95 protein-coding genes and 1 pseudogene (2 of these 96 only partly in view) are annotated in these 113,757 nt (G+C 75.0%); 52 read left to right on the top strand and 44 right to left on the bottom strand.

What is annotated here, in order from left to right; genetic code table 11:
- Positions 1 to 166, bottom strand: partial view of a methyltransferase domain-containing protein gene (locus J2S46_RS03185; protein ID WP_191291358.1) — the 5' end (the start) only. Its footprint begins 749 nt before the window's first position; the window shows 166 of its 915 coding nt (coding positions 1-166); it begins with the start codon at positions 164 to 166; the stop codon falls past the left edge of the window.
- Positions 167 to 630: 464 nt separating this feature from the next.
- Between J2S46_RS03185 and J2S46_RS03180 the strand changes: the two genes are divergently transcribed.
- The 19 genes from J2S46_RS03180 (at position 631) to lipP1 (ending at position 19,818) form a co-directional block, all read left to right on the top strand.
- Positions 631 to 2,124 (top strand): class I adenylate-forming enzyme family protein, encoded by a 1,494-nt coding sequence (locus J2S46_RS03180; RefSeq protein ID WP_191291359.1) that lies wholly within the window; start codon positions 631 to 633, stop codon positions 2,122 to 2,124.
- Positions 2,114 to 2,398, top strand: a complete 285-nt coding sequence (locus tag J2S46_RS03175; protein ID WP_229912916.1) for an acyl carrier protein — start codon at positions 2,114 to 2,116, stop codon at positions 2,396 to 2,398. The genes J2S46_RS03180 and J2S46_RS03175 overlap by 11 nt, the downstream gene beginning before the upstream one ends.
- Before the next feature lie 2 nt (positions 2,399 to 2,400).
- Positions 2,401 to 2,637, top strand: a complete 237-nt coding sequence (locus J2S46_RS03170; protein ID WP_229912917.1) for an acyl carrier protein — start codon at positions 2,401 to 2,403, stop codon at positions 2,635 to 2,637.
- 217 nt (positions 2,638 to 2,854) lie between these two features.
- A complete protein-coding gene (locus tag J2S46_RS03165) occupies positions 2,855 to 4,012 on the top strand; it encodes a beta-ketoacyl synthase N-terminal-like domain-containing protein (RefSeq protein ID WP_229912918.1) in 1,158 nt (385 codons plus the stop codon).
- Positions 4,009 to 4,686 carry a hypothetical protein gene (locus J2S46_RS03160; RefSeq protein ID WP_229912919.1) on the top strand — a complete coding sequence of 226 codons (678 nt, stop codon included), beginning with the start codon at positions 4,009 to 4,011 and terminating at the stop codon, positions 4,684 to 4,686. Before J2S46_RS03165 ends, J2S46_RS03160 begins: the two co-directional genes overlap by 4 nt.
- A complete protein-coding gene (locus J2S46_RS03155; RefSeq protein WP_229912920.1) occupies positions 4,683 to 5,969 on the top strand; it encodes a beta-ketoacyl-[acyl-carrier-protein] synthase family protein in 1,287 nt (428 codons plus the stop codon). Before J2S46_RS03160 ends, J2S46_RS03155 begins: the two co-directional genes overlap by 4 nt.
- Positions 5,970 to 6,005: 36 nt before the next feature.
- The gene (hppD, locus tag J2S46_RS03150; RefSeq protein ID WP_191291360.1) at positions 6,006 to 7,115 is read left to right on the top strand and encodes a 4-hydroxyphenylpyruvate dioxygenase; all 1,110 of its coding nucleotides are present in this window, start codon (positions 6,006 to 6,008) and stop codon (positions 7,113 to 7,115) included.
- On the top strand, positions 7,112 to 8,047 hold the full coding sequence (locus tag J2S46_RS03145) for a phytanoyl-CoA dioxygenase family protein (protein ID WP_191291361.1): 936 nt from the start codon (positions 7,112 to 7,114) through the stop codon (positions 8,045 to 8,047). The genes hppD and J2S46_RS03145 overlap by 4 nt, the downstream gene beginning before the upstream one ends.
- Entirely contained in the window at positions 8,040 to 9,044 is a 1,005-nt protein-coding gene (locus tag J2S46_RS03140) for a thiamine pyrophosphate-dependent dehydrogenase E1 component subunit alpha (RefSeq protein ID WP_191291362.1), read from the top strand. Before J2S46_RS03145 ends, J2S46_RS03140 begins: the two co-directional genes overlap by 8 nt.
- On the top strand, positions 9,044 to 10,015 hold the full coding sequence (locus J2S46_RS03135) for an alpha-ketoacid dehydrogenase subunit beta (protein ID WP_191291363.1): 972 nt from the start codon (positions 9,044 to 9,046) through the stop codon (positions 10,013 to 10,015). The genes J2S46_RS03140 and J2S46_RS03135 overlap by 1 nt, the downstream gene beginning before the upstream one ends.
- A 100-nt stretch (positions 10,016 to 10,115) precedes the next feature.
- A complete protein-coding gene (locus tag J2S46_RS03130) occupies positions 10,116 to 11,744 on the top strand; it encodes a class I adenylate-forming enzyme family protein (RefSeq protein ID WP_191291364.1) in 1,629 nt (542 codons plus the stop codon).
- The gene (locus tag J2S46_RS03125) at positions 11,744 to 13,183 is read left to right on the top strand and encodes a condensation domain-containing protein (protein WP_191291365.1); all 1,440 of its coding nucleotides are present in this window, start codon (positions 11,744 to 11,746) and stop codon (positions 13,181 to 13,183) included. The genes J2S46_RS03130 and J2S46_RS03125 overlap by 1 nt, the downstream gene beginning before the upstream one ends.
- Positions 13,180 to 14,109, top strand: a complete 930-nt coding sequence (locus J2S46_RS03120) for a 3-oxoacyl-[acyl-carrier-protein] synthase III C-terminal domain-containing protein (RefSeq protein WP_191291366.1) — start codon at positions 13,180 to 13,182, stop codon at positions 14,107 to 14,109. Before J2S46_RS03125 ends, J2S46_RS03120 begins: the two co-directional genes overlap by 4 nt.
- Positions 14,110 to 14,150: 41 nt before the next feature.
- Positions 14,151 to 14,447, top strand: a complete 297-nt coding sequence (locus tag J2S46_RS03115) for an acyl carrier protein (RefSeq protein WP_191291367.1) — start codon at positions 14,151 to 14,153, stop codon at positions 14,445 to 14,447.
- A complete protein-coding gene (locus tag J2S46_RS03110) occupies positions 14,444 to 15,442 on the top strand; it encodes a 2-hydroxy-acid oxidase (protein ID WP_191291368.1) in 999 nt (332 codons plus the stop codon). The genes J2S46_RS03115 and J2S46_RS03110 overlap by 4 nt, the downstream gene beginning before the upstream one ends.
- Positions 15,439 to 16,635, top strand: coding sequence for an alpha-hydroxy acid oxidase (locus J2S46_RS03105; RefSeq protein WP_229912921.1), 1,197 nt, complete (start codon positions 15,439 to 15,441; stop codon positions 16,633 to 16,635). The genes J2S46_RS03110 and J2S46_RS03105 overlap by 4 nt, the downstream gene beginning before the upstream one ends.
- 14 nt (positions 16,636 to 16,649) lie before the next feature.
- The gene (locus tag J2S46_RS03100; protein ID WP_229912922.1) at positions 16,650 to 17,999 is read left to right on the top strand and encodes an aminotransferase-like domain-containing protein; all 1,350 of its coding nucleotides are present in this window, start codon (positions 16,650 to 16,652) and stop codon (positions 17,997 to 17,999) included.
- Positions 17,996 to 18,751 carry a 4'-phosphopantetheinyl transferase family protein gene (locus J2S46_RS03095; protein WP_191291369.1) on the top strand — a complete coding sequence of 252 codons (756 nt, stop codon included), beginning with the start codon at positions 17,996 to 17,998 and terminating at the stop codon, positions 18,749 to 18,751. The genes J2S46_RS03100 and J2S46_RS03095 overlap by 4 nt, the downstream gene beginning before the upstream one ends.
- Positions 18,752 to 18,879: 128 nt before the next feature.
- Positions 18,880 to 19,818 carry a LipP1 family hormone-sensitive lipase gene (gene lipP1, locus J2S46_RS03090; RefSeq protein WP_191291370.1) on the top strand — a complete coding sequence of 313 codons (939 nt, stop codon included), beginning with the start codon at positions 18,880 to 18,882 and terminating at the stop codon, positions 19,816 to 19,818.
- Positions 19,819 to 19,940: 122 nt separating this feature from the next.
- Here the strand turns inward: lipP1 and kynU are convergent, their stop codons facing one another.
- From kynU to paaA, 9 genes are all read right to left on the bottom strand, one after another.
- Entirely contained in the window at positions 19,941 to 21,173 is a 1,233-nt protein-coding gene (gene kynU / locus J2S46_RS03085) for a kynureninase (protein ID WP_191291485.1), read from the bottom strand.
- Positions 21,174 to 21,235: 62 nt separating this feature from the next.
- Entirely contained in the window at positions 21,236 to 22,072 is an 837-nt protein-coding gene (locus tag J2S46_RS03080; RefSeq protein WP_191291371.1) for an alpha/beta hydrolase family protein, read from the bottom strand.
- Positions 22,065 to 22,910 carry a tryptophan 2,3-dioxygenase gene (locus tag J2S46_RS03075; protein WP_191291372.1) on the bottom strand — a complete coding sequence of 282 codons (846 nt, stop codon included), beginning with the start codon at positions 22,908 to 22,910 and terminating at the stop codon, positions 22,065 to 22,067. The genes J2S46_RS03080 and J2S46_RS03075 overlap by 8 nt, the downstream gene beginning before the upstream one ends.
- An 18-nt stretch (positions 22,911 to 22,928) precedes the next feature.
- Positions 22,929 to 23,696: an SDR family oxidoreductase gene (locus tag J2S46_RS03070; protein WP_191291373.1), complete on the bottom strand. Its 768-nt coding sequence runs from the start codon at positions 23,694 to 23,696 to the stop codon at positions 22,929 to 22,931.
- A gap of 142 nt (positions 23,697 to 23,838) precedes the next feature.
- Positions 23,839 to 24,951 (bottom strand): 2Fe-2S iron-sulfur cluster-binding protein, encoded by a 1,113-nt coding sequence (locus tag J2S46_RS03065; protein ID WP_191291374.1) that lies wholly within the window; start codon positions 24,949 to 24,951, stop codon positions 23,839 to 23,841.
- A 9-nt stretch (positions 24,952 to 24,960) separates the two neighbouring features.
- Positions 24,961 to 25,476, bottom strand: coding sequence for a 1,2-phenylacetyl-CoA epoxidase subunit PaaD (gene paaD / locus J2S46_RS03060; protein WP_229912923.1), 516 nt, complete (start codon positions 25,474 to 25,476; stop codon positions 24,961 to 24,963).
- Complete coding sequence (gene paaC, locus J2S46_RS03055; RefSeq protein ID WP_191291375.1) at positions 25,473 to 26,249, bottom strand: 1,2-phenylacetyl-CoA epoxidase subunit PaaC; 777 nt, start codon at positions 26,247 to 26,249, stop codon at positions 25,473 to 25,475. Before paaC ends, paaD begins: the two co-directional genes overlap by 4 nt.
- The gene (gene paaB, locus J2S46_RS03050; protein WP_191291376.1) at positions 26,239 to 26,541 is read right to left on the bottom strand and encodes a 1,2-phenylacetyl-CoA epoxidase subunit PaaB; all 303 of its coding nucleotides are present in this window, start codon (positions 26,539 to 26,541) and stop codon (positions 26,239 to 26,241) included. The genes paaC and paaB overlap by 11 nt, the downstream gene beginning before the upstream one ends.
- A 2-nt stretch (positions 26,542 to 26,543) precedes the next feature.
- Entirely contained in the window at positions 26,544 to 27,557 is a 1,014-nt protein-coding gene (gene paaA / locus J2S46_RS03045; RefSeq protein ID WP_191291377.1) for a 1,2-phenylacetyl-CoA epoxidase subunit PaaA, read from the bottom strand.
- 260 nt (positions 27,558 to 27,817) lie between these two features.
- Between paaA and J2S46_RS03040 the strand changes: the two genes are divergently transcribed.
- From J2S46_RS03040 to J2S46_RS03030, 3 genes are read left to right on the top strand one after another with little or no spacing between them, the layout of a single operon-like run.
- Positions 27,818 to 28,069, top strand: a complete 252-nt coding sequence (locus tag J2S46_RS03040) for an acyl carrier protein (protein ID WP_191291378.1) — start codon at positions 27,818 to 27,820, stop codon at positions 28,067 to 28,069.
- Entirely contained in the window at positions 28,069 to 29,547 is a 1,479-nt protein-coding gene (locus J2S46_RS03035) for a class I adenylate-forming enzyme family protein (protein WP_191291379.1), read from the top strand. The genes J2S46_RS03040 and J2S46_RS03035 overlap by 1 nt, the downstream gene beginning before the upstream one ends.
- Positions 29,541 to 30,224: a 4'-phosphopantetheinyl transferase superfamily protein gene (locus J2S46_RS03030; RefSeq protein WP_229912924.1), complete on the top strand. Its 684-nt coding sequence runs from the start codon at positions 29,541 to 29,543 to the stop codon at positions 30,222 to 30,224. Before J2S46_RS03035 ends, J2S46_RS03030 begins: the two co-directional genes overlap by 7 nt.
- 98 nt (positions 30,225 to 30,322) lie before the next feature.
- On the opposite strand, the gene ccrA is transcribed toward J2S46_RS03030, so the two are convergent.
- The 3 genes from ccrA to J2S46_RS03015 form a co-directional block, all read right to left on the bottom strand.
- Positions 30,323 to 31,486, bottom strand: a complete 1,164-nt coding sequence (gene ccrA / locus J2S46_RS03025) for a crotonyl-CoA carboxylase/reductase (RefSeq protein WP_191291488.1) — start codon at positions 31,484 to 31,486, stop codon at positions 30,323 to 30,325.
- A gap of 133 nt (positions 31,487 to 31,619) precedes the next feature.
- Complete coding sequence (locus tag J2S46_RS03020) at positions 31,620 to 35,450, bottom strand: type I polyketide synthase (protein ID WP_191291380.1); 3,831 nt, start codon at positions 35,448 to 35,450, stop codon at positions 31,620 to 31,622.
- A complete protein-coding gene (locus J2S46_RS03015; RefSeq protein ID WP_191291381.1) occupies positions 35,443 to 44,277 on the bottom strand; it encodes a non-ribosomal peptide synthetase in 8,835 nt (2,944 codons plus the stop codon). Before J2S46_RS03015 ends, J2S46_RS03020 begins: the two co-directional genes overlap by 8 nt.
- A 1,221-nt stretch (positions 44,278 to 45,498) precedes the next feature.
- On the opposite strand from J2S46_RS03015, the gene J2S46_RS03010 reads away from it, so the two are divergent.
- From J2S46_RS03010 to J2S46_RS03000, 3 genes are all read left to right on the top strand, one after another.
- Complete coding sequence (locus tag J2S46_RS03010; RefSeq protein WP_191291382.1) at positions 45,499 to 46,800, top strand: phthiocerol/phthiodiolone dimycocerosyl transferase family protein; 1,302 nt, start codon at positions 45,499 to 45,501, stop codon at positions 46,798 to 46,800.
- Positions 46,801 to 46,813: 13 nt separating this feature from the next.
- A complete protein-coding gene (locus J2S46_RS03005; protein ID WP_191291383.1) occupies positions 46,814 to 47,428 on the top strand; it encodes an RNA polymerase sigma factor in 615 nt (204 codons plus the stop codon).
- A gap of 513 nt (positions 47,429 to 47,941) precedes the next feature.
- Entirely contained in the window at positions 47,942 to 48,178 is a 237-nt protein-coding gene (locus J2S46_RS03000) for a hypothetical protein (RefSeq protein WP_191291384.1), read from the top strand.
- Positions 48,179 to 48,755: 577 nt separating this feature from the next.
- On the opposite strand, the gene pdxR is transcribed toward J2S46_RS03000, so the two are convergent.
- Entirely contained in the window at positions 48,756 to 50,126 is a 1,371-nt protein-coding gene (pdxR, locus tag J2S46_RS02995) for a MocR-like pyridoxine biosynthesis transcription factor PdxR (RefSeq protein ID WP_191291385.1), read from the bottom strand.
- A 68-nt stretch (positions 50,127 to 50,194) separates the two neighbouring features.
- Between pdxR and J2S46_RS02990 the strand changes: the two genes are divergently transcribed.
- Entirely contained in the window at positions 50,195 to 51,109 is a 915-nt protein-coding gene (locus J2S46_RS02990; protein WP_191291386.1) for a DMT family transporter, read from the top strand.
- Positions 51,110 to 51,263: 154 nt separating this feature from the next.
- Here the strand turns inward: J2S46_RS02990 and J2S46_RS02985 are convergent, their stop codons facing one another.
- Positions 51,264 to 51,479, bottom strand: a complete 216-nt coding sequence (locus tag J2S46_RS02985; RefSeq protein WP_191291387.1) for a hypothetical protein — start codon at positions 51,477 to 51,479, stop codon at positions 51,264 to 51,266.
- Positions 51,480 to 52,232: 753 nt separating this feature from the next.
- On the opposite strand from J2S46_RS02985, the gene J2S46_RS02980 reads away from it, so the two are divergent.
- Positions 52,233 to 52,847 carry a TetR family transcriptional regulator gene (locus J2S46_RS02980; protein ID WP_191291388.1) on the top strand — a complete coding sequence of 205 codons (615 nt, stop codon included), beginning with the start codon at positions 52,233 to 52,235 and terminating at the stop codon, positions 52,845 to 52,847.
- Here J2S46_RS02980 and J2S46_RS02975 read toward each other — a convergent pair.
- The 5 genes from J2S46_RS02975 to J2S46_RS02955 all read right to left on the bottom strand — a co-directional run bounded on the left by J2S46_RS02975 (position 52,744) and on the right by J2S46_RS02955 (position 56,132).
- Positions 52,744 to 53,175, bottom strand: coding sequence for an SRPBCC family protein (locus tag J2S46_RS02975; protein ID WP_191291389.1), 432 nt, complete (start codon positions 53,173 to 53,175; stop codon positions 52,744 to 52,746). The genes J2S46_RS02980 and J2S46_RS02975 overlap by 104 nt on opposite strands.
- 133 nt (positions 53,176 to 53,308) lie before the next feature.
- Positions 53,309 to 53,932, bottom strand: coding sequence for an ECF RNA polymerase sigma factor SigK (gene sigK / locus J2S46_RS02970; protein ID WP_268255703.1), 624 nt, complete (start codon positions 53,930 to 53,932; stop codon positions 53,309 to 53,311).
- Positions 53,933 to 54,099: 167 nt separating this feature from the next.
- The gene (locus tag J2S46_RS02965) at positions 54,100 to 54,471 is read right to left on the bottom strand and encodes a hypothetical protein (protein ID WP_191291391.1); all 372 of its coding nucleotides are present in this window, start codon (positions 54,469 to 54,471) and stop codon (positions 54,100 to 54,102) included.
- 206 nt (positions 54,472 to 54,677) lie between these two features.
- The gene (locus J2S46_RS02960; RefSeq protein WP_191291392.1) at positions 54,678 to 55,295 is read right to left on the bottom strand and encodes an AMIN-like domain-containing (lipo)protein; all 618 of its coding nucleotides are present in this window, start codon (positions 55,293 to 55,295) and stop codon (positions 54,678 to 54,680) included.
- Positions 55,296 to 55,511: 216 nt separating this feature from the next.
- Positions 55,512 to 56,132 carry a CGNR zinc finger domain-containing protein gene (locus J2S46_RS02955; protein WP_191291393.1) on the bottom strand — a complete coding sequence of 207 codons (621 nt, stop codon included), beginning with the start codon at positions 56,130 to 56,132 and terminating at the stop codon, positions 55,512 to 55,514.
- 89 nt (positions 56,133 to 56,221) lie between these two features.
- Here J2S46_RS02955 and J2S46_RS02950 point away from each other — a divergent pair, with 89 nt between their 5' ends.
- The 5 genes from J2S46_RS02950 to J2S46_RS02930 all read left to right on the top strand — a co-directional run bounded on the left by J2S46_RS02950 (position 56,222) and on the right by J2S46_RS02930 (position 64,053).
- The gene (locus tag J2S46_RS02950) at positions 56,222 to 57,037 is read left to right on the top strand and encodes an MBL fold metallo-hydrolase (protein WP_191291394.1); all 816 of its coding nucleotides are present in this window, start codon (positions 56,222 to 56,224) and stop codon (positions 57,035 to 57,037) included.
- A 386-nt stretch (positions 57,038 to 57,423) separates the two neighbouring features.
- On the top strand, positions 57,424 to 60,756 hold the full coding sequence (locus tag J2S46_RS02945) for an N-acetylmuramoyl-L-alanine amidase (protein ID WP_307348534.1): 3,333 nt from the start codon (positions 57,424 to 57,426) through the stop codon (positions 60,754 to 60,756).
- A gap of 272 nt (positions 60,757 to 61,028) precedes the next feature.
- Complete coding sequence (locus J2S46_RS02940) at positions 61,029 to 61,703, top strand: WXG100 family type VII secretion target (RefSeq protein ID WP_191291396.1); 675 nt, start codon at positions 61,029 to 61,031, stop codon at positions 61,701 to 61,703.
- Between the two features lie 2 nt (positions 61,704 to 61,705).
- Positions 61,706 to 63,463, top strand: a complete 1,758-nt coding sequence (locus J2S46_RS02935; protein ID WP_191291397.1) for an alpha/beta hydrolase — start codon at positions 61,706 to 61,708, stop codon at positions 63,461 to 63,463.
- On the top strand, positions 63,460 to 64,053 hold the full coding sequence (locus J2S46_RS02930) for a hypothetical protein (RefSeq protein WP_073922475.1): 594 nt from the start codon (positions 63,460 to 63,462) through the stop codon (positions 64,051 to 64,053). The genes J2S46_RS02935 and J2S46_RS02930 overlap by 4 nt, the downstream gene beginning before the upstream one ends.
- Before the next feature lie 143 nt (positions 64,054 to 64,196).
- On the opposite strand, the gene J2S46_RS02925 is transcribed toward J2S46_RS02930, so the two are convergent.
- On the bottom strand, positions 64,197 to 64,595 hold the full coding sequence (locus J2S46_RS02925; RefSeq protein ID WP_191291398.1) for a VOC family protein: 399 nt from the start codon (positions 64,593 to 64,595) through the stop codon (positions 64,197 to 64,199).
- A gap of 92 nt (positions 64,596 to 64,687) precedes the next feature.
- On the opposite strand from J2S46_RS02925, the gene J2S46_RS02920 reads away from it, so the two are divergent.
- Together J2S46_RS02920 and J2S46_RS02915 are read left to right on the top strand one after the other, a co-directional pair.
- A complete protein-coding gene (locus J2S46_RS02920; RefSeq protein ID WP_191291399.1) occupies positions 64,688 to 65,887 on the top strand; it encodes a helix-turn-helix transcriptional regulator in 1,200 nt (399 codons plus the stop codon).
- Between the two features lie 147 nt (positions 65,888 to 66,034).
- Entirely contained in the window at positions 66,035 to 66,658 is a 624-nt protein-coding gene (locus J2S46_RS02915; RefSeq protein WP_191291400.1) for a histidine phosphatase family protein, read from the top strand.
- Positions 66,659 to 66,703: 45 nt separating this feature from the next.
- Here J2S46_RS02915 and J2S46_RS02910 read toward each other — a convergent pair whose 3' ends face one another.
- Both J2S46_RS02910 and J2S46_RS02905 read right to left on the bottom strand, forming a co-directional pair.
- On the bottom strand, positions 66,704 to 67,585 hold the full coding sequence (locus J2S46_RS02910; RefSeq protein WP_191291401.1) for an SCO6745 family protein: 882 nt from the start codon (positions 67,583 to 67,585) through the stop codon (positions 66,704 to 66,706).
- Positions 67,586 to 67,804: 219 nt separating this feature from the next.
- Positions 67,805 to 68,515 carry a DUF2306 domain-containing protein gene (locus J2S46_RS02905; protein WP_191291402.1) on the bottom strand — a complete coding sequence of 237 codons (711 nt, stop codon included), beginning with the start codon at positions 68,513 to 68,515 and terminating at the stop codon, positions 67,805 to 67,807.
- A gap of 397 nt (positions 68,516 to 68,912) precedes the next feature.
- Between J2S46_RS02905 and J2S46_RS02900 the strand changes: the two genes are divergently transcribed.
- Together J2S46_RS02900 and J2S46_RS02895 are read left to right on the top strand one after the other, a co-directional pair.
- Positions 68,913 to 70,121 carry a sensor histidine kinase gene (locus tag J2S46_RS02900; RefSeq protein ID WP_191291403.1) on the top strand — a complete coding sequence of 403 codons (1,209 nt, stop codon included), beginning with the start codon at positions 68,913 to 68,915 and terminating at the stop codon, positions 70,119 to 70,121.
- The gene (locus J2S46_RS02895) at positions 70,118 to 70,816 is read left to right on the top strand and encodes a response regulator (protein WP_191291404.1); all 699 of its coding nucleotides are present in this window, start codon (positions 70,118 to 70,120) and stop codon (positions 70,814 to 70,816) included. The genes J2S46_RS02900 and J2S46_RS02895 overlap by 4 nt, the downstream gene beginning before the upstream one ends.
- A gap of 215 nt (positions 70,817 to 71,031) precedes the next feature.
- On the opposite strand, the gene J2S46_RS02890 is transcribed toward J2S46_RS02895, so the two are convergent.
- The 3 genes and pseudogenes from J2S46_RS02890 to J2S46_RS02880 form a co-directional block, all read right to left on the bottom strand.
- On the bottom strand, positions 71,032 to 71,724 hold the full coding sequence (locus tag J2S46_RS02890; protein WP_191291405.1) for an aspartate/glutamate racemase family protein: 693 nt from the start codon (positions 71,722 to 71,724) through the stop codon (positions 71,032 to 71,034).
- Positions 71,725 to 71,805: 81 nt separating this feature from the next.
- Positions 71,806 to 72,744: pseudogene (locus J2S46_RS02885) on the bottom strand (MerR family transcriptional regulator).
- 92 nt (positions 72,745 to 72,836) lie between these two features.
- Positions 72,837 to 73,730, bottom strand: a complete 894-nt coding sequence (locus J2S46_RS02880) for an isocitrate lyase/phosphoenolpyruvate mutase family protein (RefSeq protein ID WP_229912925.1) — start codon at positions 73,728 to 73,730, stop codon at positions 72,837 to 72,839.
- A gap of 270 nt (positions 73,731 to 74,000) precedes the next feature.
- On the opposite strand from J2S46_RS02880, the gene J2S46_RS02875 reads away from it, so the two are divergent.
- Positions 74,001 to 74,213 carry a hypothetical protein gene (locus tag J2S46_RS02875; protein WP_191291406.1) on the top strand — a complete coding sequence of 71 codons (213 nt, stop codon included), beginning with the start codon at positions 74,001 to 74,003 and terminating at the stop codon, positions 74,211 to 74,213.
- Between the two features lie 395 nt (positions 74,214 to 74,608).
- Here the strand turns inward: J2S46_RS02875 and J2S46_RS02870 are convergent, their stop codons facing one another.
- Together J2S46_RS02870 and J2S46_RS02865 are read right to left on the bottom strand one after the other, a co-directional pair.
- A complete protein-coding gene (locus J2S46_RS02870; RefSeq protein ID WP_191291407.1) occupies positions 74,609 to 75,778 on the bottom strand; it encodes a hypothetical protein in 1,170 nt (389 codons plus the stop codon).
- A 403-nt stretch (positions 75,779 to 76,181) separates the two neighbouring features.
- Positions 76,182 to 77,399, bottom strand: a complete 1,218-nt coding sequence (locus J2S46_RS02865; RefSeq protein ID WP_229912926.1) for an FAD-dependent oxidoreductase — start codon at positions 77,397 to 77,399, stop codon at positions 76,182 to 76,184.
- Positions 77,400 to 77,748: 349 nt separating this feature from the next.
- On the opposite strand from J2S46_RS02865, the gene J2S46_RS02860 reads away from it, so the two are divergent.
- Positions 77,749 to 78,243 (top strand): peptidylprolyl isomerase, encoded by a 495-nt coding sequence (locus J2S46_RS02860; RefSeq protein ID WP_191291409.1) that lies wholly within the window; start codon positions 77,749 to 77,751, stop codon positions 78,241 to 78,243.
- A gap of 398 nt (positions 78,244 to 78,641) precedes the next feature.
- Positions 78,642 to 80,234: an MFS transporter gene (locus tag J2S46_RS02855; RefSeq protein ID WP_191291410.1), complete on the top strand. Its 1,593-nt coding sequence runs from the start codon at positions 78,642 to 78,644 to the stop codon at positions 80,232 to 80,234.
- An 81-nt stretch (positions 80,235 to 80,315) separates the two neighbouring features.
- Here J2S46_RS02855 and J2S46_RS02850 read toward each other — a convergent pair whose 3' ends face one another.
- Complete coding sequence (locus tag J2S46_RS02850) at positions 80,316 to 80,615, bottom strand: hypothetical protein (protein ID WP_191291411.1); 300 nt, start codon at positions 80,613 to 80,615, stop codon at positions 80,316 to 80,318.
- A 313-nt stretch (positions 80,616 to 80,928) separates the two neighbouring features.
- Here J2S46_RS02850 and J2S46_RS02845 point away from each other — a divergent pair, with 313 nt between their 5' ends.
- A complete protein-coding gene (locus J2S46_RS02845) occupies positions 80,929 to 81,831 on the top strand; it encodes an aldo/keto reductase (protein ID WP_191291412.1) in 903 nt (300 codons plus the stop codon).
- 154 nt (positions 81,832 to 81,985) lie between these two features.
- The gene (locus tag J2S46_RS02840) at positions 81,986 to 82,861 is read left to right on the top strand and encodes a hypothetical protein (protein ID WP_191291413.1); all 876 of its coding nucleotides are present in this window, start codon (positions 81,986 to 81,988) and stop codon (positions 82,859 to 82,861) included.
- 409 nt (positions 82,862 to 83,270) lie between these two features.
- Here J2S46_RS02840 and J2S46_RS02835 read toward each other — a convergent pair whose 3' ends face one another.
- The 5 genes from J2S46_RS02835 to J2S46_RS02815 form a co-directional block, all read right to left on the bottom strand.
- A complete protein-coding gene (locus J2S46_RS02835) occupies positions 83,271 to 83,999 on the bottom strand; it encodes a hypothetical protein (RefSeq protein WP_191291414.1) in 729 nt (242 codons plus the stop codon).
- 295 nt (positions 84,000 to 84,294) lie between these two features.
- On the bottom strand, positions 84,295 to 85,134 hold the full coding sequence (locus J2S46_RS02830; RefSeq protein WP_191291415.1) for a siderophore-interacting protein: 840 nt from the start codon (positions 85,132 to 85,134) through the stop codon (positions 84,295 to 84,297).
- A gap of 418 nt (positions 85,135 to 85,552) precedes the next feature.
- Positions 85,553 to 86,518, bottom strand: a complete 966-nt coding sequence (locus J2S46_RS02825) for an oxygenase MpaB family protein (protein ID WP_370882159.1) — start codon at positions 86,516 to 86,518, stop codon at positions 85,553 to 85,555.
- A 157-nt stretch (positions 86,519 to 86,675) separates the two neighbouring features.
- Positions 86,676 to 87,113 (bottom strand): cold-shock protein, encoded by a 438-nt coding sequence (locus tag J2S46_RS02820; protein WP_191291491.1) that lies wholly within the window; start codon positions 87,111 to 87,113, stop codon positions 86,676 to 86,678.
- 93 nt (positions 87,114 to 87,206) lie between these two features.
- Complete coding sequence (locus J2S46_RS02815; RefSeq protein ID WP_191291416.1) at positions 87,207 to 88,496, bottom strand: MFS transporter; 1,290 nt, start codon at positions 88,494 to 88,496, stop codon at positions 87,207 to 87,209.
- Between the two features lie 112 nt (positions 88,497 to 88,608).
- On the opposite strand from J2S46_RS02815, the gene ligA reads away from it, so the two are divergent.
- Complete coding sequence (gene ligA, locus J2S46_RS02810) at positions 88,609 to 90,693, top strand: NAD-dependent DNA ligase LigA (RefSeq protein ID WP_191291417.1); 2,085 nt, start codon at positions 88,609 to 88,611, stop codon at positions 90,691 to 90,693.
- A 138-nt stretch (positions 90,694 to 90,831) separates the two neighbouring features.
- Here the strand turns inward: ligA and J2S46_RS02805 are convergent, their stop codons facing one another.
- A complete protein-coding gene (locus J2S46_RS02805) occupies positions 90,832 to 91,176 on the bottom strand; it encodes a S26 family signal peptidase (protein WP_191291418.1) in 345 nt (114 codons plus the stop codon).
- 119 nt (positions 91,177 to 91,295) lie between these two features.
- Positions 91,296 to 91,493, bottom strand: a complete 198-nt coding sequence (locus J2S46_RS02800) for a hypothetical protein (RefSeq protein ID WP_191291419.1) — start codon at positions 91,491 to 91,493, stop codon at positions 91,296 to 91,298.
- A 1,064-nt stretch (positions 91,494 to 92,557) separates the two neighbouring features.
- Between J2S46_RS02800 and J2S46_RS02795 the strand changes: the two genes are divergently transcribed.
- The 3 genes from J2S46_RS02795 (at position 92,558) to J2S46_RS02785 (ending at position 95,897) form a co-directional block, all read left to right on the top strand.
- On the top strand, positions 92,558 to 92,683 hold the full coding sequence (locus tag J2S46_RS02795) for a hypothetical protein (protein WP_268255704.1): 126 nt from the start codon (positions 92,558 to 92,560) through the stop codon (positions 92,681 to 92,683).
- Between the two features lie 15 nt (positions 92,684 to 92,698).
- Positions 92,699 to 94,225 carry an esterase/lipase family protein gene (locus tag J2S46_RS02790; protein WP_191291420.1) on the top strand — a complete coding sequence of 509 codons (1,527 nt, stop codon included), beginning with the start codon at positions 92,699 to 92,701 and terminating at the stop codon, positions 94,223 to 94,225.
- Between the two features lie 163 nt (positions 94,226 to 94,388).
- Positions 94,389 to 95,897 (top strand): diacylglycerol/lipid kinase family protein, encoded by a 1,509-nt coding sequence (locus tag J2S46_RS02785; protein WP_191291421.1) that lies wholly within the window; start codon positions 94,389 to 94,391, stop codon positions 95,895 to 95,897.
- A 44-nt stretch (positions 95,898 to 95,941) separates the two neighbouring features.
- Here J2S46_RS02785 and J2S46_RS02780 read toward each other — a convergent pair whose 3' ends face one another.
- Together J2S46_RS02780 and J2S46_RS02775 are read right to left on the bottom strand one after the other, a co-directional pair.
- Positions 95,942 to 96,181: an amphi-Trp domain-containing protein gene (locus J2S46_RS02780; protein ID WP_191291422.1), complete on the bottom strand. Its 240-nt coding sequence runs from the start codon at positions 96,179 to 96,181 to the stop codon at positions 95,942 to 95,944.
- Positions 96,182 to 96,411: 230 nt separating this feature from the next.
- A complete protein-coding gene (locus tag J2S46_RS02775) occupies positions 96,412 to 96,915 on the bottom strand; it encodes a DUF1269 domain-containing protein (protein WP_191291423.1) in 504 nt (167 codons plus the stop codon).
- Between the two features lie 174 nt (positions 96,916 to 97,089).
- Between J2S46_RS02775 and J2S46_RS02770 the strand changes: the two genes are divergently transcribed.
- Positions 97,090 to 97,392 (top strand): putative quinol monooxygenase, encoded by a 303-nt coding sequence (locus J2S46_RS02770; RefSeq protein WP_191291424.1) that lies wholly within the window; start codon positions 97,090 to 97,092, stop codon positions 97,390 to 97,392.
- Positions 97,393 to 97,542: 150 nt separating this feature from the next.
- On the opposite strand, the gene J2S46_RS02765 is transcribed toward J2S46_RS02770, so the two are convergent.
- Positions 97,543 to 98,424, bottom strand: coding sequence for a LysR family transcriptional regulator (locus J2S46_RS02765; protein ID WP_191291492.1), 882 nt, complete (start codon positions 98,422 to 98,424; stop codon positions 97,543 to 97,545).
- 258 nt (positions 98,425 to 98,682) lie between these two features.
- On the opposite strand from J2S46_RS02765, the gene J2S46_RS02760 reads away from it, so the two are divergent.
- The 3 genes from J2S46_RS02760 (at position 98,683) to J2S46_RS02750 (ending at position 102,273) form a co-directional block, all read left to right on the top strand.
- On the top strand, positions 98,683 to 99,045 hold the full coding sequence (locus tag J2S46_RS02760) for a DoxX family protein (RefSeq protein ID WP_191291425.1): 363 nt from the start codon (positions 98,683 to 98,685) through the stop codon (positions 99,043 to 99,045).
- Positions 99,046 to 99,123: 78 nt separating this feature from the next.
- Complete coding sequence (locus tag J2S46_RS02755) at positions 99,124 to 99,675, top strand: CGNR zinc finger domain-containing protein (RefSeq protein ID WP_191291426.1); 552 nt, start codon at positions 99,124 to 99,126, stop codon at positions 99,673 to 99,675.
- Positions 99,676 to 100,038: 363 nt separating this feature from the next.
- The gene (locus tag J2S46_RS02750) at positions 100,039 to 102,273 is read left to right on the top strand and encodes an ATP-binding protein (protein ID WP_191291427.1); all 2,235 of its coding nucleotides are present in this window, start codon (positions 100,039 to 100,041) and stop codon (positions 102,271 to 102,273) included.
- A 107-nt stretch (positions 102,274 to 102,380) separates the two neighbouring features.
- On the opposite strand, the gene J2S46_RS02745 is transcribed toward J2S46_RS02750, so the two are convergent.
- The 5 genes from J2S46_RS02745 to J2S46_RS02725 form a co-directional block, all read right to left on the bottom strand.
- A complete protein-coding gene (locus tag J2S46_RS02745) occupies positions 102,381 to 103,535 on the bottom strand; it encodes a hypothetical protein (protein ID WP_191291428.1) in 1,155 nt (384 codons plus the stop codon).
- Between the two features lie 139 nt (positions 103,536 to 103,674).
- Positions 103,675 to 106,962, bottom strand: coding sequence for a WD40 repeat domain-containing protein (locus J2S46_RS02740; RefSeq protein WP_191291429.1), 3,288 nt, complete (start codon positions 106,960 to 106,962; stop codon positions 103,675 to 103,677).
- 134 nt (positions 106,963 to 107,096) lie between these two features.
- A complete protein-coding gene (locus tag J2S46_RS02735; RefSeq protein WP_307348507.1) occupies positions 107,097 to 107,783 on the bottom strand; it encodes a hypothetical protein in 687 nt (228 codons plus the stop codon).
- A gap of 104 nt (positions 107,784 to 107,887) precedes the next feature.
- Positions 107,888 to 108,304, bottom strand: a complete 417-nt coding sequence (locus tag J2S46_RS02730) for a hypothetical protein (RefSeq protein WP_191291431.1) — start codon at positions 108,302 to 108,304, stop codon at positions 107,888 to 107,890.
- 455 nt (positions 108,305 to 108,759) lie between these two features.
- Positions 108,760 to 110,481: a serine/threonine-protein kinase gene (locus tag J2S46_RS02725; RefSeq protein ID WP_229912928.1), complete on the bottom strand. Its 1,722-nt coding sequence runs from the start codon at positions 110,479 to 110,481 to the stop codon at positions 108,760 to 108,762.
- 326 nt (positions 110,482 to 110,807) lie between these two features.
- Here J2S46_RS02725 and J2S46_RS02720 point away from each other — a divergent pair, with 326 nt between their 5' ends.
- The 3 genes from J2S46_RS02720 to J2S46_RS02710 form a co-directional block, all read left to right on the top strand.
- The gene (locus J2S46_RS02720) at positions 110,808 to 111,365 is read left to right on the top strand and encodes a TetR/AcrR family transcriptional regulator (protein ID WP_191291493.1); all 558 of its coding nucleotides are present in this window, start codon (positions 110,808 to 110,810) and stop codon (positions 111,363 to 111,365) included.
- Between the two features lie 505 nt (positions 111,366 to 111,870).
- Positions 111,871 to 113,034 (top strand): agmatine deiminase family protein, encoded by a 1,164-nt coding sequence (locus J2S46_RS02715; RefSeq protein ID WP_191291433.1) that lies wholly within the window; start codon positions 111,871 to 111,873, stop codon positions 113,032 to 113,034.
- Between the two features lie 165 nt (positions 113,035 to 113,199).
- Positions 113,200 to 113,757, top strand: partial view of an agmatine deiminase family protein gene (locus J2S46_RS02710; RefSeq protein WP_229912930.1) — the 5' end (the start) only. The gene runs 606 nt beyond the window's last position; only the first 558 of its 1,164 coding nucleotides appear in the window; it begins with the start codon at positions 113,200 to 113,202; its stop codon lies beyond the right edge, outside the window.

The raw sequence follows: 113,757 nt of genomic DNA, 5'->3' as shown, positions 1-113,757 counted from the left end.
GGTCGGTGGCGGCGTGCCGGTCCGCGCCCTGCAGACCGGGGGTCTCGCCGGGATCCCAGAAGCCGTGGTGGACGTGTTCGCCCCACAGGTCCTCGTACAGATCGAGGGTGATGTCGTAGTAGCGCTCCACGGCCGAGTTCAGGCCGGGGTCGATGACTGGGTCCACTTGATGCCGATCCTCGAAAAGTTGGCATGAATGCGTACAACAAGGCGGCGGAACAAGGCGGTGGAAAGGAAATCCACACCGCGGGATTGGTCTGATCCACTGCCGGCCACGCCCCCGGGGCCCGCCGCCCGGAAGTGCGCGAAAAGGCCGGCCACCGTGCGGCCTTGCCAAAAAAGAGTGAACCGCCCGACCGGGGCGGAAGGTGTTACTGGCGGGTAGTCAGAGAGCGACAAAACCCGGCCAGACCATGGCAGTTGGCCAACCGGCGGCCACACTAGCGGGGGAGCGCTCTCTCGTCAATGCACCAAACAAACCCCGTAGTGCCATCACAACTTGAAGCCAGCATGCCGTGAAATGCCATGAAAGTTACAGGACTTGACATCAGGCAATTCAGAGTTGAAAGTTCGGCGTGGGAATTCTGTCAGCTCCTTTGGTCATGTACCTGAAAGAGGTTCTGGTTCTCCATGAAGGCTGCTGCCACAGCTCCATCGGGAGGCTTAGCCGCCCTCCCGCTCGACCCCTCCTGGGTCGACGAGGTCCTTCTCGGCGGGACCGGCTCCGAGCCCTGCCTGATATTCGACGAACCGGTCAGCAGGGACGAACTGCGCAGGCTCGTCAGCGCCAGGCAGGCCGTGCTCGCCGCGGCCGGCCTGCGCCGGGGCGGCTCGGTCGCCCTCAGCCTGGCCCCATCGCTCGCCCTGGTCGCCAACCTGCTGGCCGGCTGGCGGATCGGGGCCCAGGCCGCACTGCTCGACCACCGGCTCACCCCCTACGAGACCGACCAGGCACTCGCCCGGTTGGACCCGCAGGTGGTGGTGACCGCCGAGCGGCCCGCCGCCGGCGGACCGCCCGGCGGCTTCCACGACCAGCAGGACGTCGTCACCACCCGCCCGGGCCGGCCGGCCCGGACCTCGCACGCGGTCGTCCAGCTCAGCTCGGGCTCGACCGGGCCGGCGAAGATCATCGGCCGTACCGCGGCTGACCTGGTCGACGAACTCGGCCGGTACACCCGGATCGAGGGGGTGCCCCGGGCCGGCGAGCGGATCGTCTCGACGGCCTCCATGGTGCACGTGCTGGGACTCGTCGGCGGCCTGCTGCACAGCCTGCACGCCGGCGTGCGGCTCGCGATCCCGCGGCGGCTCACGGCGGAGGGGATCCTCGCCACCGTCGCGGCCGGCCCCGAGCCGACCACCCTGCTGGGCGTGCCGTTCCACATCGAACTGCTCAGCTGGGTGGCGCGGCCCCCGCGCCTGCCCCAGCTCACCGGCATGACGACCGGCGGGGAGCTGGTCCGGGCCCAGGTGCACGAGGCCTTCGTCGAGCGCTACGGTGTCCGCCTCGGCAGCATGTACGGGATGACCGAGGTCGGCGTCATCGCCACCGACTTGTTCGGCGAGCACCGGCCCGAACTGACCCCGGCTCCCGGCCTCACCCTGCGGGCGGTCGACGGCGAACTGCTGATCGCCAGGGAGCAGTCGCCCTACCTCGACCACGGGACACCACCCGGCGCCGGCGCCCCCACCCGCTGGGCCGACGGCTGGCTGCACACCAAGGACGGCGGCACCCTCGACCCCGGCACCGGGCGGGTCCGGGTGCTGGGACGGCTCGACTCGCAGGTGTCCGTCGGCGGCCTGAAGGTCGACCTCACCGAGGTCGAGCACACCCTCGCCGCCCTGCCCGAGGTCTCCGCCGCGGTCGTCGTCCACGGGGCTTCGATCGAGGCCTATGTCGTACTGCGCCCGGGCGGCACCGCCGCACAGGTCGAGGCGCAGCTCACCCAACGGCTGGCGGCCTACAAACGGCCCCGCCTGATCCGCGTCGTCGACCGGCTGCCGCGCACCGCAACGGGGAAGCTGGTCCGCGACCGGGCCGCCCTGAGCGGCGCCGGCGGGTCGCCGAAGCCCACCACCGTCCAGGAACGGTCCGACCGAAAGGGAACCACCAGCGATGTCCACTGAGGCGATGTCCACCGAGGAGATCCGCGCGTTCGTGCTCACCTCACTGAGCGCGATGAACTACGACATCACCGGCGTCGACGACGACACCCTGCTCGGCCCGGCCGGCGCGGACCTGGAGTCGCTCTCCCTCGCCGAGCTGGGTGTCCGGGTGGAGGAGCGCTTCGGCGTCACGTTCGAGGACGACGAGGCGGAACTGCTCGGCACCATGACGGTCGGGGAGTTCGGTGCGGCCGTGGCCGCCCGGATCCGGTCCGCGTCGGCCGCGGGGCACTGAGCGTGCCGGCCGCACCCGGGCGGGACGAGGTCGTCGCGATGCTCGCCGGCTTCGGCGACCGCACACCGGAGGAGGTGCCCGAGGGCATCGACTCGATGGAACTGGCCTGGCTGGCGCACCAGATCGAGCAGCGCTACGACCGTCGCCTCGACGACGACACCCTGGCCCGGTTGAGCACGGTGTCCGACGTGGTCGAGCTGCTCGCCGGCCTCGGCGAGCTACGGCCCGACCCGGCCTGAACCGGCCCGAATCGGCCCGACCCGCCCCGGCCGGAGGCATCCGGCCCGGGGCATCCGGTCCGGGGCTGTCCGGGCGTACCCGACCCGGCGCTGTTCCGGGCACATCCGACCGGGCCCGGCCCGCGCCGGCCCGCGCCGCCCGTCCGTCCAGGCGGACACGACCGTCAGCCGGCCTTCCGACCCGGCGTCGCCATCAACGAGAACGAGGGGAGCAAGGGTGACTGAGAACCTGCCGGTGGCCCGCCGCGGCCCCCGCTCCGTGGTCGTCACCGGGGCCGCCGTGCTCAGCGCCCTCGGCCACGGCGTCCAGCCGCTGCTGTCCGCCGCGCTCGACGGCGCACCGGCCTTCGCGCCGGTGCAGCGCTTCGACGTGTCCGGCCGTCAGGTCGGCGGAGCCGCGACGTACCCCGGATCCCCGGTCCTGGCAGACGAGTTGGACCGGGCCGTCGGTGAGGCCTGCGACGAGGCCGGGCTGTCCACGGCGCAGCGGGACGGCATCCCGCTGCACCTCGCCGTGCACGGCGATCCGGCGCTGGCCCGGGCCACCCCGGCGCGGCGCCCGGCGCACGGCGCCGACGTGTTCGCGGACGCGGTGGCCCGGCGTGCCGGACTGTCCGGCGCCTCCCGTGCCTACACCTCCGCCTGCGTGGCGTCGAGCACCGCCGTCGCCGACGCCGCCGCGGCCGTCGCCCACGGGCAGGCGGACCGGATCGTGGTGGCGGCCGGATACCTGGTCGAGGCCGACCAGTTCGCCGTCTTCGACGCGGGCCGGGCACTCGCCCGGGACGGGCAGGTACGCCCGTTCAGCGCCGGCCGCACGGGGCTGCTGCTCGGCGACGGCGTGGTCGCCGTGGTGGTCGAGGCCGCCTCGGCGGCCCGGGCACGCCGGGCCCGGCCGCTGGCCGTCCTGGCCGGCTGGGGCCGCGCGGGCGACGCCTACCACGTGTGCAGACCACGGCCGGACGGCACCGGGCTGGCCCGGGCGATCAGCGACGCCCTGCACCGCGGCCGGGTCCGCCCGGAGCGGATCGGGTACGTGAACGCCCACGGCTCGGGCACCCCGGTCAGCGACACCGCCGAGGCCGCCGCCCTGCAACTGGCGCTCGGCGACAGCGCCTCGACCGTGCCGGTCAGCTCCACCAAGTCGGTGCACGGCCAGGCGCTGGAGGCCGGCGCGCTGCTCGAACTCGTCGTCACCATGGCGGCGTTACGCGCCGGGCGGCTGCCGGTGAACGCCGGCTTCCTGGGCCCCGACGAGACCTGCCCGCTCAATCTCGTCCTCGACCGGGCCGTGCCCACCGCGGCCGACCACGCGCTGAGCCTCACCACGGCCTTCGGCGGCGCCAACACCGCGCTCCTGGTGGGCGCACCGTGAACCTGACCGGCGCGGCACCCCCGCGCTCCGATGCCGACTCCGAGGCCGGGCCCGTACCTTCTGCTCCCGCCGCCCTGCCCCCCGCCGCCTCGGCCGCCGCCCTGACCCTGGCCGCCTCGGTGGCCGGTCTGCGGGTGCTGTCCTCCGCGCAGTGGCCGGAGTCCGCCGAGGACCAGGTCGCACCGGCGATCGCCGGCTTCGTGGTCTCCTCGTTCAGCCCGCTCGCCGCCGAGACGGCCCGCCGCTGCCTGCTGCGACGCCCCGGCAGGACGCCGGTTCCAGGGCCGCCGGACGGCGCCGGCGGGCCGGTGACCGCCGTGGTGGTGGTCAGCCCGCTGGGCGACCTGGCCGGCGCCGCGCACGTCGCCGAGGCCGTCGACGGCGGCGCCCGGATCGGACCACTGCTGTTCTTCCAGGCCGTCCCCAACGCGGTGGCCGGCCACGTGGCCGCGCGGTGGCAGCTGACCGGGCCGGTGGTGTGCGTCGCCGACACCACCACCGCGACGGCCGTCACCGCCCTGCTGCTCGCCGACGGGGACGCCGAGCAGGCCCTGCTGATCCGCGTCGACCAGGCGCACACCCCCGACGGCCCCGACCGCGCGGCCGCCGTCCTGCTCGGCCCCGGGCCGCCGCCGGCACCGGAACCGCAACTCCACGAGGGAGAACAGCCGTGAGCGACTCGCGCCACACGAACACCGGGCGAGCCGACGTCGTCGTCAGCGGGATGGGCCTGGTCACTCCGGTGGGGTCCAGCGCCGACGAGGTGATGGCGGCGATGTGCGAGGGCAGGTCCGGGCTGGTCCGGCCGGACCCGGACGGGCCGCTGGCGGGATCGCTGGAGACGGCCGGCTTCGCCGCGCCGATCGACCCCACCTCCGTGCTGCCCGCGCCCGAGACCCGGCTCGTCGACCGCTACATCGTGATGGCGATGAGGGCCGCGGCGGACGCGCTGGCAGACGCCGGCATCGAGGTGGGCCGCGACGTGGACCCGTACCGGATCGGGGTGATCCTCTCCGGCAACGGCGGGCTGGCCACCCTGGAGGCCCAGGTCGTCCTGCGGACCCAGCGCGGCCGGCTGGGCGTCAGCCCCTACCTGCTGCCCGCCATGCTGCCCAACATGAGCGCGGCCCGGGTCGCGATCCGGCACGGCATCCGGGGCTACAGCTCGTCCATCAGCACGGCCTGCGCGGCCGGTGCGCAGTCCGTCGGGGAGGGGCTGCGGCTGCTGCGCGCCGACGAGGCCGACGTGGTGGTGGTCGGCTGCAGCGAGGCACCGCTGTTCCCCACCCTGGTCGACACCTTCGGCAACGCCCGTGCCCTGGCACGCGGTTGGGGCGAGGACCCGACCGGCGCCAGCCGGCCCTTCGACCGCCGAAGGAACGGCCTGGTGCTGGGCGAGGGCGCCGGGGTGCTGGTGCTGGAGCGCGCCGAGCACGCGGACGCCCGTGGCGCGGCCGGGTACGCCGACGTGCTCGGCTGGGGCGCGACCAACGACGCCCACCACCCGACCACCCCGCGCCCCGACGGCGCGGGCGCCGCCGCCTGCATGCGGCAGGCGCTGCGCAGCGCGGGCGTCGGGCCCAACGACATCGGCTACGTCAACGCCCACGGCACCAGCACCCGGCTGGGCGACCAGGCCGAGGCGCTCGCGATCCGCGAGGTCTTCGGCGAGCAGGCCCCGCCGGTCAGCTCGACCAAGGCGGTCACGGGACACCTGCTCGGCGCCTCCGGGGTGGTCGAGTCGGCCGTCTCCGTACTGGCGCTGCGGCGCGGACTGCTGCCGCCCACCCACAACCTGGACGACCCCGACCCGGCCTGCGAGCTGGACCACGTGCGCAAGGGCCCGCGCGCCGCGCCGGGGATCAGCCACGTCATGTCGAACTCCTTCGGGTTCGGCGGCCACAACATCAGCCTCGTCTACGGCCTGCCGAGCACCCGGCTCGCCAGAGCCGTCTGACGGCACCGAGCGAACAGAGAAGGAACGGCTACCGCAATGGACTTCCTCGGCGTCGATCATGTCGAGTTCTACGTGGGCGACGCGCGCCAGGCGGCGTTCGTGCTGTCCTCCGGGTTCGGCTTCCGCCTGCTCGGGCAGGGCGGCCCCGAGACCGGCCTGGCCGGGCAGCGCAGCCTGCTGCTGGGCCAGGGCGACTGCCGGGTGCTGCTGACCTCAGGGCTGGCGGCGGACCACCCTGCGTCGCAGTACGTCGCCCGGCACGGCGACGGCGTGGCCGTGCTCGCCTTCGCCGCCCGGGACGCCGCCGCCGCGTACGGCACGGCGGTGGCCGGCGGCGCGAGCGCGCTCGAAGCCCCCCGGACCCACACCCGCGAGGACACCTCGGTCGTCACCGCCACCGTCTCCGGCTTCGGCGACGTGGTGCACCGGCTGGTCGAACGGCACGGCTCGGAAAGGGAGTTCCTGCCGGGTCTGATCGAGATGCTGGACGCGGCGCCGCCGGCCTCGCCCGACCTGCTGCGGAGCATCGACCACGCGGCGGTCTGCGTGCCGGACGGGCAGCTCAGCGGCACCACGGACTTCTACCGCAAGGCCTTCGGCTTCGACGTGATCTTCGAGGAGTACATCGAGGTCGGGGAGCAGGGCATGTTCTCCCAGGTGGTGCAGAGCCCCGGCGGCGGCGTCACGCTCACGCTGATCCAGCCGGACCTCGGCCGCACCCCCGGCCAGATCGACAACTTCCTCGCCTGGCACGGCGGCCCCGGCGTGCAGCACCTGGCCCTGAGCAGCCGCGACATCGTCGCCACCGTCGACACGATGGCGGAGAACGGCGTCGGCTTCGCGTCCACCCCGGACAGCTACTACGACTCGCTGCACGGCCGGCTGGGGCCGGTCGACCTCCCGGTGGACCGGCTGCGCGGCCGCGGAATCCTGGTCGACCGGGACCACTGGGGCCAGATGTACCAGATCTTCGCCACCTCGATGCACGTCCGCCGGACCTTCTTCTGGGAGCTGATCGAGCGTCACGGCGCCCGCACCTTCGGCACCAGCAACATACCCGCCCTCTACGAGGCCAAGGAAAGGGAGCTCGCCACCGTGCGGCAGTCCGACCAGATCCCCCCGACCACCGAGGCGGGCCACCGATGACCGCCGCCCCGACCCTGCGCTTCGACCTCACCGACGAGGAACTGGCCCTGCTGCCGGACGCCGAGGACGTCGCCTTCTACGCCGAGCACGGCTGGTACCTGTCGAAGAAGCTGTTCACCGACGAGGAGGTGGACCGGCTGGCCGCCGCGAGCGAGGACTACTACGCCGGCGAGCGGAGCCGCACCCTGCCGGTCCGCCCGCCCCGGCTGGCGGCCTGGCAGCCCTCGGACGGGCCGGTCCAGCGCCACAACGACTACGTCCACCACGAGAGCGACCCGATCGCCCGGGTGCTGTGCAAGCCGCTGATCGGGGCGGTGGCCGCGCTGCTGGCCGGTACCGACGAGATCCGGGTGTTCCAGTCCACTCTGATCCTCAAGCCCGCGGTCTCCGGCGAGCCCAGCAACATCGTGCCCTGGCACTTCGACAAGCACTACTGGTCCACCTCGACCTCGGAGCGGATGCTGACCGCGTTCGTCCCGTTCCACGACTGCGACGAGGAGATGGGCACCCTCACCGTGGTGGACGGCAGCCACCTGTGGCGGGAGACCGGCCGCCAGGACTCGATGACCAAGCACTTCGCCGACCGCGACAAGGCCGACCTTGAGCGGGTGCTCGCCGAGAACGCCGCCTTCAACGGCGCCGCCATCCGCAAGGTGCCGATGGTCATCCCCCAGGGCCACATGAGCTTCCACCACTGCCGGACGTACCACGGCAGCGGTCCCAACCGCAGCGACCGGCCGCGCCGCGCGATCTCCTTCCACCTCCAGGACGGCGCGAACGAGTACCGCGACTTCGCGCTCAGCGACGGCGCCACCGCCGCCTACAACCACGACGTACTGGTCCGGCGACTGCCCGACGGCCGCCCCGACTACGCGGACCCGGCGTACTGCCCGGTGCTCTGGCGCGCCGACGGAGCGGCCGGCCATGGCTGACCCGACGACGGGCCCGACGGCCGACCCGGCGACGGACCCGGCCGCAGCCCTGTACCGGACGGTCGCCCTGGTCCGTGGCTTCGAGCAACGGGCCGTCGAGCTGGTCAGGGCCAAGGTGGTGCCCGGCGGCATCCACCCGTACACCGGCCAGGAGGCGATCGCCGCCGGCACCTGCGCCGCGCTGCGCCCCGACGACGTGATCACCAGCACCCACCGGGGCCACGGCCACGTCCTGGCCAAGGGCGCCGACCCGGCCCGGACGATGGCCGAGCTGGCCGGCCGGACCACCGGGCTCAACCGCGGCCGCGGCGGTTCGATGCACGCCGCCGACTTCGGCGTGGGCGTGCTCGGGGCGAACGCCATCGTCGGCGCCGCCGTGCCGATCGCGGCCGGCGCCGCCTGGGCCTTCCGGCGGGCGGGCTCGGACCGGGTCGCGCTCAGCTACTTCGGGGACGGCGCGGTCAGCCAGGGCGTGGTGCTGGAGGCCTTCAACCTGGCCGCGCTGTGGCGGGTACCGCTCGTCCTGGTCTGCGAGAACAACGGCTTCGCGACCTCGATGCGGACGGCCGACACGGTGGCCGGCAGCATCCTCGGGCGGGCCGCCGCCTTCGGCATCCCGGCCCGCACCGTGGACGGGACGGACCCGGAGGCGGTCCGCGACGCCACCGCCGAGGCGGTCGCCCGGGCCAGGGCCGGCGGGGGCCCGACCCTGCTGGAGTGCACCGCCTACCGCTTCGACGCCCACCACACCTGGGAGCACACCGCGCGCCCCCGTTACCGGACGGACGAGGAGGTCGCGGCCGGCCGGGCCCGGGACCCGCTGGAGATCCAGGGCGCCCGCATCCCCGCCGCCACCCGCGCCGCGATCGACGCGCAGGTCGCGGAGCTGCTCGACCGGGCGGTGCGGTTCGCCTGCGAGGGCCCGCATCCCGACCCGGCCACCGCGCTGGACCACCTGTACGCCACCGGCATGCGCGCCAGGGCGGGGGTCCGCTGATGCCGAAGCTCTCCTACCTCAAGGCGCTGAACCGCGCGATCGGCGACGAGATGGACCGCGACGAGGCCGTCTGCGTGTTCGGCGAGGACGTCGGGGTGGCCGTCACCCACGCCACCGCCGGGCTGCTGAAGCGCTTCGGCCCGGACCGGGTGCTGGACACGCCCATCTCCGAGCAGGCCTTCACCGGCTTCGCCACCGGCGCGGCGCTGGCCGGGCTGCGGCCGCTGATCGAGTTCCAGATCCCGGCGCTGCTGTTCCTGGTCTTCGAGCAGATCGCCAACCAGGCGCACAAGTTCTCGCTGATGACCGGCGGCCAGACCCGGGTGCCGGTGACCTACCTGCTGCCGGGCTCCGGCTCCCGGGAGAGCTGGGCGGGGCAGCACTCCGACCACCCCTACAGCCTGTTCGCGCACGTCGGGGTGAAGACGGTGGTGCCGGCCACGCCGGCCGACGCCTACGGGCTGCTGGCGACGGCGATCAGGGACGACGACCCGGTCGTGGTCTTCGCCCCCTCCGGTGCCCTCGGGGTGCGCGAGGACCTGGACCCCGCCGCCCTGGTTCCCGTCCCGCTCGGGGTCGGCCGGATCCACCGCAGCGGCACCGACGTCACGGTGGTGGCGGTCGGCCACCTGGTCCACGACGCCCTGGCGGTGGCCGAGGAGCTGGCCGGCACGGTCTCGGTCGAGGTCTTCGACCCGCGCACGCTGTTCCCCTTCGACTGGTCCGGGCTGGCCGCCTCGCTGGAGCGCACCGGGCGGCTGGTCGTCGTCGACGACTCCAACCGGACCTGCGGCATCGGCGGGGAGATCATCGCCACCGCGGCCGAGGAGATGCGGCTGATCGCACCGCCCCGGCGGGTCACCCGGCCGGACGGCGCCGTCCTGCCCTTCGCCCGGGAGCTCGACCTGGCCTGCCAGCCCACCAGGGCGCAGCTCAGGGCCGCCGTCGAGAAGGCGGTCGGGGCCGGATGAACGGGCACCCGCCCCCGCGGGCCGCCGGGCCTCACCCGCACGGCCAGCCGTGCGGACACCCGCACGCACACCCGCACGGACACCCTTCAAGGAGCGCAGAGTGACGGGCACCAACATCAGAGCGCGGCTGGCCGCCGACCCCGGACTGGGCGCGGGCAACGTGCTGCACAAGCTGTTCGAGCACGGGGCCGACCCGGACGGGCCGGGCGTCGCCTTCGACGTCCCGGTCGACGGGCACCCGGCCGGCCAGGAGCTGACCCTGGGCCTGCTCCGCGAGCGGGTGGCGGCCCGGGCGGCCTGGTGGCACGCGCAGGGCGTCGGCCCGCGCGACCCGGTCGCGATCCACGTCTCCAGCTCGGCGGACTGCCTGCTGAACTTCCTGGCGCTGACCTGGCTGGGCGCGATCCCCGCGCTGATGAACCAGCACATCCCGGGTGACATCGCCGCCGAGTACATCCGCCGGCTGCGCGGCGTCGGCCTGCTCACCGACCGGGAGCACCGGGACCGGCTGGCCGGCGAGGAACTGGGGGTGCGCGTCCACGGCGACGCCGCCGAGGTCGGCACCGGGGACCCGGCGGCGGCCCCCGCGCCGTACCGGCACCACGACGACGACCCGATCGCCATCACCCACTCCTCCGGCACCACCCGGATGCCCACTGCGGTGGTGCACTCCAACGCCAGCCTGTTCGCCGCCACCCGGCTGTTCCGGCTGGCCGCCCCGCGGGCCAGGGGCACCGCCCGGATCCTCAGCGCGCTGCCCGCCGCGCACGCCGCCGGCATCTCGGCGCTCAACCTGGCCCTGTGCAACCGCAGCGAGCTGCTGTTCCTGTCCACCCAGAGCGACGGCGCGGCGGTGGTCGACGCCATCGAGCGCTGGCGGCCGACCGGGGTCCTCGGCTTCGCCGCCACCTGGGCCCAGCTCGCCCGCGAGGACCTGGGCAAGCGCGACCTGGACTCGGTGTCGCTCTGGTTCAACACCGGCGACTGCGCGCACGAGCCGCACATCCGCCACCTGGTCGCGGCCGGCTCCCGGGAGACCGTCACCCGCGAGGGGGTGCGGAGGGTCCCCGGGTCGAGCTTCGTCGACGGCCTGGGCTCCACCGAGATGGGCCACTCCGCGTTCCACATCACCCACAGCGCCGGCACCGAGCGCTACGGGCGCTGCGTCGGCGTGCCGCACGGCTTCGCCGAGGTGGCGCTGCTGGACGTCGGCACCGGCCGGGAGGTCGAGCCCGGCGAGGTCGGCCACTTCGGCCTGAAGGCGCCGACGCTGGCCCCCGGCTACTGGAACGACTCGAACGCCACCTACCGCAACCGCCTCAACGGCTACTACCTCACCGGCGACCTGATGTACCGGGACGAGGAGGGCTACTACTTCCACGTCGACCGGGCGGTCGACGCCGTCGACCTGGGCGGTGGCGAATGGCTCTACACGGCGATGAGCGAGGAGCGCGTCCTCGCCAACTGCCCCGACGTGCACGACTGCACGGTGGTGTCGCTGAAGGTCGACGGCCGGGTGGTCACCGACGTCCTGCTCGCCCTGCACGCCGACGCCGACCCGGACGCCGACCGCACCCCGGCGGTCCGCGCCGCGCTGACCGAGGCCGCGGCGGCGACCCTGCGCAGGGTGGTGGCCGTCTCCGAGGACGAACTGATCATCGGCCCGACCGGAAAGGTACGCAAGTTCCTGATGCGGCAGCGGCACCTGGCAGAGACGGCGGCCCGTTGATGAGCGGCCACAAGGAGCGGCCGACACCCGCCCCGGAGCCCGCCGAGCGGGTCGCCGTGCACTTCAGCGGGGACGGCTCGGGCGTCGACGAGATGTCCTGGGGGATGTGGGAGATCTGGCACGCGATGGTGGACCAGCGCAGTTCGCTGCCCATCGGCGGCCGGACGGCCCTGCCCGCCGGGACATCCGTCGCCGACGTGGCCGAGGAACTGCGCTACCTGATGAGCCGGTTCCCCTCGATGCGGACCCTGCTCAGGTTCGACGCGAAGGGCTGGCCCACCCAGGAGCTGTTCGGCTCCGGCAGCACGACGCTGGAGGTCTACGACGCCGGGGACACCGACCCCGACGAGGTGGCGAGCGCGGTCGAACAGCGTTACCGGTCCGTCGACTTCGCGTACGCCACGGAATGGCCGGTGCGGATGGCCGTGGTGGTGCGGGACGGCCTGGCCGTCCAACTGGTCAGCATCATGAGCCACCTGGTCACCGATGCCGTCGGCGGGGCGATCATGCTCCGCGAGGTGCAGGAGCGGTCGACCGCGCCGGTCACCGGCCTGCAGCCGCTGGAGCAGGCCGGCTGGCAGCGCTCACCGGCCGGGCAACGGCAGAACGACAAGGCCATGCGCCACTGGGAGCGGGCCCTCAGGACGATCCCGGCCCGCCGGTTCCCGCCGTCGGTGGAGCAGGGCGTCCCCCGGCACCGGGTCGGCCTGTTCGAGTCCCGGGCCCTGCGGCTGGCGGTGCCGCTGATCGTCGAGCGGACCGGTACCGACACCCAGGTCGTCCTGCAGGCCCTGTACGCGATCGCGCTGCGGCGGATCAACGTCACCGGCCCGGTGGTGGTCCGGCCCGTCGTCAACAACCGCTTCCGGTCCGACCTGAGTGACGTGGTGTGCATGGTCGCCCAGGCCGGCATCGCGGTGCTGGACATCGGGGACGGCACCGTCGACGAGGTGGTCGAGCTGACCCGACGCGGCGCGCTGGCCACCTACAAGCACGCCTACTTCCACCCGGAGAAGCTGAACGAACTGATCGCCAGGGTCTCCGCGGAGCGGGGCGAGAGCGTCGACGTGCAGGTCTTCCTCAACGACCGCACGGCCAACCGGCCGCGGGAGGAGGGCATCGCGTCGGACCCCGAGGAGCTGGCCCGACAGTTGCGGAAGTCGCGGGAGGGCAGCGGGTTCCGGTGGATTCACGAAGGCGACGAGCAGGTCGACGCGTTCTACGTGGCCTTCGACGACCTCCCCGACGCGCTGTTGATGGAGATCCAGACGAACACGCACTACTTCTCCTCCGACGACGCCGAGGCGCTCGCCCTCGGCGTGGAGGCGCTCGCGGTCGAGGCGGCCCTCGACCCGGGCACGCGCACCGGGCCGCTGGTCGGCGCCGCGCCGACTGGCCAGGAGCAGGAGCAGGTTCAGGACGCGGAGCGGATCCGGTGACCGCCCTGCTGGCGGTGGCCGACCACCTGCCGCCCGGCCGGGTGCCGATCGAGGAGCTGGCCGGGGAGTTCGGCCTGACCTCGATGCAGGTCAAGATCTTCCGCCGCTACCACAAGCTCGGCGAGGTCGCCCGCGATCCGGGCGGCAGCCTGCTGGACCTGCTGCGCGGCGCGGTCGCCGGCCTGGACGCCCTGCGCGGCCGGGAGCAGCACGTCCGCTACGTGCTGCACGCCCGCACCTTCCCGACCGTGGTGCCGTACCCGCACAACCCCGTCCAGGAGCTGTGCCGGGAGCTCGGTCTCGACCGGGCGACGCTCTTCGCGGTCGGCCACCACGCCTGCGCCTCGGGCCTGCTGGCCATCGACGTGGCGGGCCGGCTGCTCGCGGCCGACGACGACCCGGACGGCCTCGCCCTCGTCCTGGCGGGGGAGAAGGCGTTCACCCCCGAGGCCGGGATGGTCCCGGACACCTCGTTCTTCGGCGAGGGCGCCTCGGCCTGCCTGGTCGCCCCCTCCGGGGACCGCGACCGGGTGCTGTCCTACGCCACCGACCTCCGGGGCGAGTTCGACAGCGACGCGGAGGAGCAGGCCCTGGAGTTCCAGCGGATCTACTCCGACGCGCTGGCGGAGGCGATCCTCGCGGCCGTCGGACGGGCCGGGCTGACCATGGACGCGATCGGGGTGATCCTGCCGCACAACGTCAACAACGTCGCCTGGCACCAGGTCTGCCGCACCCTCGGCTACCCCCGCGAGCGGGTCGTGCTCGACAACGTGGCGACCGCCGGGCACGTCTTCTGCGCGGACAACCTCGTCAACCACCGCACCGCGCGGGAGCGGGGGCTGCTCCGCCGGGGCGAGCCCTATGTGATGGCCGCCGCGGGCGCCGGACGCGGCGCCACCTTCTCGGCCATGGTCCTCCAGCACTGACCCGCCACCCCGCCGACCGACCCACCACCGAAGGATCAACGATGACGGAGCGGGACACCGCACTCCCATCCATCGACCCCGCCCTGCGCGAGCGAATGGTCGACGACATCTGCGCCCTGCTCCCGCAGGTGCTCAAGCGCGAGGTGACCGGGGCCACCGCCGCGACCACGCTGATGGAGGCCCTCGGCATGAGCTCCACCAGCGGCCTCGAACTCATCCTGGAGCTGGAGGACCGCCTGGACGTGGAGATCAGCGTGGAGGAGCTGGGCCGCCACGACTTCGGCACGGTCGGCTCCCTGGCCGACTACGTCGCCCAGAACCTGATCCCGGAAGCGTGACCGTGCGCACCTTCCTCCCGGCCCGAGCGGCGGACACCGCGAGCCCTCCGGACGGGACCGACGCCGACGGGCCGGCACCGACCTGGGGGATCCGCCGCGCCGTCCGGCTGGCCTTCCCCGGCCCGGGGGAGCCGGCCGCCGACCCCGTCCACACCGCGCGCCTGCGGCGCTACCTGACCGATCTGCTGCACCCGTACGGACTCGGGCTCGACGCGGGGGCGCTGGACGAGGCCGCGCGCCCGGTGGGCCGCTCCTACGGGGAGATGGCCGAGGCGCTGATCCGGGCCGTGGTGCCCGAGGGCGAGGCGGTCGACCTGCTGGTGCTGGCCCACGCCGTCCCCGACATCACCCCGGGGCGCGCCACGACCACCCGTCTGAGCCACGTCTGCCCCGGCACCCCGATGGCCTTCGCGGTCAGTGACCAGGGCGCCGCGAGCGCCTTCACCGCACTGCGGCTGGTCGACGCCTACGCGCGCTCGGGCGGCCTGCGGCGGGCGCTGCTGCTGGTGGTCGAGCAGGACTCGCTGCCGTACGACCCAGGGGTCCCCGTCGTCGTCCCGGCCGGCAGCCGCGGCGTGGCCCTGCTGTTCGGCGAACCGTCGCCGGGGGAGCGGGTGGCCGCGGTCTCCCGGGTCGCCACGCACGTCCTGGCCGCGGACAGCCCCGCCCTCGCACTGGCCGCCGAACTCGCCGAACTCGGCGGGCCCGGCGGGTCCGGCGACGGTCCCGCGCGGGGGACGGTGACCGCGATCCTCGGCGCCACGGCGGCGGCCGCCGCCGCCCACCGGTGGCCGGCGGGTCTGCGGTTCGCGGACGCCGGGCAGCCCGCCACCGGCGTGTGGTGGGACCTGGCCGGCGAACTCGCCGAGCCGTCCACCGGACCGCGCAGGGTGCTGCTGGCCGACTACGACGCCGGACCGCACCACCTCTCCCTGGCGACGGTCGCCCTGAACGGCCACGACGGTGGCGACGGCGACGGCGGGGTGCCCGGGTGAGCGCGTCCGTCGACACCCCGGGCCCGGGCGTCCGGCCGCCGGACACCGTCCCCCTCGGCCCCCCACCTGCGGACCCGCCGCCCGCGCTCCGCATCGAGGACTACCGGCACCGGGCCCGGCGCCGACTCGACGCCCGGGTCTGGGACTTCGTCGAAGGCGGAGCCGGGGGCGAGCGCACCCTCCGGGCCAACCGGCACGCCTTCACCCGGGTGACGCTGCGACCGCGGGTGCTGGTCGACGTCGCCGCCTGCGACACCGGGACGGAACTCCTCGGTGCCCGGCTGGCCACCCCGGTGGGCGTCGCGCCCACCGCCTACCACCGGCTGCTGCACCCCGACGGCGAGGTCGCCACCGCCCTCGGCGCCGGCGCGGCCGGGGCGCTCTACGTGGTCAGCGTCTTCGCCAGCCGCACCCTGGAGGAGATCGCCGCCGAGGCCACCGGGCCGCTGTGGCTCCAGCTCTACTGGCTGCGCCGCCGCGAGGTCCTGGCCGGCCTGGTGGAGCGGGCCGCCGCGGCCGGCTACCGCGCCCTCGTCCTCACCCTGGACGCGCCGCGACTGGGGCGGCGCCACCGGGACGCGCGCAACGGCTTCGCCATCCCGTCCGGCATCTCCGCGGTCAACCTCGACGCGGCCCTGATGGCCTCCGCACACCGCTCGGACGCCGGCCGCTCCGCCCTGGCGGTGCACACGGCGGAGGCCGTCGACCCGTCGGTGACCTGGGCCGACCTGGCCTGGCTGCGCGGGCGCAGCGAACTGCCGCTGGTCCTGAAGGGCGTCCTCACCGCCGAGGACGCCGTGCTCGCCGTGGAGCACGGGGCCGACGCGATCGTGGTCTCCAACCACGGCGGCAGGCAGCTCGACGGCGCGCCGGCGAGTCTGGACGCCCTGGCGGAGGTGGTGGACGCGGTCGGGGCCGCCGGCTGTCCGGTGCTGTTCGACGGCGGGGTCCGCAGCGGCACCGACGCCTTCGCGGCACTGGCACTGGGAGCGCGGGCCGTCCTGCTCGGCCGCCCGGTCCTCTGGGGACTGGCCGCGGACGGCGCCGCCGGGGTGGCCGGGGTGCTCGGCCTCGCCACCGAGGAACTCGCCCACACCATGGCACTCACCGGACGACCGGCCCTGCCGACCGTCGACCGGTCCGCGGTCGCCCGCGGCACGGCGGCAGGCACGGCACCGGGCACAGGACTATGAGGGGCGGTCGGACGATGGCGGCAGTACTGGCACGCGAGGACCTGCACGCGTCGGTGTCCGATCCGGCGTCCGCGTCGATGAACTTCCTGAACGAGGTGTCGGCGCGCTTCCCCGACGCCGTCCCGCTGGCGGCCGGCCGCCCCCACGAGGGCTTCCACAGCACCGAGGACCTCGACCGCTACCTGCGGACCTACCTCGCCCACCTGGAGGGGCTCGGCCTCGACGCGGACCAGCGACAGCGCCAACTGCTCCAGTACGGACGGACCAACGGGCACCTCGGCCCGCTGATCGCCCGGACGCTCCTCCTCGACGAGGGGATCGAGGTGCCCGCGCAGGCCGTGATGGTCACCACCGGCGCGCAGGAGGCCATGGTCGTCGCGCTGCGCGGGCTCTGCGCGGCGCCCGACGACGTGGTGCTCGCCGTCGAACCCTGCTACGTCGGGTTCACCGGGGCGGCGAGGCTGCTGGGCATCGAGGTCGTGCCGGTGCCCGAGACGGCGGACGGCCTCGACCCGGAGACGGTGCTCGCCGTCGCGCGGGCCGTCCGGGCCGGCGGCCGCCGCCCGCGCGCCCTCTACCTGGTGCCGAACTTCGCCAACCCGTCCGGCGTTTCGATGCCGGTGCCGGCCCGGCGGCGGCTGCTGGAGGTCGCGGCCGAGGCGGACCTGCTGCTCCTGGAGGACGACCCGTACGGGCTGTTCGGGCTCGACGACGAACTCCGGCCCACCCTCAAGGCGCTGGACACCGAGCAGCGGGTGGTCCACATCGGCTCCTTCGCCAAGTCCTTCTTCCCGGGCGCCCGGATCGGGTTCCTGGTCGCCGACCAGACGGTGACCGACGCTCAGGGCCGGTGCACGCTGCTCGCGGAGGAGCTGTCCACGGTGAAGAGCCTGCTCACGGTGAACACCTCACCGGTCGCGCAGGCCCTGGTCGGCGGCTTCCTGATCGAGTCCGGGTGCAGCCTCAGGACGGCGGTCAAGGAGAAGACCGCGTTCTACCGCCGCAACCTGCGGACCCTGCTGGCGGCGCTGGAGCACGCCTTCGCCGACGAACCGAGAGTCCGCTGGAACGCGCCGGCCGGCGGCTTCTTCGCGGTGGTCGAGGTGCCGATGACCGCCGACGAGAGCCTGCTGGAGGTCTCCGGCCGGGACTACGGGGTGCTCTGGACCCCGATGAGCTTCTTCCACGCCGGCGACGGGGGCCGGCGCGCCCTCCGGCTGTCCTGCAGCGCCCTGGAACCGGAGCGGATCGAGGAGGGGGTGCGCCGGCTCGCGCGGCTGGTCCGGGAGCGGGCGGACCCACCGGGCCCGACGGGGCCGGGCAGGGCGGCCGCGGCCCCCGCCGTCACCAGGGTTCCCGGATGACGGGCGAACCCGACACGGTCCAGCTGTGGCTGGTGCCCGACCAGGAGCCCGGACCGGCTCCCGCGGAGCTGCTGGCGGTGCTCGACCCGGAGGAGCGGTCGCGCGCGGCGGCCTACCTGTCGGCCGACGCCCGCCGCCGCTTCGTCCTCGCGCACGGCGCCGTCCGCCACCTCGTGGCCGGCCGGCTCGGGGTCGCGCCGCAGGAGATCCGCTGGCGCCGGGGCCGGCACGGCAAGCCGGAACTGGCCGGGCGGTGCACCGGCGCCGAGGTCAACCTCTCCCATTCGGGCGCCGTGGCCATGGTCGCGCTCTCGGCGTCGCGACGGGTCGGGGTGGACGTCCAACGGGTGCTGCCAAGGCTGGACGCCACCGGAATGCCGGAACGCTACTTCCTGCCCGAGGAGGCCCGCTTCGTGCGGGCCGGGGCGGACCCGGCCGCCCGGGCCGAGCGCTTCGCCACGCTGTGGGCCCGCAAGGAGGCCCTGGTCAAGGCGTACGGCGGCCGGCTGACCCAGGGGTTGCGGATCCCGCTGCTCGACAGCGGCACCGTGACCGGCGGGCACCCCGCCGACGCCTGGGCGCACGACTACCGCGTCGCCGACGTGCCCGCGCCGGACGGGTACCGGGCGGCCGTCGCCCTCTCCGGCACCGGGGACTTCCGGGTGAGCATGGGCCGGTGGGCCTGGCCAGGACCGGCCTCCCGGGCACCCACCGTCCCGGAGTCCGGGGTGCCGGACCTGCCCACCACCTGACGGCCGCCCCGCCGCCGCGCGGCAGCTCCGCCCCCGCCTGCTGTCCGCCTGTCCGCCTGTCCGCCCGTCCGGCCGATGACCTGACGGCCCGACCCTTCCCCTGACGACCCGTCGATCGGAGCACCGCCATGCCCCTGCACCCACAGCTCCAGACCCTGCGCGACCAGCGCGCCCGCAACGGCGCGGCCCCCCTCTACAGCCTGTCGGTGGAGGAGGCCAGAGCAGCCGACCTGGCCTCGGTCCGGGCCGCCGCCGGCAGCCCCCGCGCCCTGTACGAGGTGACGGACCTCCGGATACCCGGGCCCGGCGGAGAGCTGACCGTCCGCGTCCACCGGCCGAGCGCCGGCCGGCCGCTGCCCGCGCTGCTCTACTACTTCGGCGGAGGCTGGACCCTCGGCAGCATCGAGACCGCCGACGGTCTCTGCCGCGACCTGGCCGCCGAGGCCGGCTGCCTCGTGGTCACCGTCGGCTACCGGCTGGCGCCCGAGCACCCGTTCCCGGCGGCGGTGCACGACTGCCACGCGGCCCTCCGCTGGGTCGCCGGCCACGCCGAGGAGCTGGGCGTCGACCCGGCCCGGATCGCGGTCGGCGGCGACAGCGCGGGCGGCAACCTCGCGGCCGCGGTGACCCTGCTCGCCCGGGCCGACGGTGACCTCGCCCTGGCCGGCCAGCTGCTGGTCTACCCCAACACCGACCAACTGGCCGACGACGCGTCGATGCGCGACAACACCGACCCGTGGCAGTTCAACCACCACTCGGTGGCCTGGTACCGGCGGCAATACCTGACCACCCCGGGGGACGCCGAGCACCCGCTGGCCTCACCGCTCCGGGCCGCCGACCTCAGCGGCCTGCCCCCGGCCCTGGTCGTCACCGCCGAGTACGACCCGCTGCGCGACCAGGGCGAGGCCTACGCGGCACGGCTCGCCGCCGCCGGGGTGCCGGTGGAACTCACCCGCTACCCCGGCATGGCCCACGGCTTCTTCACCATGACCGGCACCCTCGACGCCGCCCGCGCCGCCGGCCACCAGGCGGCCCGCTTCCTGCGGGACCGCTTCGCGCCGTCCTGACGAGCCCCTGGCGGGTCCTGGCTGCGGCCGCGGCCGGTGTCGCGCGTGTTCGGACGGCCTGTCGGCCGGGCAGCACCGAATCGGCGCCCTTCGGCTCGACCCGGGCCCGGCGGGCACCCCGCTCAGGTGACCTCCCCACGGCGCTGGAAGCGCCCCTTCCGGTGCTCCTCGCCGAGCACCACCGCGCGGAGCTGCCGTACCGCCGTCAGAACATCCCGGTGGGTGGTGTAGAGCGCGTTGAGCCCGAACCTCAGCAGGTTCGGTGCGCGCATGTCCCCGATCACGCCGCGTGCGGCCAGGGCCTGCACCAGCGCATAGGCGTCCGGATGCCGCAGGGCCACCTGACTGCCGCGCCTGGCCGGCTCGCGCGGGGTGGCAGCGGTGAACCCGAGGCCGTCCAGCTCACGGTCGGCGCAGTCGAGCAGGAACCCCGTGAGGGAAAGGCTCTTGGCGCGCACCTGCTCCAGATCCACGCCGTCGAAGGCGGTGAGGGCGGCCTCCAGGGCGAGCATCGAGAGCATCGGCGGGGTGCCGATCCGGGCCCGGCCGATGCCTTCGGCGGGCATGTAGCCGGCGCTCGCGGCGAAGGGCTCGGCATGCCCGTTCCAGCCGGTCAGCGGGTGGTCGAACGCGGCGTGGTGGCGTCGGGCGACGTACAGGTAGGCCGGCGCCCCGGGGCCGCCCGAGAGGTACTTGTAGCCGCAGCCGACGGCCAGGTCGGCCTCCAGCTCGTCCAGCCGGACGGGCAGCGCGCCGGCGGCGTGGCAGAGGTCCCAGAGCATCAGCGCCCCGCTGCGCCGCACGGCGTCGGTGGTCGCGGCCATGTCGTACAGCTCGCCGGTGCGGTAGTCCACGGGGGAGTAGCCGGCGACCGCCACCTGGTCGCCCCGGGCGGCCAGGAAACGCGGCAGGTCGGCCACGGGGATCCGGTGCACCTCCAGGCCGGTCATCCGGGCCACGGAGTCGGCCACGTACTGGTCGGTGGGAAAGTGCGCCGGATCGGTCAGCAGCAGTGGCCGGCCGGGCCGCATCCGGGCGGCGGCGGTGAGCGCGTTGAACAGCTGGACGCTGGTGGAATCCCCCGCCACCGTCTGCCCGGGGGCCGCCCCGATCAGCCGGCCGATCGCGTCCCCCACCCGCAGTGGTGCCTGCCACCAGGCATTGTCGTTCCAGGAGCGGATCAGGTCGGTGCCCCACTGCCGCTGGACGGCGTCCGCCACGGCGGGCGGCACCGCGGCCGGGAGGGCCCCGAGGGAGTTGCCGTCCAGGTAGACGATGCCCTCCGGGAGCAGGAAGCGCCCGCGCAGCCCGGCCAGCTGGTCGGCGTCGTCGAGCTGCCCGGCGCGATCCGCCAGGCCGTCGGCGGGACGGGTGGTGGTGGTAGCTGCGGGCTCGGCGGTCACTGCGGGCTCGGCGGTCACTGCGTGCTCCTCCCGGTGGGGGCGGCCGGCGGGCGGGACAGCCGGCCGAGGGTGTCGACCACCGAGCGGGAGGCCGCCGAGCCCGGCTCGATCAGGACATAGTGGCCCGTTCCCGGCAGGGTGACCAGTTCGGCGTCCAGGTGCACGGCCGTGTAGTCGGTGAACTGCGCGTGCGGCAGTTCCTCGTCCGCGTCCCCGTGCAGCACGACGGTCGGGACGCCCGTGGTGCCCGCGGCGCGCAGCAGCGTCAGCGGGTCCGCCAGGGGCAGCCGTTCCTCCACCAGGCCGGGGCCGCCGAGCAGTTCGAGGGCCGCGTCGTTGCTGAGGCCGGCCCGGATCGCGCCGGTCAGGTCGGCCACCGGGGCGAGCGCGAGGACCGCGTCCGGCAGCTCCGTGGTGTGCCAGGGCGAGTCGGCGGGCAGCAGCCCGCGCGCGCCGGCCCAGAGGGCGAGGTGGCCGCCCGAGCAGTGGCCGGCCAGGGTGTAGGGCCGGCCCTGCGGGACGGTGGCGAGGGCGAGGGCGATGTCGTCGAAGGTCGCGGGGTATCCACCGGCCCCGCCCATCCGGCGGAACCCGGGCAGCGCGACGGTGAAGCCCTGCCGCGCGAGGTGGGCGGCGAACGGCGTGAGGTGCATACGGTCGTACCGCCAGTACCCGCCGTGCAGCAGGACGACCAGCGGCGCGTCCGGGTCGTCGGCGGGCCAGAGGTCGTACACCTGGTTGGGGTGGGGGCCGTACCGGCCGTGCACCGGCGCGGCCACCGGCTTCAGGCTCAGGACCCGCAGTTCCTCCGCGGCCGCGAAGTCGGAGATCGTCCGAGGGGTGTCAGACATGGCTGCGCGCCGTCCAGATCTCGGGGAACACCGAACGCGCGGCGCGCTTCTCGAGCCAGGCCACGCCCGGGGAGCCGCCGCTACCGCTCTTGGCGCCCATCGCCCGGCGGGTGGCCAGCAGGTGGTCGCTGCGCCAGCGCAGGACGAGTTCGGCCACGTCGGTGAGGGCCTCGCCGAGGGCGACCAGCGGGCCGTAGGGAGAGCCGGCGTAGATCAGGCGCCAGGCCTCCTCCACCTCGGCGTCCGGTTCGTAGGCCTGGGTCACGTCCCGCTGCAGGACGTGTTCGGGGACGGGAAGGCCTTGGCGGTGCAGGTAGCCGAGCACCTCGTCGTAGAGCGAGGTCCGGGTCAGCAGTTCCTCCAACTCCGCGTGCACCCGCGGCTGGGCGCGGTGCGGTTGCACCATCGAGCGGGACTTGTCGCCGAGCAGGAACTCCAGCTGGCGGTACATCGCGGACTGGAAGCCGGACGCGGGGCCGAGCGCCGCGCGGAAGCTGTTGAACCGGGCCGGGGTCAGCGCCGAGATCGGCTGCCAGGAGTCGTTGAGGGCCTGGTGGGCGTCGAGACTGCGTCGCAGTGCGTCCATCGCGCGGTCGTAGTCGTCCTTGAGCAGGGCGTCGCGGGCGGTGCCCCACTCGTGCACGATCAGGGTGAACCAGAGTTCCATCACCTGGGTGGTGACCAGGAAGGCCATCTCGGCCGGGTCGGTGGAGAGGGGCTGTTGGAGCGAGGTCAGCACGGCGGCGTGGACGTAGTCCTCGTAGGGGGTGGTGCCGTCGAACTCGGTGGTGGGGTCGTCGTCCGTGGTGTCGAGCGCAACGGGAACGGTCTGGTTCATGGTTCTCCTCGGGAGGGGTCAGACGCCGAGGTGGGCGCCGCCGGTCGCGTCCAGGTACTGGCCGGTGATCCATCGGGCGTCGTCGCCGGCGACGAAGGCCACCACGTCGGCGATGTCCGACGGCTGGCCGATCCGGTCGAAGACCGAGAAGGACGCCAGCTCGGCCCGGACGCGCGGATCCTTGAGGTGCGGGTTGATCTCGGTGTCGACGATGCCGGGAGCCACCGTGTTCACGGTGATCCCGCGCCGGCCCAGGGCCAGGGCCAGCGTGAGGGTGAGGGTGTCGAGCGCGCCCTTGGTCATCGAGTAGGCGACCGTGCGCGGGAAGGCGATCCGGGTGGCGCCGGACGAGATGTTGATGATCCGCCCGCCGTCCCGCAGTCGCCCGAGGCCCTGCTGGATGAGGAAGAACGGCGCCCGGACGTTGACCGCGAAGACCCGGTCGTAGTCCGCCTCGGTCACGTCGGCGATCTGCCGGGGCAGGGTGATGCCGGCGTTGTTGACCAGGATGTCCAGACCCGGCTCGGCGCCCCGTCGGTCGAGGCCCTCGTCGAACGCGGCCCAGAGTGCGGCGGCGTCCCCGGGGACACCCAGTTCGGCCCGGAGGGCGAAGGCCTGGCCGCCCTCCGACTCGATCACCGCCACGGTCTCCTTGGCGGCGGCCTCGTTGCCGCCGTAGTGGACGGCGACCAGGGCGCCGTCCCGCGCCAGCCTGCGCGCGATGCTCCGGCCGATCCCCCGGCTGCCGCCGGTCACCAGTGCCGTCCTGCCGGAAAGCCCGCTCATGGAGGTGGTCCTTTCGTCGCCCGCAGCTGTGCGGTCCGGGTCTGGGTTCAGGGGTGTTGTGCGCCGGGATGTTCGGGCCCGGCCCGCTCGCGATCGCGGCGGGACGGGCCGCCGTTCCCCGCACCCGGCCGGATCGTCCGGATCAGGCGTCGAAGTCGATTTCGATCTCGTCCGAATCGGGCCGGGCCCGACAGGTCAGGATGTATCGGTCAGTCAGTTCCGTTGCGCCCAGGGCGTATTGGCGGTCCATCAGCACATGTCCGCCGACCACCTTGGCCCGGCAGGCGCCGCACAGGCCGTCGCGACAGGAGTACGGAGTCTCGGGGCGTGCCCGCAGCACGGCGTCCAGCACCGTACGGTCTCCGGGGGCCATGGCCGCCTCGCTGGTCCGGCCTGCCAGCCGGGCGGTGATCCGCGCGGCGGTGGGGTGCTCGCCGGCCACCGGTCCGGGCCGGCCACCATCGACCGAGAAGAGCTCGAAGCGGATCCGGTCCGGGTCCGCGCCCCGGCGGACGAGGGTGTCGCGCACCGTCTCGACCATCCCGCGGGGGCCGCACAGGTAGAACCACCGGTGCTCGTCCGGTTCGGCGCCCAGCAGGGCCAGTAGTTTCGGCAGCCGCGCGGCGTCCACCCGGCCGGAGAGCAGCTCCGCCTCCCGAATCTCCCGGGAGAGCACGTGCAGGGCGAAGAACCGGTCGAGGTGGGCGTCCTTCAGGTCGGCCAGCTCGTCGGCCAGGAGTGCGGACCGCGAGTCCCGATTGGCGTGCACCAGCGAGACCCGGCAGCGCCGGTCCTCGCGCAGCGCCGTGTCCGCCATGCTCAGCAGCGGAGTGACTCCGCTGCCGCCGGCGAACAGGACGTGGTGCGCACCGGGCTGCTCTGCCAGGCGGAACTCACCGACCGGCGGCGAGAGTTCGAGCTCATGCCCGGCGGTCAGCCGGGTCACCGCGTACTCCGCGAAACCGCCGGGGCCCAACCGCTTCACCACCAGCCGCAGCCGGTCGGGCTCGCGCGGCGCCGGACAGACGGAGTAGCTGCGGCGCAGCTCCCGCTCGTCCAGGACGTGCCGGACGGTGACGTGCTGGCCGGCGCGGTGGGCGAAGGTCTGCGCCAGCGGCCCCGGCGTGTCCAGGGAGATCGCCACGGCGTCCTCGGTCAGCCGCTCCACCCGGGTGACCCGCAGCCGGTACCATCCCGTGGCGCGCCGGGCCGTGGCCGGGTGTCGGTCACGATCTGCTTCGGTGGTAGCCGTCATGGCTGGCCGTCACATCGCTTTCAGGTGGGCGAAGGTCTCCCGGCAGGCGGTGCAGAACACGATCGCCTGGCACCGGGTCGCCCCGAAGGCGCTCTGCGGGCGGGTCGTCATGGAGCCGCAGTGCGGGCAGCGCGCACCGAGGCCGAGGCGGACCGCCACCGGCGCGTCCACCGCTCCCGGCGGTGCGATGCCGTGCTCCGCGAGCTTGCGGCGGCCCTCGGAGGAGATCCGATCGGTGCTCCACGGCGGCGCGAGCACCTGCCTGACCCGCCCGTCGGCGTGGCCGCAGGCCGCCAGTACCGCCCGGATGCCGGCCTCGATCACCGGCATCGCCGGACAGCCCAGGTAGGTCGGGGTGACGACGACCTCCAGCAGGCCGTCGGGCGCGAGGCCGACGGACCTGATCACCCCCAGTTCGGCCAGCGTCACCACCGGCAGTTCCGGATCGGGGACGGCGGCCACCCGGGCCCGGACCAGGTCGGCGGCCAGCCGGGGCGGCTGGGGCCGGCTCTCGGCCGCGCTCACCAGGACGCTCCCGGATACTGGCGGTGGACCGACTGCAACTCGGCCAGCAGCGGCCCGAACTCCTCGGTGTGCAGGCCGGCCCGGCCGCCGGTGGCCCGCCAGTCCGCAGTGGGGACGGTCAGCTCCGCCTCCGCCAGGACGGCGGCCACCTCCTCGTCCCACGCCGGGCGCAGCCCGTCCGGCGCGACCGCGCTCCCCGCCGCGTGCAGCCGCCGCGCCGGCTCGTCGCTCTCGAACAGCTCGGCCGCGTAGGGCCAGAGCCGGTCGAGCCCGGCCTGCATCCGGCGGCGGCTCTCGGCGGTACCGCGGCCGAGTCGCACCGTCCACTGCGTCGCGTGCATCCGGTGGTACTCGACCTCCTTGACCGCCCGGGCGGCGAAGGCCGCCACCACAGGGTCGGTCGAGTGCTCCAGCGCGCCGTACAGCAGCCGGGCGTAGTGGCTGTATGCCAGTTGCCGTACGACGGTCACCGCGAAGTCCCCGCGGGGGAGCTCCACCAGCAGGGTGTTGCGGAACCGGCGCTCGGTGCGCCCGTACGCGAGGTCGTCCTCGGACCGGCCGGTGCCGTCCAGCACCCCGGCGTGCCCGAGCAGCAGCCGCGCGTGGCCCAGCAGGTCCAGGGCGATGTTGGAGAGGGCGAGGTCCTCCTCGATGGTGGGCGCCCTGGTCACCCACTCACAGAGCCGCTGGCTGAGTACCAGTGCGTCGTCGCCCAGGCCCAGCAGGTACCCGGCGAGGTCCTGGGCCGCCCGCCCCGGATCGTCAACCGTCATGGCCGTCCTGTTCGTTCAGTGGCACGTAGTACTCGGGGTAGCGGTAGGGGCGGTCGGCCGCGTTGCTGAAGAACGGGTCCTTCTCACCCGGCGAGGAGGCTCGGACGGCATCCGAGCGCACCACCCAGACGGACACCGGTTCGCCCCTGCGGGTGTACAGGTCACGGGCGTTGGCCAGGGCCATGTCCGCGTCCGCGCCGTGCACCGAACCCACGTGTTGGTGGGACAGGCCCCGGCTGGGCCGGACGAACACCTCCCACGGCGTCCGCGTCCGCTCGGTTCGCCCGCGCATACTCACCGCTCCTCCCCGTCCCGTCCCGCCGCGTAGGCGTCCACCGCCTCGCGCACCCAGGCGCCGTCCTGGTGCGCCGCCACCCGGTGGGCCAGTCGGCGGCGGGCGCAGTGCGAGCCGTCCGCGAGGACGTCCCGGAACTGCCGCCACTCGATCGGGCTGAAGTCGTAGTGGCCGCGTTCCTCGTTCCACCGGATCGCCGGATCGGGCAGTCGCACGCCGAGCCGTTCCGCCTGTGGCACGCAGTTGTCGACGAACCGCTGGCGCAGCTCGTCGTTGGTGTGCTGTTTGACGCCCCAGGCGATCGACCGGCGGGTCAGCGCCGCGCCCATCGCCGCGGCGCGTTCGTCCGCGCCGCCCGCCACCGTGTCCGGCGGGCCGAACATCAGTGCCACGGCCGGCAGCCACCAGCGCGTCACGGCGTCCTGGGCCATCTCACGCTGCTCCGGCGTGCCGCGGCAGAGCGCCCACAGCACGTCGTAGCCCTGGCGTACGTGGAACGCCTCCTCCTGGCAGACCCGTCGCATGGCGCGGGCGTACGGCCCGTAGGAGGTCCGGCAGAGCGGGACCTGGTTCACCACCGCCGCGCCGTCCGTCAGCCAGGCGATCGCGCCGGTGTCGGCCCAGGTCAGGGCCGGGTGGTTGAACGTGGCCGAGTAGCGCTGGTGACCGCTGTGCAGGGCGTCGAGCAGCTCCGCGCGGGACACGCCCAGGGTCTCCGCCGCCGAGTAGAGGTAGAGGCCGTGGCCGGCCTCGTCCTGCACCTTGGCCAGCAGGGAGGCCTTGCGGGCCAGGGTGGGTGCCCGGGTGAGCCAGGCGGCCTCAGGCTGCATGCCGATGATCTCCGAGTGCGCGTGCTGGGCGATCTGCCGCACCAGCATCCGCCGGTAGCCGTCGGGCACCGCGTCCCGGGGCTCGATCCGTTCCCCGTCGGCGAGGAGCGCCTCGAAGGCCTCGGTGACGTGAGCCGCGTCGGGCGGCTGCGCCGTGCCGGCGGGTGCGGGCTCTGCGAGCACCTTGATCACTCCTCTGCGGTCTGCTGCCGGGCGGGCAGTGCCTCCGATGGATAAGAGTCCTTCCGACGGGCGGGCAATCCCTCGGGCCGACAACCGGGGGTGTGACGAGGAACTCGCGTGCGCCAGGGATGGAGAAGCGCTGTCGGCTCCTCTGTATTCATGAAAGCCGGACGCACCCGGGAACCAGGACGCGGCCCCGGCGACCGGAGGTCCGCGGCGCACGTCCGCCGCTCCGCGCCGACGCACCGAGAGGAACAGCAATGAGCACGATCAGGGAGATGCTCGTCGAGTTGACCGGCCTGCGGGAATTCGCCGAGGGCATCGGCGACGACACCGACCTCAGCGCCAGCGGCATCGATTCGGGCGACCTGGTGCGCCTGGTCCTGCTGATCGAGCAGCGCACCGGCACCGAGGTCACCGCCGAGGACGTGGACGGGCTGGTCACCCTCGCGGACTACGAGCGGTTCGTCGCCGCCCGCAGTGCAGCCCTTCCGAACCCGGGCGCCGCCTGATGTGGCTGACCCAGCTGGTGGAACGCAACAGCCAGTGCTTCCCCGACCGGACGGCCCTGGTGGACGAGCGCCGCTCCGTCACCTGGCGCGCCTTCGAGGAGCGGACGACGGCGCTCGCCCGCGGGCTGGCCGGCCTCGGCATCCGGCCGGGCGACCGCGTCGCGCTGCTCGCACTGGACCGGATCGAGGTTCTGGAGGTCTACTTCGCGCTGGCCCGGCTCGGCGCGGTCTTCGTGCCGCTCAACCACGGCCTGACCCCGGTCGAGGTGGCCGGTGTCGTCGAGCGGACCGGCCCGGTCGCGCTGATCGGCGAGACCGCCCTGCTCGCCCGGCACCCCGACCTGCCGGTGGCGTTGCGCCTCGCCATGGAGAGCGAGGAGTTCGCGACGCTGGGCGAGGGCGACGACCGCGTCCTGCCGGACGTCCCGGACGACGCGCCGGTGGCGATCCTGCACACCTCGGCGACCACCGGCCGGGCCAAGGGCGTGACCGTCGACCAGCGCTCGTTCCGCTCGATCGCCCTCGGCTGGCTCGCGGTGGCCCGGCCCACCGAGGACATGACGCTGGTCAACTGCTGCCCGCTGTTCCACGGCAGCATGGTCGTGTCCCTGACCTACCTGGCCGCCGGGGCCACCGTGGTGCTGATCCCCGGCTTCAAGCCGCAGAGCGCACTGGCCGCGATCGAGACCAACCGCGCCACGCACGTGTGGCTGGTCCCGCAGATGCTGCGCTTCATGCTCCGGTCCAAGGCACTGGAGAGCACCGACCTGTCGACCCTGCACGAGGTGCTGTACGGCGCCGCGCCGATGCCCGTCGACATCTACGCGGAGGCCGCCGAGCGGCTCGGATGCGGGTTCCGGCAGGTCTACGGGATGACCGAGGTCGGGGGACCGTTCGTCACCCTCGGACCGGAGGAGCATCCGGCGCCGGAGAGCCGGCCCGAGCTGATCCCGGCCGGTCGGGTCATCCCGGGGATGTCGGTGCGGGTGCTGGACGCGCACGGCCGGGAGGTGGAGCCGGGCACCGTCGCGGAGGTCTGCGTACGCGGCCCGGGCGTCATGCACGGCTACTGGGAGGATCCGGCGGCCACCGCCGAGATCACGACGGAGGGCGGCTGGATCCGGACCGGTGACCTCGGCCTCGTCGACGGCGAGGGCCGGATCCACCTGGTCGACCGCAGCAAGGACCTGATCATCCGGGCCGGCCAGAACGTCTACCCCACCGAGGTCGAGCGGGCCCTGCGAGCCCATCCGGCCGTTCAGGACGCGGCGGTGGTCGGCGTGCCCGACCCCGACTACGGCGAGGTCCCGCTGGCCTTCGTGGTGGCCGGCGACGGCGTCGACGCCGCCGGCCTGCTGGCCCACCTCGCCGAGCGCCTCGCCCCGTACAAGCGCCCCCGGCGGATCGAGTTCATCGACGAGGTGCCGCGCAACCCCGCGGGCAAGGCTCTCAAGAGGCTGCTGCGCGAGCGGTGCTGAGCCCCCGGGACCGGGCGGCCGCCGAGCGGCGGCTGCTCGCGCTGCGCCCCGTCCTCGCGGCCCGGGGACTGTGGCTGGGGGTCGCCGCCGGGGAGCCGACGGCGGCTCCGGGCGGCCCCGGGGAGGAACGGCTGGCGGCGTTGATGCAGCCGGGCCGGCGGCTGGACTTCCTGGCCGGGCGTCGCGCGGCGCGCCGGGCGCTGGCCGCCGCCGGGCTCCCGGTGCGGGAGATTCCGGCCGCGGGACGCCGGCCGGTGTTCCCGCCGGGCTGCGCCGGCTCGATCAGCCACAGCGGCGGACTGGCCGTCGCCGTGGTCGCCCGCACGGGGAACCGCCCCGCGGTGGGGTGCGACCTGGAGTTCCGCGGTCTGCCGGCGGCGGCCGCGCATCTGGTGCTGAGCAGGGACGAGCAGGACTGGATGCTTCGGGCGGCCGGTCCCGCCGAGTGCGAGCGCCGGCTGCTGGTGGCCTTCTCGGCGAAGGAGGCGGCGTTCAAGGCGTTCGGTGCGCTGCTCCCGGTGTCCGAGGCGCCCGCCGGCGTGGCAGGCGTCGCGCTCCTCCCGGTGCCCGGCGGATTCCGCAGCTGGCCGCGGCGGTCGCCGCACCGCGTGCTGGCGGTGGCGGTCCACCGGGTCGGCCCGGGGGTGCTCAGCTGGACGGCCGCCGTGGCTGTCTGACGGCCCGGCCCGCCCCCTCGTCGGCGTGGTGCGGCCGGGGACGTGGGGGCCGCGCCGCCCACCCCGATCGGGGCGGCGCGGCGCGGCCCGGTGCCCGGTTACGCGGTCGCGTTGACCAGGACGGCCATGTTCCCCGCCGGGTGGCGGTTGTCGTGCAGCAGCTGGTGGGCCCGGCCGATCTCCTCGAAGCCGACCGTCAGCGACAGGCAGGGGTCGACGACACCCTGCGCGATCAGCCGGGTGACCTCGTGGGCCTGGCGGGAGTTGGCCGTGTGCGAGCCCTGCAGGCGCTTCTGGCGCATCCACAGGAAGCGCAGGTCCACGTCGCCGTTGTAGCCGGTGGTGCCGCCGCAGATCACCACCATGCCCGCGTTGTCGCACAGGTACATCGAGGTGGGGACGGTGTCCTCACCCGAGTGCTCCAGGACGATCCGCGGGGCCCGGCGCTCGCCGAGAACCTCCCAGAACCGCCGCCCGAACGCCCGCACCCCGCTCGTCCAGCGGGCCATCGCCTCCTCGTCCGAGGTGGCGGGCAGCCTGCCCCAGTGGCCGAAGTCCCGGCGGTTGATGTAGCCCTCCGCACCCAGTTCCATGCAGTACTTGCCGCGCTCGTCGCTGGAGACCACGGCGACCGGGATCCCGCCCGCCCAGCGGACCAGCTGGATCGCGATGCAGCCCACCCCGCCGGCGCCGCCCCAGACCAGGACCGGGTCGCCCGGCCGCACGGTGTGAGGCTCCCAGCCGAACAGCTGGCGGTAGGCGGTGGCCGCGGTCGCCATGTAGCAGGCGGCCGCCGCCCAGGACAGCCGCTTCGGCTTGGGGAAGCACTGGTACTCCTCGACCACGGTGAACTGGGCGAAGGACCCGAAGTTCTCCTCGTAGCCGAAGACCTTCTGCGAGGTGGAGGTGGTGGGGTCGGCGCCCAGCCGGATGTCCGCCGCGCCCTCGTCCCACTGGTTGGCCAGGATCACCACCTCGTCGCCCAGCTTGAGCTGGGTCACCCCCTCGCCGACGGCCCAGACGACGCCGGAGGCGTCCGAGCCGCCGATGTGGAAGTCCTCCACGGCGCCCCGGCGCCGCCGCGCGGCGACCACGTCCAGCGGCTCGCCGAGGGCGGCCCAGACGTTGTTGTAGTTGACACCGGCCGCCATCACCTTCAGCAGCACCTGCCCGGGACCCACCGGCGGCACGTCGACCACCTCGGTGCGGAAGGCGTCGGCCGGGCGGCCGTAGCGCTCGGGCCGGATCAGTGAGGCGTACATCCGGGCCGGGGCCTCGCCCAGCGGCGGCGCGGTGCCGAGTTCGTAGAGGTCCTTGGTCACTTCGGGCTCCTGACGGTACGGGGGAGGAACGGGGCATCAAAAACGGGGGATCAAAGGGGTGCGCGGCGCCGGGTCAGCCGGCCACCGGGTCCAGGGCGGCGGCCACGACCGCGGCGATCCGGGCCAGTGGAGCGGGCTCCGTCATCCCGTAGTGGCCGCAGTCGACGGTGTGGTCATGAAGGGTGCCGCCGACATAGGGGCGCCAGGCGTCGGCCTTCCCCGGCGTGTCCGCCGGGCCGCCGGCACCGTCCGGATCGCCGTCGGCGCTGAAGAACAGGACGTCGCCGTGGAAGACCTCGGGGTTGAACCCCGGGGAGATCAGCAGGCTGTTGCGCATGACCCGGGCGATCGAGGCGGCCTCGGCCGGCGTCACGGGCCCCGGGGCACCGCGCCGGGCCGCCTCGTCGAGCAGCTCCAGCACCCGGGTCACGTCCTGGCCCGGCTCGCCCGCCGGGACGGCCAGGCCGGCGACCCGGGCCAGCAGGGCCGCCACCTGCGCCTCCACCACGGCCGGGTCGAGCGGACGGGGGTCCGCCGGCGGGGCGTCCAGCATCGCCAGCAGCTCGACCCGCTCGCCCTCGCGCTGCAGGGCGGTGGCCATCCGGTGGGCCACCATGCCGCCGTAGGACCAGCCCAGCAGGCGGTAGGGGCCCTGCGGCTGCACCTCGCGCAGCAGGGCGAGGTAGGACTCGACCATGTCCTTGGCGTCCGCGGCCACCGGCCGGGCGCCGTCCAGGCCGAACGCCTGGATGCCGTAGACCGGTTGTGCGGGGTCGAGGAGTGCGGGCAGGCCCGAGTAGCGCCAGGCGACGCCGCCGCCGGGGTGCACGCAGAACAGCGGCCGGCGCCCGCCCGCCGCGCGCAGCGCGAGCAACGGGGCGAAGGCGTCGGGGCCGGCGCCCCCGCGGTCGGCCCGCTCCAGCAGGCCCGCGACGGTGGGGGCGGCGAGCACGGCCGCGGGCGCCACCTGCAGCACGCCGCTGCGGCGCAGCCCGGCGCACAGCACCACCGCGCGCATCGAGTCGCCGCCCAGGTCGAAGAAGTTGTCGTGGATGCCGATCGGGTCGATGCCCAGGGCTTCCTGCCACTGCCCCACAACCGCCCGTTCGCGCTCGGTACGCGGGCCGGCGTAGGCGGTGGCCAGGTGCGGCCGCGCGGCCGGCGCGCCGGCCGGCGCGGGCCGTGCGTTCTCGCCCTCCGTCTCCTCCTCGGCGGCCGGCGGAGTCGCCGCGGGCGCGTCGATCCAGTGCCGGCGGCGGTCGAAGGCGTATCCGGGCAGGGCGGTGCGGCGGCCGGCCGGGCCGGCGCCGGCCGGGGCGGCCAGGTCGACGGGCACCCCGGCGGTCCACAGCCGGGCCAGGGCCTCGGTCAGCACCTGGGTGTCGGGCCGCTCCGCCCGGGCGTGACGCATCGTCGCCACCGTGGTCGGCGGCGTGCCGGGCAGCGCGACGCGGGCCAGCTTCGCCAGGACGTCGCCGGGGCCGATCTCCACCAGCAGCGGTGCGTCGCGCTCCCACAGTCGGGCGATCCCGTCGGCGAACCGGACGGTGTGCCGGGTGTGGTCGAGCCAGTGCTGGGGTGAGCACGCCTGCTCGTCCGTCACCCAGTCACCGGTGACGTTGGTGACGTACGGGATCCGGGGCGGGCACAGCGTGACGCCGCGCAGCGCGTCCGCGAAGCCGCCGAGGACCGGGTCCAGCACGTGCGAGTGGGCGGCGGCCGGCATCCGCAGCCGCCGGTGGGGCACGCCGCCGGCGGCCAGCCGGCGCTCCAGCGCGGCCACCGCCTCCTCCCGCCCGGCGACGGTGCACGCGGCGGGGCCGTTCACGGCGGCGAGCGACAGCTCCGGGCCGAGGTGCCCGCGCAGTTCGGCCTCGCCCAGTTCGACGCTGACGGTCGCTCCGCCGGCGGAGGCGATCAGCCGGATCCGCTCGGCCACCAGCGGCAGCATCTCCTCCAGCGGCAGCACCCCGGCCAGGCAGGCGGCGGTGTACTCCCCGAGGGAGTGGCCGAGGAGGGCGTCCGGCCGCACCCCGCGGGCGGACATCAGGGTGGCCAGCGCGTACTCGGTGACCACCAGCGAGATGAAGGCCTCCGCGCTGCCGGGTTCGGTGTGCTCGTACAGGGCGGTGCGCAGGTCGCGCCCGAGGACGGGACGCAGGATCCGGGCACAAGTGTCGACCGCGTCCCGGTAGTCGGGGAAGTCCCGGTACAGCTGCGCGCCCATGCCGACGTACTGGGTGCCGCCGCCGGGCAGCAGGAAGGCGACCGCCGGGGCCGCGCCCGGGCGCGCCGGCGGGAGCGGGACCGGCGGCCGGCGCAGCTGGGCGGCGGCGTCCGCGGTGGTGGCGGCGACCACCGCGGTCCGGTACGGCATGGCGGGCCGCTCGGCGTACAGGGTGTGGGCCACGTCGGCGAGTTCGGTGCCGGGGCGGTCGTCCAGGTGCCGGGCGAGGAGCGCCGCCTGGCCGACCAGGGCGCCCGGGGTACGGGCGGAGAGCGGGAGCACCCGCCAGCGCGGCTCGGGTCCGGGTGCGGTCGGCCGCGGGGCCGGCGCGGCCGGGGCCTCCTCCAGGATGACGTGCGCGTTGGTGCCGCCGACGCCGAAGGCGCTGACGGCGGCCCGCCGCGGCTCGGCGCCGCGCGGCCACTCCTCGGCGGCGGTCGGCACCCGGAACGGGCTCGCGGCGAAGTCGATCAGCGGGTTGGGCGCGTCGAAGTGCAGGTTCGGCGGGATCGTGCGGTGCTCCAGGGCGAGGACGGCCTTGACGAAGCCGGCCATGCCGGCGGCGGCGCCGAGGTGGCCGATGTTGCTCTTGACCGACCCGAGGGCGCAGAACTGCCGGCGGTCGGTGCTCTCCCGGAACGCCCGGGTCAGCGCTGTCACCTCGATCGGGTCGCCGATCCGGGTCGCGGTGCCGTGCGCCTCCACGTACCCGATCGACTCGGCCGTCACGTCGGCCATGGCCTGGGCCGCCAGGATCGCCTCCAGCTGGCCCTCGGTGCTCGGCGCGGTGAACCCCACCTTGCGGTGGCCGTCGTTGTTCACGGCCGAGCCCCGGATCACGGCCCTGATCCGGTCCCCGTCGGCCAGCGCGTCCGCCAGCCGCTTGAGGACGACGACGCCGACGCCGTCGCCCGAGGACGTCCCGGCGGCCTGCGCATCGAAGGGGCGGCAGCGGCCGTCGGGGGAGAACGGGCCGTCCGGGAGGTAGTGGTAGCCGAGCATCGCCGACGGGTTCAGCGAGGCCGCCGCCGCCAGTGCCAGGTCGCAGGAGTGGTCCAGCAGTGCCTGGCAGCCGGTGTGGATCGCCACGAGCCCGGTCGAGCAGGCCGTCTGCAGCGACACGCTCGGGCCGGTCAGGTCGAGCTCGTAGGAGATCCGGGTGGCCAGTGTGCCCAGCGAGTTGGCCGTCGCGGCATGGACCAGCGCCACCGAGCCGGGCCGGCCGGCGAACCGGGGGTGGACGTGCGCGGGGTAGTACCGGCTGTCGCCCGCGCCGGCGAAGACCCCGACGGTCAGGCCGGGGTGCCCGCCCGCGTAGCCGGCCTCCTCGAGCGCGTGGTACGCGCACTCCAGCATCAGCCGCTGCTGGGGGTCGACCAGGGCCGCGTCGGCCGGGCTCCAGCCGAAGAACGCGGCGTCGAACCGGTCGATGCCCTCCACCACCGAGGCCATCCGGACCAGCTGGGGGTCGCTCAGGTCGGCCGGGTCACCGCCGGCGGCGAGGAACTCCTCGTCGGTCACGGGGCGGACGGCGTCCCGGCCGGCCACCAGGTTCTCCCAGAACTCCTCCACCGTGTCGGCACCCGGCAGCCGGGCCGCCATGGCGACCACGGCGACGGCGCTGTCGGGCTCGTAACCGCTGTCGGGCCCGTAGCGGCCCGGGTCGGTCTCATCCATCGTTCTCGGTCCTCGTCCTCGCTCGGGTGGTACGGGTCCGTGCGGCCTGTCGGCGCTGCGCCTGCTGCCGGGCCCGGGCCAGGGCGCCGCCCGGCGCGTCCCCGGGCGCCCCGCCCTCGCCGGCGTCCGCCGCGGCCTCCGGCCGGGTGCCCTCGCCGGCCTCGCCGCGCGCGGCGAGGTGCCGGGCCAGCGCCCCGACCGTGGGGTGCTCGAACAGGTCGAGCACGCTCAGGTCGCAGCCCAGCTCCCGGTTGACCGCCGTCTGGACGGCCACCAGCAGCAACGAGGTGCCGCCGAGGTCGAAGAAGCTCATCTCCGGTGCCACCTCGTCCCGGCCCAGCACCCGGCACCAGACGGCGGTCAGGGCGTCCGCCAGCTCCCGGCGCCGGGCGTCGCCCGCGCCCGTCGGCGAGGCGGCCGTGACGGCTCGCGCCGAGCCGGCCGCGCGCAGCACCCAGTGCCCGGCCGCACCGGCCAGGCGGGCGGCCTCGGCCGCGCCGTGCTGGACGGCCGAGATGTCGGCGCCCTCGCGCAGCTCCACCCGGCCCGCGAGCCGGTGCACCGGGCGCGCCCGGTCGAGCACGTGCCCTCGCACCCAGGCCGCGCGCCGGTCCACGCCGATCAGCAGGTGCGGCCCGGGCAGCGAACGCGCCAGGTCGAACGAGCGCAGCCCGTCGTCCTCCTCCAGCACCCGGTAGCCGCGTGCCTCGGTCAGTGCCTTGAGGGCGTAGCCGCGGCTCATGCCGATCTCGGCCCACATGCTCCAGGCCAGGCTGCGGGCGTCCGTCCCGTTGCGGCGCTGGTGGACCGCCAGGGCGTCCAGGAAGGCGTTGGCCGCGGCGTAGGCGCCGTTCATGGAGCCGCCGAAGAAGCCGTTGACGGAGGAGAACGAGAGGAACGAGGGCGCCGCGTACTCGGTGGCCAGCCGGTGCAGCACCCAGCCGCCGGTGATCTTCGCGGCGAGTGCGGCCCGCCAGCGGGTCAGGTCGAGGTCGGCGGCGGCGCCCTGGTCGAACTCGCCGGCCAGGTGCAGGACGCCCGCCAGCGGCAGGGACCAGGCGGCGGCGGCCTTGTCCACGGCCGCGCGGACCTGCGCCGGATCGGTGATGTCGGCCGCCTCGTACCGCACGTCGCCCTGCTCGCGCAGTGCCCGGTAGGTCTCGACCCGCCGGTCGCCCGCGGCGCCCGGGGCCGCCGGGGCGTCCCAGGACCGCTCGGGCGGCAGGCCGGTGCGGCCGACCAGCAGGAGGCGGGTGCCCGGCGTCTTCAGCAGGTGCCCGGCGATCCGGGCGCCCAGCTCGCCGAGCCCGCCGCTGACCAGGAGGAAGCCCTCGGGGGCGGCCGGTTCGGAGCGCGGCGCCGGCTCGGGCAGCGGGGCCAGCCGGCGGATGTAGCGTGCCCCGGCCCGGTAGGCCACCTCCGCGTCCGCCACCGGGGCGGAGGTCTCGGTGAGGATCAGTTCGGCCATCCGGTCCGGTGCGGAGGCGGGGAGGTCCAGGCAGGCGGCGGCCAGCCAGGGCAGTTCCTGGCGCAGGCTCAGCAGCAGACCGCCGGCGGCGGCGTGGGCGTAGCCGGGGCGGTCCTCGGGCAGGACGTCCCGGGCGTCCGCCGTCACCAGGTGCAGCGTCGGCCGTTGCCCCGGCCGGTGCGCCGCGGCCAGTGCCTGGGCCAGGCAGAGCAGGCTGTCGGCGCTGTCGCGCTGTGCGCAGAGCAGGGCCTCGACGGAGTCGGGCTCGGCCGTACCGGTGCCCAGCGCGCCGAGGTGGACCACCGCGTCCACCGGGCGGTCGTCGCGGTCGAGGGCGGCCAGCAGGCGCCGGTGGTCCTCGGGCGCGTCGGGCCGCAGGTGGTAGCGGGCGGCGTCGAGTCGCTCGAAGGCCTCCGCGGCGGCGGCCACGGTGGCCCGGCCACCGCCGCGTCGCAGCCGTTCGGCGAGGGCATCGGCGGTCTCCACGGAGAGCGGGTCGGAGCACGCAAGCACCAGGGTGTGCCGCGCCGGGGGCGCCGGCCGGTGCTGCTGCTCGGCGCGCTGCCACACCGGGCGCAGGAACCAGTCGGGCACGGTGGCCGCGGTGCCGAGCAGCAGCTCCGAGCGGCGGGCGATCTCGTCGAACTCGCCGGCCTCGAAGCGCCTGCGCAGTTGGGTGCGCTGGATCTTGCCGATCTCGGTCTTGGGGATCGCCTCGCCGGGTACCGGCAGCAGGTGGGCGGGGCTGACGCCGATCTCCCGGCCGACCTTGCCGCGGATGGCCCGCAGCGCCTGGGCGACGTCCTGTCCGGGCTCCAGACGGACGAACAGCGCCAGCTCGTCGGTGCCCGCCGCGGGGTCGGTGCGCACCGCGCAGGCCGCGGTGAAGCTACGCACCACGAAGGGCAGTTGCTCGACGCAGGCCTCGATCTCGTGGCTGTAGTGGTTGACGCCGTTGACGATGATGACGTCCTTGGCCCGGCCGGTGATGTGGAGCTCGCCGGCCCGCAGGAAAGCCAGGTCCCCGGTCTCGAACCAGCCCTCGGCAGTGAAGGACGCGGCGTTGGCAGCCGGGTTGTCGTGGTAGCCCGAGGTCACCGAGGCGCCGCGGACCTGGAACCGGCCGACGGTGCCTTCGGGCACCACCTGCTCCCGCTCGTCCACCACCCGCATGGCGAACCCGGGGTAGGGCAGCCCGCAGCTGACGAAGCCGTCCTCGCCGGCGCCGGGTGCGGCCGCCAAGGAGGTGTCGGTGACCACCGAACAGGTCTCGGACATCCCCCAGCCAGGGTGCATCACGGTGCCCGGCATCCCGAACGGAGCCAGGGAGGTGAGGAAGCTGCGGGCGGTGGCGGCCACCACCACCTCCCCGGCGTTCATCACCAGGCGCATCGGGGAGAGGTCCCAGCGGCGGTCGGCCATCCGGTGGGCGTGCTCCCCGAGCAGTCCGAAGGCGAAGTTGGGTGCCCAGGTGACGCTCACCCGGTGGCGGTCCGCCAGGTCCATCCAGCGCAGCGGGTCCTGAAGAATCCACGAGGTGGGCGCGTGGACCTGGCGGCAGCCGAGGTAGAGGTCGCGCAGGTGGAACATCACCACGCCGGTCACGTGGTCCAGCGGGATCCAGTTCAGCGAGACGTCGTCCTCGGTGAGCCCGTTGACCGCGACCGCCGCCGCGGTGCGGGCCAGCACGTTGCGCTGGTCGAGCCGGACGGCCTTCGGCAGGCCGGTGCTGCCCGAGGTGAGCAGCATCAGGAAGTCGTCCTCGGGCCGGGCCGGGTGCCACTCCCCGTCGGGCGGCCCGTCCCGCAGGGCGTCCACGGTGGCCAGCCGCAGGCCCGGCCAGTCCCGCCGCGCGGCCAGCTCGCGCAGCCCCGCCTCGCTCCCGGCGGAGGTGAGGACCCACGGCCGGTCGAGCATCCGCCAGACGCCCTCCAGTTTGGCCACCGCGGCCGACGCGGCGCGGTAGGAGCCGGGCACGGTCAGCGGCACGGTCACGAATCCGCCGAGGACGCAGCCCCACAGGGCGGCCAGGAAGTCCTCGGTGTCCTCGCACTGGAGGATCACCCGGTCGCCGGGGCGCAGGCCGCGCAGGCGCAGCCCGCCCAGTACCCGGGAGGCCTCCTCGGCCAGGCTCGCGTAGCTGCGGCGCACCTCGGTGCCGTCGGCCCGGACGTGCACCGCCTCGGCCCGCGGGCCGCCGCTCGCGGCCCGGCGCAGGGCCTCGGCCCAGGTCGCCACGGTCGGTTCGGGCAGCGCGGGGCCGATGCTGATCGAGGGGACGCCGCCGGCCGGGGCGGGCGCGGGCGTGCCGTCGGCCGCGGGGCGGCGCGGGACGGCGGAGCCGGTGTGCCGGCGGCCGAGCGGCTCGGTCTCCTCCTCCAGTTCCACGGTGGCGGCCACGACCTCGGGCAGCGCGGCCAGCGCGGCCTGCCAGCGGGCGGCCGGATCCGCGTCGATGCGTGGCAGGCCGTCCAGCGCGGTCGCGGTGTCCGGCAGGCCGTCCCCGGTGCGCGGCAGGTCGGTTACGGCCACCAGCCGCGGGGCCCGGGCCGGGTCCGGTGCGGTGCGCAGCAGCGCCTGCGCGGCCTGCTCCACGGCGCCCGTGCGGGTGAGCACCACCAGCACGGTCGGCCGCCCCGCCTCCCCCTCGGCGGGCGGCAGCACCAGGCAGTCCCGGATGTCCGGGCAGGCCAGCACGGCCTGCTCCAGCGGCCCCGGGTCGAAGGCCTCGACGGCCGCCGCACCGGCGCCGGCGGGCCGCCGGGCGGGCGCCGGCAGCGCGCTGATCCGGATCGTGGGATCGGCGGCGACGGCGGTCAGCAGCGCGTGCAGGGAATCGGCCAACTCCCTTACGGTGTCGGCGTCGAACAGATCGGTGCGGTATTCGATGTGGCAGCCGAGTCCGGCGGGGGACCCGTCCTCGCCGGTGCGCTCCAGCACGTCCACGAAGAGGTCGAACTTCGCCGTCCCGGTCGGACTCGGTGTCAGGGCGGCCTGCTGGGAGCCGAGCCGCAGGACGGCCGCTTCGTTGTTCTGCAGTGCCAGCATCACCTGGAAGAGCGGGTGCCGGGCCGCGGAGCGTGGCGGGTTGAGGTCCTCCACGAGCCGGTCGAAGGGCAGCTCCTGGTGGTCGAACGCCGCCAGGTCGAACGCGCGCACGCGGGCGAGGAGTTCGCTGAATTCCGGATCCCCCGAGGTGTCGGTGCGCAGCACCAGGGTGTTGGTGATCAGCCCGATCAGGTCGTCCAGCGCCGGCTCGTCGCGCCCCGCCACCGGGGTGCCGAGCGGGATGTCCGTGCCGGCGCCGGACCGGGTGAGCAGGGCGGCGACTGCGGCCTGCAGCACCATGAAGAGGCTCACGCCGTACCGCTCGGCCAGCCGCAGCAGGGCGCGGTGCAGGTCGCCGTCGACGTCCACGGCCAGGCCGCCGCCGCGCCCGGCGGGCTGCGCCGGGCGCGGCCGGTCGACCGGCAGCGGGAGTTCCTCGGGCAGGCCGGCCAGCGCCGTGCGCCAGAACGCGCCCGCCTGCTGGACAGGCGAGTCGTCGACCGCCGGTTCGTCGAGCAGCGCGCGCTGCCACAGGGCGTAGTCGGCGTACTGGACGGCGAGCGGCCGCTCCCAGCGTGGCGCGCGGCCGTGCGAGCGGGCGGCGTACGCAAGGGAGAGGTCCTCGGCCAGCGGGCGCAGCGACCAGCCGTCGGCGGCACTGTGGTGCAGGACCAGGACCAGCACCTGAGCGCCCGGGCGGTCGCCGTACAGGCCCGCCCACAGCGGGGTGTCACGGGTGAGGTCGAAGGGGTGCCGCTCGGCCGCGGCCACGTGGGCGTCGACCTCCCCGGCCGGGCAGTCGACCACCTGCAGGGTCGGGCGTACGGTGCCCGGCGGCCGGATCTCCTGGTAAGGGGAGCCCTCGTGCTGCGGCAGCACCGTGCGCAGACTCTCGTGCCGGTCGGTGAGGTCGGCGAGCGCCGCCCGCAGGGCCTCCGGGTCGATCGTCCGGTCGACCCGGACGACCAGGGGGATGTTGTAGGTGGCCGAGGCCGGGTCCAGCTGGTTCAGGAACCACATGCTCTGCTGGGCGGAGGAGAGCGGGATCAGTTCGGGGCGCTCGGTCGCCACCAGGGCGGGGCGGGCCGCCGGGGCGCCGGGGCGTCGCCCGTCCAGCCGTGCGGCGATCCCGGCCGGGGTCGGCGTGCCGAAGACCGCGGACATCGGCACCGCCACGCCGGTCCGCGCGCGCAGTCCGGCCAGCAGCCGCCCGGCGAGCAGCGAGTGGCCGCCGAGATCGAAGAAGCTGTCGTGGACGCCGACCGTGCCCTCGGGCAACTGCAGCACTTCCTCGTACAGGCGGCAGACCAGCGCCTCGGCGGCCCCGGCGCCGGCCCGGCTGCCGGTGCCGGCCCCGGCGAAGTCGGGGGCGGGCAGCGTCCGGACGTCCAGTTTGCCGTTGGGCGTCAGCGGCAGGGCGGGCAGCAGGACGCAGGCACCCGGCACCATGTACTCCGGCAGCAGCCCGGCGAGGTGGGACCGGAGCTCGGCCGGCGCCGGTGAGGAACCCGGCCCCGCCACGGCGTAGGCGACCAGCATCCGGTCCGTACGGCCGGCCGCCTCACGGGCGACCACGGCGGCCTGGACGACCCCGGGGTGGCGCAGCAGGGCGGCCTCGACCTCGCCGGGTTCGATCCGGAACCCGCGGATCTTCACCTGCTGGTCGGCGCGCCCCGCGTACTCCAGCGTGCCGTCGGCCGCCCGGCGGGCCAGGTCGCCGGTGCGGTACATCCGTTCGCCGGGCGGGCCGAACGGGTCCTGGGGGAAGCGCTCGGCGGTGAGCTCGGGCCGGTTCAGGTAGCCGCGGGCCAGGCCCGGGCCCGACACGTACATCTCGCCCGTCCAGCCGGGCGGGACCGGTTGGAGGTACCCGTCCAGCAGGTGGACCCGCAGGTCCGGCAGCGGGGTTCCGATCACGCTGCGCCCGCCGCCCTCCTCGACCAGCGCGCGGGTGACGCGGTGGTGGGTGACGTGCACGGTGGTCTCGGTGATGCCGTACATGTTGACCAGGGCGGGCGTCTCGTCCCCGTACCGGTCGGTCCAGGGGCGCAGGTGCGCGGGCTCCAGCGCCTCGCCGCCGAACACCACGTAGCGCAGGGCGAGCGGCTCGGCGCCGGTGTCGGCCTCCGCGTCGGCCTGGATCAACTGCTGGAAGGCGGAGGGGGTCTGGTTGAGCACGGTGACCCGTTCGCGGCGCAGCAGTTCCAGGAGGTCCGCGGGCGAGCGGGTGACGGCCTGCGGCACCACGACGAGCCGGCCGCCGTGCAGCAGCGCGCCCCAGAGCTCCCAGACCGAGAAGTCGAAGGCGTACGAGTGGAAGAGTGTCCAGACGTCCTCGGGGCCGAAGGCGAAGTGTGCGGCGGAGGTCTCGAACAGCCGCACCACGTTGGAGTGCGGGATCTGCACGCCCTTGGGGCGGCCGGTGGAGCCCGAGGTGTGGATGACGTAGGCGATGTCCTCCGGGGCGGCCGCGCCGCTCCCCGGGCCGAGGTCGGCGGGGGAGCGTGCGGCCAGGTCACGGCCGATGGCGGGGTCGTCCAGCACGACCGCGGGGATGCCGGCCGCCGCCCGCAGGGGAGCGGTGCCGGAGTCGGTCACCAGCAGGGCGGGGGCGGCGTCGGTGCAGACGGTCAGCAGCCGCTCCATCGGGTAACCCGGGTCCAACGGCAGGTATCCGGCACCGGACTTGAGCACCGCGAGCAGGGCGGTGACCAGTTCGGCGGAGCGCGGCAGGGCGAGGGCCACCAGCGTGCCAGGGGCCGCGCCGCGCTCGGTCAGCAGCCGGGCGAGCCGGTTGGCGCGGGCGTTCAGCTCCCGGTAGCTGAGGTCGGTCCCTTCGCAGGTGACGGCGATGGCCTCGGGGGTGCGCGCGGCCTGCGCCTCGAAACGCGCGGAGAGGGTGGCGTCGGCGGGGGGCGGCACCCGCCGGTCGGTGGACGGGACGGGCTGCTCACCGGGCTTCAGCAGGCTGGTCGCCGAGAGTGCGAGCTCCGGCGGGGCGTCGGCGAGTCGCTCCAGCAGGAGGAGGAAGCGCTCCTGGTGGTCGGCCAGTTCCGCCGCGGTGTAGAGCGCCGGATTGGCGTCGAAGTCGATCCGCAGCCCCGAACCGGACGGCCCCGGGCGGACGGTGATCGTCAGGTCCTCGACCACGCCGCCGGTCAGGTGGCCCGCGGTGGCGGGGTGCTCACCGAAGCGCAGGTCGTGGGAGAACGGCACGAGGTTGAGCACCGGACCGTACAACGGCCTTCCGCTGCCCAGGAGTTTGAGGTCACGGCGGAGGTCCTCGCCACGGTACTGCTGGTGCCTGCGGACCTCGCGCAGTTCGGCCGCCGTCGAGCGGACCAGGTCGGCGACGGAGGCGCCGGGTGCTACCGCGACCCGCAGCGGGAGGATGTTCGACACCGTGGCGGGAGCCCGCAGGGCCGCTGATCCGGGGCGGCTCATGGTGGTCACGCCGAGCACGACGTCCGGGGCGCCGGTGGCCCGGTGCACGTACCCCGCCGCCGCCGCCAGGAAGAGGTCGGCGCGCCCGCCACCCAGGCGGGCGGCGGCGGCCGTCAGCCTTTCGCCGGCCGGGCCGTCCAGATCGGTGGTGCGGCGCAGGAAGGGCGCGGAAGGCGGCGCGGCGCCGTCGGCGAGGGTGGCGATCTCGGGGGCGTCGGCGAACCGCTCCGTCCAGTAGGCGCGGTCCCGGTCGAAACGGGCCGAGGCGCGGTAGGCGCTCTCCTCCTCGACCAGTAGGCGGCTCGGCGGGAAGGGGCTCGGTGCCGGCTCCTGCCCGCTCGCCAGCGCGGTGTAGACCGTGGCGAGGCGCTGGAAGACCAGGGTGAAGGCGTATCCGTCGAGCAGGATGTGATGGGCCCTCAGGTACCAGAACCAGTGGTCCGGTCCGGCCTTGAGGAGCGCGCAGCCGAAGAGCGGCCCCTCGGTCAGTTCGACCGGGTTCAGCAGATCCTCGCGCATCCACGCCAGGGCGGCCGCGCGCGGATCGCGTTGCGGACCGACGTCCACCAGTCGCAGGTCGAGGACGGCCTCCGGTGCCGTCGTGGCCTGCGGCCCCTGTGGCGTATCGGTGAGGCGCAGACCGAAGGTGTCCGCCTCGCCGATCGTGCGGCGAAGGGCCCGTTCGAAGATCCCGCTGTCGACCGGGCCGTGGATCTCGGCGTACTCGCCCGTGTTGTAGACGCGGTTCGTCGGGTCCAGCTGCTGTCCGTACCAGACGCCCAACTGCGCGTCGGTGAGCCCGGGCGGACGGGGGGCGGTGCGCTGCGCCGGTGCGGGGGAGGGGGATCGGTCGCGGTCCTGAAGCACGATGCATCGTCCTAGGTCGAAAGCGGGCCGAGGCCGGGCAGGGCCCGGCGCCGGGCGGCAGGGAGCCGCAGCGGCCGGCTGGGGTGGAGGCGGGCGGCCGGCTCGTACGTGTGCGGCTGCCGCTCCGGCGGAGGATTCGCAGGTGGTCGGCAGGCTTGGATCCGGTGCACGGGGACACGCGGCGGCCCGCAGTTCGGCGGGGCCGCAATCCCCTGGCCGGAGGCGAATCGGCGCCGGCGATTTCCGCCCCGCGCACAGTCGTGGTCCTGTTCGCCCTCGAAGGCAGCGCGGAGGGACACCGGCGTCGAGCAACCGCCGTGGAATCGCCCTGGCGCGGCACCGCCCGGCGGGGAAGGTGGAGGCCGACTCGGCCCCCGGACGCACATTCAACCCTTTGTGCCCGGTGGATTTCAAGAGCGGTCGGGAATGCGCCGGAGTGCGCCCCTCGTGCGCGGGCCGTGTTCCGTCGGGTGCCCGCGGCCCGGTGGTCCCGGGGTCTCCCCTGCGGGACGGTGCATCTGAGCGGTGACGTACCGTCAGTTCCGTTGCTCCGTCATATCCCCTCTGACCTGCATGAACACTGCCCCGTGCGGGAGGCGGGGGCGGGTCGGGATATGCCCGTGGCGCTTGTGGCCCCCTTGAAAAGAAGACCGGACTCCGCTTGACTGATGCGACATGCCCACCTCACCCGGCGGTGAGGGGGCTGGTCGGCGTACGTCACTTCAGGTGTACCAGCCACTCGGGGGGAAACCAGTGGAAAGCCGCACCGCCAATGGCGGCATGCCGTGGACCGGGTCAGTCGTTCGCTCCTCGGAAAAGACCGGTGGAGATCCTTCGGCTGCCATCAAGAGTTCATCCAGATATGGGTTTTGAATTCATTCGCCCTGCGTCGAATCTCTTCCCCGGCACGGGATGAGAAGCGGCGACGGTGCGTCGACCCGGCCGGAAACCGCCGGATTCCGCGTCGACCCGTGCGGACGCCGGCCGTCCCGAGCGACTCCTTGGGCCGGCCACCGACCGGTGGGCGGGGCCCGGTCGCGCCACTTCCTGTTCCGCCCGCCTCCGGGCGCCCACCGACGACGGACGCCCCGAGATTCCGAACGGCCGCAGTTCCGAATGGCCGCAGTTCCGAACGGCCGCAGTTGGGAACCGCCGCAGTTCCGTACGACCCAGTCCCGTACGACCCACCGACCGGCGAAGACGATGAAAGGCCAGTGGAGAATGCACCGCAAGTTGTCCCCGGCGGAGACGCTGTACGTCAGCGCCTCACGGAGCAGGGCCGTGCTCACCTGCCAGATCCGCGGTGACGTCGACGAGAAGCTGCTGACGGCGGCCTTCGACGTGAAGGTCGCCCGGCACCCCTCGCTGCGCAGCCGGGTCGGACTGGTCGACGGCGCCCCCGCCCTCGTGCCGTTGGCGGGCGAGGCACCGGCCCTGCTGGTCCGGCAGGCCGGTCCGAGCGCCTTCGCCGAGGAGATGAACACCCCGCTTTCGGCGGACGGTCCGCTGGTCCGCGCCGTCCTGCTCCGGGGGAGCGGCGAGCACACCTTCGTCCTGAGCGTGGACCACACCGTCACGGACGGCCACAGCGCGCTCGCCCTGCACGACGCACTCTGGCGGACCTATGCCGAACTCGCGGACGGCGCCGAACCGCCTGACGCGCGGCAGGAGCGCTGGCCGGACGCCGCCACGGACCTCCTCCCGCCCTGCTCGGCAGCGGAGATCGCGGAGCACCTCGCCCGCCGCGTCGAACAGTCGAAGCGCGGTCCGATCGCCTTCCTGCCGTACGAAGCGGCGGTCGCGGGCGCCGGGCCGGGCGGCGACGGGACGGGGCAACGGGTCCAGGTGCAACGCGTGCTTCTCGAATCCGAGGCCACCGCGCGCCTGGTCCGCTACGCACGGGCCGCCGGCCTCTCGGTGCACGGCCTGGTGAGCGGCGCCCTGCTGGTGGCCCTGCGACGCCGGATCGGCGGCCTGCCCGGACCGCGGGCCCTGGGGTGCCTGTCGCCCGTCGACCTGCGCGGCCGGGTGAACCCACCGATCGGCCGCGAGGTGATGATTCCGGCCGTCACGGGGTTCCTGGACATCCTGGAGGTGCGCGCCGACGACGACCCGTTGGAACTCGGACGCGAGGTCCTCGCCCACCTGCGCACGGCCATCGAGCGGGGCGACTTCGTCCCGGAGACCCACATCCTGCCCGAGGTGATCGGAAACCCGGCCCTCCTGGCCACCAGCCTCATCGTGACCAACCTCGGCAGCGTGCCGGGCCCGCCGGCCCCACCAGGGCTGGAACTCACCGGAATGCGCCTGATCCCCGTCCGGGAGCAGTACTACCCGCAGGCCGGGCAGGGGCCGCTGATGGCCTGCGTGACCTCCTTCGACGGCCGACTCGCCATCGAACTCCCTTACAGCACGGAGTGTTTCGGACACGGGCAGATCGCCGGGATCCGCGCGGACGTGGAGGCGGCCCTGCTCGCCTTCACGGACCGCCACGGCGACGACGACGCGGCGACGGTGGGGTAGCAGCGTGCCTACGATGACACCGGCCCTCCGCCCCGACGGCACTCGCGCCCGCGCCGTCGAACGCAGTCACCCGGCCGCAGTGCCGAAGGAGCGCGGCCGGGCCGCGAGCGCCCCGCACGAGCGAGACGTCGCGGCGCTGCTGTCGCGGGCCAAGGCCGGTGACCACCGGGCGGTCAACGACCTGCTGCTGCACGTCGCGTCCTTCGTCACGCAGCTCTGCGTCCCGATCGCCCGGGAACACAGCGCGGACGCCGCACAGGACGCGATGCTCGCGATCTTCCGCGGCGTCCAGGGGTTGCGTGACCCGACCGCCTTCTACGGCTGGGTCCGCGCGGTGACCGTACGGGAAGCGGTTCGCACCTCCAACCGGCTGAAGCAGACGGGAACCCCGACGGACGTCCTTCCCGACCTCGTCCAGGACGCCAACCCCTTGGTCGCTGTGCACATCTCCGACGTGATGGAGCGTCTGCCCGACCACCACCGCCAGATCCTCACCCTGCGTGCCGTCTACGGCCTGAGCGAACAAGAGATGGCGGCAACCCTCGGCCTGCCGGTCGGCACCGTACGCTCCCGCCTGCACCGCGCCCGCCGCAGCTTCGACACCGCGTGGCACCGGTGTTCCGCCTGACGCCCGCCTGGTTCCGCCTGACGCCCGCCCGCCGACCTTCTCGTCACGGCTCTCCCGCAGTTCGCCCCCAGGACCGGGATCGCCTTCGCGTTCGCTAAAACTCCCGGGGCGGGACGTCGGACCGCCGTTCCTGGACTGTCGGACGGGTGCCAGGAGGGGGCCCGACGCCCGCTCCGGTCCGGGGCCGCAGCAGGCCGGACCGGCGGCCGGGGGTCGGCATCGCTTGAGTCCCTGTCGGTCCACGGCCGGTGGAGGAGTTCGACGTCGAACTCTTCGAACGCCTGCACCCGCGTCCTGAAGCCTGCGCCGCCTTCGGACGCGGCCGCGTCCGCGGTCCCCGGGTCCCGGTATCCGCCCGGCCCGGACCCCTCCACGGGAGACGCCGGACAGCCCCCGGCCCGATCTCGGGGCCCTTGTCCGGCGGGCCGCGTCGGACGGCCGGTTTCCGGCCGGTCGGCCGATCGCCGACCCTCCTGGCGCGAGCACCTCCCGGGACGCGGGAGAATGGGTGCCATGACCGATGACCACACCGCAGCCGACGTGCCGGCCGACGCGCCCAGGACCGCCGTCGAGCGCCGGCAACAGCTCCTGGAGACCATCCGCCGGGACGGCGGCGCCTTCGACTGGCGCCGCGCCCGGGAGACCTACCGGGTGTACCCCGATCCTCGCCTGGTCCGCCGCGATCTTGAGCAACTGCGCAAGGCCGGCTTGCTGGTGCGCCTGGACACGGGTGAGTACCAGGCCGGTTAGGCCCCGCAGACGCCGGGTGGGCACCGCGTCACCGAGTGGGGACCGGCCGGCCGGAAGTCCGCCGACCGGCGGTGCAGTGAGAGACGTCGGAGTGAGGCCGCCGCCGCGCTCGCCCTCGGGGGCGGCCGCGGCGGCGGTCCTGTACCCGTACCCGGCGCCTGCCGGAGGCTGCCTGCCCGGCCGCCGCCGGGTGGCTCGCCCGTCCGCGAGGGCGCCCCGGCGCATGCCGCTCCGGGGTGACCGGCCGTCAGGAGGACGGCGGTCGAGCGGCGGGGGCCGGGAGCTGCCGAGTCGGCTGCCGGACGACGAGGGTGCTGTGCGACGAGGGTGCAGGTGCGGGCGCGGTCCGGAGGGTGACGAGGTCGAGGGCCTCGGCGTCCCGGCTGCCGGGCGGACCGCTGCACAGGATCAGTCAGAGGCCGTCGTCCTCGGTGAGCCGGGCGGTCTCCGGGTCGTCCGGGAGGCGCCCTTCGGCCTCTCCCGGTGCCCGGCCGAGATCGAGCGGGCCTGCTCCCGACGGGGGCGCGGTGCGTGAGGCGGACGGGCACCAGCGCCGCCACGGGTGAACCAGGTGCCGTCAGGAGCCGGTGACGGCCTCGGCCAGCAACCGGGCGGCCCGGGTGAGCCGGTGCGGGGGCAGTGCGCCGTAGCCCAGGGCGAGGGCGGGCGGGCCGGGCCGCAGACGCATGGGGGCGACCGCCTCCACCCGGACGCCGGCCGAGGCGGCCCGCGCCACCGTCAGGTCCTCCGCCGTCCCAGGCGGCAGTGCGAGGTAGAGGTGCAGGCCGGCCGCGACGCCGTGCACGCCGGCCGCGGGCAGGTGCTCCCGCAGGCCGTCCAGCAGCGCGTCGCGGCGCCGGTGGTACTGGGCCCGGACGGTGCGCAGGTGCCGGTGGTAGCCGCCCCCGGAGAGCAGCTCCGCGAAGGCCAGCTGTTCGATCACGCCGGTGCCGAGGTCGGCGTAGTGCTTGGCGTGGTGGAAGTCGGGGGCGAGCGCCGGGGGGAGGAGCGCCCAGCCGAGCCGCAGGCCGGGCGCGAGCGACTTGCTGAGCGAGCCGAGGTGGATCACCAGGTCCGGGGCGAGGCCCTGCAGGCAGCCGACCGGTTCGCGGTCGTAGCGGAACTCGGCGTCGTAGTCGTCCTCCACCACGTACCCGCCGGTCTCCTTGGCCCAGGTGAGGAGTTCGCCCCGGCGTGCCGGGGCCAGCACCACGCCGGTCGGATACTGGTGCGCGGGGGTGACCAGGGCCACGGTGGCACCGGTGGCGGCGAGCGCGGACACGTCGAGGCCCTCCTCGTCCACCGGGACGCCGACCGGCTCCACCCCGTGCGCCCGCAGCAGGGACAGGGTGCCGGGCGAGCAGGGGTCCTCCACGGCGAACCGGTGGTGGCCGTGCAGGGCCAGTACCGCGATCAGCAGGGAGAGTCCCTGGGCGACGCCGCCGACCACCGTCACCTCGCCGGGGCCGGCCGCCGCCGCCCGGGCCCGGGCCAGGTGACCGGCCAATTCCGCCCGAAGGCGGGGAAGCCCGACCGGATCGCCGTACCCGAACCGCCGGTGTTCGGCGGAGGCCAGCGCCCGCCGGGTGGCGGCCAGCCAGGCGGCGCGGGGGAACGCCGCGAGATCGGGGGTGCCCGGCTTGAGGTCGTACGCCGGCGGCGTCTCGACGGCGGCGGGCGGTGCGGCGGGCGCGGGCCGGGCGATCCCGGGGGCGACCCGGGTGCCCGACCCGTGGGCGGCGACCAGGTACCCCTCCGCCACCAGCTGGGCGTAGGCCTCGACCACCACGCCACGCGAGACCCCGAGCTGGCCGGCCAGCGCCCTGGTGGCCGGGACCTTCGAGCCGGCCGTGAGGCGACCGGCCCGGACGGCCTCCCGCAGCGCCCGGGTCAGCTGGCCGGTCAGGTCGCCGAGCGCGGCGTCGACCGTGATGAGCAGCTCCGACAAGTGGTCCTCCTCGACGCATCCGAAGTGGATCTGTCCAGCGGACCACTTCCGCTTCTAGCGTGCCAGACATGCCACTCTCCGACAGCGCCTCCGGCGCCCTGCGCGCCGCCACGGCCATGACCGTGCTGGGGAGCTCCACCAGCGCCACCGCCGCCCTCGCCGACTACCCGCTGCACGGAGCACAGACCCTGCGCTACCTGCTCGCCGCCGCCGTCCTGCTGCCGCTCGCCCGGCGCGGCGGCCCGCTGCGGCCCGCCCTGGGCCGCGCCGAACTCATCAGGCTGGCCCTGCTCGCGGCCACCGGCCTGTTCGCCTTCAACGTGCTGATGGTCCAGGCGCTGCGCCACAGCGACCCGGCCGCCGTCGGCAGCGTGATCGGCTGCACCCCGCTGCTGCTCGCCGTCCTCGGTCCGCTGCTGGCCCGGCGCCGACCGCAGGCCCGGCTGCTGGGAGCGGCCGCCGTGGTGGTGGCCGGGGCCGCCGTCACCCAGGGCGCCGGGCCGGGAGACCTGCCGGGATTCCTGTACGCGCTGGGCACCCTGGCCTGCGAGGCCGCGTTCTCCCTGCTGGCCGTCGGCCTGCTGCCACGACTGGGACCGGTCCGGGTCTCGGCGTACACCACGGCGCTCGCGGTGCCGATGTTCGGGCTCACCGGCCTGCTGCTGGACGGCGGCCGGATGTTCCGGATGCCGACCTCCGGCGAGGGGGCGGGCCTGCTGTACCTGTCGCTGGTCCTGACCGTGCTGGCCTTCCTGCTCTGGTACGGGGCCCTCGGCCGGCTCGGGCCGGAGCGGGCCGGGCTGTTCGCCGGGCTCGTCCCGGTGACCGCCGCCCTGTCCGGAGCGGTGCTCGGCACGGCCCCGCTGCGGCCGGCCGAGCTGCTGGGCAGCGTCCTGGTCGGGCTCGGGGTCTGCGCCGGCCTCGCGGTGGTGGAGGCGCCGGAGCGGGCCCGGCCGGCGCAGGCGGTACCGGCCGGGCGTTGAGCGCGCCCGGCCGCCGGCCGGCCGGGCCCGTGGCGGGCGGCCGGGCGGTCCGGGCGGTCGGGGTCCGGGCGTCGGTGGCCGAGCGCCGGTGCCCGGGCGTCGGTGGCCGAGCGCCGGTGCCCGAGCGTCGGTGACCCGGGTCGGTGATCCGTGGTCAGTGACCGAGGAGTCCGGCGAGGTCGGTGCCCAGGTTTGCGATCTTGGTGAGGTCCCCGACGTCGGTCACGGCCAGCACGGGGATGCTGTAGGTGTGCTCCTGGCGGGATGGCGCGACGGTGTCCGCCGGGGCCGCGGTCGCCGCGGAGGCGGCGGTGAGTGCGGCCGCGAGGAGCAGGGCGCCGGCGACGGCGGTACGGGCGGCGGTGCGCATGGGGCCTCCGGGGGTAGGGTCTGCCGGCCTTGCTCAACTGCCGGTGTCGCGCGAGGTCACGGGTGCTGCGGGGAAGCCGCCCGGATGGCTGCGCGGACCGCCGCCCGGAGGCCCGCCGGCCCGAGCGCTCGCCCGCCCCTATCGCTGCCGGTGTGACGGGTCGTCCGGCGCGGGTGAGCGGGAGCGGCCGGACCGGACGAGTGCCCGTGCGGACAGCCGCCGGTGCGGCAACTCCGCGGTCCGGCCCGGGGCCCGCACGGGCGCCGGCCGGGCGCCGGTCACGCCCGCAGCGAGCGCCGGGGCCGGGCCGCGTGCTCGGCGGGCGTGCCGTCGAGCACGTGTGCGGTTGCGGGCGGCCGGGTCGAGGACGACCGTCGCCAGACTCGCCCAGCGGCGGCCCGTCGGGCCGGTCAGGTCGGGTACGCAGGTCACCGGCGGCTCCCCGGGGCCGGTCCCCGGGGCCGGTCACAAGCCGCAGGACCAGGTCCTCCGCCCGCTCGACCGGGCGCCGCGCGATCCGGTCACGGAGGAAGGCGTAGCGCTCACCGGAGTCGGGTTGGTACAGCCAGGTCTTCTCACCGCGGGCCGGGACGGCGGACAGGAAGTGGTTGGTGCGCAGGTGGGTACCGTCGGCCGCTTTCGGGCACCTCGAAGACCCCCACCGGACTGAGGTCAGCAGGACGGCGCTTCGTTCGTCGAAGAGCATGAAGGACCCGGACGAGGTGACGGGGCCTCGCGCAGGATCTCCCGCGCGTGCTCGGTGCTCCCCGCCTCCTCCAGGAGGCGTTCGCGCTCGCCGTCACCCGCGAACGCGAGGCCCTGCTGCCGGCGTCCGGGGCTCCGCTGCCGCCGCTGCGCCGGCCGAGCCGGCTCCTGAACAACTTCGGCGGCGAGGAATTCGTGGGCCTCGGCAGGCTCTGGCTCAACGCCCGCCACCTCTCCCGCTACCGTCCGAACCTGCGGCAGGTCGTCGCCGAGCAGGAGGCGCTCACGTGCGACGCCCTGCCCACGGTGATCGAGGACGGCGTGCGGTGCGGCGACTTCACCACCTCGGACGCCCCCGGGGCGTGCGTGGTCATCCCCGTCGCGATCGACGGGCTCGGCGCCTACGCGAACGAGGAGCAGCCGCTCACCCACCCCGCGCTCGACACCCTCGTGTTCACCACGGCGGAGCGCGAACTGGGACTCGCACCGGGCGCCTTGCGGGACGGCGATCGACCCGGGGGTACCCCGGGTCGGCGGGCCGAGCGCCCGCGTACGGGCGTCAGCCGGCGGCGAGCACCCGGGGGAGCCGTTCGGCCACCTCGTCCGCGAGCCGTTCGAACGCCGGGCGCAGGAACGGACCTGCCACCCGTGCGAGGCCCTTGAACCGCAGCTGCGCACGGTAGAGGACGACGGTCCGCCCGCCGCGGGCCCGGACGCCGATGTCGTCGGTCGCCGTCACGGTGCGATTCTCGCCGACGAAGACCAGGCGGTCGGCCTCGTACCGGTCGAGGCGGTAGTCGAGGCGGGTGCGGCGCCCCCGGAAGACGGACACGTTCAGCCAGCGGGACCCCTCCCGCACCGGGCCGTCGTCCAGCCGGGTGCAGCTCTCGGTGCCCGGGTCCCAGGTGACCGTGTTGCCGAAGTCGGCGAGGTACCTCAGGACCTCCCCGGCGGGCCGGTCGACGGTGATGCTGCGTTCGACGGTGATCATCGGTACTCCCTCCGGGCGCGGTGGCGCCCCGCGGACTGTCCGCCGTGGGCAGGTTCGGAGCCGGACGTCGTTCGGACGGGCCTGGCCGGACCGGGTCGTGCCGGGCCGGCCGGCCCGGCGGTCCTGTGCGTGCTCAGGACTCCACGGCCAACTGGTCGCGCAGGCGGATCAGGCCGTCCCTGATCCGGGTCTTGACCGTGCCGAGCGGGGTGCCCAGGAGCGCCGCGATCTGGGCCTGGGTGCAGCCGCCGTAGTAGGCGAGGGTCAGCGACTCCCGCTGCCCCTTGGTCAGCGACCCGAGCAGCCGCCGCACGTGCTCCTGGTCGAGCCGGAGCTCCACCTGCTCGGCGACCTCGTCGAACACCGGCGCGTACGAGCGGACGGCGTCCAGCCAGTCCCGGTCGTAGGCGGCCTGGGCGGCCCGGACCCGGTCGACGGCCCGGCGGTGGGCGATGGTGAGGGCCCAGGAGAGGACCGTGCCCCGGTCCGGGCGGTAGCGGCCGGCCGAACGCCACAGCTCCAGCATCACCTCCTGCGCCACCTCCTCGGACTGCGCCGGATCCCGCAGCACCCGCCCCGCCACGCCGAGCACCGGGCCGGCCAGCCGGTCGTAGAGCTGGTCGAAGGCCGCCTCGTCGCCCCGGGCGACCAGCGCCACGAGCGCACGCAGGTCCGCACCGCGGTCGGGCCGTGCGGTGACGGTCGGGCCGTGGTGCGTGGTCTCCCGCGCGGGGGAGTTCTGCAGCGTTGCGTTCACAGGGCCACCGTCACGCAGGCGCAGGTGCCGGGGCCAGTTGCAGCGTTCCTGCATCGTCTGGTCGAGGGTGGTCGGTCGGATGCCGCACTCCGGCCGCCGGGGCCGTCACGCGAGCGGTCGCCGCCCCCTCGGGCACCGCGTCCTGCGGCCCCGGTGCCGCCGCCCGGTCAGGCGGGCGGCGGGGCGTCCGGCCAGCGGGCGGACGGTTCGCCCGGGGCGACGGTGGCGCCGGTGAGGTCCACCGCGGCACCGTGCCGATGGCGCCGGGCGGCCTCGGTGCCCGCCTCGGCCGCCGCCGCGGCGAGCGCCTCCTCGGCGGTCGCGGCGCAGACCGTGAAGTGCTGGATGCCGCGCCGGCCCTCGTCGCCGACCGTGCTGAGGGTGACGCCCCAGCGGCGGTGCGGCAGGTCGAACCGTGGCCAGGGCTGCACGGCGGGTTCGCAGGGCGGCGGCGTGGCCCCCGGCTCCCAGGTGGTCGCCGGCAGGCAGCCCCGCGCCGCGGGGTCGTCGGCGAAGGGGATCGGCGGTTTGGCGATCACGGGCGGCATTCCTTTCGAGGGGGCGGGCGTCGGGGTGGGACGCCCGCGGCTGTCCTGAGGAGTGGTGGTCCGCTGCCCGCCCGGTCGGCGCGGGTGCGGTCGCGGTCGGGCGGTCGGCCCGGGCGATCCTGCTGGTGGGGAGGTCCGGTGAGGGTGGAAGCGACCAGGTCGGTGCCGGCCGGCCGGGCTGCCGGCCGGCCGTCGGTTCAGCGGGCGGGTGCCGCGGTCCAGCTGTGTGCCACGTCGATCACCAGCCGGTTGTCGAGCTGGTGGACCCGGAAGGGCAGCCGGGCCCGGACGCCGAGACCGATCTGGGTCTGGCCTTCGAAGCTGGCGCCGAAGCGGGCGTCGACGAAGGTCCGGTAGCCGGCCAGGTTGACGCCGGGCAGCGGCTGGCCGCCCCGGCCCGGGTAGGTGGGCGCGCCGGTCGCGGGGTCGTAGGACGGCGCGTTGACCACGATCTCGATGATCGCGCCGCCGCGCACCGGCAGCGCCCGGCCCGATCCGTCCTGGTGGAGGGTGGTGACGTAGCGGACGTGGTAGCCGGCCGGCGCACCGGTCGAGGTGCCGGGTACGTCCAGGACCAGCCGGTCGTAGCAGGGGTGCGCGCCTGTGCGGATGTTCCGCAGCGGCTGCGAGTTGACGGAGGAGAGGTCCTTCGGCAGGCTCCCCCAGCCCACCGGGCAGAGTTCCGGGGCCGGCGCGGCCGCGGCCACCGTGCGGGTGGCGGGGGCGGCCGGTTCGGTGGCGCCGGCGAGGGTGACCGGGACCGCGACCGTCGCGGCGAGAGCGAGTGCACCCGGGATGATGAACCAACGTCGCATGGCTGCCTCCTTGGGCAGTGCGTGAGTCTCTCACCCTAGGAGACGGCGGTACCGGAACGCACGGTTCCACTCCGGTGCCGCCGGTTCTTTCTGCTTCCGTCCGTCCCCGTGCGGGCGCCCCGGCCGGTACGGGCGGCTTCTGCCTCGGGGTCACCTGGGCGGCGGTCGTCCCGGCGCCGGTCGGGGCCCCGACGGCCGGGCCGGCGGGAGGCGGCGTCAGGAGTTCTCGGCGGCGCGGGTGCGGGCGTAGTGGCGGGCGGCCCGGACCCGGTCGCCGCAGCGCTGCGAGCACCACTGTCGGGCGCCGTGGGTGCGCAGGAAGTACCGGATGCAGTCGCCGGCGGCGCAGGCCGCGATCGCCTCCGCCTGCGGGCCGCTGAGGAGTTCGGCGGCGTCGCTGGCGAGCCGGGTGAGCGCGGCGTCCAGCGGAGTGCCGCCGGCCGGCCGTGACTCCAGCCGAGGGCCCTCCCCGGCGGCGTCCCAGTGCAGCCGGCCGGTGAAGGGGGCCGCCGCGAGCGCACCGTTCAGTTCGGCCAGCGCCGTTCGGTCCGGGGCCTCGCCGGCCAGTCGTGCCGTGAACAGGTCGCGTACGCACTCGCGCAGCGTGCGCAGCCGCCCGGTCTCGGCGGCGGTGAGGCCGCTGCGGCGGGCCGGCAGCAGGCCGGTGGTCACCAGCCAGTCGAGGGCCGCGGGCGGGTCGGCCAGGTCGTCGAAGGCGCCGGTGGGGCGGAGGGTCCGGGTGTTGACCAGGGCCAGTGCGGGGTGCTGGTCGGCGCCGGGTGCGGCGGGCAGCGGCTGCGGGGCGGCGTCGCCGGGCCCGGTGTGCGGGGTAGTCACATATCTCACGGTACCTCTTGCCGTTCTCCGTGAGGAGGACTAGCGTCATTCTCACGCCAAACGGCAAACTATTCCGTGAGAGGCTCCTGATGCCCAGCTCCGTGCCGCCCGCCTCCGTGCTGTCCGTCCACGCCGTCGGCGGCCCCACCGCCGTCATCGAGTACGGCGGCCTGCGCCTGCTGACCGACCCCACCTTCGACGAGCCCGGTGACTACGTCCCCGAGCGCGGCCTGATCCTCAGCAAGCTGGCCCCGGCCGGGCTCGCGGCCGACCAGGTCGGCCCGGTCGACGCGGTGCTGCTCTCGCACGACCAGCACGCCGACAACCTCGACACCGGCGGCCGGCTCGCGCTGGCGAAGGCCCCGCTCACCGTCACCACCCCGGCCTCCGCCGCCCGACTCGGCGGCACCGCCCGAGGCCTCGCCCCCTGGGAGTCCCTGGAGCTGGCCCGGCCGGCCGGCGGCCCGGTCGTCGTCACCGCCGTACCGGCGCGGCACGGCCCCGAGGGCTGCGAGCCCGTCACCGGCGACGTCACCGGGTTCGTCCTGACCGGCCCCGGCCTGCCCACCGTGTACGTCAGCGGCGACAACGCCTCGATGGGCAACGTCCGGGAGATCGCCCACCGGGCCGGCCCGGTGGACACCGCGCTGCTCTTCGCCGGCGCCGTCCGCACCCGCCTCTTCGGTGGCGCCCTGCTGACGCTCGACAGCGCCCAGGCCGCCGAGGCCACGGCCGTGCTCGGCGCCCGCCGGGTCGTGCCCCTGCACTTCAACTCGTGGATGCACTTCACCGAGGGCGCGGCCCACCTGCGGGTCGCCTTCGAGGCGGCCGGCCTGGCCGACCGCCTGGTGCTGCTCGCGCCGGGGGAGTCCGCAGTCGTCGGTCCGTCCGCGCACCAGGCCTGACGGACCGTCGGCCGGGTGGCGGCGGGGCACCGCGGCCGTCGGCGGCGGGCCGTCCCCGCGGCCCGGCACCCCTGGGCCCCGGTGGCTCGGTGTGCCGAGCCACCGGCCGGCCCGCCCTCGCGGCCGGGGGCGCAGGGGAGGCGAACTCCGGCCGCACCGGGCGGGTTTGCCGGCCGGCCCCGGTCGACCGTTCGGGTGCCCAGGACCGGTACCAGCGCGAGTGCGGACCCCTCCGGAAGGGGCTGCCGGGCCGGGTGCTAGCGTCGCGGGACACCTGGACGGTTGGGCGCACGGGGGTGGCCCGCACCTGAGAGCACACCCCGGACTGCCCGCCCTCGCACCCGGCACCGTGCCGGCCCCGGACACCGGAAGGTCTGCAGACTCCGTTGACGAACCTCAGTGCCCCACCCGACGGCGCCCCGCTCCCGACACACCGCCGCAAGCGGCGACTGCGCATACCGATGGTGGTCGGCGCGGCCGTGGTCGCCTCCGCCACCACCTTCGCGCTGCTCGCCGACGCGGGCACCACCAAGGCCGCGGTGACCGGCCCGGACTCGCTGCAACGCGGATTCGCCGACGCCGCCGGTGAGTTCCACGTGCCACAGAGCGTGCTGCTCGCGCTCTCGTACCAGCAGACCCGCTGGGAGTCGCACGGCGGCGAGCCCAGCACCACGGGCAACTACAACGTGATGGGGCTCACCCAGGTCGACCTCGCGGAGGTGGCCAAGGCGATCAAGTCGGGCCCCGGCCCTGAGGCGGACGGCCGGGGCGACGGAGCCCCGGTCCGCAAGGACCCGCCGCCGGTCGAGGTCAAGGACAGCCCCGCGCTGCACACCCTGGACAAGGCCGCCAAGCTGATCGGCCGGCCCGCCGGCCAGCTGAAGTCGGACCCGGCGCAGAGCGTGCGCGGGGCCGCGGCCCTGCTGGCCAAGTACCAGAAGGACGCCGGACGACCCGCCTCCGAGGACCCGGCCGCCTGGTACGACGCGGTGGCCCGGTTCAGCGAGTCCACCGACAGCGCAGGCGGCAAGGCCTTCGCCGACCGGGTCTTCGACACCGTCAAGATCGGCGCCCGCCGCACCACGGCCGACGGCCAGCTGGTCGTCCTGGCGCCCGCGCCGGCCGTGCCGGCCGGCACCGACGTGGCGCTCACCCCGCGCGCCAGCGCCGACGGCCAGGGCACCGCCCCGGCACCGGCCACCGGGCCGGGCGGCGCACCGGCCCCCTCGGCGCCGTCCGCCGCCAGGTCCACGCCCGCCGCGCCGAAGAGCCCGGCCCGGGCCACCGGCAGCCCCGCCTCGCGGAGCGCCGCCGTGAGCCGCAGCGCGCTCGGCGCCGTGGAGGGGGCGGCCGACGCCACCCCGGAGTGCCCCGCCGCCCTGGGCTGCGACTACCGCCCGGCCGCCTACGCGCTGACCAACGCCGCCGACCCGACCTCGTACGGCAACTACAGCGTGGGCAACCGCCCCGCCGACGGGGACGCGATCCAGTACATCGTGATCCACGACACCGAGGGCGGATTCGACGGGTCGGTCGCGACCTTCCAGAACCCGACCACGCAGGCCAGCGCGCACTACATCGTGCGGTCCTCGGACGGGCACGTGAGCCAGCTGGTGAACACCAAGGACGTCGCCTGGCACGCGGGCAACAAGAGCGTCAACATGCACAGCATCGGCGTCGAGCACGAGGGCTACGCCTTCCCGACCACCAAGCCCACCTGGTACTCGGAGCAGCTCTACCAGTCCTCGGCCACCCTGGTCCGCTACCTGGCCGACCGCTTCGGCGTGCCGCTGGACCGGCAGCACATCATCGGGCACGACGACGTGCCGGGGCCCACCGAGGCCCTGATCTCCGGCATGCACTGGGACCCGGGGACGTTCTGGGACTGGAACCACTACATGGACCTGCTCGGTGCGCCGGTCCAGGCCAACACCGGCGGCCCGCTGCTGGCCGGCGGCAAGGTGACCATCGCGCCGGCCTTCGACGCGAGCAACACCCCGCCGGTCGACGGCACCGCGGCCCGGCCGCAGAACTTCGTCTACCTGCGCACCCAGCCCGCGGCCGACGCGCCGCTGGTGAACGGCGGCACCACCCAGGCCGCCGACGTCCGCGCCAAGGCGGTGGCCGGCACCAGCTTCGTGGTCGCCGAGCAGCAGGGCGACTGGACGGCCGTCTGGTACGGCGGCAAGAAGGCCTGGTTCGCCAACCCCGGCGGCCGCGCCGGCACGGCCGACAACCGCACCGGGCAGACCGTGCTGACCCCGCGCCAGGGCCTCGCCTCGGTGCCGGTCTACGGCCGGTTCTACCCCGAACTGTCCAAGTACCCGGCCGGGATCGACACCTCGAACCTGACCCCGGCCCCGTACACCAGCGTCACGGTGCCGGCCGGGCAGTCCTACCTGGCGCTCGGTCCGGAGCCGGTCAAGGGCGACTACTACTACACCCAGAACATCAACGGCGACGCGCCGAACGACCGGACCCTGGTCGTCGGCGAGGACACCTACTACCCGATCCGCTACAACCACCGGCTGGCCTACCTCAAGGCGAGCGACGTCGAGGTGCGCAGCGCCGTGACGCCGCCGCCGAGCGGCTACACGCCCGCCGGTCCGACCCGGCTGCTGGACACCCGTGACGGTACGGGTGGCCGGTCGGGCAAGGTGGGCGGCGGCCAGTCGGTCGTGCTGCAGGTCGCCGGTGCTCCGCTCGGCGGCGGCAAGTCGGTGCCGGCCGATGTGACGGCGGTGGTGCTGAACGTGACGGCGACCGACCCGACCGCGCCGAGCTACGTCGCGGTGTACCCGGACGGGCAGCCGCGCTCCTCGGCGTCGAACCTCAACTTCACGGCGGGGCAGACGATTCCGAACCTGGTCGTGGTCCCGGTGATCAACGGCAAGGTCGACCTGTACAACAACTACGGTGACGTCCACCTGATCGCCGACGTCACCGGCTACTACTCGCCGAACGGCACCTCGAAGCTCTCCACCGCCGGCCCGGCCCGGCTGCTGGACACCCGTGACGGTACGGGTGGCCGGTCGGGCAAGGTGGGCGGCGGCCAGTCGGTCGTGCTGCAGGTCGCCGGTGCTCCGCTCGGCGGCGGCAAGTCGGTGCCGGCCGATGTGACGGCGGTGGTGCTGAACGTGACGGCGACCGACCCGACCGCGCCGAGCTTCGTCGCGGTGTACCCGGACGGGCAGCCGCGCTCCTCGGCGTCGAACCTCAACTTCACGGCGGGGCAGACGATTCCGAACCTGGTCGTGGTCCCGGTGATCAACGGCAAGGTCGACCTGTACAACAACTACGGTGACGTCCACCTGATCGCCGACATCAGCAGCTACTACACCACCGGCGGCGGCTCGTCCTTCGTCAGTGCGGGCCCGACCCGGCTGCTGGACACCCGCAACGGCACCGGGGCTCGGGCCGGCAAGCTCCAGGGCGGCCAGTCGCTGGCCCTCCAGGTGACCGGTCGCTCCGGCGTCCCGGCCAACGTCACGGCGGTGGTGCTGAACGTGACGGCGACCGACCCGACCGCGCCGAGCTTCGTCGCGGTGTACCCGGACGGGCAGCCGCGCTCCTCGGCGTCGAACCTCAACTTCACGGCGGGGCAGACGATTCCGAACCTGGTCGTGGTCCCGGTGATCAACGGCAAGGTCGACCTGTACAACAACTACGGTGACGTCCACCTGATCGCGGACGTGGCCGGGTACTACACGGCGGGCTGACCCACCGCCACCACCGGCCGGGGCCGGCTCCTGGGGACCACCCAGGGGCCGGCCCCGCGCCGACTCCGGTGTTCCCACCGGTCGTCAACAGGCCCACGGAGCACCGTTCGCCCCCGGACGGCGGCCGCCACTCCGCCGTCGGCCCGCCCCGCGGGCGGTCGCCACCGTCCCCACCGGGTAACACCTTCGCCACCCGGCTGGATCGGAGCGTCATGTACTCGCTACGGTGGCCCGCGAACGTACCGCACACATCCGCACTCACGGGGGCAACATTGGTAAGGGCACCAGAACCGGGCGGCTCGGGGTTCCGCGTCCAGCCCGGCGAACTGGACGGGGCCGGGAAGACCGCCAAGGCGACGGCGGAGCTGATCCCGGGGGAGACCAAGGGCGTGCTCGGCGCCTCCGACAAGGCCGAGGCCGGACTCAAGGGCTGGACCACCGGCGCCGAACTCAACTCCTGCACCGATTCGTGGCGGGCCCTGCTCGACTCGCTCTCCGCGGAGATGGACCGGCAGGGTGAGAACCTCGTCAAGACCGCGAAGAACTACCGCGACTCCGACGAGAAGGCCCACGGCGACATCAGTGGCATCGGCACGGGCAGCGGCGGGCCGGAGTTCGCCGCCGGCGGCGGTGGCGGTGGCGCCGGGGACAAGCTGTCCACGATGTCCGCCTTCGCGGACAACGGCATGGCCCGGGGCGGCGCCGAGACCGGCTCCACCCGGCCCACCCTGGGCGAACCGCCGTGGGCTCACCCCTTCCCGTCCCCCAGGGACGGGGACGTGCCGTGGCAGCGGCCGCCGATCACCGGCGACCCGGATCCCGGCTTCCACGCCCCGCCCGGCATCGGCGCGTCGTCGACCGAGCTGCCCGTCCCGGGCCCGGCCGAGCGAGCCCGCATCGACGCCGAGCGCTTCGGTCCGAACGCCAAGTCCCCGCAAGGAATCTGACCATGGACATCGCGACCCTGCGGGACGCCAGGCCCGCCGACCTCTACGAGGCCGCCACCGCGTACGACAAGCTGGCGGAGAACTTCGGCCGGCACGCCGGTACCTGGAAGGACGGCGTCGACACCCGGGTGAAGAACTCGCAGTGGACGGGCAACGCCGCCGACCAGGCCGAGACCAGCCTGTCCCAGACCACCGCCAAGCTCTCCGCCGCCCAGATCGAACTCGGCATGATCGGCCCCGTCCTGCGCGACGGCGCCGAGGCCTTCCTGCTCGCCCAGTCCAAGCTGCTGGACGCCCTGGACGAGGCCAAGGCCGGTGGCTACACCGTCGGCGACGACGGCGCCGTCTCCTGGCCCCCGGCCAGCCCGGGCGAGCGGCACGACCCGGACTTCCAGAACCCGTCGGTCAAGGGTCACCAGATCTCCGACCGGATCAACAACGCCCTCTCCGAGGCGGCGCACGCCGACGAGGTGATCGCCCAGCGCCTGCGGCACTACACCGACAACGCCAAGAACGGCACCGGGCTCGACCTCGGCACCGCCACCACCGAGCTCACCAGCAAGATGATGAACGTCTTCGGCGGCGAGGAGGACCTCCTCGCCAAGGGCATGCCCGCCGCCAACGCCTCGCCCACCGAGGTCAACTCCTGGTGGAACGGCCTCACCGCGGACGAGCAGCAGCGACTGGTCAAGGACCACCCCGACCTGATCGGCAATCGTGACGGCATCCCGGCGGAGGCCAGGAACACCGCCAACCGGGCCGTCCTGCCGGGCCTGATCAAGGACCTGGAGAACAAGCCGAACCGCACCGAGGACGAGCAGACCAAGCTGGACGGCTTCAAGAAGATCCAGGGCCGGCTCGCCGAGGAGGACGGCAAGGGCAACCCGCCGGTCTTCCTGATGGCCATCGGCACCGAGGGCCAGGGGCGGGCCGCGATCTCCTTCGGGAACCCGGACACCGCCGACGACGTGGTCGCCTACGTGCCCGGTCTCGGAACCAAGGTCGGCGACGTCGGCGGAAAGGACGGCAACCGCGCCAAGGACCTCTGGACCGAGGCCCAGAAGGCCGACCCGTCCCGCAGCACCGCCTCCATCACCTGGCTCGGCTACGACGCCCCGCAGCTCAAGGGCGCCGAGCAGGAGACCCTGGCGGTGGCCGGCACCCAGCGCGCCGAACAGGGCGGCGCCGGCTACCAGCAGTTCCTGCAGGGCCTGCGGAGCACCCACGAGGGCACCCCCGCCCACGTCACCGCCCTCGGCCACAGCTACGGCTCGCTGACGGTCGGCCAGGCCGCGCAGCGCCCGGGCGGCATCCCCGCCGACGACATCATCCTGGTCGGCAGCCCGGGCACCGGTGCCCAGAAGGCCGACCAGCTCGGCGTCGGCTCCCAGCACGTCTGGGTCGGCTCCGCCGAGCACGACCCGGTCACCCACCTGCCGAGCCACTCCGAGACCAACGGCATGCTCGGCGGCGCCGGCATCGGCCTGGTCACCGGCGGCATCCCCGGCGCCGTGGTCGGCGGGATCATCGGCGACCAGGTCGGCAAGTCCGGTGACCCGCACGAACTCTGGTTCGGCCAGGACCCGGCCAGCAGCGAGTTCGGCGGCCGCCGGTTCGACGTGGCGGACGGCGAGTGGCAGCACTCGCACTCCGACTACTGGAACCAGGACTCCGGTGGCAGCGGGGGCAACTCGCTGCGCAACCTCGGCAGCATCGTCTCCGGCCACGGCGACCGCGTGAACCTTCAGGAACCCCGATGAACCACCGTGCACTTCGCGCCGTAGCCGCGCTCGCCGTCACCGCCCTGCTGGTCGGCGGCTGCTCCTCGGCCGGTGCGGACACAGAGAAGAAGAGGACCCCGAGCATGGACGCCTCCGAGGCCCGGACCAAGATCGACGCCCTGCTGGACGGCACCACCAAGGCCATCGTCCCGGCCGTCCAGTTCAGCGACGACGCCTACACCAGCAGCGAGAACACCGAAGGGATGAACGACCGCCCGGACGGCACCACGCACCTGTCCAAGAACCGCTACGTGATGACCAAGGTCTCACAGGCCAAGTACGGCGCCCTGCTCGGCCTGGTCGAGCGGTACTGGAAGGCCCAGGGCTACACCATCACCAGCGTCAACTCCGACGACCGGATGCCGGCCATCGACGCCCAGGCCGGGGACGGCGTGGGCGTGCACATCCAGATCGGGTTCCCCGGCAACGTGACCCTTTCGGCCGGGGTCGGCGCGGTCAAGGACCCGCAGACCCGCTACCCGTTCGGCCCCGGCACCCCGCTGCCCACCGACGCCAAGGGCAACCAGGACCTGCTGCCCAAGGTGGACGACCCGTTCTGGTCGCACTGACCGCGGGGCCGGCCGCACCGGCCGGCCCCACCCGCCCCCGCCCTCGTCGCCCTCCGGCGGCGGGGGCGGGGGCGTTGCGGGCCGTGCGCCGGTGCTGTTCGCCCTCCCTCCGCACCCCGCCGCGCGAGGGGTCGTGCCCGGTGTCAGCGGGCGAGCCTCGCCCGTGCGGCCGGGGTGACCGGCGTGAAGAAGTTGACCAGGTTGCCGTCGGGGTCCCGCAGCAGCAGCGACCGGTTGCCCCAGGGCAGGGTGGTGGGCGCGGCGACGAAGTCGCCGACGAAGCCCGCGAGGTTCCCGTACACCTCGTCCACGTCGTCGACCAGGAACTCGATGATCACGCTGTGGTTCTCCGCCGGGCGGGCGGAGCCGGGCGCGAAGAGGGGGACGGTACGGGTGCCGGCGACGGCCAGGGATGCGCCGGGCGTCCGGACTTCGGCGAAGTCCTCGGTGGCCCAGCTCGCCGGCACGCCGGTGGCCTTCTCGTAGAAGGCGACGAGGCGCGCGACGTCGCCGGTGATGATGCGGATCGAAACGAAGTCCATGGTGTTCTCCCAGGTGGGCGCAGTGGCTGTCCCTCGCAGGCTAGGACGGATAGCGGACGGATTCGGTCCGGTATTGCCGTTAGGCTCCGGGTATGTCTCGACCTGCCGGGCGTGTGCTGACCCTCCTGGACCTGCTGCAGTCGGGCGGTGTCCGGACGGTGGCCGAACTCGCCGACCGGCTCGGCGTCGACGGGCGGACGGTGCGCCGCTACGTGGGCCAGTTGCTGGACCTCGACGTCCCGGTGGAAACGGTGCGCGGCCGCTACGGCGGGTACCGGATCGGCCCCGGCTACCGGTTGCCGCCGCTCATGCTGAGCGACGAGGAGGCGCTCGCGGTGCTGCTCGGCCTGGCCGCCGGCCGCCGGGCGGGGCTGGTGACGGCCTCGGACACGGCGAGCGGGACGGCGGCGGCGAAGATTCGCCGGGTGCTGCCGCAACGGCTGGCCCGCCGGCTCGACACCGTGCTGGAGTCCCTCGCCTTCACCACCCCGCCGGGGGAGGGCGTGGAGCCGGACGCCGAGGTCCTGCTCACCGTCGCCGACGCGGTGCGCCACCGGCGGCCGCTCATGATCAGGTACACCGACCGCGCCGGGGAGCGCAGCGAGCGCGTGCTGCACCCGTACGGGATCGTCGCCCACGCGGGCCGCTGGTACGTCACCGGCAGGGACCCCGGGGCGGACGCCGTCGGGGCGGGGGCGGCCTGCGGACGAGGAGCGGTCGGAGCCGGAGCGGACGCGTCGGGTGCGGGCGGGGCGGGTGCGGGCGGGGCGGGTTCCGGCGCGGCGGATGCGGGCGGGCCCGGTGGGGAGCGAACCTTTCGGCTGGACCGCATCGCCGGTGCGAGGCCCCTGCCCGGTGCGTTCGAGGTCCCCGCCGGGCCCGATCCGGCGCAGCGCGTGCTGACGGGCTTCGCCACGGCCGCTTACCGGCACGAGGTGACCCTGCGGATCCACGGGACGGTCGCTCAGATCCGCGCCCGGCTCCCGGCCGCCGTCGCGACCCTGGAGGAGCCCGCGCCGCCCGCCGAGGGGGCCGACCCGGCTGCCGAGGAGTGGCGGCGGGTCCACCTGCGGGTGGAGGAACTCGGCTGGCTGCCGCCGGTACTGGCCTCGCTCGACCGGCCGTTCGTGATCGAGCGCCCCGACGAACTGCGCGAGCTCGTCGCCGGGCTCGCCGACCGCCTCAGGTCCTGGGCCCGCCGGCCTGCGCCGCCGTCGGGACGTGCCCGGCGGGCGGCGCCCGCGCCTCAGCCCGGGCGTACCGAACCCGTCCAGAGGGCGGCGGAGGCGTAGAAGCACTGCGCCTGGTGGTCGCGCAGCACCAGCCACAGCTCATCACCGCGGCCCGGGGAACCGGAGTCCGTGAGGGCGACGTCCAGCAGGAGTACGCACGAGTTCCCGCAGGAGCGGCGGGAACGCCACGATCGAAGGAGCGGCACGATGACGGGGACGGCAACCCGGTACCTCTACCTCGCCCGGCACGGTGAGGCGGAGTCGGAGGACGGGCCCTTGACGGCGAACGGCCGCCGACAGGCGGTCCTGCTCGGCCGACGTCTTCGCGACCGTCCCGTCACCCTGCTGCACCACGGCCCGCTCCCACGCGCGGCGCAGACCGCGACCCTGATCGCCCAACAGCTGGACGGCGTCGTCCCGCAGGTCTCGGACGCCGCCGGGGACTACGTTCCGCACCTGCCCGAGCGAGCCGAACTGCCGGCCGACAGTGCCGACTTCCTCCTGCGCTTCCTCGACGGGGTCACGCCCGAGGAGCGCGGGACCGGCCGGCGGCTGGCGGGTCAGGCCCTGGACCTCTTCACCGGTCCGGTGGCCGGCGACGAGGACCGGCACCAACTCGTCGTCACGCACGGCTTCCTGGTCGGCTGGCTGGTCCGGCACGCCCTGGACGCACCGGCCTGGCGCTGGCTCGGCGTCCACCCGGCCAACGCCGCCCTCACCGTCATCCGCTACCCGCCGGGCCGGCCGCCCTCCGTCCTCGTGCACAACGACACCCGGCACCTGCCGGACGAACTGCGCTGGACGGGCTTCCCGCCCGAACTACGGCTGTGAGGGCGGAGCCCGCCGGCCGCGGCCGGGCCGGGAGCCCCGGCCCGGTCACCAGGTCGGCGCCGGCACGGTGGTGATGCCCAGGGTGCTCTGCATCGGCAGCAGGCCGGCCTGGATCACGCCCAGGAAGAACGGCACCATCAGCTCCATGAAGCGCTCGGAGCGCTCGGCGCCCAGGGCCTCCCACGGTCCGGCCGCCAGCTGGTCGGTGAGGCGCTCGACCTCGTTCCGGCCGGCCCGGCCCGCCTCGGTGACCAGACCCTCGGTGTCCAGCCAGCCCCGCGCGGCGAGCCGGTCCCGGGCGGCGGACCACTCCTCGTCCGTCCAGCCGCGGCCGCCGAAGTTCTCGGCCGGGGCCGCGCCGACCGCGGCGAAGGACACCAGGGACTCGCACGGGTCGAGTCCGGCCGCCAGCAGTGCTGCCAGGTGGCCGTCGCCGCGGTGCTCCCGCAGCACGGTGAGGGCCTGCCAGAGCGCCAGAGGGGGTTCGTCCGGCCACGGCAGGGCGGCGTTGGCGGCGGCGAGCGGCCGCCCGGCGGTCACCGCGGCCTCCGCCGCCAGCCGGGCCAGGCCCACCAGTTCGGCGAACTCCGCGGTCGCCAACCGCCCGTCGAACAGGCCCCGGTAGATGGCGTCCACCGACCGCAGCCGGGCCGCCAGCACCTTCGCCGGGTCGGCCACATCCCAGGCCTGCGGGACGTACCTGCCCACCGCCGCCGGGCTGAAGCTGTAGCAGACGGCGGTGGCCAGCGCGGTGCTCGCGGCGCCCAGCGGGGCCGTCCGCCAGGCGAAGTAGCTCGGCCAGCGCTCGTCCAGGTCGTAGCCGAGCGCGCCCGCCTCGGCGGCGGCCTCCGGTGCGAAGTAGAGCACCGCGTGCATCGGCTCCAGGTGGTGCCAGGCGCGGCGCGGCAGCGCGCGGTCGAGCGGCATGGGAGGTCCTCCTGGGGCGGCGGCGGGTCGGTAGCCGATCGAACACCACCCGGTGCCGTGGTGTCCAGCGCCGGCGCAACCGGTGGCCCGGACCCCGTTCAGGCTCGGCCCGTCCGGCCGCCGATCCCTTCCCCCAAGGGATGTGACGGTACGTCGGCCCTGCCGCGCGACCGGACGAAGGAGCGGCCGCGGGGCCGGGCCGGCTGCGGGGCCGGGTGGTTACGCGGCCGGGTCGCCCGCTGCCGGCCCCGCGGCCGGCCGGCCCGTCCGGATCCGGGCGATGACGTGTTCGGCCACCAGCAGGTTGAGCAGCCAGCCCGCCCAGGCGCCGCTCTCGTACGCCTGGCCGAACGGGACCCCGGCGGCCGAGAAGCCCGAGATCCACAGCCGGAAGGTGACCCCGGTGAAGATCAGCGCGTAGGACCGGACCATCCAGATCCGGTGCCGCGTCACCGCCCCGCGCCGGATCGAGACGAACGCCGCCACCGTCGCGACCAGCAGCAGCACGGCCAGCGCGGCGAACCCGAGCGGCGCGACCGGGCCGAACAATCCCTTCGGCACCAGCAACAGGCCTCCGACGGCCGTCGCCAGCGCGGCGGCCAGGTAGACCCGGCCGATCAGCCGGTGAAGGGCCGGCCGGCGGGTCCGCAGGCGCGGCGGGAACTGCCAGGGCCCGAGGACCAACGCCACCACGCCGCCGCCGACATGGAGCATCAGCGGGGCCAGTTCGGCGAGGTAGGTCGCCCGCTGCTCCGGCAGGAAGGAGTCCGGGTCGAGCGTGAAGTAGCGGGCGGAGAGCAGGGCGATCGCGGTCGCGGAGGCGGTGATCGCGATCCACCCGGCCCGGCGCAGACCGCCGGCCGGCGGTCCGTGGCGGCGGGGGTCGGACGGGGCGTCGGCAGGGGCGGGGGAGTTCATGGCGGGCTTCATGCCGGGGACGCTACGGACCCGGCCGGGCCGCCCACGTCCCCCGGCCGGGGCCCGCGCCCGTACCGGTGGCGGGGTACCCGCCGTCCTCCTACCCCGACGGGGGCAGGGCCGTCGTACCCCTGGGGGGCGATGTGCGGCGCACCCCGCCCCGCTAGGGTCCGGAGCGTTCACCGCTGTCGCGGTGCGCACCACCCACCGGAGCCGCGATGAGCCTGCCGACGTCGAACGCACCCCTGCCCGTACCCCTGACGCCCACCGGCACCCCGGACTTCGCGGCGCCGCTGCCCGACCGGCCCCCGGTTCGTTCCGGGCGGCCTTGCGCGGGGTCATGACCGCCGCCCCCGCACCCCCCGCCCCTGCCACGGCCACGGCCGCTTCCCGGCCCGAGCGCGGTCCCATGAGCGCCGTCCGGCGCCTGCCGGCCGCGCTTCGGGCGGCCCGGCCACCCGCCGCCGTCGTGGACGGCGCGGCAGCCTCGGCCTTCCTGGCCGCGATGGCCACCGAACGCCTGGGCGCGGCAGGGGACATCCGTGTCGGGCCGGTACCCGCGCTCGCCCTCAGCGTGCTGCTCGCCGGCGCGCTCGCCCTGCGCCGCAGGGCGCCGCTGGCCGCCTACCTGGCCGGCACCGCGGCGCTGTCGGCGGAGGCCCTGTTCGTCCTGCCCAGCCCGCTCTCGCCGTACGCCAACCTGGTCGGGCTGTACTCGCTCGGCCTGTACGCGACCCGGGGCCGGGCCCTGCTGGGGCCGGTGGTGGTCCTGCCCGGCATGGCCGCGTACTTCGCCGGCCTGGCCCACACCTACCCGGCGGTGCCCGCCGGGGTCCTCTTCGTCTGGCTGCTGGCCTGGGCGGTCGGCTTCGCCACCGCCCGGCGCCAGGAGGAGCGGGAGCGGGCCCGCCTGCTGCTCCGCCGCCGGGTGGTGGTCGACGAACGGGCCAGGATCGCCAGGGAGTTGCACGACCTGGTGGGTCACACGCTGAACGTGATGCTGGTCCAGGCCGGTGCCGCCCGCCGCGTCCTGGCCCGGGACCCGGAGCAGACCCGGGAGCTGCTGGCGGGCCTGGAGCACACCGGCCGGGAGGCGCTCGACGAGCTCGACCGGGTGCTCGGCCTGCTCCGCCGTCAGGGCCCGCCGCCCGAGCTCGGGTCCGGCCCCGGCCCGGGCGTCCTGCCCGCCCCGGCCCCCGCGCCCGGGCCGGGGCCGCAGCCCGGTCTCGCCGACCTGCCCCGGCTGATCGGGCGGACGGGGCAGGCCGGACTGCGGGTCACCGCGCGGCTCGATCCCGCCGCCGGCGACCTGCCCCGCACCGTGGACCGCTCCGCGTACCGGATCGTCCAGGAGGCCCTCACCAACACCGTCAAGCACGGCCGGGCCGGCACCGGCACCGGCCCTGTCGAGGTGACCGTGACCGTCGCCGTACGCACCGAGGCCCGGGTGCTCGACCTCCTGGTCCGCGACAACGGGTGCGGCGTGCCCGGCGGCTACGTCCCCGGCCGGGGGCTGCTGGGCATCGCCGAACGGGTCGCGATGTTCGGCGGCAGCCTGGAGCACGGGGGAGGTGACGGGGGCGGGTTCCGGCTGCGGGTGACGCTTCCGCTCGGATGACCGTCCGGGTGGTGGTCGCGGACGACGACGCCCTGCTGCGGGCCGGGGTGGCCCTGGTGCTCGGCACCGAGGACGGCATCGAGGTGGTCGGTCAGGCCGCCGACGGGCTGCTGGCGGTCGAGCTGTGCCGGACCCTCGCGCCGGACGTCGTCCTGATGGACGTCCGGATGCCGGGCATCGACGGGATCGAGGCGACCCGGCGGATCGTCGCCGCCGGACTGGCCACCCGCGTGCTGGTCCTGACGACGTTCCACCACGACGACTACGTCTGGGGCGCGTTGCGGGCCGGCGCCGGCGGCTTCCTGCTCAAGCGGGCCTCGCCGGAGCGGCTGATCGACGCCGTCCGCACCCTCGCGGAAGGCCACGCCCTGCTGGACCCGGCCGTCACCCGCGACCTGGTCGGCCACCTGGTCGCCCGCGGCCCCGCCCCGCCGGGGGCCGCCGCCCCGGACCCGCGGCTCGACCGGCTGACCACGCGCGAGCGACAGGTCCTGCAACTGGCCGCCGAGGGCCACTCGAACGCGGAGATCGCCGCTCTGCTGGTGGTCGCCGAGTCCACCGTGAAGACCCACATGAAGCGGGTCCTGGCGAAGACCGACGCCCGCGACCGCGCCCAGGCCGTCGCCATCGCCTACTGGGGCGGCCTGATGGCCGGCCCGGACGGCGAGGACTGGACGGGCCTCGGGCGGGCCTGACGTCTCTCCCGGTGTCGCCGGCGGACGGTGGGCCGGGCGGATCCGTCGGGACCGGCCGCCGGTTCCGGGGGCCGCCACCGGCGCCCGACCACGAGGGGGCGGGTGCTCGCCACCGGGCTGGGCGTCCGCCCGCGACGAGAGGGCGGACGAGGCTCCCCGGCAGGGCGGCCCCGGCCCCCCGGGCCGGTCGCGGGCGCCCGGCGACCCGCCGGCGGTCAGTCCGCCAGCGCGGCGTCCACGGCGGCGCGGGCGTGCAGGCTGGTGGTGGCGAACACCGGGACGGGGCTGTGCTCGGGGCCGATCAGCAGCTCGATCTCGGTGCAGCCCAGCACGATGCCCTCGGCACCCGCGGCGACCAGGTCCGCGATCACGGCCCGGTAGGCGTCCCGGGACTCCTCGCGGACGATCCCCAGGCACAGCTCCTGGTAGATGACCCGGTGCACCTCGGCGCGGCCGGTGGCACCGGGGACGAGCACGTCCAGGCCGTGGCTCGCGAGCCGGTCCCGGTAGAACTCCTGCTCCATCGTGAAGGCGGTGCCCAGCAGCCCGACCTTGCCGAGGCCGGCGGCGAGCACCGCGGCCGCCGTGGTGTCCGCCAGGTGCAGCAGCGGCACGGAGACGGCCGCGGCCACCTGGCCGGCCACCTTGTGCATGGTGTTGGTGCAGATCAGCAGCAGATCGGCGCCGGCCGCCTCCAACGACCTGGCCGCTTCGGCGAGCACCTCACCGGCCCGCTCCCACTGTCCGGCGCTCTGCAGCGCCTCGATCTCGGCGAAGTCCACGGAGTGGAGCACGCACTTGGCCGAGTGCAGGCCGCCAAGGCGCTCCCGCGTCAACACGTTCAGCAGACGGTAGTACTCCGCGGTCGATTCCCAGCTCATCCCGCCCAGCAGCCCGATGGTCTTCATCGGGCCACCTTGGCACAGGCCCGGCCGCTCCCGGCCGGCGGGCGCCCCTTCGCGGACCGGGCCGCCAGGCCACCGCCCCGGCTACCCGGCGGCCGGGCTTCGCAAGGCCCGCAGGGACCAGTCGAACACCGGAGCCAGGCTCTCCGGGGCCGGCCAGCCGTTGACCACGGGGAGCAGCCGCAGGTACCGCTCCCGGCGGGGGTCGTGCGCGGATTCCAGCCGCTCCAGCAGGTGCCGCCGGAGCCCTTCGTCGGCGGGCCGGCCGAGCGTGGCCGCGCACTCGGCCAGCAGCGCCGGGACGACCGGTCCTGCCCCGGCCGAGGCAGGACCGGTGCCCGCCGCCGGCGCCGGGCCGGCCTGCTCGCGGGCGGCCGCCACCAGGTCGCGGCGCAGGCCTGCACGGCCCCCGTCGGCCCGCGGCTGTGCGTACAGCTCGGCCAGCCGCCGTACGACGGCGCGGAAGTCCCTGTCCTGGCAGAGTTCCGCCAGCTCGATCCACGCCTCGACCTGCTCGGCCGCGGGGTTCTCCGGCAGTTCGGGCGTCAGCGAGCGGGCGATACCGGCGAACCGGGGGTCGGTGTACAGGCCGCCGAAGACGGCGTCGAGGAAGTCGCCGGCCAGCCGGCGGCGTTCGTCCTCGGTGAGTGCGGCGAGTCGGTGCATGAGGTCCATCTCCTCCGGGGTGGAGCCGCGCCTGGCCACCGCCGTCAGCACCGCGTGCCGTCGGCGCAGCAGCTTGATCTGCACCGCCAGGATCTCGGCCTGCGCCGCGGCCACCTCGGCGAGCGGGAGCTCCCGGTCCACTACCCGTCGGATCGTCGGGAGGTCCAGGCCGAGGTCACGCAGCGTCCGTACGAGTTCCAGCCGTACGACGGCTTCGGTGCCGTACCGGCGGTAGCCGGCCGGGCTGCGCCGGGTGGGCGGCACGATGCCGCAATCGGCTTAGAACCGGATGGCCTTGACGGTCGGTCCGGTCCGCCGGGCCAGATCACCGATCGAGTGGAGCGTGTCCCCGTTCATGGCCTCACCTTCGCGTCTCCCCCTACGGGAGACTCAAGCCCATGCCCGGGCGGGCAAACCGGTGCCCCGGAGGCCTGCCCGCCCGCCCCCTGTCAGCGGACGAGGCGCTGCACCTCGGCGTAGCTCGGCAGCGGCGTGTCCGGGCCGGTGGCCGGGCGGCCGGCCCGGACGGCGAGGGCCGCAGCGGTGGCGGCTCCGAGGGCCAGACGGTAGAGCAGGGAGCCGAGGCTGACCCGGGCGACCCCGAGGTCGGCGAGCTGCGGGAACGCCGGGCCGGTGGGGGAGTGCAGGACGTTCAGCGGGACGCCGAGGTGCCGGACGAGGTCCGCGATGATCTCGGGGTCGGCGAGGCCGGGGACGAACACCCCGTCGGCGCCGGCCTGCTGGTAGGCGTCGAGCCGGCCGGTCGTCTCCCGCTCGTGGCCGCCGAGCCAGTGCGTGTCGGTACGGGCGTTGACGAAGAGCCCGGGGGCGGCGGCCTTCACGGCCGTGATCTTCGCCGCGTGCAGCGCGACGGGGGCCAGCGAGCCGTCGGCCCGGCCGTCCTCCAGGTTGATGCCGGCCACCCCGGCGGCGGCCAGCTCACCGGCCAGCTCGGCCACCTCCGACGGGTCGTCGCTGAAGCCGCCCTCCACGTCCACGGAGACGAGGAAGGGTTCCTTGCCGAGCCGCCGGGCCAGGCGCAGGGCCGCCGGGTCCAGCCGCGCGCAGTCCGCCTCGACCAGGGCCCGCCGACGGGCGTGTGCCTCGCCCGAGCTGAACCGGGCGACGGTGGCGCGCAGCCAGGCCATCGCGCCGGCCGCGTCGTCGCCGCCCGTTGCGCCGCCCCCTGCGATGCGCCCTTCGCCGCCCGTTCCGCCGCTCGTGTCGCCCGGGCCGGTCGGCCGCCAGGCGGAGGGCTCGGCGGGCAGCGGGACGAGCCGCGGGTCGGCGAGCGCCGTCCCGATGTCGGCGTACCGGGTGAACTCGTGGGCTGCGGTGGTCATGCGCTTCACTCTAGGAGCGCCTCGCTTCGGCCGGCGCCGAACCGTGCCGAAGGCACTCGTAGGCGGCGGGTTCCGCTCCTCGCTGCGGAGAAGCAGGCCCGAACTCCCGGAGTTCACCCGGTCGCGGCGGCCGTCCCGCTACATTTGACGGACGGCCAGGGCCGTACGGCGTTCCGGGCCGCCACCCCGGGGCGGAGCAGGGACGGCGGCGCTGTGCCGGGCGTCGCCGGCAACCGGCGTCCCGGCCGGGCGCCGCGAAGGAGCTGCAGGATGACGACTCACGACGCACCGCCCGTGCGCGAGCCGGTCAGCGAGGACGAGGCCGACGCCCTGCGTGCCCTGGCGGCCAAGGAGCGTGACCGCGCGGCGACGCTCGCCGGCGTCCTGGAGGACGTCGCCCTCAACGGCCTGCCCGCGCCGGAGGAGTGCCGGCCGTGGGAGGAGATCCGCGAGGAGCACTTCCGCCGGCTGGCAGGCGAGTAGTCCGGCCGGCGCGCCACCCGGCCTTTCGAACGGCCCCGGGCCGGCCGCGTCCTGACGCCGGTCGGTCGTTCAGAGACTCCCGAAGGCGCGAGTAGTCCGGCCGGCGCGCCACCCGGCCTTTCGAACGGCCCCGGGCCGGCCGCGTCCCGACCCCGGTCGGTCGTTCAGAGACTCCCGAAGGCCGATGGGGAGGCGACCCCGGCACCGGCGGTCCGGGACTCCACCGAGCGGAACGACGTGGGCAGCCCCGCGGCCGGGAACGACCGTTCGCCCTTCCCCGGTACGACGGCCCGGCCGGCCGGGCGGGCGGTGCCCGTCGACCAGGTCGAGGGCCTTCAGCCCCTGCGCGAGCGCCCCGCCGCGCGCGGCCGCGCCTGGGCCGGCGCCGCCGGCCCTCACACCGGTAGCCGGGAGGCCTCGCTCTCCAGCAGCGGCAGCAGCAGGTCCAGCGCGGCCGCGCGCGGGCTCGCCAGCGGGCTGGGCAGGTCGAGCGACTGCAGACGGCCCCGCCGGACCACGTACGCGACGGCCTGGTCGATCTCGGCGGACTTGTCCTCGGACAGTGCCGCCGCCAGCAGCAGGGCGTCCCGGCACGGGCCGTCGGGCCGGCCGCCGGTCAGGGCGCGGATCCGGTCGGTGCATCCGGCGGCGCGGGTGGCGGCCGCCAGCCCGGCGAGGGCGAACCGCAGGGCCTCGTCGCCGCCGGACCAGGCCGCCAGCAGGGCCGGTGCCACCGCCTCCACGGCCAGCCGGGGCGCCGCCTCGTCGGCCGTCTCGGCGGCGACGAGACCGTGCGCCGCGAGCCGGTCGGCGGCCGCGGCGGCCCGGCGGTCCGCGAGCGTCGCGGCCCCGGAGAGCAGGGTGATCAGCCGGGCCCGGCACCCGGAGGGGACGTCGGGCCGGAGCGCGACGGCGGCCAGCAGCGGGACGTGCAGCGCGCTGTCGGCGTCGCAGGCCCCGTCGTACATCACGCTGTGGGCCAGGTCGAGCAGGACGTCGGGGTCGTCGTCGGGCAGCGTCGGCGCGGTCAGCCACTCCTCCAGCACCTCGCTGCCGGCCCCGCCGCGTTCGTGCAGCTCACGGGCGGCCGCGTACACCGAGTCCTGCAGCGGCGGCAGTGTGCGGCCGGTGTCCGCGCAGGCCAGCGGCGGCTGTGGCTCGGCGTCCTCCTGCGGGGACGGGAACTGCGCGACGATCTGCCGCCGCACCTCCCGGGCGGCGGACGGGTCCACCTCGCGGACCAGGGCGTTCGGCCCGACGGGGACGGCGCCGGCCTCCGGGTAGCCGGTGCCGTAGCCGACCCCGTAGCCGCCGAAGGTACGCGCGACGGTGTTGACGGCCACCCGCTCCCACCCGTAGTGCCCTCCGGACGCCAGGCCCTCGTCGTCGGCGAAGGAGATCACGTGCCACCAGCCGTCCACCCGCCGGCCCGCGTCCGAGGCCTGGTCCGGGTACACCAGGCGGGCCTCCTGGACGGCGACCTCCTGATGTCCACGGGCGCCGAGCGCCAGCACCACACTTCGGGCGGGCTCCTCACCCGGTACCAGGAGATCAAATCGGTCCATCACGGCATTCCCCTCCATCCCGGCAACGGCCCCCGCCGCCAGGGCCGGGACCAACCGATGCCCGGACGCAGCCGGGACCGCAGGAGAAGAGCGTAGGAGACGGGTCCGACAACGACCCCACCGGCACCGGATCCTGGGACACGGGGGGCCGCGCCGTGACATCCTGGGAGGTCCGGTCCGGGGAGGTGGTCCGGACGCCACGCGCAGGGTTTCGCGACCGAGGGGGCAAGCCGCGCCGGTCGCGCGGGGTGCCGTCCCGGGCGCGGCTCCCAGGGTCGGCCGACATCATCGGCCCGCCACGGAGCGCGCCGGGGACGAGTAGCGCCGGGGACGAGCAGCGGGGGAGCAGGGTGCGCGCGCCGCCGGGCCTGGCCCGGTCAGGCCCGTCCGCCGAGGCGGCGCCTCAGGCCGGCAGCTCGGCCGGGGGCAGCGGGGTGTCCCAGTCCAGCAGGCGCAGCAGGTCCGCGTCGACGCCCGGTGCGGGCCGCTCGGAGTCGCGCGGCGGAGCCGCGGCGGGCGAGGGCCGGTCGGTGCGGCCGGCGGTGAGCCGGGCACTGGTCACGGTGTTCTGCTCGGCCCTGGGCCGGCGCAGGGCCTCGTAGCGGGCCAGCGCCGCTTCGTGCGCAGCGGCGGGCGAACCGCCGTCCGGGCCGGCCTCGCGCAGCGCCTTGGCCAGCACCACCGCGTCCTCCAGGGCCATCGACGCGCCCTGACCGGTGGCCGGTGACGCGGCGTGCGCGGCGTCGCCGAGCAGGACGGCGCGCCGCCCGCGCCAGCGGCCACCGGGCGGCAGGTGCCGGGCGTTGGTCACCATCAGGCGGTCGGTGGTCGCCGCGACGATGTCCGCGGCGGGGGTGCGGTCCGGGCGCAGCAGCGCCAGCAACTGCTCGCGCCACCCGTCCGGCCCGGTGCCGGCCAGCTCCTGGGCGCTCGCCGGCGGGCCGGGCACCCGCGCGAACCAGTAGGCCTCCCCGCCCGGGGAGTGGGCGTAGCCGAAGGCGGCGCCGCTGCCGCGGACCATGGTGATCCGGTCCTCGGGCCCGCCCGACGGCGCCGGGGCGTCGGCCGTGTACCCGTAGAAGACGCGCTGGCCCGCGTACTGAGGCCGGTCGCCGTCCGGGTCGAGCTGCGAGCGGACGGCGGAGTGCAGCCCGTCGGCCCCCACCACCAGGTCCGCGTGCGCCGTACCGCCGTCGGCGAAGCGCACGGTGACACCCCCGGCGCTCTCGGTGAGACCGGTGAGCCGCTCCCCGTGCCGCAGCGGGATCCCCCGCCGGCGGACCTCGGCGCGCAGGGCCTCGCCGAGCTCGGCGCGCCGCAGGCAGCGGTAGCGGGTGGGCGGGTGGTCGTGCTCCCCGAGCGGCACGGTGGCCAGCTCCCGGCCGCCCTCGTCCAGCACGCTCATGGTGCTGAGCGGGAAGCCGAGCCCGTTCACCGGCGCGGCGGCGTCGAGCTGCGCGAGTGCGCGCATGCCGTTGCTGGCGAGGGTGAGGAACGCCCCGGCGTCGTCCCCGCCGTCCGGGTGGGCCTCGTGGACGGTCACCTCGAAGCCGGCCTTGTGCAGCCCCAGGGCCACCGCCGCACCGCCGATGCCACCGCCGACGACCATGATCCTCGTCACTCCGGCGCCTCCTTCGGGTTCCATCCCGGCTGCTCCGGCCGGGGTCTGACGGCGGCTCATCCTGACGGGCCCGCCAAGGTCGTCCCGCCATGAGCCTGTTCCCACCGCGACCCTAGCCGCCGGTCGTACCCGACCTGCCCGGAACGGCCCGGCGCGGCCGAAACCCGCCCTGCGTACCCGGCCTGGTCCGTGCCTGCGTCGGCGCCGGGCAGGGGCTGGTGACGAGCGCGGTGGGCGGGTGGTCCCGGGCTGTTTCCGGACGGCCCCGTGCGGCCGGGCGCGAGTGCCGTGTGATGTCTTCGGGGCGGACGATGCGGTGCCTGCCGGTGAGATGGTGCAGGATAAGGACATGTCTCAAAACGTTTACTTCGACATCACCATCGACGGCGAGGCCGCCGGGCGCATCGTCTTCCAGCTCTTCGACGACGTCGTGCCCAAGACCGCGCAGAACTTCCGCGAGCTGGCCACCGGCCAGCACGGTTTCGGCTACGCCGGTTCGGGCTTCCACCGCGTCATCCCCGAGTTCATGCTGCAGGGCGGTGACTTCACCCGTGGGGACGGCACGGGCGGCAAGAGCATCTACGGCGAGAAGTTCGCCGACGAGAACTTCACCCTCAAGCACAACAAGCCGTTCCTGCTGTCCATGGCGAACGCCGGGCGCAACACCAACGGCTCGCAGTTCTTCATCACCACGGTGCTCACCCCGTGGCTCGACGGCAAGCACGTCGTCTTCGGCGAGGTCGTCGAGGGCCAGGACCTGGTGACCAAGATCGAGTCGCTCGGTTCCCAGTCCGGCAACACCCGCGCGAAGATCGTCATCGACGGCTCGGGCATCGTGGAGTAGTTCCCCGCCCCCGCGGCAGTGGGGTGCGGATGCGGGGCCGGCCCGGCAGGGCGGCCCCGCCGCGCCACGGTCGTACCGGCCGGGCCATCGCGGACCGACAGCGTCCGCGGCGGCCCGGCCTGCGTCGTTCCGGCGCGAACGGCTTCCCGGTCGCCCGTCCCCACGGGGAGCCGCCGCGGTTCCCTCCGGCCACCGCCCTGGTGCCGCCCGTGCCCCGGGAACTGCCGGTCGCGGACCGGCCGGCGCACGCGGCCGCCCCCGGAACCGCCTCCGCGGCAGGTCCGTCCGGTGGAGTCGCGGGCGCTCCCCAGGGTGTCGACCGGTGACGCGGCGGCCCCGCCCCGATAGTGGGGAGGTCCGCCCCGGCGACAGGCCGGCGAGATCTGGGGAGCCGGTTGATGGACCGTCCGACAGCCTTGTCGCACCGTGGCTACTCGGAGCACCGCTGGAAGGCGCTGGCCGGGATGTGCGTCGCGGCGGGCATGGTCTGGCTGTCGTTCGCCGACTTCGGGGTGGCCGTCCCGACCATCTCCCAGGAACTGTCCGTCTCGCTTCCCGACCTGCAGTGGGCCAACAACGCCTTCAGCCTTTCCACCGGGGCGCTGGTGCTCGCCGCCGGCCGCCTGGGCGACGTGTACGGGCGCAAGCGGATGCTGGAGATCGGCCTGCTGGTGATGGGCGCCGTCTCGCTGGCGACGGCCTTCGTGCCGGGCGTCACCGGCATGATCGTCGGCCGCGGGGCGATGGGTGTCGGCGCCGCGCTGATCCTGCCCGCCACGCTGGCGCTGATCCCGCCGATGTTCCCGCCGGAGGAGCAGCCCCGGGCGTTCGGGGCCTGGATGGCCGTCGCCTGGGTCGGCCAGGCGGCCGGCCCCGCCGTCGGCGGCGTCCTCACCGGCCTGCTCGGCTGGCGCTCCACCTTCTGGATCAACGCCCCGCTGGCGCTGGTCGGCCTTTGGCTGGTGCGCCGGGCCGCGGTGGAGTCCACCGACCCGAACGCCTCCCGGCACATCGACGTCCCCGGCCTGCTGACCAGCGCGCTGGCCGCGTTCTGCCTGCTCTACGGGTGCACGGCCGGGCAGGAGGAGGGTTTCACCGACCCGCTGATCATCGGCCTGCTGATCGGCTCGGTGGTGCTGGCGGGCCTGTTCGTCTACCTGCAGAAGCGCCTGCCGGACCCGCTGATCGACCTTCGGCTGTTCTCGTCCCGGCCGTTCTGCGGCGCGCTGGTGGCGAACTCCGTCATGAACATCGTCTTCGCCGGGGTGAGCTTCCTGCTCACCCTGTACCTGCAGGAGGTCCGCGGCTACGGACCGGTCGCGGCCGGGCTCCTGCTGCTGCCCTCGACCGTCACCATCCTGCTGTTCAACCCGTTCGGCGGCCGGGTCTCCGCCCGGCGCGGAGCCCGGCTGCCCGTGGTGATCGGCGTGCTGCTGCTGGGCGTCGGCACGCTGGTGGCCGCGATCATCGGCCGGCACTACAACTACGCGATCCTGGCCGCCGGCCTGCTGGTGCTCGGCGCGGGCCTGGGTCTGATGTCGATCCCGCTGTCCGACACCGCGGTGGCGGGGCCGCCGGAGGAGCTGGCCGGTACCGCCTCCGGGATGTTCAAGGTGACCAGCATGCTCGGCGGGGCCTTCGGGGTCGCCGTGACGGTCGCCGTCGAGCAGGCCGTCGAGACCAACCAGGCGATCGACCGGGCCAAGGCCGCCGGCCTGTCCGACGCGGACGCCCAGCAACTGGGCAACGCCGTGACCGACTCGAAGCTGGCCGATCAGATCCTCTCCTCCGTCGACCAGGCGACCGGCGACGCGATCACCGCCGCCTTCCAGCAGGTGGAGGCGATCGGCGCGGGCCGCGCCATGGGCCTGGCCGGCCTGCTCGCGGTGGTCGCGGCCCTCGTCCTCCCGCTGATCTGGCGGACCGGCCCGGCCGGGCGGGCCGAGCGGGCCGGGGCCGCCGAAGCGGTCAGGCCGACCGAGGCCTCCTGACCGGGTGTTCGGGCCCCGGTGGCCGGGCGGACGCGTGGCGTACGCCGCCCCACGACCACCGGTCGGCCGCCGCCGGACGGGTCACCAGTAGTCGGCCGTCGGCTGCCGGACGGCCGGGCCGCCCGAGTGCGGGCCGCGGACATAGCCCTTCGGCGGGGCGGGCAGCGCGGCGACGCAGGCGACGGAGCAGGCGTTGACCAGCAGCGGCAGGACGTCCGTGGCCACCCGGAGGGAGATCCACACCCGGCGCGGCCGGGTGACCGGTCCGTCGCAGACGACCCGCCGTCGGTCGGTCGCCCGGCCCTGGTCGAAGCAGCCGCAGCTGTCCTGTCGGTCGCCGCGGGCTCCGGTCGCCGCCGGGGTCTGCGGGCTGCTGTCCATCCGGTCACCCTCACGGTCGTTGCGGATCCCGACGGGGCGCCTGTGATCGTCCGGCAGCGAACGACCAGGATGTCCCAAGGGTCGCACCCCGCTGACGGTCACGGCGACCAGGCCGGTCAGGCACGGCCTTCCGTTGCTTCCCCGAGCGTCTCTCAGCAGGTCCAACGGCTGGGCCGCGACTGATCGTTCCCGAGCCGGGTGTGACAATTCGCCCGTCCCGCGGCCCTGTCGGGACGCCTTGCGGCACCTCATACTCCAGGTTCCGGCGAGGCGGCGGACTGCCGTCCGCGAAGGCGAAGGGAAACACGGCAGAGTGAGCGCGGCGGCTGCGGGGACTTGGAAGCTCGGGGACAAGGAGGTCAACCGGATCGGCTACGGCGCGATGCGGCTGACCGGCAACGGCATGGCCGGGAACTCGGACGGCCCGCCGATCGACCGCGACCACGCCGTCCGTCTGCTGCGCCGGGCGGTCGACCGGGGCGTCGACCACATCGACACGGCCGCCTTCTACTTCTCCCCGTTGCGATCGGCCAACGAGCTCGTCAACCGCGCGCTGTCGACCGGGCAGGACGACGTGGTCGTCGTCACCAAGGTCGGGCCGGGCCGCGATCCGTCCGGCGAGTGGCACGCCATGGCCCGCCCCGACCAACTGCGCGGCCAGGTGGAGGAGAACCTCCGCCAGCTGGGGCGGGACCACCTCGACGTGGTGAACCTGCGCCGCAACGGTCCCGGCATGCCGTCCGTCGCGGAGCACTTCGGCGCCCTCGCCGAGCTGCGCGAGGCCGGTCTGATCCGGCACCTGGGACTCTCCGCCGTCCGCCCCGAGCACGTCGTCGAGGCCCGGGCGATCGCCCCGGTGGTCTGCGTGCAGAACTCCTACGGACTCGACTGGCGCCGGGCCGACGAAAGCGGCCTGGTGGACCTCTGCGGTGAACTCGGCATCGCCTTCGTCCCCTTCTTCGCGGTCGCCGGACTGCGCCGCGAGGCGGCCGCCGGGCAGGAGCGGGACGACCGGGTCCGGGCGGTCGCCCGCGCCCACGCCGCGACGCCGGCGCAGGTACGGCTCGCCTGGACCCTCCACCGCGGGCCGCACGTGCTGGCCATCCCCGGCACGACCGACCCGGCCCACCTGGACGAGAACATCGCGGCGGCCGGCCTGCGGCTGACCCCTCAGGAGGTGGAGCTGCTGGGGGCGCCGGTCGCTGACGGTCCGTGATCCGGTGACCGGGTGATCGCCGGCCCCGGCCGACCGGGCGGGGCCGGCCGGGGCGCAATTGCCCGGGCGCTGTCGGGCGGCCGTTCTAGGATCGGTCCGGTCCGTCCGCCGAGCGCCGGTGCGGCGGTTGTCGAGGGGGAGCCGGGGGCGGCCGATGCGATGGCGACGGAGTGGGAAGGACGCGCGCGAGCACGCCCAGGAACCGGCCGAGGCCCTCCCCCCGGTGGCGGCCGCGCCCCATCGCTGGGGGGAGCGCGGCGAGTACTGGAAGGAGTGGCTGCGGCGCTCGCCGGGCGGGGGCGACCTGCTCGTCTGGTGGACGGACGCGGGCGGCGACATCCGCAGCCTGGTCGGGGACGCCCGGTACCGGGAGCGGCTCGCCGAGCTGCTGTCCCGGGCCTCGCCGCGCGACTGCGCCGCCCTGGGGCTCGGCTGCACCCGGCGGATCGACCGGTCCTGCCGGGAGCCTTGGACCTGCGCCCTCGACCCCGAGCGCCGGCCCGACGCCGGGCCCCGGCCGAGCCGCTGCGGTCCGGTGCCGGGCGCCTGCGACGCCTTCCTCGACTGCTGGACGGAGTTCGGGCTCACCGTGCGCTTCACCGCCGACGACCGGCATCGGGCCGTGCACCTCCGCGACCGGACCGACAGTGACCGGGTGAGCCTGTGGGTGGACGGCGTCCCGGTGGCGGAGGGGGCCTGGCTGGACGAGTCGGGCCGTTGGGTGGACGAGCGCCTCTACGTGGTCGATGCCGCCGGCCCGGAGGACCACCCCGAGCAGGACTTCACCTTCGGCCACCTCGGCCATGTGATCCTCTCGGTGGTCGTCCACGATGTCGAGCGGGCCGCCACGCAGGTCCTCGTGCCCCGGTTCACCGAGAGCTGGACCGATCCGGTGGTGCGGCGGGACGGCGACACCTGGCGCCTCTACCCGCACCGGGCCGCCCTCGACGCCGGCCGGCCCGACCGCGTCCTCCCGGTCGAGCCGCCGGCCGGACCGGCCGGCGCCGACGCGGTGGTCCGACCCGTGTGACGCAGTCGGCGGGGCAGGCCGACCCCCGTGCCGGTGCGTGCCGCAGGCGGCCGCGAAGTGCCTCCTGAGGCCCTGGACCTGACGCAGTTCGGCCTGCCGGCGCTCGTGTCGACGACGCCGCGTCGCAGGACGAAGAGCTGGTCGGCCCGGCGGGCCGGCAGGGTGCGGTAGGCGTCGACGGCGCCGTCCGCCCAGGGGACCAGCTCCCTCACCGGCTCTCCCACCGGTGTCGCCAGTACGCCGAACGCCTGCCACCCGTCCGTCGTCGCCCGCTTCCGCGAGCGCGGCCGCCGGCCGCCCCCCCCCCGGGAGCAGGATGCCCGTGCCGGGACCGGCGCATCCCTGCGGAGCCGGCGCTCCGTCAGTCACGTTGCCACGGGCCGCCGTTGTCCCTGGGGAGGGTCTCGTCTCAGCGCCGGGGCGCGGCCGCGGCGACCGCCAGCACCAGGGCGCCGGCGAACACGGCGTCCCGGGCACCCGTGGCGACGCCCCAGGGCGGTGCGTCCGGCCGGGCCCCTCGTCGCGGCCGGACCTCGTCCTCGGGGTCGACGGTGAGGGTGACGGGTGCGCCGACGTCCGGCCGCTGCCCGGCGGTCTCGGTCCTGAAGCTCCAGCGTGAGCCGTCGGGCCCGACCACGTCGTAGTGGAAGAGCGGCCCCGGATCGAGGCCGACCCCGTCCCCCGACTGCCAGTGCCGGCCCACGACTCCGGGGACGGTGACCCCGCGGTCGTGGAGCACCTGTTGATCCGACCAGAGCCAGGTCAGCAGGCCGAAGGTCGCGCCGCCGAGCAGCACGGCGGCCGCGGAGAGGTACAGGACGGCGACCACCACGGTGGGCGGATCCAGATCGCGGGCGGTCCAGGCGACGGACCAGATCAGTGCGCCGCAGGACGCCACCGCGATCACGAACCGGTCCACCGGGTTCCCGTCGCTCAGCCGATCGACCGTCACGAGCGTCCAGGCCCCGCCCAGTACCAGTCCTGCCTGTACGCCGAGGGCCAGCACGAAGCGGACCACGGCGCCGGGCACCCCGCCGCCCCGGATGTCGAAGTCCTCCATCATGCCACCAAGGGTGACCACGGCGTTGCGCACGGTCAAGGTGTCGTGACCGGGGGTCGCCGCGTCGGGGTCCGTCAACTGCCGGGCGTCGCCCCGCTGTACGGACGCGGGACAGCAAGGGTGGTGTTTGCCACGGAAGTTGCGGGGCAGGCGGAGCACAGGCAGGGGGCGCGGTCCGGATGGCGGAACCGCATCCGGGTGGCCACTGCCGAGGCTCAGACCCGGCCGCCGAGACATCACTCTCCGGCGGCCGGGGAGCCCGGGGCCCGTGCCCCTCGGGAGATCGGGCCGGGGCGGCGCCGACCGGCAGGGACGGCGGGCCTGTTGACTGTCCGGTCCGGCAACTCCGCAGTCAGGGCCGGCGGGGCGCCGGTCAGGCGGTGGGAGTCTCCTGCTCGGCCTCGACCTGGGCGTTCCAATCGCGCTTGGAGGACTGCCAGCCGTCCTCGTTGTGGCCGAGCCGCCAGTAGCCCGAGATCGACAGGTCCTCGCGCGGGATGCCCTGCTCGACCCGCAGCTGCCGGCGCAGCTCCTTCACGAACCCCGCCTCACCGTGGACGAAGGCGTGCACCCGGCCCGGCGGGAACTCCAGCGCCCGGACGGCCTCCACCAGCGCCTCGCCGAACGGCCGGTCGCCGCGGTGCAGCCAGACCACCTCGGCGTCGGTGGCGATCTTCTGCTCGTCCTCGGGGCCCGCCACCTCCACGAAGGCGCGGACCTCCGCGCCGGCCGGCAGGGCCTCCAGCGCGGCCGCGATCGCGGGCAGGGCGCTCTCGTCGCCGGCCAGCAGGTGCCAGTCGGCGGCCGGGTCCGGCGTGTAGCCGCCCCCGGGGCCGTTGAACCGCACCACGTCGCCGGGCTGCGCGCGGGCCGCCCACGGGCCGGCCAGGCCCTCGTCGCCGTGGACGACGAAGTCGATGGCGAGCTGCCGCAGCTCCCGGTCCCAGGAACGCACGGTGTACGTCCGGGTCACCGGCCACTGCTCACGGGGGAACTCGGCGCGGATCCGCTCCAGGTCGAACGGCTCGGGGTAGCTGACCCCCGCGGCCGGGAACAACAGCTTCACGTAGTGGTCGGTGCAGGTGTCCGCGCTGAACGCGGCGAGCCCGTCGCCGCCGAGGACGACTCGCTGCATGTGCGGCGTGATCCGCTCGGTGCGTACGACCTCCGCCGTGTGCGGCTTGCGGATCCTGCGGGGCGGTTGCTCTGCCATGGTGCGCTCCCTCGATAGCACGTGAGTTCGCCAACGTAACACCTCCTGCGGGGGCTCACCTGCTACGGGTCCTCGGTGGGCGCGCGGCCCTCCGGTCACCCCGGTGGCGCCCGGGCCCGCGGTGCTGACAGGCCGTCGGCCAACCTCCGCCGGGGCCTACCGCCGTACCTGACGGGGCCGCGGCGGACGGGCGAGCCGCCGGAGTTGCGTGGCCGCACATCGCGCCGGGGTGTGGGTTCCCGACCGGCGCCCGGGCGGTGGGAAACGCCCCGCCGCCCGCCCAGGACCGACGGTCCGGGCCCTGACCTTCCCGCCCGCCTCGCCGGCCCCGACGCCCCGCCCGCGCACCGGCCTCGGCGCTGCCGCACCACGCCGACCCGGTCGGGGGCCGGCACCCTCCGTCCCCCGAGCAGCGCGTTCAGCCCCCCGGCGGTTCGTCCGCCTCGTTCGGCGGCGCGGCCGGGCGTGCGGCGGGGCTCCCGCCACCGGAGCCGGGGCCGGCCTTGCCGGGCGCCGCCGGGGCGGCCATCGCCCAGCGGATCGCCCTGGTCACCCCGTGCCCCAGCAGCGGCACCGCGGTCCGCTCGATCAGCGGCAGCCGGGGCAGCCGCAGCTCCGCCCGGGCCCAGCCCGGGAGCAGGGCCACGGCCCCGGCGGCGAGCGCGGTGTAGGCGGGGCGGGCCGCCAGCGGCAGGGGCGGGCGCAGCAGCAGGTACCGCGCGGTGTCGAAGGCCTCGTCGGTGGCCCGCAGTTCGGGCCGGTAGGCGTCGATCCGCGCGGCGAGTCCGCGCTGGTCGCGGGGCGGGTCGACGACGCCGAGCGCGGCGGCGACCCGGGCCGCGTCCGCGACGTACCCGTCGTACCCGGCGTCGTCCAGGGGCCGGGCGCCGTAGCGGCGGTGGGCCCGGAGGAAGCTGTCGACCTCGGCGGCGTGCACCCAGCCGAGCAGGTGCGGATCGGCCGCGCGGTACGGCTGCCCGTCCGGCGTCGTTCCGCGGATGCGCTCGTGGACGGCCCGTACGCGGTCGACGGCGTGCTGGGCGTCCTCGGCGGTACCGAAGGTGGTCACGGCGAGGAAGGTGCTGGTGCGCTGGAGCCGGCCCCAGGGGTCGCCCCGGAAGCCCGAGTGGCCGGCCACCGCGGCCATCGCGACCGGGTGCAGGGACTGCAGCAGCAGGGCGCTCAGGCCGCCGATGAACATGGAGGCGTCACCGTGCACGGCCCGGACCGGCCGCTCCGGGCCGAACCACCGGGGGCCGGGGGTGTCGTGGATGCGGCTGCGGTTGGCCGGCCCCTGCGGACCGGCCACCCGCGCGAACAGCTCGGCCCCGAACCGTCGCCGGACGGCCTCCAGGGCGGGTATCGCGGGGGAGTACACGCTCACGCCTGCCACTGTAGGCCCGTGGGTCGGTCCGGGGGAGCCGGTTCGCGCGTCGAGTCCGGTCCGGACCGGGCGGGCGGGCCCGAACCGTCGCCCCGGCCCCGCCCCGCTCGTCCCCGCTCCACCGCGCCGTTCCGGGCCGAGCGCCTCGGCTCCCGCCTCAGCCCTCGGTCCAGCCGTGCCTGCGTCCGAACTGCAGCAGCCCGCGCCGGACCTGCAGGATCTGCTCCCCGGTCAGCGTCGGCGCGCACTCCATCAGGAGTTCGGTGACCTCCTGCCGGAACTCCTGGGCGGTGAGCACGTCGCACAGGGAGTCGTCGTCCTCGTCGTCCTCGTCGTCCTCGGTGGCCGGCGCGGCGCCGCCCGGCAGCGGATCCGCCGGCCGTGCGGCGGATCCGGCGGGCAGCCGCACGGAGGAGGCCTTCAGACCGCGGTCCCCGTCCTCGATCTCGAACTCGACGGCGAGGCCCGAACGCACCGCGGCCTCCGGGATCAGCATGTCGTTCGCATGCAGGAAAACATCCTCGCCGCCGTGGTCGGGGGCGATGAACCCGTAACCCCGAGCACCGTCGTACCGCACCACACGACCGGAGACCACACGACCGGCAACCACACGAACCCCCACCGAAACCCCGGGCCCGGTGCCCGGGACCTCCGCCGAAGAGTAGTCGAGTCCGCGGTGCGGCAGCACCTAGGCGGTGTCGGGCACGGGGGCCCCGGCGGGTCGCTCATGCCCGGCGCCGGCGGTGCCCCCGCCGGTCGGGCGGCTGCGCTCGGCCCATGCGGCCACCGGCGGGCCCGCCGCCCCCAGCACCGCGAAGAAGGCGCCAAGCAGCAGCCAGCCCGCGTGTCCGAGTCCGAGGACCGCGGTCGTGAGGATCACCGGCGCCATCGCCTGCCCGGCGTCGAAGCAGACGCCGAAGAGGCCCTGGTACTGCCCTTGGGCGTGCTCGGGAGCGAGCCCGAAGCCGAGCGCGAACCCGGCCGAGGACTCCCACACCTCGCCGAGGCTGTGCACGCAGACCGCGAGGACGGCGAGCGCCGGCGCCGTCCAGGACGGCACGTCCGCGGTCAGGGCCATCAGGGGGCAGCTCACCAGGAACAGCAGCCCGGCGATGCGGAACGCCCGGCCGCCCTCGCGCGGCGTCTCCACCCGGGAGCCGATCCTGCTCTGCAGCAGCACGCACACTCCGCTGTTGACCGCGTAGACCGCCGCCACGGTCCAGCGGGGCGCGTCGGTGCGGGCGGAGAGCCAGATCGGCAGCAGCAGCGAGACGGTCTGGTACTGCAGGCCCATGGCGCCGTAGAGCGCGGCGAAGGACATGAACGGCCGGTCGGCGAGGACTGCCCCGCGCCGGTGCTCCGCGGGTCGCGGCAGGGGCCGGTAGTCGGGGACGCCGGCCAGGGCGATCAGGCCGGCGCAGGCGAAGCTGGCGGCGTTGGCCAGGATGAGCACGGTGTACGCCGTGCGGGTGCCGGCCGCGACGGCGAAGGCCGCGCCGAGGGTGCCCAGGACCACGCCGAGGTTCACGAAGGTGCGCAGCCTCGCCCTGAACGCGGCCGGGCGTTCGCCGCCGGCCCGGGCGACGAGCGCGCCGCCCGCGGCGCCGCTCGCCGTCGCCGCCAGCCGGTCCAGGGTGGCGATCAGCGTGAACGTGACCCAGCTCTGGATGAGGACGAAGGCCGCCATCGTCGCGGCCTGCATCACGAGGGAGGTCAGCCAGACCCTGCGCGGCCCGTACCGGTCGGCCAGGTTCCCGGCGGGGATGCCGGCCAGCAGCCCGGTCAGCCCGGCGACGGTGAGGCCGGCTCCGACCTGCGCGGCGGGCAGGTGCACGACCAGCGTGAAGTAGAGCACCGCGGCGGTGTTGAACAGGCCGTTGCCCACCCGGCTGACGAAGCTCGCGATGATGAGCGCGCGCTGCGGACCGCTCGGTGCCGGTACGCCGGAACTCCCCTGCCTGGCGTCCTCCCCGGTCATGCGGTCAGGCTAGCAGCGCCCCCGGGTGCGCCCGCCGGGTGGTCCGGGCACCTGGTGTGCGCCCGCGGCGGCCGGCGTGCTCCAGGGGCCCGGCCGTGCGCCGCCGGGCCCGATGTCAGTGCCGCCCGCCATGATGATCCGTATGAAGGACGCAGCCACTCTGGCCTCTCCCGCCGCGTACGCCGACGCCGTCACCACCGCCGTCCGGGCGGCCGCGGCCTACTACACCGACGGCTCCACCCCGCTCGGTGACGACGAGTACGACGCGCTGGTGCGCGCCATCGAGGCCTACGAAGGCGCGCACCCGGAAGAGGTGCTCCCCGACTCGCCGACCGGCAAGGTCGCCGGCGGCGCGGTGGTGGGCGACGTCCCGCACTCGGTGCCGATGCTCTCCCTGGACAACGTCTTCTCCGCCGAGGAGCTCGCCGCCTGGGCGGCCGGGCTGGAGCGCCGGCTGGGCCGGCCGGTGGACGGCTGGTGCGTGGAGCCCAAGCTCGACGGCCTGGCCGTGGCCGCCCGCTACCGCGCCGGCCGGCTCACCCGGATCCTGACCCGCGGGGACGGCCTGGCCGGCGAGGACATCACCCACGCCGCGGGCGACGTCCTCGGCCTGCCGGCCACCCTCGGCGAGGCGCTGGACGTGGAGCTGCGCGGCGAGGTGCTGCTCACCACGGACCAGTTCGAGAAGGCGAACGAGATCCGCACCGCCCACGGCGCCCTGCCGTTCGCCCACCCCCGCTCCGGCGCCGCCGGCACCCTGCGCGCCAAGGACCGCCCCTACCGGGTCGAGCTCACCTTCTTCGCCTACAGCGCCACCGGCCTGCCCGGCCTCGGCCACAGCGAGCTGCTGGCCCGGCTCGCCGACCTCGGCGCCAACACCGCGGCCAGCACCCAGGCCGCCCCGCGGCGGTGCGCGACGGTGGAGGAGGTCCAGCAGCGGGTCGACGAGATCGCCGCCCTGCGGGCCGTGCTGCCGTTCGGGATCGACGGCGTGGTGGTGAAGGCCGACTCCGCGGCCGACCAGGAGCAGGCCGGCTCCGGCTCCCGCGCGCCGCGCTGGGCCGTCGCCCGCAAGCTGGCGGCGCAGCACAAGGTGACGCGGCTGCTGGAGGTGGAGTGGAACGTCGGCCGGACGGGGATCATCGCGCCGCGCGCGGTGCTGGAGCCGGTGGTGATCGACGGGGTCACCGTCACGTACGCCACCCTGCACAACCCGGCGGACATCACCCGCCGCGACCTGATGATCGGTGACCAGGTGTTCATCTACCGGGCGGGCGACGTCATCCCCAGGGTGGAGGCGCCGCTCGTGGAGGAGCGCACCGGGGCCGAGCAGCCGATCGCCTTCCCCGAGGTGTGCCCGCGCTGCGGGGACGCCATCGACCGGACGCAGCAGCGCTGGCGCTGCGTCCGCGGCCGGGGCTGCCAGGCGGTGGCGTCGATCCGCTACGCGGTGGGGCGCGACCAGCTGGACGTGGAGGGCCTGGGCGGCACCCGGGCCGTGCAGCTGGTCGACGCGGGCCTGGTAGCGGACGTCGCCGACCTCTTCGCGCTGACCAGGGAGCAGTTGCTGGGCCTGGAGCGGATGGGCGACACCAGCGCGGACAACCTGCTGGCCGCGATCGAGACCGCCCGCGCGCAGCCGCTGAACCGGGTGTTCTGCGCGCTCGGCGTCCGTGGCACCGGCCGGACCATGTCGCGGCGGATCGCCGCCCACTTCGGGAGCATGGCGGCGATCCGCGCCGCCGACGCCGACACGCTGGCCGAGGTGGACGGCATCGGCACCGAGAAGGCGCAGGTGATCGTCGAGGAGCTGGCCGAGCTCGCCCCCGTGCTGGACAAGCTCGCCGCCCACGGCGTCGGCACCACGGTCACCACGCCCACCGCGCCGGCGCCGGCCGGCACGGCCCCGGGCGGCGCCGAGGGGGCCGGTGCCTCCGGCGCGGGCGGTCCGCTGGCGGGGGAGGCGGTGGTCGTCACCGGCAGCATGACCGGCGCCCTCGCCGCCCTGTCCCGCAACGAGATGAACGAGCTGGTCGAACGGGCCGGCGGCAAGGCCTCCTCCTCGGTGTCCTCGCGCACCACCCTGCTGGTCGCCGGGGAGAAGGCGGGCTCCAAGCGAGCGAAGGCCGAGCAGCTCGGCATCCGGATCCTCACCCCGGAGGAGTTCGCCGACCTCGTCGCCGACCACCTGTCCTGAGCCGGGCGGGCGGCGCCCCCGGGGGCGCCGCCCCGGGGAAGGTGTCCCGGCGGCGGGCCTGCTGGTGCCGTCGAGGGCCTCGTCGGCGCGCCGGAGGATGCCGGGGGTGTGCGCGGCGGGCCGCTCGTGGCCCGTGCTTCAGCCGAGCGCCTTGGCGGCCGCGCCCGTCCGGGGGACGCCGTCGACCCTCAGGCAGATGCCGAAGACCCGGTCGTGGCCGGTCCAGCCGTTGACGTGGCCCCGGTTGTTGCTGATCCGGACTCGCCCCCTGGCCTGGTCCACGGCCGAGACCAGGTGCAGGTACACCGTCCCGGCCACCCGGGCGAGGACGATGTCCCCGACCTCCAGCCGCGACGGGTCGACCGGGGCCACCACCACCTGCTGCCGGCTGCGGATCAGCGGCACCATGGACGAGCCGCTGGGCCGGAACTCCACGGTTGCTCCGCCGGCCACCCTGCCTGCCACCGCATCCATCGCACCCATCCGGGGAGCGTGACAGCTCCGGCCGGGTACCTCCACCCATTTCCCGGGCCGCGCTCCGGTCGGCGGCGCCGGGCTCACGCGGTCGCGGCGGCAGCGCGGGGCCGGTCGGCCCGGTGGTCCTAGTCGCCGGTGGAGTCGCCCGACTGGTTCAGGCTCCGGCAGCGGCGCTTCCGGGCTCGGTGGAGCGTCTCACCCAGGGCGAGGGTCACGTGCGCCACCGCCCGGACCCAGCGAGGTCCGCCGCGATCCGCCCACACCACGCAGACACAGCCGCAGACGGTCAGCGCCAAGGCGCCGAGCAGCACCAGAACGATCATGTTTCCACCCCTGTCGCGGTCGGTGCGCAGGGGGACGACCGGTCCGAGCCGCTCGGCCGGTCGCCTCGTCTGCGGGCCGGGTCGACGAGCGATCCGACTTGTACGGACAGTCAACCACCACGAGGCACCCGTACCGCCCTCGGTACCGGCCGGGATCCGCGTCGGTGCACCGGCGCGGCCGGTCCGTCCCGGGGCGGTGGCCTGCCGTGCCGCGCCGTCAGACGGGTGGCCCTGGCGGCCGGTCGGCGGTGCGGCAGGCCCGCCTGCTCGGTGGCCAGGCCCGCCTGCTCGGTGTTCGGGCCAGGGGTGTGAAGGTCACGGCCCGTGTCCGGGCGTCCGGCCCGCGCTCGTCCGCCGTGCTCGGCCGGCCCTGCGGATCCGGGTGCGGAGCGTAGCCGTCACCGGGGTGGTCCCCGGTGTGACCGGGGCGGGAAGCCGATCGGGTGACACACCGTGACGCCACGTCCGTGGCCGCCCCGGACGGCGGGGATGGTCGCGGCGGGCGCCGTGGTGACGGTGAGTCGAATATCCGTCCACCGCGCCCGCTGCCGGTGCCGTCCGCCGGACCCCGTGGCCGGGCGGGGCGGGGTGGGGGTGGTCGGACGGCCTCGGTTCATGGAACAGGTGACCTGGTGGACAGGACTGTCTCCGGGGTCGACCGACCTACGGGAGAGCGGAATTGACGGGTTGAAGCCATTGTCCCTCGGCCCGCCCGGTACGGGCCGATCCCCGGGAGGGGGGTTCGGGAATTCGGGAATTCACCGGCCGGGAGGGTTGGACGCCTCCGCGGGGGCGGGCATAGAGTGGATGGCACATCGATTCCCTGACCCTGCCGAAATCCATGTCCGTCCGTCGGGCCCGGTTTCGAGGAGAGGGTTCGCCACGGCTTCGGCGGGTCGCAGTCAGCCTGAAAACCCTGCTCCATCAGATCGACAACCGATGTCCCGGGCGCGGCACGGAATTCGACGGATCCATCGGCGACGCGGCACATCGGGCACGTGGTTCGGAGAGCGAACACAGTCCGTGGGTTCGGCCCGGAATTGTCACTGCACGTGATTGCACCCATGATTCGGCGAACGGGACGGACATTCAGCATCGCCGACGAGCTGTTGGACAGCCGCGATCCCCGGATCAAGTACTCTCCACCATCTTCATCGACCGCCCGGCTGCCGGGCGACGAGGAGTGCTGACCTGCGGAGGTGGCCATGCCCGCCAACGAGACGCTCCCGGTGGTGTACGTCCGCGGCTTCGCCGGCGACACCCGAGGCATCGACAAGGCCGTGGCGGACCCGTTCTACGGCTTCAACGAGGGGTCGACGCACATCCGGGTGGGGGCCGGCAACAAGCCGAGCTTCTACCAGTTCGAGAGCCCGCTGCTGCGCCTGCTGCTCGACGAGGGCTACGAGATCCGGGTCCAGGGCGGCCAGGAGGCCTATCTGGACGCGGCCGAGAAGGTGCCGGCGAACACCGTCTGGGTGCACCGCTTCTACGACGCCGCCGCGAGCAGCTGGGGCGCGCAGCCGGAGGAGTACCGGCTGGAGAACGCCGCCGGGAGCCTGCTCGCGCTGATCGAGAAGATCCGCGCCAAGGCCGGCGTGCCGCGGGTGCACCTGGTGGCGCACTCGATGGGCGGCCTCATCTGTCGCTGCCTGCTGCAGAAGGTCCTCCCCGAGCGCGGCGAGGACCCGGGGGCGTACGTGGACAAGCTCTTCACCTACGGCACCCCGCACGGCGGCATCGCCTTCGAGCACGGCCTCGGGCTGCTGGAGCGCCTGCGGGACGCGACCGGCATCAACGGCGCCGACATCTTCGGGCCGGAGCGGATGTACGAGTACCTGACCCCGGCCGGGCTCCAGGACCGGGACGGGCCGCCCGAGGGCTGGGACCCCCGGCAGATGCCGGGCGGGTTCCCGCCGGAGCGGGTCTTCTGCCTGGTCGGCACGAACCCTGCGGACTACGGGGTCGCGATGGGCCTGTCCTCGGCGGTGGTGGGGGCCCGCAGCGACGGGCTGGTGCAGATCGACAACGCCTACGTCCCCGGCGCGCACCGGGCCTACGTGCACCGCTCGCACAGCGGCAGCTACGGGCTGGTCAACTCAGAGGAGGGTTACCAGAACCTGCGCCGCTTCCTGTTCGGCGACCTGCGGGTGGCCTCGGCCCTGGTCGGGCACCGGCTGCCGGCCGACGACCAGGTGGAGTGGCAGGCCGAGGTGCGGCTGTCGGTGCGCGGGCTGCCGATCGTGATGCACGAGCAGACGGCGTCCCACTGGTGCCCGGTCCAGCTGCCGCGCACCCGAACGGACGGCGGTCCGGAGCGGGACGTCCCCCTGGTGACCACCTTCCTTTGCAGCCGGCTGGCCCCGCGGGAGGGTGCCGGCCCCGTGCGGCACGCTCTGCACCTGCGGGTGCTGTCGCTGCGCAGGGTGGACGGGTTCCTCAGCTTCGGCGACCACCTGGAGCAGACCGCCGACCTGGACGACATCCTGATCGTCGACGTCGGCTCCCGGAACGGCGCCGCCGCTGCACCCGCGGGCGCCGCGCCCGAGGTCTGGGCGGTGTGGAACAGCACCGTCGAGGGCGCGATCCGCGACTACACGCCGAGCGGTCCGCCGCTGGCCGACGTGAACCCCGCCGCCGGTGTCTGGCGCGCCGAGATCCCGCTGCCGGAGACCATCCGCCCCGTCCTCGGCGCGGACGCCCGGATCGCCCTGACCGTCACCCCCTGGAACTGACCCGGCCCGCGAGGCGTGGTTCCCCTGAGCGGCGCGTGCCCCCGGCCGCGCGCCGCACCGGGTGGAGAGCGGGACACGGGGCTACCGTCGAACCCAGAGGTACCGGGCGGGGCCCGCGAGGCCCCGGTCCGTCCGGTCCGCCCGTCGCGGCTACGGAGGATCCATGACCGATGTCGAGCCTCCGGCCCGGGACGGGGCGGGCAGCCATGAAGCCCCCTCGCCCGGCGCCCCTGAACCCGGCGCCCCCTCGCCCGGCGCCCCCGAACCTGGCGCCCCCGCACCCGGCGCGTCCCGGCCTGCCGTGTCCACGGCCGGGAGCGCCGGTGCGCCGCGGCAACCGGTGACGGCCGCCCAGCGCTGGCTGGCCCGGCTGGCCTGCGTGGCGGCGCTCGGAGTCGTCGTGCTGCTGCTCCTGGGCGGCCTGACCAGCCTCGCCGTCCTGCTCGTCGGGGTCCTGGGCCTCGCGGCCACCCTCGCCGCGCTCTGGTGGTTCCTCAGCAACCGGGGCCCGCTGCGCTGGGCCTGCGCCGTGGTGGCCGTCGCGGTGCCCGTCGCCGTGACCGTCTACTACATCGTCCGGCACCAGCTCTGGGTGATCGTGCTGGTGCTCCTGCTGGCCGCCACGGCGGTGACCGCCGCCAGGGCGGCGGTGACCAGGGGCCGGCCGAGGTCCGGCATGCCCGAGGTCCGGACGCCGCGGCCGGCCCGGCCCTTCCTGATCATGAATCCCCGTTCCGGCGGCGGAAAGGTCGGGCGCTTCGCACTCGACGACAAGGCCCGGTCGCTGGGCGCGGAGGTCGCGCTGCTGGAGGGCCCCGGGCAGGTCGACGTCGCCGCGCTCGCCCGGACCGCCGCGACCGGCGGCGCCGACCTGCTCGGGGTCGCGGGCGGCGACGGCACCCAGGCGCTGGTCGCCGGCATCGCCGCCGAGTTCGGGCTGCCCTTCCTCGTCGTCGCGGCCGGCACCCGCAACCACTTCGCGATGGACCTCGGCCTCGACCGGGACCGGCCGGACGCCGGGCTGGACGCCTTGGACGACGGGGTCGAGATCCGCCTCGACCTCGGCCTGATCGGCGGGCGGACCTTCGTCAACAACGCCTCGTTCGGCGCCTACGCGGGCGTCGTGCAGAGCCCCGCCTACCGCGACGACAAGACCGGCACCATCCTGCAGCTGCTGCCCGAGATGCTCTCCGGCCGCCAGGGCGCCCGGCTGGTCGTCCGGATCGACGGCGGGCCGGTGATCGAGGACCCGAAGGCCCTGCTGGTGAGCAACAACCCGTACGGGTCGGGGGACGCGGCCGGGCTGGGCCGACGCGCCCGGCTCGACTCCGGGCGGCTCGGGGTCGTCGCGATCACCGTCGACAACGCCGCCCAGGCGGCCGGCCTGCTCCGCGGCCGCCAGGCCAAGGGGCTGAGCACCTTCCTCGCCCACGAGGTGGTCGTCGAGTCGGACGCCGCCGAGATCCCGGTCGGCATCGACGGCGAGGCCGTGCTGATGCCCACACCGGTGCGGCTCACCATCCAGCCGCTGGCCCTGCGGGTGCGGGTGCCGCGGAAGCGGCCTGGCACCCCGCACCGCCCGGCCGTCGACCGGGCGATCCTTCTGCGCCAGGCGTTCTCCACCGGTCCTCCGGCCGAGCCCGCGGCGCCCCGGCGCGGTCGGCACCGGTAGCGGGGCGGGCACCCGCCCCTCGTACGGGGTGCCGCCGTCCTTGTTCAGCCCGTGGGGCGGGTGTTCGACCACTTGAGTTCGAATTCCAGCTCGAACTCCCCGCCGTCCACCTCCACCTCCAGCTCGCTGCGCAGCTCGTCGGGCACCCGCAGGCTCAGCACCCCCGGGCCCAGCTGCAGCTCCGCGGTGCCGCCGTGCCTTAGGGCGGCGGCGAGCGCCTCCAGCTGGTCGGCGGCCTCAAGGCGGGACAACGAGCGCTTCTGTTCGAACTTGAGGTCGCTCACGGAAGCCTCCGGTTCCTCGGGAAGGCGGACGCCACCGAGTCTGACCCCGGCCGCCGGGCGCGGCATCCCCCCGGCGGGGTGAACCCGCCGGTCCCGTGGACGGAGGCGCACGGCGCCGCGCGGACCGGACGGCGGCGAGGCCCTCCGGTCCGCGCGGCGCCGTGGGGTGCAGTGGGGTGCCGCTCGCGTGGATCAACGGGGATCAGGCGGAGCAAGGGGATCCGTGGGGATCAGTGGCTCTCGTGGTCCTCCGAGAAGGCCTCGCGCAGCCGGGACTCCTCCTCCGCCGAGAGGTTCGTCTGGATCAACTCGGCGTCCCAGCCTTCGAAGGCCGTCCGGATCCGGTCCAGCACGGCGTCGGAGCTCAGCACGAACAGGGCGGACGTCCCGGGCGTGACGCTCTCGCGCACCTGCCGGATGAAGTCCTCGTCGATGCCGCCGGCCTTGGCGAGCGAGCCGCCGAGGGCGCCGAAGGCCGCGCCGACGGCGAGGCCGAGGATGGGCACCAGGAAGATCACACCGAACAGCATCCCCCAGAACGCCCCGCCCAGGGCGCCCCGGCCGGTGAGGTTGGCCAGGTGCCGGGTCCTGGGCTTCTTGGCGCCCTCCGGCCAGTTCACCACCGCACCGTCCTGCACCGTGATCAGCTGCTGCTGGTGCAGCTCCTTGAGGCTCTCCAGGGCCGCGTCGGCCCCGGTCGGGGTGGGGAAGCGCCACACCGTCAGGGTTGGCATCACGGTCTCCGATCTCCGGGCGGGCAGGGTTTCGCACCTTCATCGTCGGATCCCCCGGCGGCCCGCGCCGCGTTCCGGGCCCGAAAGGGTGAGTGCCGGGGCGCCGTCGGGGTGGACGGGCCACCGCCGACCCGGCCAACACCCCCCGCCGGCGCACCGGGTAGCCTTCCGCGCATGTCACAGCCGGTTCACCTCGTCATCCTGATCACCACCCGGCCCGGCCGGGGCGGCGAGCAGATCGCCGCCTTCGAACGCCTGGCCCCGATCGTTCGGGCCGAGCCCGGCTGCCTCCGGTACGACCTGCACCGGGTGACCGGGGAGCCGGACCGCTTCGTGCTCGTCGAACTGTGGTCGTCGCAGGACGCACTCGCCGCCCATGACGTCACCCCGCACATGATCGAGGCCGACGCGGCCAGCCCCGCGTTCCGGGCCGGACCGGCCGAGGTCATCCGGCTGGACGCCGAACCGCTCGCCTGACCGGCCTCTGCTCGCCGCCCCGGAGCGGTGTCGGTGGGGGATCGGCCGGGGGCGGGTCCGGCCACCGGGTTCGGGGCAGCGGGCGGTCGGATCCGCGGGACGCCTGGGGGAGGACCACGCGGCCGGCTCCCGTTGCCCGCCGCCGGCCGTTCAGGGCTGGTAGGCGGCCGTCGCGATCCCGACGAACGAGCGGATCAGCGGATTGGTGTCGCCGTCGTTCCACGCCGCGACCACCCGGCTGGGCGCCATGTCGACCAGCGGAACCACGGCCAGGTTCGCCGGCAGGTCGTGCCCGAGCGGGGCCAGGCCGATCGTGCCGTTCCAGAGCACGGCGTGCAGGCATTCCTGCACGACGCGCACCACCGGCCCCTCGCGCGGCTCGCCGCCGTTCCAGTACGACTGCCAGGCCGGGTCGGTGCCCTGCGGGAACTGGAACCAGCGGCGGTCGGCCAGGTCGGCCAGCTTCAGGTGCCCGCGACGGGCCAGCGGATCGTCGGCGCGCAGCACCGCCCCCACCGGGTCGGAGCGCAGCCCACGCACCGTCAGGGCGGTCTCGTCGAAGGGTGCACGGGTCAGGGCGACGTCGACCAGCCCGGCGCGCAGCCCGCAGGTCGGGTCGGTCAGGTCGGTGTCGCGGATGCGGACGTCGACACCGGGGTGGCTCGCGCGGAAGGCGGCGGCCAGCCTGGCGGTGCCGGGGTCCGTCCCGTCGCCCAGGATGCCGATGGTGATGGTGGCGCCGTCGGCCGCCGCGCTCACCCGCAGGCGCAGCCGCTCGGCCCGGTCGAGCAGGGCCCGGGCTTCGTCGAGCAGCACCGCGCCCACCGGGGTGAGTGCGACGCCGGCCGGCGAGCGGGTGAACAGCAGGGCACCCGTCTCCGTCTCCAACTGCTTGATCGCCCGGCTCAGCGGTGGCTGACTCATGTGCAGGCGGGCCGCCGCCCGGCCGAAGTGGAGTTCCTCGGCGACCGCCACGAAGTAGCGCAGGGTACGTAGCTCCACGCTGCCACGATACCCGAGGGGTATCGGCATGGTGGAACAGGTCTTGGACACGGGCGGGCCCCCGGCGGTGCACTCGGGACATGACCGACGACGCGACGCCCGGTGAACCGTGGACCGTCCCGCTGGCGGGCCCGCCGGCGCATCCGACCGCCGCCGGTGAGCCGGCGTCACCCACCCGCACGCCGGCGGGACCCGTCCCGCCGGCCGCTCACCCAGACACACGTGCCGGATTCCGGGGCCCCCGGTGCCGGCGGGTCACCCACCGACGGTGACCAGGAAAGGGAAGACATGACCATCGCCTACTGGACCGTGGCCGGCCTGCTCGCCGCGTTCTACCTCTACGCGGGCGCGATCAAGGTGGTCCGCGGCCCCGACCAGCTGCGCCCGATGATGGCCTGGGTCGACCGCGTGCCGCTGCCCGCCGTCAGGGCCCTGGGAACGGTCGAAGTCCTGGGCGCCGTCGGGCTTGTCCTGCCGCCCGCGACCGGCATCGCGCCCTGGTCGGCCCTGGCCGCGGCCGTCGGGTTCGTGCTCCTGCAGATCGGCGCGACGGCCGTCCACCTGACCGGCGAGGACCGTCAGGTCGGCCTCAACATCGGGCTCGTCGCGACCGCTGCCGTGACCGTCTGGCTGGCCGCCGGCCAGCTGTGAACGGGGCACCGAGGCACTGGCCGTGCCGGCCCGAGGTGCGGATTTCCCGTCGGGGCGGCAACCGGTCAGAATAGTGATGTGATGCATGCCTTTCCCTGCGGGACCCTGCCCCTCGACTTCGTCGGGACCCTCCGCGCGCGGCGCAACGAGGCACCGAGGGAGAAGCTGGCCACCCCCGAACAGCTCGACGCCTGGTTCGTCGAGTCCGGGATGTTCGACGCCGCGCCCGGCGCCGACGAGACCGACCTCGCCATCGCCCTGGACCTGCGCGAGTCGGTGTACTCGCTCGTCGGTGCCCGGCTCCACGGCGAACCGCTGCCGCCCCGGGCGGTCGCCGAGGTGAACAAGCACGCCGCGGGACTGCCCGTGACGCTGCGCCTGCACGCCGACGGTGCCACCAGGACGGGGGGCGCGGCCCAGGGGCTCGCGGCACTCGCTCGCGAGACCGTCGAGATCCTCGGGGGCGACGAGGCGGCCCTGCTCCGCGAGTGTTCCCGGCCCGAGTGCACCCAGGTGTACCTCGACCGCTCACGCGGCCACCGGCGTGAATGGTGCGCCATGAAGACCTGCGGCAACCGGGTCAAGGCCGCCACCTACCGAGCCCGCCACAGCGGTGAGGCGGGCGCCTGAGCGTACGGCCGGCGTCGTTCCCTGCTCCGGGTCGGGCGCACCGTCGGCCGGCCGGTGCGGCGCCGGCCGGTGGCACCGGGGAGGCAGAGGCCCGGCCTTGGCCGCGGGCGGACAGCAGGCCCGGGCCCGCGGCCCTCGCGGGCCCGTACGCCGGGGCGGCCCGGGCCGGTCGGCGCTGCGCGCAGGCGAACCGCCGACAGGTAACCGCTCGGACGGGTTCCGTCGGCGGGACCGCTCGCGCCGACGCCCGGACGAACGGGCGGACCCTTCACGGTGGTGCCACCGGGAGCCCCCGTGAGACCGGAGCGTCCGGAGTACGGACAGTGACCGTGGCGGGCGTCGGCTTGTTCTACCTTCCTGCGGATGGGGACGGACGAAGGAACATTCGGTCAGTTGCTGCGCGAGGCGCGCCGGCGCGGTGAGTTCACCCTGGAGGCGCTCGCACAGGCATCCGGGGTGAGCGTGCGGGCCATCAGCGACATGGAGCGTGGCAAGAGCCTGCCCCGCCCCGCCACGCTCAACGAACTCCTGGACGCCCTGGAGCTGGAGGGGCCCGCCCGGCGCCTCCTCGTCCAGGCCTCGATCCGGCGCACCCGTCAGGTGCCCCGGCAACTGCCGCCCGACCTCGCGGTCTTTCGCGGCCGCGCATCTGAGCTGGCCGGCGTCCTCGGACAGGCGGAGGAGGCCTCCGGGCCGACCGGACACGTCGTCATCTCGGCGATCGGCGGCATGGCCGGCGTGGGAAAGACCGCCCTGGCGGTGCACTGGGCGCACCTGGTGGCCGACCGCTTCCCGGACGGTCAGATGTACGTGAACCTGAGGGGCTTCGAGGACGCCCGCAGCCCCCTCGACCCCGGCGAGGCCCTCGGGGGATTCCTCCGCGCGCTCGGCGTCGCCAGCAACGAGATGCCGGCCGGCACCGACGAGCGCACCGCGATGTTCCGGAAGCGGACGCGTGACCGGCGGATGATCGTACTGCTGGACAACGCCCGGACCGCCGAGCAGGTCCGGCCCCTCCTTCCCGCCTCCCCGGGGTGCCTGACCATCATCACCTCGCGCAACCAGCTCGCCGGACTCGCCGCCACCGACGGCGCCGCCCTCGTCTCTCTGGACGTGTGGACGGAGGCCGAAGCCGTGGCGGCGCTGTCCGCGCGGATCGGCGAGCAGCGCTGCCGGGCCGAGCCCGCGGCGGCGGCCGAACTGGTCGGCCTGTGCGGCCACCTGCCGCTGGCGGTCGCCGTGGTGGCCGCCCAGCTCAGCGCGGCCCCGATGATGGCCCTCAGCACGGCCGTCCGTGAACTGCGCCGGACCGAACCGCGTCTCGACGCCCTGTCCGGGGACGACCGGCGGGCCGACGTCCGTGCCGTGCTCGCCCACTCGTACCACGCGCTGACCCGGGAGACGGCGCACTTCTTCCGCTGCCTGGCGCTCCACCCGGGACCGGCGGTGTCCGCCGAGGCCGCCGCCTCCCTCGCGGGCGTGGAGCTGCCGGCGGCCCGACGGCGCCTGCGCGAACTCACCTCGGCCAGCCTGCTCTCCCGCGACGCCGTCGGCCGCTACGTCCTGCACGACCTCCTGCGGTCCTACGGAACCGAACTGGTCCACCAGGAAGGCGACGACCACCTCGCCGCCCGGGCCAGGCTCCTCGACTACCTGCGGCAGAACGCCCACGCGGCCAACCGGTTCCTGTCCCGGTCCCTGGCCCTGCCGATCAGCGCCCCGGAACCGGGAGTCGTCCAGGTCGTCATCGACAGCCGCGAGGACGCCCTCGACTGGTACGCCCAGGAGGATCCGGCCTTCCTCGCCGTCCGACGCTCGGCCGCGGACCCCGCCCTGCTGCGCCACCGCCTTGACCTGACGCTCGAATGGGCGGCCTACAACGAGGTGGAGGGCCGCTGGGGCGAGGAGATCGGCGCGTCGGGCGGCGCGCTCGAAGCCGCGCTGGAGATCGACGACCCGGTCACCATCAACAGGGCGGGCCACAATCTGGTCCGGGCCCTCATCGAGACAGGCCGGCTCCAGGACGTCGACAGCCCGCTCGACCTCGTCCTGCGGCACCTGGATCGCCTGCCCGTGGAGCGCCGGGCGCGTGCCGAACGCGATGTCAGCTGGGTGTACCTCTACCTGGAACGACCCGCCGAGGGACTGCGGCACGCCCTCGACGCCCTGGCGGTCGCCCGTGGCCTCGGCCAGCGCGAAGAGGTCGGACGGGCCCTCACGGACGCGGCCTGGCGGCTGGTGCAGCTGGGCGATCACCAGGAAGCCGTCGCCAGGTGCGAGGAGGCGATACCCATCCTGCGGGAGGCCGGCGACCGGCGCTACGAGGCCGGGGCCTGGGGCACCATCGCCTACGCCCACCAGGACCTCGGCAACCTTGACGCCGCCGTCTCGGGGCATCGCAGGGCGCTGGAGGTCTTCGAGGAGACGCACGACCGCTACAACCAGGCGGAGGCGCTGGACAACCTCGCCTCCGCCCTGGTGGAGCTCGGCGCGACGGAGGAGGCCCGCGAGAACTGGAACCGGGCCGCCGAGCTGTTCACCCAGCTCCGTGTCGCACGGGCCGCGGACATGCGGGCCAAGGCGGACGCCCTGCTCTGAGCGACACCGCGCCGGTCGGCCTGCTGCCGACCGGCGCCGGTACCGACCGGCAGGGCCGGAGCGTACCGCCGCCGGTCCCCGCCGGGCCTCGCCGCGCGGCGCCGGGCTCAGCCCGCCGTTCCGGGCCGGTCGGCCGCCACCGTGTAGAGACCGCGCCCGGAGCGCTGCGCATGACCGGACTTGGCGAGGCGCTCCAGGCGGGTGCGGATCGCGTTGACGGTCGTGTCGGCACCGTCCAGGCCCAGCAGGCCGGCCACCTCGCGGGCGCGCAGCGGGTTCTGCGCCCGGGCCAGTACCGCCAGGACGCCCTCCGCGTCGGTCAGCCGCCGCCGGCCCGGGGCCGAAGCCGCTTCGTCGGGAGCGGTGTTGACGGGAGCGGGGCCGGGAGCGGGGGCAGCAGCGGCCGGGGCGTCGACGGTGGCCGCTGCCTTGCCGGTCGCGGGCACCGCCTTCGCGGACACCACCTTCGCCGGCGCCGGCTTGGCGGTGGGTGCCTTCTTGGGCGCGGCCTTCTTGAGCGCGGCCTTCTTGGGTGCCGCCGTCCTGACCGAGGCAGCCTTCTTCACCGTCCTCGGCCCGGTGTCCTTCGGGTCCGCTTCGGGTGCCGCCTTCGGTGCGTTCTTGCGGGTGGCCTTCTTCGCGACGGCGACCGCTGCGGGGGCTGTGCCCTGCTCGGGTTCGGGAGCGGTGCTCGTCACCACCGCTGCCTTCCCGGCGGTCGTCCTCCTTCCCGCGTCGGCCTTCTTCGCAGCCGTGCGCTTCGTCGCGGCGGTGGTCGCGCGTGTGCTCGTGCCCCTGACGGCGGTCTTCCGCGCGCGCTTCGCGGCGGGCTTTGCCGCCGGTTTCGCAGCCGGTTTCGCTGCGGGTTCCGCCACGGGCGTCGCCGCGGGCTCGGAGGAAGCCGGTGCGGCGTCCGCCTTGCCCTCCGCCTTGCCCTCCGCCGCGCCGTCCGCGGCGGTGGCCTGCCCGCGGGCCGCCGAAGTCACCGGCTCCGCGGCCTCGGCCGGGCTCGGGCTCGGCGTCGGGTCGGTGGCCGGGGCCTCGACGGCTTCCTGCGGGTCGGCCCGGCCGTCGAGGTGCGTACCGGACAGGGCCCGCAGGCCCTCCAGCACGTTGATGATGGCGTTCTCCCGGGCGACGGCGGCCGCGAGTTCCCCCTCCAGCCGGCCGCGCCGCTCCCGCGCTGCGGGCAACTGCGCCTCCAGCAGAGCGATCGTCGATCCCACGCCGCTGTCCGTACCGAACGTTGCTTCGCCTGCCACAAGCACTCCTGTCGCATCGTCAACCACGGTTCCTGACTGCAAATCTACGACCAGAACCCCCGAATGCCACAGGGAACGGCACAATCTGTTCCGCTTCCGGCGGTCGCGACGACCCGCGACCGCCGCTCCTGCCGGTCGGTCAAGGGCAGGGCGGCTGATAGGGAGCCCCGGGGACATGCTGCTTCCACTGGTCCGCCGTGACGCTCCTGGTGGTGGCGCAGATCCACCGCGCGGCCGCGTCCGGGTCCGTGTTCCACAGTCGTACGGCCCGGTCGGTCGCGCTGCTGGCCAGGGTGTGACCGTCCGGGCTGAAGGCGAGAGCGAAGACGGATCCGGCATGGGCCGCCAAGGGCTGGTTCGGTGAGGCGGGTTTGACCGGGTCGATGAACCGGATCGTGCCGTCCTCGCCGCCGGAGGCCAGGACTTGGCCGCCGGGTCCGAAGGCCAGCGACGCGACGTCGCTGCGCGCGCTCGTGGAGCCCAGCGCCACCGGACGGACCGGGTCGGCCACGCTCCACACCGCCGTCGCGGTGTTCCTCGCGCTGGCCACGAAGCGTCCGTCCGGGCTGAACGCCAGCGGTTCCGGCGATCTGCCGCCAGGTCCGAGCGTGCCGATCTCCCTCGGGTGGGCCGGGTCCGCCGTGTCCCACAGTTTGACCGTTCCGCCGCCGTTGTTGGTGACGACGGTGTGCCCGTCGGAACCGACCGCGAACCGGTCGACGAGGTTGACGTCCGTCAGGGCCGCGCCGTGCTGCTCGGGGTGCGCCGGGTCGGCAAGACTCCATACCCGGATGACGTGGGATCCGCTGCCGGCGGCCAGGGTCCGGCCGTCCGGGCTCAGCGCCAAGGGCCCCGCGCCCGTCGCGACCGGCAGAGGCGGACCGGTCGCTCGGGGGTTTGCCGGATCGGCGACGTCCCACAACCTGAGGATGCCGTCGAGATCACCGGTCGCCAGCGTGCGGCCGTCCGGGCCGAACGCCAGGTCGTACACGGGTCTTGCACCGGTCCGGGCCTGGCCCAGAGCTCCGGGGCCGGCCGAGTCGGTGAAGCTCCACAGCCTGAGTGTGCCGTCCTCGCCGCCGGTGGCGAGGAGGCGTCCGTCCGGACTGAACGCGAGACCGGTGACCTGGCCGGCCGGGACAGGCAGACTCCGGCCGGGCAGGCTGTACACGGTGATCCGGCCGTCGGCACTGCCCGCGGCGAGCGTGCGGCCGTCCGGGCCGAACGCCAGGGAACGTACGCCGCCGGCGGCGGTGAGGACCTGCGGCGACGCCGCAGGGGCGGACGGGTCGCTGAGGTCCCACAGCCTGATGCCGTTGTCGCCGCCGACGGCAAGGGTCCGGCCGTCCGGGCCGAACGCCGGCTTCACCGCGGAGCCCGCGCCGCTGTTCAGGAAGTGGGGGAGCAGGGCGGGGTGGTCCGGGTCGGTGAGGTTCCACAACCAGACCCTCCCGTCGTCGGCCGTGGCCAGTGTGCGCCCGTCCGGGCTGAACGCCAGGCTGTGGACGGAAGCGGCGGCACCCTGCGGATCCAGCAGGGCCGGGGCCTGCGAGGGGCGCGCGAGGTTCCACAGCCGGACCGTGTTGTCGTTGCCGGCGGCAGCCAGCGTGCGCCCGTCCGGGCCGAACGCCAGCGACACCGCGTAGCCGGTCTTTCCGGTCAGCACCTGGGGCTGGGCGGTGGGATGCGCCCCGTCGCCGATGTTCCACAGCCTGACGGTGGTGTGGTCACCGCCGTCGTCGGTGGCCAGGGTCCGTCCGTCCGGACTGAAGGCCGGTGCTCCGTCAGCGTCGATCGGCTGGCCCAGGTCCTGGGGGTGTGCGGGCTCCGCGAGGTTCCACAGCCGGACCTTCTGGTGGTAGCCGCCGGCGGCCAGTAGGCGTCCGTCCGGGCCGAACGTCACGTTGAACCCGAGGCCCGAGCCGGTCAGGGGTTCACCGAGGAGGGACGGTCGGGCGCGGTCGGCCAGGCTCCACAGCTTGATCGTGCCTTCCTCCCCCGCGCTGGCGAGGACGTCGCCCTGCGGGCGGTACGCCACCGAGTCCACCAGCAGCCGGTGGGCGTCCGTGGCGGTGGAGAGGATCGCATTGCCGTCCGCCACGAGATTCGCGTAGGGGCCGGTACCCGGCAGCATCCGGAACGCGGCCAGGTCGAGCTGGGCCGCCAGCGAGGGGTCCGTGCCCCGGAGCTGGTTCGCCTCGGCCGTGAGCCTGCCGACCAGGGCCGCGCGCTGCTCGGAACGCGCCGCGTCCCGCTGTTGGAGGGCGACACCCCCGGCGCTGGACGCGACGAGGACGAGCGCGGCCACGGCCAGCCGACCGAGGCGGAACCGTCGGGCATACCGGTCCGCTTGTCCGAGGTCCGCCGCGAACCTCACGTCGCCGGGTTCGGGAGCCGCGGCGACGTCCAGCCGGTTCGCCTCCGGCGCGACCAGACGCCACCCCTTGCGGCGGGCGGCCAGCAACTTGGCGTCCAGGTCGGCGACCCTGAGGAGGCGCTCGCCTCCGTCGAGCGCGCCGGTCACGGCCGTCCGCGGGCGCAAGCCCCGGAACACACCGCGGACCGAAGCCAGGCCGGGCCGACGGGATGCCGGGTACCGAAGGACTTCGCGAAGGCCGAGTGCGAAGGCCGCGCCGAGGGACGGACCCTCAATTCGCGCCGGAGGCACGGGATCGTCGGAGAGGACCAGGCGCCACAGCACGCACCGCCCGGCGCCCCGGCGGCCGGCGGTGCCCCACGCGTGGCCGAGAGCAGTGGCGAACTGGCTGTTGGGGCTGCGCACCCCTGCCATCGTCCGGGGGTCCGGATACAACCCGGCCGGGCCCGCGGGGAATTCGCGCAACTCCAGGACGCCGGTGACACCCTCCTCCGCCGGAGCGGGCCCGGACAGCCCCGCGGAGCGCCCGAACACCACCGGAACCCTGACGGCAGGCCGCGGGCGCGGCTCCGCCCCCGCCATCAGCAGCGCGGCGATCACCAGCACACCGGCGGCCGGGCCACTGCCCCGGACCCCGACACCATGGTGGTTCGGGATCCGCCGGGCCACGGACCTCAGCGCGCCGGCCACCTGCGGTGAAAGGCCTTCGAGCCCGCGCCCGGACGGTGCCGCCGGCCCTGGGGCGGCGTCCGCCGACACCAACCCGCTCTCGTGCCACGCCCGGACCAGTCCCGCCAGCACCTCATGGTCCTGCGGATCCTCCGACGCCAGGGACCTGCCCAGCTGCCATGCGTGGTCGGCGATCGCCAGCGCGCCGGCTGCGTGGTCGGCCACCGTCGCGCGGAGCCCGGCGTGCACCCTCCCACCGCGCCCGTCGAACAGCCAGGAGGGATCGGCCTGGACCGCCTCGCGGCAGCACCTCCACCACAGCTGCCGTTCGCCGAGCAGCTCGCGCAGGGCGGCCTGCGAACTCCCCGTACCCCGGAGCACCTTCTCGAGCGCTGCCCGCTCCGGCAGTCGGACGGGGCGGGCGTCGCGTGGCCGCTTCGTCCGCCACGGCTCCGGGGGACCGGACGGCGGTGGGCCGCCGGGGTCGCTCACGCCCCGCCGTTCGTCCTCCGCCGTCACCGCAACTCGCCGTCGATGACCGCCTGCAGATCCTCGCCGACGAGCTCCCGCACCTGCCGCCAGGCAGCACGGGTCGCCTCGTTGAGGGCCGCTCGGACCGAGGCCGCGACGGTCGCGGTGTCCCAGGTGGCACCGCTCGTCACCGGTGCGGGAGCACAGGCCGTCCAGCCGGCGGCCGAGCCTGCGGTGAACCCCGGCAACCGGACCAGGCCGGCCGCGGAGCCGAGTGGTCCACGCACCGTCGGGACCAGCAGTACCTGCTCGCCGCCTCCCGCACCGGTGTACTTGACCACCGACATCACCGGCAGGTCGGCGCCGGCGCCTCGCAGCACCACCTCCAGGGTGTACTCCGGAAGGTCGCCCCCGCCGGCGCGCAGCAGGAACACGGCGCGCCCGCCAGGAGCCGACGCCTCCACGGCCACCGCGTCCCCACCGGCCGCGGCCAGGCCGCTCGCCTCCATCAGGGGTGGAAGGGCGAACCATCCCTGCTCCGGCAGGGCCGACGACTCGTACGTCCACGGCGACACCTTGGGCGGGTCGCTCTCCTGCGGTTCATGCCGAAGCGGTTCGTGCCGCAGCCTTTCGTGCTGCAGTCGTTCGTGCTGCAGTCGTTCGTGCCGCGTTTCCGCGAACGAGCGCGCGGGAGGCAGGTCCAGGCCGAGGAACGAAGCCCATAGCCGCATCCCCATGGTGTACCCGTCCCGTCCGCGCGCAGTCGTCCGCGGCCGGCCGTGCCGCTGCGCGCCGATGAACGACTTCCAACCGCGCCGCGACACCGACCCGGCGCTCACGGGGCCGCCTCCTCGTGCGGAAGAGGAAGCGGAGGCTGCGGAGCACCAGGAGCGGACGCCGCCCCGCTCGCCTCCTCTCCCGGAGGGCGCAGGGCGTCGGCCGGTGTGGCAGCCCTGCCGATCTGGGCCAGCAGCGCGGGCGCGGAGGCGCCGACCACCACTGCCGCGTAGACACCGATGATCTGATCATGGAGCGCCCATGCCGCCACGCACCCCAGCAGGACGCGGAAGAGCGCGGCCAGCGAGTCCGCCAGCGGGTCGACGAACTCGGCCATGCGCGGCAGTTGATCCCCGGCGGACCTGGCGGCGTGCCGCGCCTGCTGCCAGGCGTGCAAGCGCCCGAAGGTGACGACAGCCTCGACGATCAGCCCGCCGGCGGCCCCGCACGCACCGGCCTCGGCCCACGTGAGCATGGAGCCCCCTGTTCCCCCGTGCCAAGCGTCAAGCGCATCTGATGACTCGTCAGGCCAACATTGTGGCCGCCGGCCCGTATGTCAAGACCCTCCCGTCCTTCGGGTCACGAAATGGCAAAACGTCGACGCCGAGGGAGACACCGGGATCAGCGTCGGGGAACAAGAAGAAGGCGAACTCCTGCCTGAGGCAGCGGCATGGTCGAGAGCCACGGGACACCCTGTCGGGCGGCCGAGTTGACGCTGCTGACGGCCGGCTGGGCGAGCGTGCGGCGACCGGAGGCGGGGGCCCTGGCCGTCCTCGTCCTGCGCGGCCCTGCCCCCGCCCAGCCCTCGCCACCGGCAGCGGTGCGTCGTCCCTGACCGGCGAGGAACTGATGGTGTCGACGCAGCTGAACCGTCTGCCGACCCCGGGTGCTCCCAGCCGCCTGGACCGGTGCCCTCCGGCCCGCGCCCGCTCAGCCGTTCCGGCGGTAGTAGTCCATCGAGATCCGCACCGCGCCGTCCTCGGTGCCCGCCGCGAGCACCCGCACCACGGCGACCTCGCGGCCGCCCTGGTCACGGACGCAGAAGGCCCGGCCGTCGCGCAGGGTACTGAACGGCAGCGTGCCGGCGGGCCGGCTCTCCACGCCCTTGACGCAGTCCTCGGGCGTCAGCCGGCCGTCGGCGGCGATGTAGGTGTCGCTGTCCTCGGGCACGAAGAACTCGCCGGCGCTGCGCCCCAGGTACCAGGCGGCGTTCTCCTGCGGGGCGACCCGGCCGGACTTGATGTCGAACTCGTACGTCGGGTCCGGCGAGGTCAGTTCCGTCCCGGTGTACACCGGCGTCCAGCCCGGGCCGGGGGCGGCGGCGGTCGGTGTGGGGACGGGCGGGCTCGGGGCCGGGGTCACGGGTGCGCTCGGGGGCGCGCCGGTCGGGCCGACGTCCATGGTGTCGGCGTCAGCCAGGTCGTCACCGAGCAGCGGGGAGAGCAGGACGGCGGCCGCGCCCGCGGCACCGACCAGCAGGGCGACGGTCGTGGTGACGGTCGTCCGCCGGCGTCGCGACCCCCGGCGCCGGTCGCGGTCCCGCCCCCGCTCGTCGGCCGCTGCCGGGGCCGATGCGGAGGCGGGTGCGGGGACCGGGGGGCGAGCCGGGGCCAGGGCGGTGGGGGCCTCGGCCGTCGCGGCCCGGACCGGGTCCGGCGTCGTGTCGGGCCCGGCGGTGTCGGGCCCGGCGCCGGGCGCTCCGGTGGCGTCCGGTCCGGCCTGGGCCGTGGGGAGGTCGGCGCGGCGCCGGATCTCGGAGCTGACCGGGTGCGGCAGCCAGCCGTCGGCGAACCGCAGGTGTCCGCCGACCGCGGGGTGGCTGCCGGCGGCCTCGATGATCTGGAGGGTGCCGGGGCGCCGCGCGGGGTCCTTGGCCAGGCACTGGAGGAGCAGCGGGCGCAGCCCGGCCGGCACCCGGGAGAGGTCCGGGTCCTCGTGCACCGCCCGGTACATGGCGGCGGACTCCGGTCCGCCGCCGAACGGCGGTGCACCGGTGCAGATGTGGACGGCGAGCGCGCCGAGCGCGAAGACGTCGGTGGCCGGGCCGGCGGGCTGCCCGAGGACCTGCTCCGGCGCCATGTATCCGGGGGAGCCGATCCGCAGGCCGGTCGAGGTGAGCGCACTGGTGTCGGCGGCCCGGGCGATGCCGAAGTCGATCACCCGGGGGCCGTCGGCGGCGAGCAGGACGTTGGCGGGCTTGAGGTCACGGTGCACCACGTCGGTCGAGTGGATCGCCTGCAGCGCCTCCGCGACGCCGGCGACGATCAGCAGGACGGCCCGCTCCGGGAGCGGACCGAACCGGTCCACCACCTGCTGCAGCGACGGGCCGGCCACGTAGGCGGTGGCGAGCCACGGCTGGGCGGCGTCGACCCCCGAGTCGACCACCTGCGCGGTGTAGAGCCCGTGGATCCGGCGGGCGCTGGCCACCTCGCGGGCGAACCGGTGCCGGAACTCGGGATCCTGCGCCAGCTCCGGCCGGACGACCTTGATCGCCACCGGCCGGCCGCCCCGGGTGTACGAGAGGTAGACCCGCCCCATGCCGCCCGCGCCCAGTCGGGCGAACACGCGGTAGCCGCCCACCTCGCGCGGATCGTCCGCCGAGAGCGGTTGAAAGGTCGAGGGCAGCGGGACCGTGCGGTCTCCAGTGGTCACGATGGCCTCCGGCGGCTCGGGGTGGGTGTTCGGGTGGGTGCGGCGCCCCGGGCCGGTGCCGCCACCGGGGCGTGCGGTCCGGCCGGGGCGGTCCGGCCGAGGGGCGGGCGCCCGTGCGGGGGCCGTGGCACCGTCAGGCGGGGCCCGCGCGGTGGCGGTCCGGTCCCGTCGGTCGGGGCCGGTTCGGGGCACTGGGGTCGGGGCAGTCGGCCCGGGCATGCTGGAGGCACTCTAGCCGACTGTAATTTCAGTCAGTCCCGAGGGTTCTGTCCGGGTGGGACCACCGGGTAGGGTGTTGCCCCGTGGCAGACCGTAGAACCTCGATCATGGAAGCGGCCGCGCGGGTCATTGCCCGGCGCGGGGTCCGCGGGCTGCGCGTGGAGGAGTTGGCGGCCGAGGCCGGTGTGTCCACGGCGCTGATCTACTACCACTTCAAGGACCGCACCGGCATCCTGCGGTCGACCCTGGAGTTCATCAGCGACCGCGCCGAGCGGTACACCACCCGGCGCGATCCCGGCGCCCCGCCGCTCGACGCCAGGGCCGAGCTGGAACAGACGCTCCTGCTGGAGTTCCAGGACGTTCCCGAGGTGCGCGAGAACAGCACCGCATGGGGGGAGCTGCGGGCGAGCGCGGTCTTCGAGCCCGAACTGCGGGAGGACCTGGCCCGGTCCACGCTGATCTGGGTCCAGGAGGTCGCGGAACTGCTCGGCAAGGTCCGGCCGATGGGCGGCGCCGCCGCCCTGGCCGGCTCGGCCGAGCGCCTGACCGCACTGCTCGAAGGCCTCAGCGTGCGGTGGCTGAGCGGCAGTCTGCCGCTGTCCCACGCGCGGGAGCTGATGGCCGGCGCGATCGACGGTGAGCTGGAGATGCTCGCCCGCCGCTAGACCTCCGCTGGACCTCGCCCGCTGCCGGCCCGTGCCCGGTCGCCGGCGCCGTGCGGCGGCGCCAGGGTCCGGGCGGGTACGTCCACGAGCCCCTGCCCCGGTCGGTCCGTTCGTGTCCGTCGGCGGGTCGCATCACGCTTCCGCCATGCCGCCGGAGGCCGCCCCCCTCCCGTCAGGGCTGCGGACGGCCCCGCCCGCGGCCGGCTCCGCGCGGGTGGTCCAGGCGCGCGAACATCGCAGGTCAACCGCGGTTCGACCGCTCGGCGCCGCTGCCGGGCCGCCCGGGTGCGGGGCCGCTCAAGCTGTGGGGCAGTCCCCTGGAGTCGTCCTTGACTGAATTTTCAGTCAATGCGACAGTGTGGGTACGGCACGCCCTTACGGGGATCGCCGTAGGTCCGTCGGCTCAGGCCCGGCCCGGCCGCCCTGGGCCCGCCTGCCCGGCCGAGCCCCGCGCCCGGGCGGCGCACCCGGCCGGACACGGGCGATACTTGATCTGGAGACGCACATGAACGACCCCGGCACTGCGGGACCCTCCCTCGTCGGCCGCCTCTTCGGAGCCGGCCCCTCGCGGCGATCCCTCCTCGGCGCGGTGGGCCTGGGCGCGGCCGGCCTGGCGCTCGGCCCCCGGGCGGCCGCCGCGGCCCCGTCCGCGGACGGACCGCTGCCGCGCTGGTGGGTCCCCGCGGACGACGTGCCGCACGCCCGGACCTGGATGTCCTGGCCGTCCCGCCGGTCGGTCTGGGGGCGCCAGCTGGCCGGTGTGCAGCAGGACATCGCGCTGATCGCCCGGACCGTCGCACGGTTCGAGCCGGTGGTGATGTGCGCCCCGGACTCCGGGACGGCCGCGGACGCCCGCGCCCGGTGCGGGCCCGAGGTGACGGTCACCGACGCGATCCCCACCGACGACCTCTGGATGCGCGACACCGCCCCGGTGTTCCGGCGCGACGGCTACGGGGCCCTGGACGCCGTCGGCCTGAACTTCAACGGGTGGGGCAACAAGCAGACCCATGCCGACGACGCCGAGGTCGCGCGGGGCATCGCCGACCGCAACCGCCTGCGCTTCAGCGCCGCCGACTTCGTGGGCGAGCCGGGCGCGATCGAGACGGACGGCGACGGCACCGTGATGGCCACCGAGAGCAGCCTCGTCAACAAGAACCGCAACCGGGGGTGGAGCCGGGCCGAGGTCGAGGAGGCGGTGCTGCACGTCTACGGCGCCGACAGGATGATCTGGGTGCCCGGCATCAAGGGCCAGGACATCACCGACGACCACATCGACGTCACCTCGCGGTTCGTCCGGCCGGGCGTGGTGCTGGTGCAGCTGCCCCCGGCGGACCGGAACGACGTCTGGGCCCGCGACGCCCGTCAGCAGTTCGACATCCTCTCCCGGGCCACCGACGCCCGGGGCCGCAGGCTCCAGGTCATCAGGGTCGACGGTCCCGACACCGTGCGGTCGCGGGACTCGAAGTTCGTCGACTCCTACCTCAACTTCCACCTGGTCAACCGCGCGGTGATCACGGCGCAGTTCGGCGACCAGGCGAAGGACGCCGCGGCCCGGCGGGCGCTGGCCGCGGCCTTCCCCGGCCGGGAGGTCGTCCAGCTGGACGTCGACCGGCTGATGGCCGGCGGCGGCGGGATCCACTGCTCGACCATGCACGAGCCACTGCCGTAGCCCGGTCCCGGTCCCGGTCCCGTCCCATCACGTTCCGTCCTTTCCTGCCGCGTGCCGGCGCGGCCCTGCCCGGACCGGCGCTGTGCGGACCCCGCCTGCCCGGGGCCGGGCCCCGGCGGCGCCGCCTCCCGGCCGAAGTCACCCCTTCCCCCTCGGAGTTGTCCTGTGCCAGATCTCGCCCTGTCCCGTCGGACCATGCTGCGTGCCGCCGCCGGTGCCGGCCTGCTGACCCTCGGTGGGGTCGCCTGCTCACCGTCGGGGGACGAGGAGCCGGCGCCGGAGCCGGCGTCGCCCGGCGGGGGAACACCGCCCGGCCGGCGGTTCGGGGCGGAGTGGGAGAGCCACGCGCGGACCTTCATGTCCTGGCCCGCCTCCACCGGCATCTGGGACAGTCAACTTCCGGACGTCCGGCAGGACATCGCCGGTCTGGCCCGGGCCGTCGGCCGCTACGAGCCGGTGGTGATGTTCGCCCGGCCGGCCCAGGCCGACGCCGCGCAGCGCGCCTGCGGGGACGGGGTGGAGGTCGTCGCCCTACCGGTGGACGACCTGTGGGCGCGGGACACCGTACCGGTCTTCGTGGAGGACTCCGGCACCGTCAAGGGCGTCGATCTCAACTTCAGCGGCTGGGGCAACAAGCAGAAGGAGCACGGAAACGACACCGCCCTGGCCGGCGCGCTGCTGGCCCGGTACGGCATCGAGCGGGTCAGCACCTCCCTGGTCGCC

It is taken from the genome of Kitasatospora herbaricolor, assembly GCF_030813695.1.
Lineage (GTDB): Bacteria > Actinomycetota > Actinomycetes > Streptomycetales > Streptomycetaceae > Kitasatospora > Kitasatospora herbaricolor.
The sequence above is the reverse complement of the archived record's forward strand: the minus strand, read 5'-3'. Positions and strand labels throughout refer to the sequence as shown.

What these genes read in the sequence shown, in the direction of transcription:
- J2S46_RS02795 (WP_268255704.1), top strand. Translation starts at nt 92,558, where the DNA reads ATGATTCGGCGAACGGGACGGACATTCAGCATCGCCGACGAGCTGTTG.
- J2S46_RS02920 (WP_191291399.1), top strand. Translation starts at nt 64,688, where the DNA reads ATGTCTCGACCTGCCGGGCGTGTGCTGACCCTCCTGGACCTGCTGCAG.
- J2S46_RS02950 (WP_191291394.1), top strand. Translation starts at nt 56,222, where the DNA reads ATGCCCAGCTCCGTGCCGCCCGCCTCCGTGCTGTCCGTCCACGCCGTC.
- J2S46_RS03145 (WP_191291361.1), top strand. Translation starts at nt 7,112, where the DNA reads ATGACCGCCGCCCCGACCCTGCGCTTCGACCTCACCGACGAGGAACTG.
- J2S46_RS02900 (WP_191291403.1), top strand. Translation starts at nt 68,913, where the DNA reads ATGAGCGCCGTCCGGCGCCTGCCGGCCGCGCTTCGGGCGGCCCGGCCA.
- J2S46_RS02765 (WP_191291492.1), bottom strand. Translation starts at nt 98,424, where the DNA reads ATGCCGATACCCCTCGGGTATCGTGGCAGCGTGGAGCTACGTACCCTG.
- J2S46_RS02850 (WP_191291411.1), bottom strand. Translation starts at nt 80,615, where the DNA reads ATGGACAGCAGCCCGCAGACCCCGGCGGCGACCGGAGCCCGCGGCGAC.
- J2S46_RS03005 (WP_191291383.1), top strand. Translation starts at nt 46,814, where the DNA reads ATGACACCGGCCCTCCGCCCCGACGGCACTCGCGCCCGCGCCGTCGAA.
- J2S46_RS02990 (WP_191291386.1), top strand. Translation starts at nt 50,195, where the DNA reads ATGCCACTCTCCGACAGCGCCTCCGGCGCCCTGCGCGCCGCCACGGCC.
- J2S46_RS03135 (WP_191291363.1), top strand. Translation starts at nt 9,044, where the DNA reads ATGCCGAAGCTCTCCTACCTCAAGGCGCTGAACCGCGCGATCGGCGAC.
- J2S46_RS02815 (WP_191291416.1), bottom strand. Translation starts at nt 88,496, where the DNA reads ATGACCGGGGAGGACGCCAGGCAGGGGAGTTCCGGCGTACCGGCACCG.
- J2S46_RS02720 (WP_191291493.1), top strand. Translation starts at nt 110,808, where the DNA reads ATGGAAGCGGCCGCGCGGGTCATTGCCCGGCGCGGGGTCCGCGGGCTG.
- J2S46_RS02895 (WP_191291404.1), top strand. Translation starts at nt 70,118, where the DNA reads ATGACCGTCCGGGTGGTGGTCGCGGACGACGACGCCCTGCTGCGGGCC.
- J2S46_RS02905 (WP_191291402.1), bottom strand. Translation starts at nt 68,515, where the DNA reads ATGAAGCCCGCCATGAACTCCCCCGCCCCTGCCGACGCCCCGTCCGAC.
- J2S46_RS03180 (WP_191291359.1), top strand. Translation starts at nt 631, where the DNA reads ATGAAGGCTGCTGCCACAGCTCCATCGGGAGGCTTAGCCGCCCTCCCG.
- J2S46_RS03115 (WP_191291367.1), top strand. Translation starts at nt 14,151, where the DNA reads ATGACGGAGCGGGACACCGCACTCCCATCCATCGACCCCGCCCTGCGC.
- J2S46_RS02830 (WP_191291415.1), bottom strand. Translation starts at nt 85,134, where the DNA reads ATGGCAGAGCAACCGCCCCGCAGGATCCGCAAGCCGCACACGGCGGAG.
- J2S46_RS03140 (WP_191291362.1), top strand. Translation starts at nt 8,040, where the DNA reads ATGGCTGACCCGACGACGGGCCCGACGGCCGACCCGGCGACGGACCCG.
- hppD (WP_191291360.1), top strand. Translation starts at nt 6,006, where the DNA reads ATGGACTTCCTCGGCGTCGATCATGTCGAGTTCTACGTGGGCGACGCG.
- J2S46_RS02715 (WP_191291433.1), top strand. Translation starts at nt 111,871, where the DNA reads ATGAACGACCCCGGCACTGCGGGACCCTCCCTCGTCGGCCGCCTCTTC.
- J2S46_RS03020 (WP_191291380.1), bottom strand. Translation starts at nt 35,450, where the DNA reads ATGGATGAGACCGACCCGGGCCGCTACGGGCCCGACAGCGGTTACGAG.
- J2S46_RS02775 (WP_191291423.1), bottom strand. Translation starts at nt 96,915, where the DNA reads ATGCCAACCCTGACGGTGTGGCGCTTCCCCACCCCGACCGGGGCCGAC.
- J2S46_RS02750 (WP_191291427.1), top strand. Translation starts at nt 100,039, where the DNA reads ATGGGGACGGACGAAGGAACATTCGGTCAGTTGCTGCGCGAGGCGCGC.
- J2S46_RS03010 (WP_191291382.1), top strand. Translation starts at nt 45,499, where the DNA reads ATGCACCGCAAGTTGTCCCCGGCGGAGACGCTGTACGTCAGCGCCTCA.
- lipP1 (WP_191291370.1), top strand. Translation starts at nt 18,880, where the DNA reads ATGCCCCTGCACCCACAGCTCCAGACCCTGCGCGACCAGCGCGCCCGC.
- J2S46_RS02930 (WP_073922475.1), top strand. Translation starts at nt 63,460, where the DNA reads ATGAACCACCGTGCACTTCGCGCCGTAGCCGCGCTCGCCGTCACCGCC.
- J2S46_RS02975 (WP_191291389.1), bottom strand. Translation starts at nt 53,175, where the DNA reads ATGATCACCGTCGAACGCAGCATCACCGTCGACCGGCCCGCCGGGGAG.
- J2S46_RS02875 (WP_191291406.1), top strand. Translation starts at nt 74,001, where the DNA reads ATGACGACTCACGACGCACCGCCCGTGCGCGAGCCGGTCAGCGAGGAC.
- J2S46_RS03000 (WP_191291384.1), top strand. Translation starts at nt 47,942, where the DNA reads ATGACCGATGACCACACCGCAGCCGACGTGCCGGCCGACGCGCCCAGG.
- J2S46_RS02985 (WP_191291387.1), bottom strand. Translation starts at nt 51,479, where the DNA reads ATGCGCACCGCCGCCCGTACCGCCGTCGCCGGCGCCCTGCTCCTCGCG.
- J2S46_RS02805 (WP_191291418.1), bottom strand. Translation starts at nt 91,176, where the DNA reads ATGGGTGCGATGGATGCGGTGGCAGGCAGGGTGGCCGGCGGAGCAACC.
- J2S46_RS02760 (WP_191291425.1), top strand. Translation starts at nt 98,683, where the DNA reads ATGACCATCGCCTACTGGACCGTGGCCGGCCTGCTCGCCGCGTTCTAC.
- J2S46_RS03095 (WP_191291369.1), top strand. Translation starts at nt 17,996, where the DNA reads ATGACGGGCGAACCCGACACGGTCCAGCTGTGGCTGGTGCCCGACCAG.
- paaB (WP_191291376.1), bottom strand. Translation starts at nt 26,541, where the DNA reads ATGCGCGGGCGAACCGAGCGGACGCGGACGCCGTGGGAGGTGTTCGTC.
- J2S46_RS02890 (WP_191291405.1), bottom strand. Translation starts at nt 71,724, where the DNA reads ATGAAGACCATCGGGCTGCTGGGCGGGATGAGCTGGGAATCGACCGCG.
- J2S46_RS02925 (WP_191291398.1), bottom strand. Translation starts at nt 64,595, where the DNA reads ATGGACTTCGTTTCGATCCGCATCATCACCGGCGACGTCGCGCGCCTC.
- J2S46_RS02840 (WP_191291413.1), top strand. Translation starts at nt 81,986, where the DNA reads ATGCGATGGCGACGGAGTGGGAAGGACGCGCGCGAGCACGCCCAGGAA.
- J2S46_RS02800 (WP_191291419.1), bottom strand. Translation starts at nt 91,493, where the DNA reads ATGATCGTTCTGGTGCTGCTCGGCGCCTTGGCGCTGACCGTCTGCGGC.
- J2S46_RS02860 (WP_191291409.1), top strand. Translation starts at nt 77,749, where the DNA reads ATGTCTCAAAACGTTTACTTCGACATCACCATCGACGGCGAGGCCGCC.
- J2S46_RS03075 (WP_191291372.1), bottom strand. Translation starts at nt 22,910, where the DNA reads ATGAACCAGACCGTTCCCGTTGCGCTCGACACCACGGACGACGACCCC.
- J2S46_RS02935 (WP_191291397.1), top strand. Translation starts at nt 61,706, where the DNA reads ATGGACATCGCGACCCTGCGGGACGCCAGGCCCGCCGACCTCTACGAG.
- paaC (WP_191291375.1), bottom strand. Translation starts at nt 26,249, where the DNA reads ATGACGGTTGACGATCCGGGGCGGGCGGCCCAGGACCTCGCCGGGTAC.
- J2S46_RS02790 (WP_191291420.1), top strand. Translation starts at nt 92,699, where the DNA reads ATGCCCGCCAACGAGACGCTCCCGGTGGTGTACGTCCGCGGCTTCGCC.
- J2S46_RS02855 (WP_191291410.1), top strand. Translation starts at nt 78,642, where the DNA reads ATGGACCGTCCGACAGCCTTGTCGCACCGTGGCTACTCGGAGCACCGC.
- J2S46_RS02960 (WP_191291392.1), bottom strand. Translation starts at nt 55,295, where the DNA reads ATGCGACGTTGGTTCATCATCCCGGGTGCACTCGCTCTCGCCGCGACG.
- J2S46_RS02730 (WP_191291431.1), bottom strand. Translation starts at nt 108,304, where the DNA reads ATGCTCACGTGGGCCGAGGCCGGTGCGTGCGGGGCCGCCGGCGGGCTG.
- J2S46_RS03080 (WP_191291371.1), bottom strand. Translation starts at nt 22,072, where the DNA reads ATGTCTGACACCCCTCGGACGATCTCCGACTTCGCGGCCGCGGAGGAA.
- J2S46_RS02915 (WP_191291400.1), top strand. Translation starts at nt 66,035, where the DNA reads ATGACGGGGACGGCAACCCGGTACCTCTACCTCGCCCGGCACGGTGAG.
- J2S46_RS03175 (WP_229912916.1), top strand. Translation starts at nt 2,114, where the DNA reads ATGTCCACTGAGGCGATGTCCACCGAGGAGATCCGCGCGTTCGTGCTC.
- J2S46_RS03040 (WP_191291378.1), top strand. Translation starts at nt 27,818, where the DNA reads ATGAGCACGATCAGGGAGATGCTCGTCGAGTTGACCGGCCTGCGGGAA.
- J2S46_RS03035 (WP_191291379.1), top strand. Translation starts at nt 28,069, where the DNA reads ATGTGGCTGACCCAGCTGGTGGAACGCAACAGCCAGTGCTTCCCCGAC.
- J2S46_RS02735 (WP_307348507.1), bottom strand. Translation starts at nt 107,783, where the DNA reads ATGCGGCTATGGGCTTCGTTCCTCGGCCTGGACCTGCCTCCCGCGCGC.
- ccrA (WP_191291488.1), bottom strand. Translation starts at nt 31,486, where the DNA reads ATGTACGCCTCACTGATCCGGCCCGAGCGCTACGGCCGCCCGGCCGAC.
- J2S46_RS03070 (WP_191291373.1), bottom strand. Translation starts at nt 23,696, where the DNA reads ATGAGCGGGCTTTCCGGCAGGACGGCACTGGTGACCGGCGGCAGCCGG.
- J2S46_RS03125 (WP_191291365.1), top strand. Translation starts at nt 11,744, where the DNA reads ATGAGCGGCCACAAGGAGCGGCCGACACCCGCCCCGGAGCCCGCCGAG.
- J2S46_RS02910 (WP_191291401.1), bottom strand. Translation starts at nt 67,585, where the DNA reads ATGCCGCTCGACCGCGCGCTGCCGCGCCGCGCCTGGCACCACCTGGAG.
- J2S46_RS03065 (WP_191291374.1), bottom strand. Translation starts at nt 24,951, where the DNA reads ATGACGGCTACCACCGAAGCAGATCGTGACCGACACCCGGCCACGGCC.
- ligA (WP_191291417.1), top strand. Translation starts at nt 88,609, where the DNA reads ATGTCAGTGCCGCCCGCCATGATGATCCGTATGAAGGACGCAGCCACT.
- J2S46_RS02880 (WP_229912925.1), bottom strand. Translation starts at nt 73,730, where the DNA reads ATGACCACCGCAGCCCACGAGTTCACCCGGTACGCCGACATCGGGACG.
- J2S46_RS02870 (WP_191291407.1), bottom strand. Translation starts at nt 75,778, where the DNA reads ATGGACCGATTTGATCTCCTGGTACCGGGTGAGGAGCCCGCCCGAAGT.
- J2S46_RS02770 (WP_191291424.1), top strand. Translation starts at nt 97,090, where the DNA reads ATGTCACAGCCGGTTCACCTCGTCATCCTGATCACCACCCGGCCCGGC.
- J2S46_RS02785 (WP_191291421.1), top strand. Translation starts at nt 94,389, where the DNA reads ATGACCGATGTCGAGCCTCCGGCCCGGGACGGGGCGGGCAGCCATGAA.
- J2S46_RS03100 (WP_229912922.1), top strand. Translation starts at nt 16,650, where the DNA reads ATGGCGGCAGTACTGGCACGCGAGGACCTGCACGCGTCGGTGTCCGAT.